The organism is Streptomyces coacervatus (assembly GCF_029223485.1).
Taxonomy (GTDB): Bacteria; Actinomycetota; Actinomycetes; order Streptomycetales; family Streptomycetaceae; genus Streptomyces; species Streptomyces coacervatus.
In genome coordinates, this window is sequence record NZ_JARHTP010000009.1 from 283,332 (window position 1) to 396,293 (window position 112,962).

106 protein-coding genes and 3 pseudogenes (2 of these 109 running past the window's edge) are annotated in these 112,962 nt (G+C 70.3%); 64 read left to right on the forward strand and 45 right to left on the reverse strand.

Annotation, left to right across the window (positions count from 1 at the left end; genetic code table 11):
• On the forward strand, positions 1 to 42 hold the end of the coding sequence (locus P2Q00_RS23645; RefSeq protein WP_275774666.1) for an extracellular catalytic domain type 1 short-chain-length polyhydroxyalkanoate depolymerase. The gene continues 1,272 nt to the left of window position 1, outside the view; 42 of the gene's 1,314 nt are visible here — the last part of the coding sequence; its start codon lies beyond the left edge, outside the window; the stop codon is at positions 40 to 42.
• 59 nt (positions 43 to 101) lie between these two features.
• On the opposite strand, the gene P2Q00_RS23650 is transcribed toward P2Q00_RS23645, so the two are convergent.
• Positions 102 to 1,490 carry a nucleobase:cation symporter-2 family protein gene (locus P2Q00_RS23650; protein ID WP_275774667.1) on the reverse strand — a complete coding sequence of 463 codons (1,389 nt, stop codon included), beginning with the start codon at positions 1,488 to 1,490 and terminating at the stop codon, positions 102 to 104.
• A 252-nt stretch (positions 1,491 to 1,742) separates the two neighbouring features.
• Positions 1,743 to 3,092 (reverse strand): FAD-dependent oxidoreductase, encoded by a 1,350-nt coding sequence (locus P2Q00_RS23655; RefSeq protein WP_275774668.1) that lies wholly within the window; start codon positions 3,090 to 3,092, stop codon positions 1,743 to 1,745.
• A 190-nt stretch (positions 3,093 to 3,282) separates the two neighbouring features.
• Between P2Q00_RS23655 and P2Q00_RS23660 the strand changes: the two genes are divergently transcribed.
• On the forward strand, positions 3,283 to 3,750 hold the full coding sequence (locus tag P2Q00_RS23660) for a DUF6214 family protein (RefSeq protein ID WP_275774669.1): 468 nt from the start codon (positions 3,283 to 3,285) through the stop codon (positions 3,748 to 3,750).
• Between the two features lie 9 nt (positions 3,751 to 3,759).
• Here P2Q00_RS23660 and P2Q00_RS23665 read toward each other — a convergent pair whose 3' ends face one another.
• Positions 3,760 to 4,449 carry a TetR/AcrR family transcriptional regulator gene (locus P2Q00_RS23665; protein WP_275774670.1) on the reverse strand — a complete coding sequence of 230 codons (690 nt, stop codon included), beginning with the start codon at positions 4,447 to 4,449 and terminating at the stop codon, positions 3,760 to 3,762.
• 252 nt (positions 4,450 to 4,701) lie between these two features.
• Between P2Q00_RS23665 and P2Q00_RS23670 the strand changes: the two genes are divergently transcribed.
• A complete protein-coding gene (locus P2Q00_RS23670; protein WP_275774671.1) occupies positions 4,702 to 4,950 on the forward strand; it encodes a DUF2630 family protein in 249 nt (82 codons plus the stop codon).
• A 16-nt stretch (positions 4,951 to 4,966) separates the two neighbouring features.
• Here the strand turns inward: P2Q00_RS23670 and P2Q00_RS23675 are convergent, their stop codons facing one another.
• The 3 genes from P2Q00_RS23675 to P2Q00_RS23685 form a co-directional block, all read right to left on the reverse strand.
• The gene (locus P2Q00_RS23675; RefSeq protein ID WP_275774817.1) at positions 4,967 to 5,656 is read right to left on the reverse strand and encodes an HAD family hydrolase; all 690 of its coding nucleotides are present in this window, start codon (positions 5,654 to 5,656) and stop codon (positions 4,967 to 4,969) included.
• A complete protein-coding gene (locus tag P2Q00_RS23680) occupies positions 5,656 to 6,330 on the reverse strand; it encodes a phosphatase PAP2 family protein (RefSeq protein WP_275774672.1) in 675 nt (224 codons plus the stop codon). Before P2Q00_RS23680 ends, P2Q00_RS23675 begins: the two co-directional genes overlap by 1 nt.
• An 84-nt stretch (positions 6,331 to 6,414) precedes the next feature.
• Positions 6,415 to 6,960, reverse strand: coding sequence for a DUF5134 domain-containing protein (locus P2Q00_RS23685; RefSeq protein ID WP_275774673.1), 546 nt, complete (start codon positions 6,958 to 6,960; stop codon positions 6,415 to 6,417).
• A gap of 166 nt (positions 6,961 to 7,126) precedes the next feature.
• On the opposite strand from P2Q00_RS23685, the gene P2Q00_RS23690 reads away from it, so the two are divergent.
• The 4 genes from P2Q00_RS23690 to P2Q00_RS23705 all read left to right on the forward strand — a co-directional run bounded on the left by P2Q00_RS23690 (position 7,127) and on the right by P2Q00_RS23705 (position 12,374).
• The gene (locus P2Q00_RS23690; protein WP_275774674.1) at positions 7,127 to 8,752 is read left to right on the forward strand and encodes an FUSC family protein; all 1,626 of its coding nucleotides are present in this window, start codon (positions 7,127 to 7,129) and stop codon (positions 8,750 to 8,752) included.
• A gap of 47 nt (positions 8,753 to 8,799) precedes the next feature.
• Complete coding sequence (locus tag P2Q00_RS23695; protein WP_275774675.1) at positions 8,800 to 9,342, forward strand: MarR family winged helix-turn-helix transcriptional regulator; 543 nt, start codon at positions 8,800 to 8,802, stop codon at positions 9,340 to 9,342.
• Between the two features lie 138 nt (positions 9,343 to 9,480).
• Positions 9,481 to 12,030, forward strand: coding sequence for a carbohydrate-binding protein (locus P2Q00_RS23700; protein WP_275774677.1), 2,550 nt, complete (start codon positions 9,481 to 9,483; stop codon positions 12,028 to 12,030).
• 50 nt (positions 12,031 to 12,080) lie between these two features.
• Positions 12,081 to 12,374 (forward strand): DUF1905 domain-containing protein, encoded by a 294-nt coding sequence (locus P2Q00_RS23705; protein ID WP_275774678.1) that lies wholly within the window; start codon positions 12,081 to 12,083, stop codon positions 12,372 to 12,374.
• On the opposite strand, the gene P2Q00_RS23710 is transcribed toward P2Q00_RS23705, so the two are convergent.
• Positions 12,375 to 13,139 (reverse strand): VOC family protein, encoded by a 765-nt coding sequence (locus P2Q00_RS23710; protein WP_275774679.1) that lies wholly within the window; start codon positions 13,137 to 13,139, stop codon positions 12,375 to 12,377. It abuts the gene before it with no gap.
• 178 nt (positions 13,140 to 13,317) lie between these two features.
• Here P2Q00_RS23710 and P2Q00_RS23715 point away from each other — a divergent pair.
• Positions 13,318 to 13,902: pseudogene (locus P2Q00_RS23715) on the forward strand (GNAT family N-acetyltransferase); the annotation flags it as partial.
• Between the two features lie 198 nt (positions 13,903 to 14,100).
• Here the strand turns inward: P2Q00_RS23715 and P2Q00_RS23720 are convergent.
• Positions 14,101 to 14,724: a TetR/AcrR family transcriptional regulator gene (locus P2Q00_RS23720; protein ID WP_275774680.1), complete on the reverse strand. Its 624-nt coding sequence runs from the start codon at positions 14,722 to 14,724 to the stop codon at positions 14,101 to 14,103.
• 148 nt (positions 14,725 to 14,872) lie between these two features.
• Between P2Q00_RS23720 and P2Q00_RS23725 the strand changes: the two genes are divergently transcribed.
• From P2Q00_RS23725 to P2Q00_RS23740, 4 genes are all read left to right on the forward strand, one after another.
• A complete protein-coding gene (locus tag P2Q00_RS23725) occupies positions 14,873 to 15,868 on the forward strand; it encodes an NADP-dependent oxidoreductase (RefSeq protein WP_275774681.1) in 996 nt (331 codons plus the stop codon).
• Between the two features lie 66 nt (positions 15,869 to 15,934).
• Entirely contained in the window at positions 15,935 to 16,801 is an 867-nt protein-coding gene (locus P2Q00_RS23730; protein WP_275774682.1) for an alpha/beta fold hydrolase, read from the forward strand.
• 31 nt (positions 16,802 to 16,832) lie between these two features.
• Entirely contained in the window at positions 16,833 to 17,639 is an 807-nt protein-coding gene (locus P2Q00_RS23735) for a strictosidine synthase (RefSeq protein WP_275774683.1), read from the forward strand.
• A gap of 119 nt (positions 17,640 to 17,758) precedes the next feature.
• Entirely contained in the window at positions 17,759 to 18,592 is an 834-nt protein-coding gene (locus P2Q00_RS23740) for an enoyl-CoA hydratase/isomerase family protein (protein ID WP_275774684.1), read from the forward strand.
• 560 nt (positions 18,593 to 19,152) lie between these two features.
• Here P2Q00_RS23740 and P2Q00_RS23745 read toward each other — a convergent pair.
• Positions 19,153 to 19,866 carry an SDR family oxidoreductase gene (locus P2Q00_RS23745; protein WP_275774685.1) on the reverse strand — a complete coding sequence of 238 codons (714 nt, stop codon included), beginning with the start codon at positions 19,864 to 19,866 and terminating at the stop codon, positions 19,153 to 19,155.
• 167 nt (positions 19,867 to 20,033) lie between these two features.
• Here P2Q00_RS23745 and P2Q00_RS23750 point away from each other — a divergent pair, with 167 nt between their 5' ends.
• Entirely contained in the window at positions 20,034 to 20,621 is a 588-nt protein-coding gene (locus P2Q00_RS23750) for a TetR/AcrR family transcriptional regulator (RefSeq protein WP_275774686.1), read from the forward strand.
• 708 nt (positions 20,622 to 21,329) lie between these two features.
• On the opposite strand, the gene P2Q00_RS23755 is transcribed toward P2Q00_RS23750, so the two are convergent.
• From P2Q00_RS23755 to P2Q00_RS23770, 3 genes and pseudogenes are all read right to left on the reverse strand, one after another.
• A complete protein-coding gene (locus P2Q00_RS23755) occupies positions 21,330 to 22,418 on the reverse strand; it encodes an alkene reductase (protein WP_275774818.1) in 1,089 nt (362 codons plus the stop codon).
• Between the two features lie 117 nt (positions 22,419 to 22,535).
• Positions 22,536 to 23,600, reverse strand: a pseudogene (locus P2Q00_RS23760) (alkene reductase); the annotation flags it as partial.
• 503 nt (positions 23,601 to 24,103) lie between these two features.
• Positions 24,104 to 25,450, reverse strand: a complete 1,347-nt coding sequence (locus P2Q00_RS23770; protein ID WP_275774687.1) for an aldehyde dehydrogenase family protein — start codon at positions 25,448 to 25,450, stop codon at positions 24,104 to 24,106.
• Positions 25,451 to 25,623: 173 nt separating this feature from the next.
• Here P2Q00_RS23770 and P2Q00_RS23775 point away from each other — a divergent pair, with 173 nt between their 5' ends.
• Complete coding sequence (locus P2Q00_RS23775; protein WP_275774688.1) at positions 25,624 to 26,544, forward strand: helix-turn-helix transcriptional regulator; 921 nt, start codon at positions 25,624 to 25,626, stop codon at positions 26,542 to 26,544.
• 84 nt (positions 26,545 to 26,628) lie between these two features.
• On the opposite strand, the gene P2Q00_RS23780 is transcribed toward P2Q00_RS23775, so the two are convergent.
• From P2Q00_RS23780 to P2Q00_RS23790, 3 genes are read right to left on the reverse strand one after another with little or no spacing between them, the layout of a single operon-like run.
• Complete coding sequence (locus P2Q00_RS23780; RefSeq protein ID WP_275774689.1) at positions 26,629 to 27,039, reverse strand: hypothetical protein; 411 nt, start codon at positions 27,037 to 27,039, stop codon at positions 26,629 to 26,631.
• On the reverse strand, positions 27,036 to 30,935 hold the full coding sequence (locus tag P2Q00_RS23785; RefSeq protein WP_275774690.1) for a site-specific integrase: 3,900 nt from the start codon (positions 30,933 to 30,935) through the stop codon (positions 27,036 to 27,038). Before P2Q00_RS23785 ends, P2Q00_RS23780 begins: the two co-directional genes overlap by 4 nt.
• Entirely contained in the window at positions 30,932 to 31,732 is an 801-nt protein-coding gene (locus P2Q00_RS23790) for a site-specific integrase (RefSeq protein ID WP_275774691.1), read from the reverse strand. The genes P2Q00_RS23785 and P2Q00_RS23790 overlap by 4 nt, the downstream gene beginning before the upstream one ends.
• Positions 31,733 to 32,558: 826 nt before the next feature.
• On the opposite strand from P2Q00_RS23790, the gene P2Q00_RS23795 reads away from it, so the two are divergent.
• Entirely contained in the window at positions 32,559 to 32,816 is a 258-nt protein-coding gene (locus P2Q00_RS23795) for a GNAT family N-acetyltransferase (protein ID WP_275774819.1), read from the forward strand.
• A 2-nt stretch (positions 32,817 to 32,818) separates the two neighbouring features.
• Here P2Q00_RS23795 and P2Q00_RS23800 read toward each other — a convergent pair whose 3' ends face one another.
• Complete coding sequence (locus tag P2Q00_RS23800) at positions 32,819 to 33,211, reverse strand: VOC family protein (protein ID WP_275774692.1); 393 nt, start codon at positions 33,209 to 33,211, stop codon at positions 32,819 to 32,821.
• Positions 33,212 to 33,282: 71 nt separating this feature from the next.
• On the opposite strand from P2Q00_RS23800, the gene P2Q00_RS23805 reads away from it, so the two are divergent.
• The gene (locus tag P2Q00_RS23805; RefSeq protein ID WP_275774693.1) at positions 33,283 to 33,837 is read left to right on the forward strand and encodes a GNAT family N-acetyltransferase; all 555 of its coding nucleotides are present in this window, start codon (positions 33,283 to 33,285) and stop codon (positions 33,835 to 33,837) included.
• Here P2Q00_RS23805 and P2Q00_RS23810 read toward each other — a convergent pair.
• On the reverse strand, positions 33,827 to 34,510 hold the full coding sequence (locus tag P2Q00_RS23810) for a glycerophosphodiester phosphodiesterase (RefSeq protein WP_275774694.1): 684 nt from the start codon (positions 34,508 to 34,510) through the stop codon (positions 33,827 to 33,829). The two genes, P2Q00_RS23805 and P2Q00_RS23810, sit on opposite strands and share 11 nt — an antisense overlap.
• A 396-nt stretch (positions 34,511 to 34,906) precedes the next feature.
• On the opposite strand from P2Q00_RS23810, the gene P2Q00_RS23815 reads away from it, so the two are divergent.
• From P2Q00_RS23815 to P2Q00_RS23835, 5 genes are all read left to right on the forward strand, one after another.
• On the forward strand, positions 34,907 to 36,304 hold the full coding sequence (locus P2Q00_RS23815) for a DUF6421 family protein (protein ID WP_275774695.1): 1,398 nt from the start codon (positions 34,907 to 34,909) through the stop codon (positions 36,302 to 36,304).
• A gap of 50 nt (positions 36,305 to 36,354) precedes the next feature.
• Positions 36,355 to 37,104: an SDR family NAD(P)-dependent oxidoreductase gene (locus P2Q00_RS23820; protein ID WP_275774820.1), complete on the forward strand. Its 750-nt coding sequence runs from the start codon at positions 36,355 to 36,357 to the stop codon at positions 37,102 to 37,104.
• A complete protein-coding gene (locus tag P2Q00_RS23825) occupies positions 37,101 to 38,171 on the forward strand; it encodes a threonine aldolase family protein (RefSeq protein WP_275774696.1) in 1,071 nt (356 codons plus the stop codon). The genes P2Q00_RS23820 and P2Q00_RS23825 overlap by 4 nt, the downstream gene beginning before the upstream one ends.
• A 75-nt stretch (positions 38,172 to 38,246) precedes the next feature.
• Entirely contained in the window at positions 38,247 to 38,819 is a 573-nt protein-coding gene (locus tag P2Q00_RS23830) for a transglutaminase domain-containing protein (protein ID WP_275774697.1), read from the forward strand.
• A gap of 9 nt (positions 38,820 to 38,828) precedes the next feature.
• Positions 38,829 to 39,521 (forward strand): B3/B4 domain-containing protein, encoded by a 693-nt coding sequence (locus P2Q00_RS23835; RefSeq protein ID WP_275774698.1) that lies wholly within the window; start codon positions 38,829 to 38,831, stop codon positions 39,519 to 39,521.
• Between the two features lie 4 nt (positions 39,522 to 39,525).
• On the opposite strand, the gene P2Q00_RS23840 is transcribed toward P2Q00_RS23835, so the two are convergent.
• Positions 39,526 to 40,254: a lysophospholipid acyltransferase family protein gene (locus tag P2Q00_RS23840; RefSeq protein ID WP_275774699.1), complete on the reverse strand. Its 729-nt coding sequence runs from the start codon at positions 40,252 to 40,254 to the stop codon at positions 39,526 to 39,528.
• Between the two features lie 184 nt (positions 40,255 to 40,438).
• Positions 40,439 to 40,855 (reverse strand): DUF4395 domain-containing protein, encoded by a 417-nt coding sequence (locus P2Q00_RS23845; RefSeq protein ID WP_275774700.1) that lies wholly within the window; start codon positions 40,853 to 40,855, stop codon positions 40,439 to 40,441.
• A 75-nt stretch (positions 40,856 to 40,930) separates the two neighbouring features.
• On the opposite strand from P2Q00_RS23845, the gene P2Q00_RS23850 reads away from it, so the two are divergent.
• The 4 genes from P2Q00_RS23850 (at position 40,931) to P2Q00_RS23865 (ending at position 44,131) form a co-directional block, all read left to right on the forward strand.
• Positions 40,931 to 41,344, forward strand: a complete 414-nt coding sequence (locus P2Q00_RS23850; RefSeq protein ID WP_275774821.1) for a thioredoxin family protein — start codon at positions 40,931 to 40,933, stop codon at positions 41,342 to 41,344.
• 208 nt (positions 41,345 to 41,552) lie between these two features.
• Positions 41,553 to 42,068 (forward strand): flavin reductase family protein, encoded by a 516-nt coding sequence (locus P2Q00_RS23855; RefSeq protein WP_275774701.1) that lies wholly within the window; start codon positions 41,553 to 41,555, stop codon positions 42,066 to 42,068.
• A 220-nt stretch (positions 42,069 to 42,288) separates the two neighbouring features.
• Positions 42,289 to 43,077: an electron transfer flavoprotein subunit beta/FixA family protein gene (locus P2Q00_RS23860; protein WP_275774702.1), complete on the forward strand. Its 789-nt coding sequence runs from the start codon at positions 42,289 to 42,291 to the stop codon at positions 43,075 to 43,077.
• A gap of 91 nt (positions 43,078 to 43,168) precedes the next feature.
• Complete coding sequence (locus P2Q00_RS23865; protein ID WP_275774703.1) at positions 43,169 to 44,131, forward strand: electron transfer flavoprotein subunit alpha/FixB family protein; 963 nt, start codon at positions 43,169 to 43,171, stop codon at positions 44,129 to 44,131.
• 58 nt (positions 44,132 to 44,189) lie between these two features.
• On the opposite strand, the gene P2Q00_RS23870 is transcribed toward P2Q00_RS23865, so the two are convergent.
• Complete coding sequence (locus tag P2Q00_RS23870; protein WP_275774704.1) at positions 44,190 to 45,077, reverse strand: endonuclease/exonuclease/phosphatase family protein; 888 nt, start codon at positions 45,075 to 45,077, stop codon at positions 44,190 to 44,192.
• 117 nt (positions 45,078 to 45,194) lie between these two features.
• On the opposite strand from P2Q00_RS23870, the gene P2Q00_RS23875 reads away from it, so the two are divergent.
• Together P2Q00_RS23875 and P2Q00_RS23880 are read left to right on the forward strand one after the other, a co-directional pair.
• Positions 45,195 to 46,499: a DUF6986 family protein gene (locus P2Q00_RS23875; RefSeq protein WP_275774705.1), complete on the forward strand. Its 1,305-nt coding sequence runs from the start codon at positions 45,195 to 45,197 to the stop codon at positions 46,497 to 46,499.
• Positions 46,500 to 46,595: 96 nt separating this feature from the next.
• Positions 46,596 to 48,515 (forward strand): serine/threonine-protein kinase, encoded by a 1,920-nt coding sequence (locus P2Q00_RS23880; protein ID WP_275774706.1) that lies wholly within the window; start codon positions 46,596 to 46,598, stop codon positions 48,513 to 48,515.
• A gap of 54 nt (positions 48,516 to 48,569) precedes the next feature.
• On the opposite strand, the gene P2Q00_RS23885 is transcribed toward P2Q00_RS23880, so the two are convergent.
• Positions 48,570 to 49,325, reverse strand: a complete 756-nt coding sequence (locus tag P2Q00_RS23885; protein ID WP_275774707.1) for a hypothetical protein — start codon at positions 49,323 to 49,325, stop codon at positions 48,570 to 48,572.
• A gap of 7 nt (positions 49,326 to 49,332) precedes the next feature.
• A complete protein-coding gene (locus P2Q00_RS23890) occupies positions 49,333 to 50,442 on the reverse strand; it encodes a LacI family DNA-binding transcriptional regulator (protein ID WP_275774708.1) in 1,110 nt (369 codons plus the stop codon).
• A 187-nt stretch (positions 50,443 to 50,629) separates the two neighbouring features.
• Here P2Q00_RS23890 and P2Q00_RS23895 point away from each other — a divergent pair, with 187 nt between their 5' ends.
• Positions 50,630 to 51,577: an ROK family protein gene (locus tag P2Q00_RS23895; protein WP_275774709.1), complete on the forward strand. Its 948-nt coding sequence runs from the start codon at positions 50,630 to 50,632 to the stop codon at positions 51,575 to 51,577.
• Positions 51,578 to 51,632: 55 nt separating this feature from the next.
• On the opposite strand, the gene P2Q00_RS23900 is transcribed toward P2Q00_RS23895, so the two are convergent.
• Positions 51,633 to 53,654, reverse strand: a complete 2,022-nt coding sequence (locus P2Q00_RS23900; protein ID WP_275774711.1) for an NPCBM/NEW2 domain-containing protein — start codon at positions 53,652 to 53,654, stop codon at positions 51,633 to 51,635.
• 267 nt (positions 53,655 to 53,921) lie between these two features.
• Between P2Q00_RS23900 and P2Q00_RS23905 the strand changes: the two genes are divergently transcribed.
• From P2Q00_RS23905 to P2Q00_RS23955, 11 genes are all read left to right on the forward strand, one after another.
• The gene (locus P2Q00_RS23905) at positions 53,922 to 55,190 is read left to right on the forward strand and encodes an ABC transporter substrate-binding protein (protein ID WP_275774712.1); all 1,269 of its coding nucleotides are present in this window, start codon (positions 53,922 to 53,924) and stop codon (positions 55,188 to 55,190) included.
• A 19-nt stretch (positions 55,191 to 55,209) separates the two neighbouring features.
• Positions 55,210 to 56,127, forward strand: coding sequence for a carbohydrate ABC transporter permease (locus tag P2Q00_RS23910; RefSeq protein WP_275774713.1), 918 nt, complete (start codon positions 55,210 to 55,212; stop codon positions 56,125 to 56,127).
• Positions 56,124 to 57,056, forward strand: a complete 933-nt coding sequence (locus tag P2Q00_RS23915; protein WP_275774714.1) for a carbohydrate ABC transporter permease — start codon at positions 56,124 to 56,126, stop codon at positions 57,054 to 57,056. The genes P2Q00_RS23910 and P2Q00_RS23915 overlap by 4 nt, the downstream gene beginning before the upstream one ends.
• Positions 57,057 to 57,108: 52 nt before the next feature.
• Entirely contained in the window at positions 57,109 to 57,888 is a 780-nt protein-coding gene (locus P2Q00_RS23920) for a DUF1731 domain-containing protein (protein ID WP_275774715.1), read from the forward strand.
• A complete protein-coding gene (locus P2Q00_RS23925) occupies positions 57,885 to 58,085 on the forward strand; it encodes a hypothetical protein (RefSeq protein ID WP_275774716.1) in 201 nt (66 codons plus the stop codon). Before P2Q00_RS23920 ends, P2Q00_RS23925 begins: the two co-directional genes overlap by 4 nt.
• Before the next feature lie 150 nt (positions 58,086 to 58,235).
• The gene (locus tag P2Q00_RS23930) at positions 58,236 to 59,279 is read left to right on the forward strand and encodes an NUDIX hydrolase (RefSeq protein ID WP_275774717.1); all 1,044 of its coding nucleotides are present in this window, start codon (positions 58,236 to 58,238) and stop codon (positions 59,277 to 59,279) included.
• Positions 59,280 to 59,520: 241 nt separating this feature from the next.
• The gene (locus P2Q00_RS23935; protein ID WP_275774718.1) at positions 59,521 to 61,338 is read left to right on the forward strand and encodes an ABC transporter family substrate-binding protein; all 1,818 of its coding nucleotides are present in this window, start codon (positions 59,521 to 59,523) and stop codon (positions 61,336 to 61,338) included.
• Between the two features lie 281 nt (positions 61,339 to 61,619).
• Positions 61,620 to 62,606 carry an ABC transporter permease gene (locus P2Q00_RS23940; RefSeq protein ID WP_275774719.1) on the forward strand — a complete coding sequence of 329 codons (987 nt, stop codon included), beginning with the start codon at positions 61,620 to 61,622 and terminating at the stop codon, positions 62,604 to 62,606.
• Positions 62,599 to 63,519 (forward strand): ABC transporter permease, encoded by a 921-nt coding sequence (locus P2Q00_RS23945; protein WP_275774720.1) that lies wholly within the window; start codon positions 62,599 to 62,601, stop codon positions 63,517 to 63,519. The genes P2Q00_RS23940 and P2Q00_RS23945 overlap by 8 nt, the downstream gene beginning before the upstream one ends.
• Entirely contained in the window at positions 63,516 to 64,634 is a 1,119-nt protein-coding gene (locus tag P2Q00_RS23950) for an ABC transporter ATP-binding protein (RefSeq protein WP_275774721.1), read from the forward strand. Before P2Q00_RS23945 ends, P2Q00_RS23950 begins: the two co-directional genes overlap by 4 nt.
• Complete coding sequence (locus P2Q00_RS23955; RefSeq protein ID WP_275774722.1) at positions 64,631 to 65,704, forward strand: ABC transporter ATP-binding protein; 1,074 nt, start codon at positions 64,631 to 64,633, stop codon at positions 65,702 to 65,704. Before P2Q00_RS23950 ends, P2Q00_RS23955 begins: the two co-directional genes overlap by 4 nt.
• On the opposite strand, the gene P2Q00_RS23960 is transcribed toward P2Q00_RS23955, so the two are convergent.
• The 3 genes and pseudogenes from P2Q00_RS23960 to P2Q00_RS23970 form a co-directional block, all read right to left on the reverse strand.
• Positions 65,677 to 66,729, reverse strand: a complete 1,053-nt coding sequence (locus P2Q00_RS23960) for a protein kinase family protein (protein WP_275774723.1) — start codon at positions 66,727 to 66,729, stop codon at positions 65,677 to 65,679. The two genes, P2Q00_RS23955 and P2Q00_RS23960, sit on opposite strands and share 28 nt — an antisense overlap.
• Before the next feature lie 70 nt (positions 66,730 to 66,799).
• A pseudogene (locus P2Q00_RS51155) lies at positions 66,800 to 67,253 on the reverse strand (MBL fold metallo-hydrolase).
• 62 nt (positions 67,254 to 67,315) lie between these two features.
• Entirely contained in the window at positions 67,316 to 68,671 is a 1,356-nt protein-coding gene (locus tag P2Q00_RS23970) for a dipeptidase (protein ID WP_275774724.1), read from the reverse strand.
• 133 nt (positions 68,672 to 68,804) lie between these two features.
• Here P2Q00_RS23970 and P2Q00_RS23975 point away from each other — a divergent pair, with 133 nt between their 5' ends.
• Entirely contained in the window at positions 68,805 to 70,055 is a 1,251-nt protein-coding gene (locus P2Q00_RS23975) for a geranylgeranyl reductase family protein (RefSeq protein ID WP_275774725.1), read from the forward strand.
• Here P2Q00_RS23975 and P2Q00_RS23980 read toward each other — a convergent pair.
• A complete protein-coding gene (locus P2Q00_RS23980; protein ID WP_275774726.1) occupies positions 70,045 to 70,494 on the reverse strand; it encodes a nitroreductase family deazaflavin-dependent oxidoreductase in 450 nt (149 codons plus the stop codon). The two genes, P2Q00_RS23975 and P2Q00_RS23980, sit on opposite strands and share 11 nt — an antisense overlap.
• A 170-nt stretch (positions 70,495 to 70,664) precedes the next feature.
• Here P2Q00_RS23980 and P2Q00_RS23985 point away from each other — a divergent pair, with 170 nt between their 5' ends.
• The 3 genes from P2Q00_RS23985 to P2Q00_RS23995 all read left to right on the forward strand — a co-directional run bounded on the left by P2Q00_RS23985 (position 70,665) and on the right by P2Q00_RS23995 (position 73,392).
• Entirely contained in the window at positions 70,665 to 71,351 is a 687-nt protein-coding gene (locus P2Q00_RS23985) for a TetR/AcrR family transcriptional regulator (protein WP_275774727.1), read from the forward strand.
• A 143-nt stretch (positions 71,352 to 71,494) separates the two neighbouring features.
• Positions 71,495 to 72,730 (forward strand): sensor histidine kinase, encoded by a 1,236-nt coding sequence (locus P2Q00_RS23990; RefSeq protein WP_275774728.1) that lies wholly within the window; start codon positions 71,495 to 71,497, stop codon positions 72,728 to 72,730.
• Positions 72,727 to 73,392: a response regulator gene (locus tag P2Q00_RS23995; RefSeq protein WP_275774729.1), complete on the forward strand. Its 666-nt coding sequence runs from the start codon at positions 72,727 to 72,729 to the stop codon at positions 73,390 to 73,392. Before P2Q00_RS23990 ends, P2Q00_RS23995 begins: the two co-directional genes overlap by 4 nt.
• Here the strand turns inward: P2Q00_RS23995 and P2Q00_RS24000 are convergent.
• Both P2Q00_RS24000 and P2Q00_RS24005 read right to left on the reverse strand, forming a co-directional pair.
• Positions 73,353 to 73,637 (reverse strand): DUF6332 family protein, encoded by a 285-nt coding sequence (locus P2Q00_RS24000; protein ID WP_275774730.1) that lies wholly within the window; start codon positions 73,635 to 73,637, stop codon positions 73,353 to 73,355. The two genes, P2Q00_RS23995 and P2Q00_RS24000, sit on opposite strands and share 40 nt — an antisense overlap.
• Before the next feature lie 79 nt (positions 73,638 to 73,716).
• Positions 73,717 to 75,201 (reverse strand): MFS transporter, encoded by a 1,485-nt coding sequence (locus tag P2Q00_RS24005; RefSeq protein ID WP_275774731.1) that lies wholly within the window; start codon positions 75,199 to 75,201, stop codon positions 73,717 to 73,719.
• Between the two features lie 86 nt (positions 75,202 to 75,287).
• On the opposite strand from P2Q00_RS24005, the gene P2Q00_RS24010 reads away from it, so the two are divergent.
• The gene (locus P2Q00_RS24010) at positions 75,288 to 75,680 is read left to right on the forward strand and encodes a MarR family winged helix-turn-helix transcriptional regulator (protein WP_275774732.1); all 393 of its coding nucleotides are present in this window, start codon (positions 75,288 to 75,290) and stop codon (positions 75,678 to 75,680) included.
• Here P2Q00_RS24010 and P2Q00_RS24015 read toward each other — a convergent pair.
• A complete protein-coding gene (locus P2Q00_RS24015) occupies positions 75,667 to 76,407 on the reverse strand; it encodes a maleylpyruvate isomerase family mycothiol-dependent enzyme (RefSeq protein WP_275774734.1) in 741 nt (246 codons plus the stop codon). The two genes, P2Q00_RS24010 and P2Q00_RS24015, sit on opposite strands and share 14 nt — an antisense overlap.
• A gap of 272 nt (positions 76,408 to 76,679) precedes the next feature.
• A complete protein-coding gene (locus tag P2Q00_RS24020) occupies positions 76,680 to 77,288 on the reverse strand; it encodes a TetR/AcrR family transcriptional regulator (protein ID WP_275774735.1) in 609 nt (202 codons plus the stop codon).
• Positions 77,289 to 77,375: 87 nt separating this feature from the next.
• Here P2Q00_RS24020 and P2Q00_RS24025 point away from each other — a divergent pair, with 87 nt between their 5' ends.
• On the forward strand, positions 77,376 to 78,137 hold the full coding sequence (locus P2Q00_RS24025; protein ID WP_275774736.1) for an SDR family NAD(P)-dependent oxidoreductase: 762 nt from the start codon (positions 77,376 to 77,378) through the stop codon (positions 78,135 to 78,137).
• Positions 78,138 to 78,352: 215 nt separating this feature from the next.
• On the opposite strand, the gene P2Q00_RS24030 is transcribed toward P2Q00_RS24025, so the two are convergent.
• The 3 genes from P2Q00_RS24030 to P2Q00_RS24040 all read right to left on the reverse strand — a co-directional run bounded on the left by P2Q00_RS24030 (position 78,353) and on the right by P2Q00_RS24040 (position 82,605).
• The gene (locus P2Q00_RS24030; protein WP_275774737.1) at positions 78,353 to 80,533 is read right to left on the reverse strand and encodes an MMPL family transporter; all 2,181 of its coding nucleotides are present in this window, start codon (positions 80,531 to 80,533) and stop codon (positions 78,353 to 78,355) included.
• Between the two features lie 243 nt (positions 80,534 to 80,776).
• Complete coding sequence (locus P2Q00_RS24035) at positions 80,777 to 81,331, reverse strand: hypothetical protein (protein ID WP_275774738.1); 555 nt, start codon at positions 81,329 to 81,331, stop codon at positions 80,777 to 80,779.
• Positions 81,332 to 81,408: 77 nt separating this feature from the next.
• On the reverse strand, positions 81,409 to 82,605 hold the full coding sequence (locus P2Q00_RS24040) for a L,D-transpeptidase (RefSeq protein WP_275774739.1): 1,197 nt from the start codon (positions 82,603 to 82,605) through the stop codon (positions 81,409 to 81,411).
• Positions 82,606 to 82,801: 196 nt separating this feature from the next.
• On the opposite strand from P2Q00_RS24040, the gene P2Q00_RS24045 reads away from it, so the two are divergent.
• Entirely contained in the window at positions 82,802 to 83,119 is a 318-nt protein-coding gene (locus tag P2Q00_RS24045; RefSeq protein WP_275774740.1) for an alpha-hydroxy-acid oxidizing protein, read from the forward strand.
• A 102-nt stretch (positions 83,120 to 83,221) separates the two neighbouring features.
• On the forward strand, positions 83,222 to 84,037 hold the full coding sequence (locus P2Q00_RS24050) for an alpha-hydroxy acid oxidase (protein ID WP_439145902.1): 816 nt from the start codon (positions 83,222 to 83,224) through the stop codon (positions 84,035 to 84,037).
• 79 nt (positions 84,038 to 84,116) lie between these two features.
• Here the strand turns inward: P2Q00_RS24050 and P2Q00_RS24055 are convergent, their stop codons facing one another.
• From P2Q00_RS24055 to P2Q00_RS24085, 7 genes are all read right to left on the reverse strand, one after another.
• Positions 84,117 to 85,319 carry an MFS transporter gene (locus P2Q00_RS24055; protein WP_275774741.1) on the reverse strand — a complete coding sequence of 401 codons (1,203 nt, stop codon included), beginning with the start codon at positions 85,317 to 85,319 and terminating at the stop codon, positions 84,117 to 84,119.
• A gap of 116 nt (positions 85,320 to 85,435) precedes the next feature.
• Positions 85,436 to 87,115 (reverse strand): protein kinase domain-containing protein, encoded by a 1,680-nt coding sequence (locus P2Q00_RS24060; protein WP_275774742.1) that lies wholly within the window; start codon positions 87,113 to 87,115, stop codon positions 85,436 to 85,438.
• Positions 87,116 to 87,317: 202 nt separating this feature from the next.
• Complete coding sequence (locus P2Q00_RS24065) at positions 87,318 to 88,514, reverse strand: ABC transporter substrate-binding protein (RefSeq protein WP_275774743.1); 1,197 nt, start codon at positions 88,512 to 88,514, stop codon at positions 87,318 to 87,320.
• 38 nt (positions 88,515 to 88,552) lie between these two features.
• On the reverse strand, positions 88,553 to 91,078 hold the full coding sequence (locus tag P2Q00_RS24070; protein ID WP_275774744.1) for a branched-chain amino acid ABC transporter ATP-binding protein/permease: 2,526 nt from the start codon (positions 91,076 to 91,078) through the stop codon (positions 88,553 to 88,555).
• Between the two features lie 12 nt (positions 91,079 to 91,090).
• Positions 91,091 to 91,960: a branched-chain amino acid ABC transporter permease gene (locus P2Q00_RS24075; RefSeq protein WP_275774745.1), complete on the reverse strand. Its 870-nt coding sequence runs from the start codon at positions 91,958 to 91,960 to the stop codon at positions 91,091 to 91,093.
• Between the two features lie 162 nt (positions 91,961 to 92,122).
• Entirely contained in the window at positions 92,123 to 93,481 is a 1,359-nt protein-coding gene (locus P2Q00_RS24080) for an FAD-dependent oxidoreductase (RefSeq protein ID WP_275774746.1), read from the reverse strand.
• 112 nt (positions 93,482 to 93,593) lie between these two features.
• Positions 93,594 to 94,667 (reverse strand): NAD(P)-dependent alcohol dehydrogenase, encoded by a 1,074-nt coding sequence (locus P2Q00_RS24085; protein WP_275774747.1) that lies wholly within the window; start codon positions 94,665 to 94,667, stop codon positions 93,594 to 93,596.
• 61 nt (positions 94,668 to 94,728) lie between these two features.
• On the opposite strand from P2Q00_RS24085, the gene P2Q00_RS24090 reads away from it, so the two are divergent.
• The 17 genes from P2Q00_RS24090 to P2Q00_RS24170 all read left to right on the forward strand — a co-directional run bounded on the left by P2Q00_RS24090 (position 94,729) and on the right by P2Q00_RS24170 (position 109,999).
• Entirely contained in the window at positions 94,729 to 95,523 is a 795-nt protein-coding gene (locus P2Q00_RS24090) for an SDR family NAD(P)-dependent oxidoreductase (protein WP_275774748.1), read from the forward strand.
• A 93-nt stretch (positions 95,524 to 95,616) separates the two neighbouring features.
• Positions 95,617 to 96,750, forward strand: coding sequence for an acyl-CoA dehydrogenase family protein (locus P2Q00_RS24095; protein ID WP_275774749.1), 1,134 nt, complete (start codon positions 95,617 to 95,619; stop codon positions 96,748 to 96,750).
• Between the two features lie 102 nt (positions 96,751 to 96,852).
• On the forward strand, positions 96,853 to 97,641 hold the full coding sequence (locus tag P2Q00_RS24100) for an enoyl-CoA hydratase/isomerase family protein (protein ID WP_275774750.1): 789 nt from the start codon (positions 96,853 to 96,855) through the stop codon (positions 97,639 to 97,641).
• The gene (locus P2Q00_RS24105) at positions 97,626 to 97,997 is read left to right on the forward strand and encodes a Zn-ribbon domain-containing OB-fold protein (protein ID WP_275774751.1); all 372 of its coding nucleotides are present in this window, start codon (positions 97,626 to 97,628) and stop codon (positions 97,995 to 97,997) included. The genes P2Q00_RS24100 and P2Q00_RS24105 overlap by 16 nt, the downstream gene beginning before the upstream one ends.
• The gene (locus tag P2Q00_RS24110; protein WP_275774752.1) at positions 97,994 to 99,142 is read left to right on the forward strand and encodes a thiolase family protein; all 1,149 of its coding nucleotides are present in this window, start codon (positions 97,994 to 97,996) and stop codon (positions 99,140 to 99,142) included. The genes P2Q00_RS24105 and P2Q00_RS24110 overlap by 4 nt, the downstream gene beginning before the upstream one ends.
• Positions 99,143 to 99,173: 31 nt before the next feature.
• Entirely contained in the window at positions 99,174 to 100,385 is a 1,212-nt protein-coding gene (locus P2Q00_RS24115; protein ID WP_275774753.1) for an acyl-CoA dehydrogenase family protein, read from the forward strand.
• Entirely contained in the window at positions 100,382 to 101,353 is a 972-nt protein-coding gene (locus P2Q00_RS24120) for a phosphotransferase family protein (RefSeq protein ID WP_275774754.1), read from the forward strand. The genes P2Q00_RS24115 and P2Q00_RS24120 overlap by 4 nt, the downstream gene beginning before the upstream one ends.
• Positions 101,354 to 101,365: 12 nt before the next feature.
• Entirely contained in the window at positions 101,366 to 102,580 is a 1,215-nt protein-coding gene (locus P2Q00_RS24125; protein WP_275774755.1) for an acyl-CoA dehydrogenase family protein, read from the forward strand.
• Positions 102,577 to 103,353, forward strand: a complete 777-nt coding sequence (locus P2Q00_RS24130; RefSeq protein WP_275774756.1) for an SDR family oxidoreductase — start codon at positions 102,577 to 102,579, stop codon at positions 103,351 to 103,353. Before P2Q00_RS24125 ends, P2Q00_RS24130 begins: the two co-directional genes overlap by 4 nt.
• A complete protein-coding gene (locus P2Q00_RS24135; protein WP_275774757.1) occupies positions 103,350 to 104,135 on the forward strand; it encodes an SDR family NAD(P)-dependent oxidoreductase in 786 nt (261 codons plus the stop codon). The genes P2Q00_RS24130 and P2Q00_RS24135 overlap by 4 nt, the downstream gene beginning before the upstream one ends.
• Positions 104,132 to 104,995 (forward strand): enoyl-CoA hydratase/isomerase family protein, encoded by an 864-nt coding sequence (locus P2Q00_RS24140; RefSeq protein WP_275774758.1) that lies wholly within the window; start codon positions 104,132 to 104,134, stop codon positions 104,993 to 104,995. Before P2Q00_RS24135 ends, P2Q00_RS24140 begins: the two co-directional genes overlap by 4 nt.
• 568 nt (positions 104,996 to 105,563) lie before the next feature.
• Positions 105,564 to 106,190 (forward strand): TetR/AcrR family transcriptional regulator, encoded by a 627-nt coding sequence (locus P2Q00_RS24145; RefSeq protein WP_275774759.1) that lies wholly within the window; start codon positions 105,564 to 105,566, stop codon positions 106,188 to 106,190.
• A 109-nt stretch (positions 106,191 to 106,299) separates the two neighbouring features.
• The gene (locus tag P2Q00_RS24150; RefSeq protein WP_275774760.1) at positions 106,300 to 106,650 is read left to right on the forward strand and encodes a nuclear transport factor 2-like protein; all 351 of its coding nucleotides are present in this window, start codon (positions 106,300 to 106,302) and stop codon (positions 106,648 to 106,650) included.
• Positions 106,647 to 107,027, forward strand: coding sequence for a hypothetical protein (locus P2Q00_RS24155; protein WP_275774761.1), 381 nt, complete (start codon positions 106,647 to 106,649; stop codon positions 107,025 to 107,027). Before P2Q00_RS24150 ends, P2Q00_RS24155 begins: the two co-directional genes overlap by 4 nt.
• A 23-nt stretch (positions 107,028 to 107,050) precedes the next feature.
• Complete coding sequence (locus P2Q00_RS24160; protein ID WP_275774762.1) at positions 107,051 to 107,371, forward strand: EthD family reductase; 321 nt, start codon at positions 107,051 to 107,053, stop codon at positions 107,369 to 107,371.
• 46 nt (positions 107,372 to 107,417) lie between these two features.
• Positions 107,418 to 108,950 (forward strand): class I adenylate-forming enzyme family protein, encoded by a 1,533-nt coding sequence (locus P2Q00_RS24165; RefSeq protein WP_275774763.1) that lies wholly within the window; start codon positions 107,418 to 107,420, stop codon positions 108,948 to 108,950.
• On the forward strand, positions 108,947 to 109,999 hold the full coding sequence (locus P2Q00_RS24170) for an MBL fold metallo-hydrolase (RefSeq protein ID WP_275774764.1): 1,053 nt from the start codon (positions 108,947 to 108,949) through the stop codon (positions 109,997 to 109,999). Before P2Q00_RS24165 ends, P2Q00_RS24170 begins: the two co-directional genes overlap by 4 nt.
• 22 nt (positions 110,000 to 110,021) lie before the next feature.
• Here P2Q00_RS24170 and P2Q00_RS24175 read toward each other — a convergent pair whose 3' ends face one another.
• The 4 genes from P2Q00_RS24175 to P2Q00_RS24190 all read right to left on the reverse strand — a co-directional run.
• The gene (locus P2Q00_RS24175) at positions 110,022 to 110,771 is read right to left on the reverse strand and encodes an SDR family NAD(P)-dependent oxidoreductase (RefSeq protein WP_275774765.1); all 750 of its coding nucleotides are present in this window, start codon (positions 110,769 to 110,771) and stop codon (positions 110,022 to 110,024) included.
• A gap of 46 nt (positions 110,772 to 110,817) precedes the next feature.
• A complete protein-coding gene (locus P2Q00_RS24180; protein WP_275774766.1) occupies positions 110,818 to 111,621 on the reverse strand; it encodes an SDR family NAD(P)-dependent oxidoreductase in 804 nt (267 codons plus the stop codon).
• Between the two features lie 249 nt (positions 111,622 to 111,870).
• Positions 111,871 to 112,947 carry a Gfo/Idh/MocA family protein gene (locus P2Q00_RS24185; RefSeq protein WP_275774767.1) on the reverse strand — a complete coding sequence of 359 codons (1,077 nt, stop codon included), beginning with the start codon at positions 112,945 to 112,947 and terminating at the stop codon, positions 111,871 to 111,873.
• Positions 112,948 to 112,949: 2 nt separating this feature from the next.
• Positions 112,950 to 112,962, reverse strand: partial view of a Gfo/Idh/MocA family oxidoreductase gene (locus P2Q00_RS24190; RefSeq protein WP_275774768.1) — the final stretch only. It continues 986 nt past the right edge of the window; only the last 13 of its 999 coding nucleotides appear in the window; the start codon falls outside the window, past its right edge; its stop codon occupies positions 112,950 to 112,952.

Consider the following 112,962-nt stretch of genomic DNA (forward strand, 5'->3'; position numbering starts at 1 on the left):
CCGGGCGCCTATACGCTCAACGGGACGTCCTGCACGGCGTGAGCAGATCGTGCGAGAGCTCGCCACCGACGGCGGCGAGCTCTCCTGTCGGCAGGGACGACCTAGACGGCCTCTTCCCGGGGCTTCTCGACGCCCTGCTCGCCGCCGCCGCTCGGCAGGCCGTCCGCCTCGGGAGCGGCTGAAGTCGCCTTCGAGGGAAGGTGGTTGAAGAGCAGGTTGAGCACGATCGCCGTCAGACAGCCCGCGCTGATACCGCTGTTCATCACCGTCTGGAACCAGTCCGGGAACTTCGCGTAGATCGTCGGCACCCCGACCGGCAGCATGCCGACAGCGACCGAGACGGCCACGACGGTGAGGTTGTGGTTGTCCTTGAAGTCCACCTGGGCGAGGGTCCTGAGGCCGCTCGCGGCCACCGTCCCGAACATCACCAGGCCCGCGCCGCCCAGCACCGGCGCCGGAACGGCCGCCACGATCGCGCCCAGCTTGGGCAGCAGACCGAGCAGGACCAGGATGCCGCCCGCGGTGGCCACCACCCAGCGGCTGCGCATCCGGGTCATGCCGACGAGGCCCACGTTCTGCGCGTACGCCGTGTACGGGAAGGTGTTGAAGACGCCGCCGAGGACGGTGGACAGACCGTCGGCCCGCAGTCCGTCCGCCAGTGAGCGCGGCTCGACCTTGCGGCCTGTCAGTTCACCGACCGCGATCAGGTCACCGGTCGTCTCGGTCATCGCCACCAGGGCCACGACCAGCATCGAGACGATCGCCGACGCGTGGAAGACGGGCGCCCCGAAGTGGAACGGCGTGCTGATGCCCACCCAGTCGGCGTCACCGACCCCGCTGAAGTCCGTGAACCCGAAGGGGACCGCCACCGCCAGCCCCGCCGCTATCCCGATCAGCACCGCGATCCGGCTCAGGAACACCGGCGCGAACCGCTGCACACCCAGGATCGCCACCAGCACGAAACCGGCCAGCGCCAGGTTCTTCGGCTCCCCGAAGTCCTTCGAACCCACCCCGCCCGCGGCCCAGTTGCCCGCGACCGGCAGCAGTGACACCCCGATGATCAGGATCACCGTGCCGGTGACCAGCGGCGGGAAGAAGCGCAGCAGCTTCCCGAACACCGGCGCCAGCAGCACGATCGCCAGCCCCGCCATGATGACCGAGCCGTAGATCGAGGGCATCCCGTCGCCTTTGGATCCGATGAGCACCATCGGCGACACGGCCGCGAACGTACAGCCCTGCATGATCGGCAGCCGCACCCCGAACCGCCAGAAGCCCACGCACTGGATGAGCGTCGCGATGCCGCACACCAGCAGATCTGCGGTGATCAGATACGCCAGGTCGGCGGGCGACAGCTTCATCGCACTGCCCACGATCAGCGGCACGGCCACCGCGCCGGCGTACATCGCGAGCACGTGCTGCAGACCGAAGGCGGCCAACTGCCGTACGGGTGGGACCTCGTCGACGGGATGGACAGGGGTGGTCGTGGCCATGGGCACTCCAGAGCGGCGGCGGGGGAGGGGGGGACATCCGAACAGCACGAGACCGTATGGGGTTTGAACAGTTTGTTGATTTCCGTGTTGTTGCCGATGTGTGTCCTGCCCACTCGACGGCTTGCGACTCTGCTAGGCGCTCCGCGGGGTGTGCGGGGGTGCCGTCGGTCGTCTGCGGCGTCGTCGTGGCTGGTCGCGCAGTTCCCCGCGCCCCTTTGGGGCGCTGCCGAACCGTAGCGCCTTCATGGAGCCTTACTGCTGTGAGCCGGTCGCCCGCGCCGCCGTCAGCAGTGACTCCCAGTCTGCCAGCTTGACGACACTGCGCCCGAGCGAGGCCCCGAGGGCCGCCTCGGCCCGCTCGATCGCCTGCCACCCCGCCCACTGGACCGGCTCGATCCCTGCCCTGCGCAGCAGTGTGAGGGGATCTTCCAGGAGTTCCTTGCGTACGAGCACGGAGGCGTCCTCCAGCAGCGACAGCACCGTCTCCTTCGCGCACGGACGGTTGGTGCCGATCACGCCCGTCGGGCCGCGCTTGATCCAGCCGGCCACGTACTCGCCCGGGGCGACGACGCCCGCGCGCAGGACGCGCCCGGCCAGATGGGGCACGGTGCCGCTCGCCGCGTCGAACGGCAGCCCCTCCAGCGGCACCCCGCGATAGCCCACCGAACGCAGCACCAACTGCGCCTCGATGTCCTCGTACCGTCCGGTGCCCGTCACACCGCCCCGTCCGTCGGGCGCCGTCCGTTCGAAGCGCACCGCACCCACGCGTCCGCCGGCGGCGAGCAGTTCGACGGGCCGCAGGAAGAAGCGCAGCCGGATACGGTGCGGGGCGTCCTCGGGAGGTTTCTGGGCCCAGCCGCGCAGCACCTCCACGTTGCGGCGCGGGACTGCGGGCAGCGCGGCGGGCTCCACGTAAGCCGGATCCAGCGCCAACTCCGCCGGATCCACGGTGAGTTCGGTGTCCGGAAGGCCGCCCAGTTCGCGCAGTTCCTTGGTGGTGAAGCGGGCCTGGGACGGGCCGCGGCGGCCCACCATGTGGATGCCGCTCACCCGGCTCGCGGCCAGCGAGCTGAGCGCCGCCTGCGGCATGTCGGTCGGGCTCAGCTCCGCCGGGCCCCGGGCCAGCATCCGTGTGACGTCCACCGCGACGTTCCCCACGCCGATGACCACGGCGGACCGGGCGTCGCGTACGAAATCGTCGTCGGCGGAGTCCGGATGGGCGCTGTACCAGGACACGAACTGCGTCGCCGACCAGCTCCCCGGCAGATCCTCGCCCGGGATCCCCAGATGGCGGTCGGTGGCGGCGCCCACGCAGTACACGACCGCGTGGTACCACTCGCGCAGCCGGGCGGCCGGCAGTCCGCCGGGGCCGACCTGGATGCCGCCGAGGAACCGCACCCGCTCGTGCTCCAGGACCGTACGCAGGTTGTTCTGCAGTGATTTGATCTTCTCGTGGTCCGGCGCGACGCCGTAGCGCACCAGGCCGTAGGGGCACGGCAGCCGGTCCAGGACGTCGACGAGCACCCCGGAGTCCAGCTGGACGAGGTTCTGGGCGGTGTAGACCCCGCTCGGCCCGGAACCGACGACGGCGACACGCAACACGGCGGAACTCCTTACGAGAGGAGATCGCTGACGGCTCCAGGATCGCACCGCCCGTGCTCCGCTGACAGGGTGCAGGCGCGGCGCGGACGTGCGTGTCCGCTCTTGCTGAATGTGATCAAGTGGTTACGTTCCGCGTGTGCTAGACGCATCCTTTCTTAATCTTTCTGATCGTTGTCCGACGGACGGCACGGTGTCCGTATGGCCCGCGTGGGAAGTGCGGGAGGACGAGCGCGCCACCTCGTGGTTCACCGTCCGGCTTGCGTTCACCGACGGTGCCCGGATCGACGCGCTTGCCGTGGTCTGTGAGGGCTGTGCCTCGCTGGAGGAGGTCCGGTCCCAGCCGGCCCTGTCCCTGCACGACCTCGCCGAGCTTGCCGACTGGATCGAGGAGCCGCTCTTCGAGGCGTGCGGCCCCGGGGCGGATCCGGCAGCCGGGAGCGGCGGATCCGCCGTCGCCCGGCGGGCCCGGCCTGCCTGGCCTCACGGCGTCGAGGGCCGCTGGCTCGTCGCCCAGGAGTACCGCGCGGCGCAGGAAGGGGGCTTCGACCCGGTCCTCGCGGTCATGTGCGCGACCGGCCACAGCCGCCGCAAATCACTCAGGCTGATCTCGCAGGCACGCGAGTCGGGGTTTCTGGCGCCACGTCATGCACGGCGCTGACAAGTGCAGTTACGGCTTCGGCTGTACGGGCCGTGCTTCGGGCTGCTCGCCGGTCGCGAAGAAGCGCGACAGATCCGTCTCGTACGTCGTGCCGGACGCCGCCCTGCTGTCCGGCGGCGCGCCCATCTCCCAGTCGAGCCGGTAGCGCTTGAACAGCTCGGCCCGCAGGGTCGCGATCGGCATCGGCACATTCGGCAGCACCATCGCGTAGACGGCGCCCATCAGCAGGGAGCGCAGCATCGGATAGTCCGCGTCGACGTCCTGCGACCCGTGCCGGGCGACGGCGTCCCGCAGCAGTTCGGCGAGGCGCTGCTGCTCCGGGCACTGCACAAAGCCCTCCGCCTGCAGCAGTCCGGCCATGTGCTGGCGCATCAGCACGGGCCGGTCCCGGGCCAGGCGCAGAATCGCGTCGATGGCCCGCGCCATCCGCTCCCGGCCGTCCTCGGTGCGCGGCTCGCGCTCCACCGCCTCCTCCAGTGTGCGGTGCATCAGCCGGTGCACCGCGGACTGCACGAGCTGGCGTTTTCCCGGGAAGTAGTACGACACGAGGCCACGTGCCGAACCGGCTCTGTCTGCGATGTCGCCGAGGGTCGTCGCCTCGTATCCGTGCTCGCCGACGAGCTCGACGGCCGCCTGCAGGAGCCGCTCCCGGGAACGTCTCCGCAACTCTTCATTGACCGAGGCGCTGCGCGGGGACATGCTGTAACTCCTGCGTTGACTGGCTGCCAGCCAACTATACTCAGAACGTCCTGACCGGAGCTCCGCAGGGGCTGGTCAGGGCTGCCGTCTGCTTCGGGCGACGCGGGGGATCGTCCGAGGCGGGCGGCCTCATCGCCCTGAAGGTGTCCTCAGGCTACTTTCCGGGCCGCGCGAACTTCCACCGCATCCACCGCACAGCCGTCGCGTCGTCCCTAGGGTGGTCGGAAGTGCCGAGCCGAGGAGCGTGCGGACATGGAACAGGACCAGCGGATCCTGGCCAGGATCACGGAGATGGTCGAGGACGAGCGGGGGCTCCGGGAGTCCCTCGCATCCGGCGAGATCGACAGCACGACGGAACACCAGCGACTCGGTGTGCTGGAACGCGAACTCGACCAGTGCTGGGACCTGTTGCGGCAGCGGCGCGCGAAGACCGAGTTCGGGGAGAACCCGGACGACGCGCAGGCGCGGCCCTCGTCGCAGGTGGAGGGCTATCTGGAGTGACCGGGCAGCGCCGAGGTCAGTCCGTCAGGTCCAGCACCGGACGCAGCCCGTCCGGCCGCTCGGCCGCCGGCAGATGGTCCACGAAGTGCACCCGGCACCCCAGGGCCGCGGCGCCGCCGTCCGCCCGCCGGTCGTCGCCGACCATCAGGGTGTCCCGCGGGTCGACCTCAAGTGCCTCGCAGGCGGCCGCGAACAGCCGGGGATCGGGCTTCTGGATGCCGTGCTCGTACGACAGGACGTACGCGTCCACGTAGCGGTCGAGGCCGTGCTCGCGGAAGATCGGGCGCAGGTCCCAGCCGATGTTGCTGACCACGCCGATGCCGATCCCGCGCTCGCACAGCCCGTACAGCACCTCGGCGGCATCGGGGTAGGGCGTCCACGCGTCCGGCGTCATGTGCCGGTCGTACAGCGCATTGTGCAATTCCGGGTCGGGGAGCCGCACTTGGCGGGAGAGCCCGGTGTAGGCGGCCCGGTGCAGTTCGGCGCTCTGGTCCCGGATCCGCCACATCTCGGCGAGATCCTCGGGCAGTTGCGCCGGATCCGCCCCGCCGGGCAGCGCCCCGGCGACCTGCAGCGCCTTCGCCGCCTGGGTCAACTCCGGTTCCGGGAGCGAGATCTCGGCCTCGTCCAGCACGGCACGCAGCCAGGACTCGGTGGACTCGATGCGGAAGAGCGTGCCGGAGAAGTCGAACAGGACGGCCATCATCATGAGTGGATCTTACGCTCGTGGACCACCACGGCCAGCGCCACGAGCAGCGCCCCCAGGAGCCAGCCGCCCACCACGTCGGACGGCCAGTGCACGCCCAGCCACACCCGCGTGAGACCCACCCCGAGCACGGACACCATGCCCGCGGCCAGCGCCGTACGCCACAGGGCGCGGCCGGGGCCGTAACGCTGCACAAGCCACAGCAGCAGGCCGCACACGACCGTGGCGGTCATCGCATGGCCCGAGGGGAAGGCCGCGTAACGGGCCGAGTCGACGGGATCGGGCCAGACCGGCCGGGGGCGGTCGACGGCGGCCTTGACGGCCTGTTGCAGCACGGTGCCCAGGGCGCAGGTGGCCGCCAGCCACAGCGCCGTCCACCATGCCGAACGCCGCCACACCAGCCACACCACGGCGACCGCACACACCAGACGCATCGTCCAGGGGTCCCAGACCCAGTCCGTCAGGATGCGGAACGCGTGAGTGAGGCCGGTTGCGTCGACGGCCCAGCGGTGGGTGGTGCGGGCGATGTCGCCGTCGGCGCCGGTCAGTGGGTGCCATTCGACGGCGACCAGGGCGAGCAGCAGCGCGGAGCACAGGGCGAGGACGGTCGCGGCGCGGGCGGCGGTGCGATGGGGCGGCGGGCAGGGCGGGGAGCCGACGGGCGGGTTGTGCATGCAGTGATCCTCGCCGACCGGCTGGGTGCGAGACCAATGCCCGTGCGATCCTGCCTGTCCCGGTGCCCGCAGCCCCGGCATGCGTCACAGCGTGATCAGCATCGCCACCATCCCGATCCCCATCGACAGCCGGCACGCCCGCGCCAGCTCCGGCCGGTCGCCCCATCCCGCCGCCCCGCCGGCCGTGGCCACGACAGGCATCAGCCGCACGCCGGACAGCAGCACGTACCCCATGAAGTAGAGCAGCAGCACCCCTGTCACCAAAGGGACTCCGGACGAACCCGGGTGCCCGGCGTGGTGGTGCGGGGCGGCGGCCATCACGACCGCCATGTAGACCATGGCCGAGGCGCCCACCAGATGGTGCAGATGGTGCGCGCCGGTCCGTGCCGTCCACAGGGCGCGCAGCGCGGCGGCACCGAAGACGGCCGCGTAGCCGGGCCAGGCCCAAGTCGGCGGGGTGAACGCCGCCGCCGGCACGGCCATGGCGGCCATCCCGAAGCCCATCAGCGCCTCGCCGCCCGCGGCCCGGCGCTGCTCCTCGACCGCGCTGCGCATCCGCAGCAGGCAGTAGGCCCCGGTCGCCGCGCACAGCGCGACCAGCAGCCAGCCGGGCGAAGCCGGTCCGTGCACGCGCACCTCCCCGCTCGACGGTGTCGACAGTCGGTGGTTGCCCGCACCACGCGGCGCGCACGCAAGCGCAAGGGTGTACACGGGGAGCATTCGCCGGAGCACAGCAGGTGAGCGTGCCCCTTTCCGAGATTCTTTACGAGTAAAACACCTGCTAAGCTTACGAATCATGAGCCGTGCGACCCCTGCCCCCGCCACCCCGCGCGTCCACCGCCTCCCCCTGGCAGGCGTGCTGCGCGTGGGCCGCCCCGCGGACATCTGGTTCAAGCCCGCCCTGAGCGTGGTCGCCTCGGTCGCCCCGCCCAATCTGACGCTGCTGGCCCTCGGGCGGCTCGACCTGGCGATGTACACGATGGCCGGGTCGCTGTGCGCGCTGTACGCCCACAACCGCCCCTACGCCGCTCGGGCCCGCGCCCTGGCCTGGGTGGTCCTCGGCATGGTCGGCGGCCTCGCCGTCTCCCTGGTCACCGCCTCGCTCACGGGAAGCGCCGTCGTGCTCGTCACCGTCGGCGCCCTGCTGGCCGCGGCGCAGAAGGCGCTGTGCGACGCGACCCGCATCGGCCCGCCCGGCAATGTGGTCCCGACCTTCATCACCTCCGCCGCCCTCTTCGCCCCGGGGACCCTCGGCCAGGTCCCCGCCCACCTCGCGCTCGCCCTCGCGGCGGGCGGCTGGGCCTGGCTGGTCGGCATGGCCCCCGGACTGCTGCGCCCGCACGGCCCGGAGCGTCGGGCCACCGCGGGCGCCCTGAACGCCGCCGCCGCGTACGCCGTCACCCGCGGCACCGCAGACGGCCACGCCCGGGCCCGGGCCGCGGCGGCCGCCGCCGTCCAGGCCGCCTGGCAGCCGCTCCTGGCCACCGGCGACGCCCGCACCCGGCGCGCCCTCGAACGCCTCGTCGTCCGCGCCGAGGTCGCCCTCGCGGCCCCCGCCGACACCGACCCCGGGCAACTGCGCACCTGGGCGCGCGAGCTGACCGGCAGCGGGCCGATCCCGCAGGTCCATGACCCGGCAGCCGCCGACGAACTCCTCGGCGTGGACGTCGAACTCGCCGCCCCTGCCCGCCCGTTGTGGCAGCGACTCGGCCCGCTCGCCCCGATCGCCGTCCGCACCGCCCTGGGCTGCGCCCTCGCCGGGTACGCCTCCCTCGCCCTCGGTATCGGGCGCCCCTACTGGGCCCTGGTCACCGCCGCCTCCCTCTACCAGGCCAACATCCGCCTCACCTGGAGTCGCGGCGTCCAGCGCGTCGTCGGCAATCTCGTCGGCGTCCTGCTCTTCGCGGCCGTCGTCCCGCTCGCCCACCTCGGCCCGGCGGCCCTCGTGCTGTGCTGCCTTGCCCTCAACTTCGGCGCCGAGGCCCTGATGGGCCGCAACTACTGGCTCGGCAGCGTCTGTGTGACCCCGATGGCGCTGCTCATCACCGAGTTCACCCGATTCCAGGAGCCGGGGCAGCTGATCACCGAGCGGATCGTGGACACCCTCGTCGGCGCTCTGGTCGGCTTCCTCGCCGCCGTCGCCGTCACCAACCGCCGCGCCGGCGACCGCGTCGAGCACGCGTTGACCGCCGTCGAGCGCTCCCGCGAGCACACCGCCCGCCTCCTGGCCGAGCCCGCCCCCGCCCCGGGCGCCCTGGAGGCCGCCCGCCGCTCCCTGGTCGCCGCCCTGGCCGACCTGCGCGCCACCGCCGACGCCGCGTCCGGCGAGTGGTGGCAGCGCGCCCTGCCCCAGGAGCGGGTCGTGCGCGTCGAGCAGGCCGGACACCGTACGCTCGCTGCGACGGTCGGACGCAGGCTCTGAGGGCGCCAGGGGCTGCACCGGAGTGCGAGAGCGGAGGACGTACGGCCATGACGGCAGCGAACGGACGGCAGGCGGGCGCGACCGGGGGCGAGGACACCGTCTCCGCGGTCGTCCGGCAGTGGCAGGCCGTCCACCCCGGCCTCGACACCGGCCCCATGGAGATCATCGGCCGCATCAACCGGTGCGCCGCCCTCCTGCAGCAGGCCGAGGACGCCCCGCTGCGCCGGGCGGGCCTGAGCCGCCCCGAGTTCGACCTCCTCGGCGCACTGCGCCGCACCGGGCATGAACTGACCCCCGGCGAACTCGCCCGCGAGACCTTCTCCTCGGGCGCCGCCGTCACCAAGCGCGTCAAGCTGCTCACCGAGCGCGGCCTGGTCGAACGCCGCGGCGACACCCGCGACCGCCGTGTCGCCCACCTCCGCCTCACGGACGCCGGCCGCGAGCTCGTCGACGGGATCCTCCCCGAGCAGCTGGCCTACGAGACCGCCGTACTGGCCGTCCTGGATCCGCAGGGACAGGGCGAACTGGCAGGGCTGCTCGGCGAGTTGCTCGGCCGACTGGAAGGCCGCCTCGGCGCGCTCCGCGTCTGAGAGCCGGTGAACGGGCCGCCTTCGGAACTTTCGGAGGCCATGAGCCCGTTGACGTGATCGACACGCACTCCCTACGTTCGACCAGGCCGGTTCGGATCACCGACTGGCGTACGAAATGCCGAACGAGAGGGCGATGTCGTGACAGCCGAAACGCTCACTGTCGACCTGGGCACGGAGACCGGCCCCTTCCACGGCGGCGCGAGCGGCACGCTCTACGGTCTGTACGGTGACGGCGTGCCCAGCCGCACCGTCGTCGAGGGCATGTACGTCCGCACGGTCACCACCAAGGCCCAGGACGGCATCCAGCACCCCGGCGCCGACGCCCTGGAGATCCTGCCGCCGTTCGTCGCGGCGGGCGGCAAGGACGTGTATGTCTACCTGACCGACATCCACCGCGGCTTCCCCTACGAATGGCCGGGCGCCACCGGCGAGGAACGCCTCGCCGCCTACCTGGAGAGCATCCGCCGCCAGGTCGGGCAGATGCAGACGCTCGGCGCGCTCAAGTCCCATGTCGTGTACGTGCCGTTCAACGAGCCCGAGGGCAACATGTTCGGCACCGGGGAGTGGAGCTACGACGGCGTCTCCTGGCACACCGAACCGGGCCCCTATTTCGCGGCCTGGCAGCAGGCCTACCACCTCATCAAGGGCCTCGACCCCGAGGCGCGCATCGCAGGCCCCAACACCTGCATCCTCTATCCCGAGGTGCGCGGCTTCCTCCAGTTCGCGCGCGAGCACGGCGTACTGCCCGACGTGATCACCTGGCACGAGCTGTCCTCGCCGGACGAGGTTCGCACGAACGTCGCCAAGTACCGTGAGCTGGAGCGGGAGTTGGGCATCGGCCCGCTGCCCGTCAACCTCAACGAGTACGCCCACAACTACCACCTGTCCGTCCCCGGGCAGATGATCCAGTGGATCGCCGCCATCGAGGAGTCCAAGGTCGACGCCGACATGGCGTACTGGAACATCGCCGGCAACCTCAACGACTCGGCGGTCGAGGCGAACAAGGGCAACGGCCAGTGGTGGCTGTTCAACGCCTACGGGCAGCTGTCCGGCAACACCGTCCGCGTCACCGCCCCGCACCCCAACGTCCAGTACACGCTGCAGGGCCTCGCCACCCTCGACCGGCTCAAGCGACAGGCCCGCGTGCTGTTCGGCGGTGCGAGCGGCGCCGCGGACCTCGTCATCGAGGGCGTCGCCGCGGACGTGTTCGGCACGACCGTCCATGTACGCCTCCAGGAGATCCCCTGGAGCGGCCAGGTCGGCGCATCCCCCCAGCCGTTGCGGCTGCTCGACGCCGAACTGCCGGTCACGGACGGCAGGGTGGCACTGCCGCTGACCGACCTCGACGACATGTCCGCCTACCAGCTGATCCTGGCACCGGGCGGCCACGGCGCCGCGCTGCTGCCGCCCCCGGCCGGCCGGCGGCTGACGTACGAGGCCGAGGACGCGACGTACACGGGCGACGGCTACACGAAGAACGGCCCCGAGGGATCCCCCTCCGACGTCGACAAGTTCGCGACCTCCGGCGGCTACCACATCGGCGGTCTGCGCACCGGTTCCGACGGCGTGCTCGCCTTCGATGTCGAGGCGCCGCAGGACGGTACGTACGACATCCGTGTGTTCGCGGGCTCCCACAACCTGGCCGACCTGGTGCGCGAGAACGGCCCCACGAACGTCTTCCTGCGCATCGACGGCAAGGACGCGCGCGAACTGCGGCTGCCGCTCGGCTACAAGTGGGCGGTGTGGGGCCACACCGACACCGAGGCCGAACTGACCGCCGGCCCGCACCGCATCACCCTCGCCGCGCAGGACCCCGACCTCGGCACGACCAAGGGCGACGCGGTCGTCGACAAGCTGGACCTCGCGCTGCGCGACGGCCAGGAGGCCCTGTACGACGCCGAGTTCGCGGCGCTCGGCGCGGGCGCACGGGTCAGCTACGCCAACCTCGGCGCCTCCGGACCCGGCGCCGCCGTCCTCCCACGAGGCGGCACCGTCACCTTCTGGGTGCACGCCGCCGACGACGGCGAGGCGACGCTCACCGTCGACCTGCTCGGCCCCGGCGAGGGCCTCCTCACGGTCAACGGCGAGGAGCTCGGAGGCGTGCAGCGAGGCGCCGTCCCGCTCTTCCTGGCCGGCGGCATCAACAAGGTGACGGTCACCGGGACTTCGGAACGTCTGGTCGTGGACCGGCTGCGCGTCGCCCCCTCCCGCGCACTGCTGCCCGCGTACGTGTCCGCCGCCGAGGACGGCATCCTGAGCGGCACGGCAAGGGTTGCGGGACGCTCGTATGCCACCGGCGGCAAGGCGGTCGACGGCATCGGCGCCGGCCCCGGCAACGCCCTCACCCTGACGGTGACGGCCGAGCGCGCCGGACGCCACGCGCTCACGATCCGCTACTCCAACGGCGAGCAGGCGCCCGCCACCCACTACAACCCCGACCCGGTCTGCCGCCACGCGGACATCTCGGTCAACGGCGCCGCCGCGCACCGCGTCCTGTTCCCCACCACCTTCCACTTCAACAACTTCTGGAACCTCTCCGTCCCCGTCACCCTGGACCAGGGCACCAACACGCTCACCGTCACCGCCGACGAACTCCCCGACTTCGACGGCCGTACCCGCAACGAGTACGGTCAGCGCTCGGCGTACGCCCCGGTCATCGACCAGGTGACGGTGACACCGCTCGCCTGACGGGGCCCTGTCGTGACCTGACCGCTCTCGAAGAAGTAAGGGGCCAGACCGTGGAGTTCACGTTCGCCGGCCGGGTGATCGAGTGGCGCGGCCCGGCGCCCTACTACTACCTGCCCGTGCCCGACGAGGAGTCCGCGGACATCCGCGAGGTCGCGGCGATGGCCAGCTACGGCTGGGGCGTGATCCCCGTGGCCGCGCGGATCGGCGACGTCGACTTCGAGACCTCGCTGTTCCCCAAGGACGGCGGCTATCTGCTGCCGCTGAAGGCCGCCGTCCGGGCGCCGCAGCAGATCACGGTGGGCGACGAGATCAGCGTCGAGATGACCGTGCGGCTGCAGCACTGATCAATGCTCGTCGCCTGCCCGGTACACGCCGAACACGGCTCCCTGCGGATCCCGCAGCACTGCGATCCGCGGCCCGTCGGGCACGGAGGCGGGTTCCATGAGGACGGTGCCGCCCGCCTCCGTCGCCGCGGCCGCGGAGGCGTCCACGTCGGCCACCGCGAAGTACGGCAGCCAGTGCGGCGCCACCTCGGGCGGGAACTTGTCGTCCATCCGCACCATGCCGCCGAAGTCCGCGCCGTCGATGCCCCACTGCGTGTAGTGCTCCGAGGAGTTGACGCTCCAGCCGAACACCGTCGTGTAGAAGCTCTCGGCCAGCTCGGGCGCGCGCGTCAGCAGCTCCACCCACCCCAGTGAACCGGGTGCGTTGAACAGCCCGGCCCCCGGGAAGGCCCGTGCCTGCCACAACTGGAAAGCGGCACCGGCCGGATCGCGCGCCACCGCGAAACGGCCCACGTCGAGCACGTCCATCGGGTCGAGCAGAACGGTCCCGCCGGCCGCGGTCACCTGCTCCGCTGCGGCGTCCACGTCCGCCACCGCGAACGACACGTTCCACGCGACGGGCTGCGACTCCTGGTAGAGCGGGGTCAGCGCGGCGACCGCCGCGTCCCCGAGGTGCGCGACCGTGTAGCCGCCCGCCTCCTGGCGCGGATCCGTCTCGTTGCGCCAGCCGAACAGCTCGGTATAGAACCACTTGGCCGCCGCCAGGTCGTCGGTCCCCAGCTCGGTCCAGCAGGGCCCGCCGGCAACGGGCTTGTCGAGCTTCATGGTGTGCCTTCCGCAGCCTTGGGTGAACACAGGCCCCTCCAGCACGCTAAGCCCGGTCCAGGCCTCCGGCCATCCGGCGAATTCCCTCGCACACGGCGCCGCCCCCGACGTACGCTCGCACCCGTACCGCACCGCATGGCGGCCTCCAGCCCATCACCCCTGCCCCGGAGGTTTCCGCATGTCCGCGCTCACGGTGCGCCCCTTCCGCCGCGACGACCGCGACCAGCTCACCGACCTGATCAACGCGCATGTAGCCGCCGTCGTCCCCGGTGTCTCCGTCTCGGTCAACACCGTCCTCAGCGACCTGGAGCGCCGCCCCGGCGAGTTCATCACCGACCCCTGGGTGGGCGAGCGCGTGACGCTTGTCGCCGAGCAGCGCCGGTATGTCGTGGCCGCCGCCCACCTGCTGCGCTACCGCTCCGGCGACGAGGTCGGCGAGACCTACCGGGACGCCGGCGAGATCGACTGGTTCCTCTGCCGTCCGCCGGCGTCCTTCTGGCCCGACTCCGCGGAGGCCGGGGACCGGCTGATGGCCGCGTGCCTGGCCCAGCTCGCCCGCTGGAAGGTCCGCGTCCGCTACGCCGACGGCGCCGTCCCGGCCCCCGTCGTCCATGGCCTGCCCCGCAACTGGCCGCACATCCGCGCCCTGTACGAACGCTCGGGCTTCCGGCACATGGGCGACACGGAGATCATCCTCCTCGCACGAGCGGCCGACCTGCCCGCACCCGAGCCCCGGCCGGGCACGACGTTCGAGCGCACGTTATGGACAGGGTTTGCGGCTGTCCGTTGTCCGCACTGCCGGACTGCCGGACTGCCGGACTGGATGTTCTTGCCGAGTTGCGCGGCGCGGATCGCGGCGACGTACCCGCTCGGGCCGGCGCCAAGGGCGACGACGTCGTAGTGCGCACTCATGACGTGCCCCTTGCCAAGGTGTTCGATGGTTGGCTCGTGGAGCGAGTGGTCATGCCGCGCGGTGGTGGGGTGCCAGAGTGGCGTGGATCTGGTCGCGGATGTCGCCGAGGACGGCTTCGTCGCTGCGGTGCAGGTACAGAGTGGCGGTGGTGCTGATGTGGATGATCGCGGTGATCACCCGCGCCAGCGTCGCCGCGTCGGCGGCATCGATGTACTCGTTGTGGGTGAACAGGCCGGTGATGCCGTCCTCGAGGCGGTCGGCAAGGGCTAGACCCGCTTGCCGGTAGGGCTCGGCCGGGTCGCCGAAGACGAGTTCGTGCAGGTATGTGCGGCCGTTCTCGGTGTGCTCCCTCAGGCACTCCACCACGGGACGGAGGAGAGCGATGACCGGCTCCAGCACGCCCTGTCCGACGGCGGCGTTGGCGGCGGCGAGGCCGGAATCGATGGCGGCGGCAAACTTCTCGTTCTGCACCATGATCAGCAACTCGGCCTTCGTGGACGCGTACAGGTAGAGGGTGCCGATCGCGACGTCGGCCCGGTGGGCGACCTGCTGTGTCGTGACCCCGCTGACGCCGTGTTCGGCGAACAGTTCGCGGGCTGCGGTCATGATGCGCTCGCGCTTTGCCTGTTTGGCCCGCTCGCGGCGCCCGATCGGCATGCGGCCGCGTCCCATGGGACCTCCCTTGACAATAATTCTGAGCCGACTCATAATTGAGTGTACTCGGATTGATGGAGTGAGGCGAGGCCCCAGACGTCACGCCGACTTGGCCGATCTGGCCTCATGCCTGGATCAATAGGACGAAGACAAGGAGTGGCGCCCCATGCGAGCGTTCGTCGTCACCAAGTACAAGGAGCCGCTGCAGGAGGCGGACGTCCCCGAACCCACCATGGGGGAGCACGACGTGCTCGTCCGGGTGGAGGCCGCCGGACTGAACCCGCTGGATGAGAAGATCCGCGCCGGTGAGTTCAAGCAGATCCTGCCCTACAAGGTGCCGCTGATCCTGGGCAACGACGTTGCGGGCACCGTCGTCCGCGTCGGGACGGCAGTTCGCGGCTTCAAGCCCGGAGACGAGGTCTACGCCCGGCCCCACCAGGACCGCATCGGCACGTTCGCCGAGCGCATCGCCGTAGCGGAGGGCGACCTGGCGCTCAAGCCCGCTTCGATCAGCATGGAAGAGGCCGGCTCGCTGCCGCTGGCGGCGCTCACGGCGTGGCAGGCGCTGGTGGAGCGCGGGAAGCTGCGGCCCGGGCAGAAGGTTCTCATCCACGCCGGCGCCGGCGGGGTCGGTTCGATCGCGATCCAGCTCGCCGCGCACCTCGGCGCGAGCGTCGCCACCACCGCCAGCGGTTCCAACGCGGCCTACGTGCGCGCGCTCGGCGCGGACACGGTGATCGATTACCGCACCCAGGACTTCGAGCAGCTCCTGACCGGCTACGACCTGGTGCTGGACAGCATCGGTGGGGAGACCCTCGAGAAGTCCCTGCGGGTGCTCAAGCCCGGCGGCAAGGCCATCGGGATCGCCGGTCCCCCGGACCCCGCGTTCGCCCGCCAGGCCGGCCTGAACCCGCTGCTGCGCCTCGCGGTCACAGCCCTGAGCCGCAAGATCCGCAAGCAGGCGAAGAAGCTCGGCGTGACGTACGAGTTCCTGTTCATGCACGCCAGCGGCGACCAGCTCCGCCAGATCACCACCCTCATCGACCAGGGCGCGGTGCGCCCGGTCGTGGGAAAGGTGTTCCCCTTCGACCAGACCCCGCAGGCGCTGCAGTCCCTGTCCCAGGGCGGCATCCGCGGCAAGGCCGTCATCGGCAACAGCTGACCCGCCGCAACCGCGACGGGCGACACGAAACACACAGCGACACGGAACACGCAAGGAGAATCCGTCATGAGCAGCACAGACACCCCGAACGAACCCGTCATCACCGCCTACGCGAAGGCCCCGGCCCGCACCGTCCGCGCAGGCGGCGTCACCTACGCCTACCGCGAGCTGGGCCCGAAGGGCGGCATCCCCGTCGTCTTCTTCGTCCACCTCGCCGCGACCCTGGACAACTGGGACCCCCGCATCATCGATCCCATCGCGAAGGGCCGTCACGTCATCGCCTTCGACAACCGCGGTGTCGGGGCGTCCACCGGCCAGGTGCCGGACAGTGTCGAGGCGATGACCGACGACGCCTACACCTTCATCAGGGCCCTCGGGTACGACAAGATCGACGTCTTCTCGTTCTCCCTCGGCGGCATGGTCGCCCAGGCCCTGGTGGTGAAGCACCCCGAGCTCGTCCGCAAGCTGGTCCTCACCGGCACCGGGCCCAAGGGCGGCAAGGACATGGACAAGGTCGCCAGAGTCACCTACTGGGACATCCTGCGTGCCACGTTGACCCGTTCGGACCCCAAGGAGTTCCTGTTCTTCAACCGCAATGCCACCGGCAAGCCCGCCGCACGCGCGTTCGTCAACCGGCTCAAGGAGCGCACCGTCGACCGCGACGCGGACATCAAGACCAAGGCGTTCCAGACGCAGCTGAAGGCGATCAAGAAGTGGGGGCGCTCCGCCCCTGACGACCTGTCGTCGATCACGCAGCCCACCCTGATCGCCAACGGCGACAACGACCGCATGGTGCCGTCGGTCCTGTCGGAGGACCTGCACCGGCGCATCAAGGGCAGCGAGCTGATCATCTACCCCGACTCCGGGCATGGCGGCATCTTCCAGTACCACCAGGAGTTCGCCCCCGTAGCGGTCGAGTTCCTGGCCCGATGACCGCCATCTGACCAGGAAAAAGGGCAACATCATGAGCACGTCGCCGGTCGCCGCGCCCCCGGAAGTGAAGAAGCCTCTCACCTCCTCGATCCTGCTGTGGGTGCGCACCGACCAGCCCCGCCAGACCGGCATGGACCACTGGAAGGGCCCGCACTCAGGGATCATCTCCGCCACCCCGGGTCTGGAGGAGTACCGGCAGATCCACCTCGCCGAGCAGAACACGGGCCTGTGGCCGGCCATCGAGGGGGTCCAGACCGCGATCCCAGCAGACCGGAAGATAGACGGCGTCGCGGAAGTCACGTTCCAATCGGCGCTTGCACCCCTGAAAGGGCGCAAGCAGACGAAGCTGGCCTACGCCGACGAGATCAACGTGTTCCGCCGCACCCTGCTCTACGCCGGCCCGCCGAACTCCTCCCGGTGGTACGACGTCGCGGGCCCCGGAGAGACGGTCGGTGCCCGCGCGCTGATCTACCTTCGCCGCAGGGACGGGGTCGGCGCCGGCGCCTTCCGGAAGTTCGTCAACGAGGAGCTCGCACCCGCGCTCGCCGGCACCGGAGTGCTGAAGGAACTGCGCACGCAGACGTTCCTGCCCTGGACGAAAAAGCTCTGGGACACCCCGGACGTCGCCCACGACAACCCCCACGACCAGCACTTCCACGCCTCGGTCAGCCTCGGGTTCACCGACACCGCGGCACGGGGCGCCTTCTTCAGCGGCAACGCGATCGAGGACCTGTCCGACCGGCTGGCACCGCAGGTCTCCGCGATCCACGCCTACGACGTCGCCGCCGCCCTCACCTACGTCAAGGACGGCGAGATCCTCCCGCACTACCAGGAGTGAGCAGCGCAGACGGGACGCGGGACCGCCGGATCTGCTCGGCACATCCATCCGCCCCGGCTTCCTTGCCCTCCTCGCACCCCAATCGCCGTCTGATACCCACCACGCATCCGGAGCCAGCCATGAGCGAGCAGCAGAGCACCACCCACTACGAGCGCACCTCACCGCAGATCGCGAAGATCACCTTCGCCAACCCACCCGTCAACCTCATCGTCGGCGAGACAGTCCTGCGCCTCATCGAGATCGTCACCGAACTGGCCACCGACCCGGACATCCAGGTCGTGCTGTTCGACAGCGCCACCCCCGACTTCTTCTACAACCACTTCGACCTGGCCGCCGCAGCCGACTTCCCCGCGCCCGAGGACCCGGACGCGGTGCCGGCCTGGACGAATCTGGTCCTGGAACTCTCCAGAGCGCCGTACATCACGATCGCGGCCATCCGGGGACGCACCCGCGGCGGCGGGAACGAGCTCGCCCTCGCCCTCGATCTGCGCTACGCCAGTCGTGAGAAGGCGATCTTCGGACAGCCCGAGGTCGGTAGCGGACTGCTGCCCGGCGGTGGTGGCAGCGAACGCCTGCCCCGGGCCATCGGACGCGACCGCGCCCTGGAAGCCATCCTCACCAGCGACGACTACGACGCCGACACCGCCGAGCGTTGGGGCTGGGTCACCCGCGCCCTCCCCGACAGCGAACTCGACGACTTCGTCGGCACCGTCGCCGCCCGGCTCGCCTCCTTCGACCGCACCTCACTCGCCTCGGCCAAAGCCCAGATCAACCGGGCATCCCTGCCCCCGGACGCGGACCTGGTCGCCGCCTACGGCGAGTTCACCCACTCCCTCACCCTCCCCGGGTTCCTCACCCGGGCCGCAGGCACGCAGGCCGTCGTCGAACAGGCCGGCATCGACTTCGAGTACCGTCTCGGGCACTACATCGGCATCGCCAACCAGCAAAGCTGACACCCATCAGAAAATGAGCACGGACGCAGCGGATGCCGCGTCCGTCCTCTTTTGCCGCGGGGCCCACCTGATTTCCGACGTCTTCGGCACCGTGGTCGACCGGGCACCAACATCGCGGGCGAATTCGAACGCGTCGGCGCCCTCTTCGGGCCACGGGCCGATTGACCAGGACTCACCGCCAAGTGGCGCAGCCTGTACCCGCCGACACCGCTGCGAGTGGCGGCGGGGGAAGTGCCCCGGCGGTCGCTGGACGAACTACACCGGATGATGCGCGGACGAGTGCGCGCCGAGCATGGCCTGACCAAGCTTCACCGACACCGACCGGGCCGACCTCGCGATGCCTGGCACCGCCTGAGCCCGTGGCCCGAAAGCCGCGATGGTCTGTCACCACGGTGGTGCCCCGCTGCTGATCGGGCTGCTGCCGGATCGACCGCCGATGTCATCCACGGCTCGACGGCCGCGACGGTGCACCCCTTCTCGACACCGGCCGGCCAACTGTTCAAACGCCATGGATCACGGAGCCCGACGTGAAGAGATCACGTCGGGGCCGAAGAACAAGCTCAGGCGTCCGTGCTGTGAAGGTCCGGGTAAAGCGCCTCGACCGGGCCGCTCAGAGCCGCCTTGACCCCCTTGGTCAACTCGTCGGCCAGGACCTCGTATTCTCCGGCCTCGACGGCGTCGTAGACCGTCGTCACCAGCTGCGTCGGCAGCATCTTGGGTCCGTCAGCGTGCGCGGCCATATCGGTGTCGACGTAGCCCATGTGCACCCCCGTCACGTGGACGCCCATGGGTGCGAACTCGATGCGCAGCGAGTTGGTGGCCGACCACAGTGCGGCCTTGGACGCGCTGTAGGCGCCGCCGAAGGCATACCAGCTGGCAACGGAGTGCACGTCGATGAGGACTGACCCCTTCTTGGCGGCGAGGACCGGTGCAAAGGCGCGGGCGAGGAAGACCGGTCCGAAGAAGTTCGTCTCCATGTTCGCCCGGATGTCCGCCTCGGTGACGTCCAGCAGGCTCGCGCTCGGCGGGATGGCGCCCGCGTTGTTGACGAGCACGGTGACATCCGCCGCGGCTGCCACGGCCGCGTCGATCGACGCGCGGTCGGTCACGTCAAGGGTCAGGGGGACGATGCGGTCATCGTCCCAGGCGCGGGGGAAGCGGGCAGTGGCGTAGACCTTGACGGCGCCGCGAGCCAGGGCGTCGTGGACGAAGTGGGTACCGATACCGCCATTGGCGCCGGTGACGAGGACGACTGCTCCATCGAGGGAGGGCATGGGCTCCTTCTTTCCGAGGGGGATGCGAGGTACGTGGCTGCGCACGGATGGAGCAACGACACGCCGCCCCGCGATGGGAGAATGAGCGGAGCCACAGTCGAGCTCACACGGTACTGAGTACAATCATAACTGACTATAGTCAGAATCGAATCCTGGAGGACACTGCCATGCCTGTCGGACGGCGCGAGCGGAACAAGCAGGAAAAGCTCGACCGCATCGTCGCTGCCGCCAGTGAACTGTTCGCCGAACACGGCGTCGATGAGGTCACGACCCAGCAGATCGCGGACAAGGCCGACATCGGCACCGGGACCTTGTTCCTTTATGCCAAGACCAAGGGCGAACTCCTCCTGCTTGTGCAGAACGCCAAGTACGCCGAAGCGCTCGAGCAGGGCCGGGCGGACGCCGAGACCGTCCCAGGCGTGCTGGACGCGGTGCTGGCGATCGTCCGGCCGATCGTCGAGTGCAACCGCACCCAGATCGACAACGGACGCACCTACCTGCGAGAGATGGCCTTCGGTGACCCCGAGGAGCCCCGGCACAGCGAAGCACTCGCCATCGTCGCGCAGACCGAGGAGGCCATCGCCGCCGTGCTGCGCCGAGACGAGAGGGTCGCAGAGGGCGACGCCGCGACGCTGGCACACATCGTGTCCGCCGTGATGTTCCTCAGCATGGCGGCGAGCGTGAACATCGCCTTGAGCGTCGAGGAGATCGTGCAGGACATCCAGGGGCAGATTGAGGTCCTGCTGCCTCGCTGAAGCGCGGCCCCAGCCTCAGGCCCAGGCGACCATCCGGGTGGTCCTCGGCTGCGTCATGGCCCGAACCCCTAAATGGCAGGTCATCCGGCCGTTACTGCCCATTCCGACATGGCCGAAGGAGTGGGGCGGGCGGCCGGAGGGCTACCGCCACCGCGTGCTGCTGGGATTCGGTACTGGACGGGAACGGCGTCACAGGGCACCCGACTCCGGCTCCCCTGGTGCGGGTTCCGCAGAGGAAGGGATGGGCGCGTGACCTGGATGCCGCCGGAGCCGATGCTGAGTACGCCTACCCCGTCGCCGCAGCTCAGGGCGGGCTGGGCTGCTGAGCGCAACTTATGGATGGGTTTCGTTCTCTCCGTTGTCCACTTCAGGCATGGGTCAGGGCCCTCCGGTGTGAAGGGCCCTGACCCCGTGGCGGCGTCGGTTCTGCCAGCCGCACCCCGACGCGGTCGCGAACGCGTCCTCCAAGCTTTCGATGCTGCCCTGCGCGGCGACGCGCAGGGCACCGTATCCGGGATCGCCCGCGCCGCGAGTGCCGCCCGTCGCGGCCTCAAGCTCTTCTCTCAGCTGCTGGTTCTCCAAGGTGATCCGCTGGATGCGGCTGGCGCGAGTGCCGTCACCAGGCACATAGGTCAGGACCAGAGGGACTTCGGTGGCCTGACACGCCGCGTCTTGCCTCCGCACTCGCCGGCGATGACCTTGTTCAGTTCACGCGCTGTCGGCGAGCAGCGTCGGGTAGTCGGTGTAGCCGCGGTGGTCGCCGCCGTAGAAGGTGGCCGCGTCGGGGGTGTTGTAGGGGCCGCCGGCCGCGAGGCGGGCGGGCAGGTCCGGGTTGGCCAGGAACAGCGCGCCGAAGGCGACGATGTCCGCGGCGCCGTCCTCGATGAGGGCGAGAGCGCCGGGGCCGGTGGTCCCGGGGTGGGTGAAGGGGTTGAGGATGAACGCCGTCGGCCAGTCCTTGCGCAGCCGGGCAGCCAGGTCGCGGTCCGGGCTCTCGACCAGGTGCAGGTAGGCGAGGTCCAGCCGGGAGAGTCCGGCGATCAGGGTGGTGTAGGTCTCCAGCACATCCGCCGGGTCGGTCTCGGCGATGTCGTTGTAGGGGTTGCCGGGAGAGATACGGAAGCCGGTCCGGTCGCCGCCGATCGCCTCCGCGACGGCCGTGGCGACCTCGATACCGAAGCGGGCACGGTCCGCGGCGCCGCCTCCCCAGCTGTCGGTGCGCAGATTGGTGTTGGGGGCGAGGAACTGGTGGATCAGGTAGCCGTTCGCCCCGTGGATCTCCACGCCGTCGAAACCGGCGGCGATCGCGTTGCGCGCGGCGTCGGCGTAGTCGGCGATCGTCTGGGCGATGTCGTCCTGGTCCAGTTCCTTCGGCGGGACGTAGTCCTGGGGGCCCTGGTAGGTGAATACCTGACCCGCCGCCGTAACCGGGGAGGGGGCGACGGGGAGGAGTCCGTCGGGCAGCAGGCTGGGGTGGCTGATCCGGCCGGTGTGCATCAGCTGCGCGAAGATCGTGCCGCCCTGAGCGTGGACGGCGTCGGTCACCTTCCGCCAGGCGTCGACCTGCTGGGCGGAGTGCAGGCCGGGGGTGTTTGTGTAGCCCTGACCGCCGACCGACGGCTGGATGCCCTCGGTGATGATCAGGCCGGCGCTCGCGCGCTGGGCGTAATAGGTGGCCATCAGCTCCGTCGCCGTGGCTGCGGGAGCATCGGCGCGGCTGCGGGTCATCGGCGCCATAGCGATGCGGTTGGCGAGCGTCTTGCCGCTCAGGTCGATCGGGTCGAACGCGGTGGTCATGGCAGCTTCCTTCGAAGAGTGGGTCAGGTGAAAGAGGCAGGCGGCGGCACGTTCCCTGCGGGGTGGCGGGGAACTGGTGATCGGCAAGGCCGGGGTGGGCCGCCGCTGGAAAACAGTCCCGTAGAACAGTTCCGGCCGCGGCTCGTTCTCCGGGTGGCCACCCTGCCAGCGCGCGACCAGGTCGGGGTTGGCGATGAGAGCCCGGCCCACGACCACGGCATCGGCGTGGCCGGCCTCGATCAGCTGGAGCGCCTGCTCGCGGGTGGTCTGCCCCCCGAAGGGGCCGCTGTTGACAATCAGCTTGCCGTCGAAGCGCCGCCGCAGCTCCTGTACAAGGTCGCCGCCCGGCTCGGCGTGCAGTATGGAGAGGTAGGCCAGGCCCAGCGGGCGCAGCTGGTCCATCAGGGTGCCGTAGGTGGCCAGGACGTCGTCCCGGTCGGTCTCGAAGACGTCCCCGAGGTCGACCTCCGGCGAGATCCGCAGCCCGACCCGCTCGGCACCGACGGCCTGGGCGACCGCCGTGACGACCTCGACGACGAAGCGGGCGCGGTTGTGCGGCGAGCCGCCGTACTCGTCGGCGCGCTGGTTGGCCGCCGGGGAGAGGAACTCCTGGAGCAGGTAGCCGTTGGCGCCGTGGATCTCCACGCCGTCCGCTCCCGCCTCGATGGCCCGGCGGGCCGCGGCGACGAAGTCCTCCAGGGCTGCCCGGATCTCTGCGGTGGTCATCGCTTCCGGTACGGGGTAGGGCTGCTCGCCCTTCTCGGTGAACGTCTTGTTGTCGATGGCGATCGCGCTGGGGGCCAGGATGCGGCGGCCGCCGTTGATGTCGGGGTGGGTGCCGCGGCCGGCGTGCATGATCTGCAGGACGATGCGGCCGCCCTCGGCGTGCACCGCCTCGAACACCCGCTGCCAGCCGGCAGCCTGCTCGTCGGTGGCGATGCCCGGCTCACCGACATACCCCTGCGACGCGTGGTCGGGGTAGGTACCCTCGGTGATGATCATTCCGACGCTCGCCCGCTGCCGGTAGTACTCGACCATCAGGTCCCCGGGAATGCCGGAGGAACCGGCCCGGACCCGGGTTATCGGTGCCATGACGATGCGGTTGGCGAGCTCGATCTTCCCGAGCGAGATAGGGGAGAAAAGCGATTGAACGGGCGAAACATCCGAAACATTGACAGTCATGGGTTTCTTTCTTTCTGCAATACGGAGGAAAGCGGGAGGAAGGTCTGCGACGCAGGGGGTCCGCGCTGTCCCGGCGGAGGCGCGGATGCGGTCCTCGGGCAGGCGCGGGCCCGCTGACGGTGACGCGGTTCCAGGACCGCGATCGGGGTGTGGGGGGTGCTGGCGGCGACCGCGGTGAGAGCCGCATGCCGTCGGCGTCGACGCCGGTCAAGCGCAACTGCCCGCCGGAGTACGGGCGTTCGCTCCTTGCACGCGATCAGCAGTCAGCCAGGCGACGAAGTCACGGGTGCCGCCGCCGGAGTCGGAACGGATCGGTGTCTGCAGGCCGTGCCGCGACCGACTCCCTCGACGCGCCACCGCGAAGGACCGATACACGGCTTCACCTGGAAGGCGCTTTTGGCGGTGGCGGGAACAGCGATCTCAGCGCTCCTCATTCTCACCGGCCTGAGGCACTTCCGCCGGCCGATCGCCCATCGGACAGCCTGCTCCACGAAAGCGCGAGACTAGCTGAGCGGGACGTCCGCGACAGCCTTGAGGTGGCTGAACGTCTCCAGGGAATACCGGCCGTGGTACCGGCCCAAGCCGCTTTCGCCGACGCCACCGAAAGGCAGTCCCGGCATGAGCAGCTGCATCACCGGCTGGCCCCAGGCGACGCCGCCGGAGGACGTCTCCTTCACGAGGCGCGACTTGATGGCCTCGGAGGTGGTGAAGGCGTAGAGCGCGAGGGGCTTTTCGCGTTCGTTGATGAAGGCGATGGCGGCATCGAGGTCTTCGACTTCGACGACGGGGAGGATCGGACCGAAGATCTCCTCCTGCATGATGGGCGATGCGGGGTCGACATCGGTGAGCACCGTCGGTGCGATGAACAGGTCGTCACGGTCGTGCCGGCCTCCCACCGCCGCCCGGCCGGAATCCAGCAGACGGGCGAGTCGGTCGAAATGCCGCTCGTTGATGATCCGGCCGAAGTCAGCTGAGGTTTGCGGGGTGGAGCCGAACTGGGCTTCGACCGCCGCGCGCAGGGCGGGCACCAGTGCGGCGGCGGTGGCCGGATCGGCCAGTACGTAGTCGGGGGCTATGCACTGCTGCCCCGCGTTGCCGAACTTGGCGCCGACCAGCCGCTTCGCGGTCTCGTCCACGTCGGCGTCGGGCGCCACGAAGACCGGCGACTTGCCCCCGAGTTCAAGCGTGACCGGGGTGAGGTTCTTGGCTGCTGCGGCCATGACGATCCGGCCGACCGTGCCATTGCCGGTGTAGAAGATCTGGTCGAAACGCTGCGCCAGCAGGGCCGTGGTCTCCTCGGCGCCTCCCTCGACGACGGTGAGCACGTCGGCGTCGAAGTACTGGCGCAGCAGGCGTGAAGCGACCGCAGATGTGTGCACGGACATCTCGCTCGGCTTGGCCACCACGGTGTTGCCGGCGGCCAGCGCGCCGATGATGGGGTCGATGAGAAGGTGCAGCGGGAAATTCCACGGAGCGATCACCAGGACGACCCCGAGCGGGTCGTACGTGGTGTAGGCCGTGGTCGTGGGACCGAAGTGGGCAGGAACCTCCACCGGGCGGGGCTCAAGCCAGCTCTCGAGGTTCGCCAGTGCCTCGTCGATGTCGGCGACGGTGAAGTCGATCTCCTGCATTTTCGCCTCGGCGGCGTTCTTCCTCAGATCCGCCCAGAGCGCATCGAGCAGCTCCTGCTCGTTCTCCACCAGCAGTGCCCGCAGCCGCTGCAGCTGGTCGACGCGCCAGTCCAATGGGCGGGTGACACCGGTGTTGAACGTCGCCCGAAGGCGGCCCACCACCTCCGCAGCCGTCTCGCTCTGGTGCGTCCTCGACTCGATCCCCTGGGTTGCGCTCATGGGATGTACTCCGTTCTTGATCCAGTCCACGCCCCGGCCGCCTTCCAGCCGGGCACAGTGGCCAGCGTGCTGGACGATCCGGCATCCACCCAGGTCACGGCTTTGCGTACGTGCGCGGTGCCTACCACTGGTTGGGTCAGGAAGGTGTGCGTGCGACCGTGGATACTCGAGGCATGGACGAATACCCCGAACCGGTGCACGAGCCCGCCGCCGACGCCCTGGACCCGCGTGCCGAGCTCAGCGAGTTCCTGCGCACCCGACGCGCCCGGCTGAAGCCGGAGGACGTGGGACTGCCGGACTACGGGCGGTACCGGCGGGTACCGGGGCTGCGCCGCGAGGAGCTCGCGCAGCTGGCCGGGGTGTCCGTGGCCTACTACACACGCCTAGAGCAGGGCAACGGGCGGCACGTGTCGCCGGAGGTCCTCGACGCCATCGCCCGCGCCCTCAGGCTGAGCGACGCCGAGCACGCCCACCTCACGCACCTGGCGAAGCCGAAACAGAAGAAGAAGCCGGCCGGCCGCGCCCAGCAGGTACGGGGCCCCCTGCGGACGCTGCTGGACACCATGGACGGTGTTCCGGCGATCCTCGTAGGGCGGCGCTCGGACATCCTCGTCTGGAACCGGATGGCCGCGGCGGTCTTCGGCGACTGGGCCGAGCTGCCGGCCAGGGAGCAGAACTGGGCGCGGCTGGTGTTCCTGAGGCCCGAGTACCGCGACCTGTTCGTGGACTGGGAGCACAAAGCCAGCGACGTCGTCTCTCAGCTGCGCATGGACGCTGGCTCCCATCCCGACGACCCCCGGCTGTCCGCGCTGGTAGGCGAACTCTCCGTCAAGAGCGAGGAGTTCCGGCGGCTGTGGGCCACCCACGACGTCAAGGAGAAGTGCCACGGCATCCAGCGCCTGCACCACCCGCTCGTCGGCGAACTCGACCTCCGCCTCGAATCGTTCCACCAGGCCGACGCCCACGAGCAGATGCTGGTGACCTACCACGCCGAACCGAACTCCCCGTCGGCGGAGGCTCTGCGACTGCTGGCCAGCTGGGGCGCGGACGCGACCCGGGCGGGAACGAGCACGCCGTCGGCACGCACGGCTTGATCAACTCCCCTTGATCACCGGTAGTCGGCTGAGCGCCACGCCCAGCGACCTTATCCACGCCAGGCGCCAGCGGGGGTGTCGGATTCAGGACGGCCCGGGTGGCGCGGGCGTGCTGCGGCTGGGCAGTGGAAGAACGGTGCCGCCGCTGCGCAGTGCGTCGTTTTCGATGGCCAGCTGGCGGATCGCCTCCTCGTACAGAGCGAGAGTGCGGCGCAGGTCGGTGTTCCCCTTCCGCAGCCGGCTCAGGTTGGCTTCCGTACGTACGTCGGATCCGGAGGGTTCCGTCGGCGTCGCAGGCCGGGCCAGCGCCGGGATGCGGGGCCGGAAGTGCACGTCGATCAGGTCGGCGTAGCGCCGGTGGAAGGTAGCGTGCGGGATGTCCAGGAGCCGCTCGATCGCGGTCACGGTGGGGCGCCGTCCGCGGGCTGCGGCCTCGGCAAGGACGGTGTCGATGGCGGCTTTGACGGTCTCGGTGCCGGGCAGGGCGCGTTTCACTCGGCGGTCTCCGGGGTGTGGCGGGTGAGGAACGCGGCGGTGGCGCGGTGCTGTTCCTCAAGGCGGTGACGGACGTAGGGGGCGAGGCGGTCGCTGTCGGCGAGGGCGTCCTCCAGACGGGCGAAGTGACCGGTGAGGGCCTGCCGGTTGGCGGGCGTGAGAGCGGTGTTGCGGCAGACCAGCGGTTTGCAGTCGGCCATGACGGGCTGATCGGCGGGTCCCTCGGACATGCGGCACAGGGCACGGTCGGGGTTGTAGACGCAGGTGATGAAGGTGCCCGGGTACAGGCGGGTGTCGTGGCGGGCCAGGATGCGGCGCAGGCGGGCTTCGTCGGTGACGACCTGGCCGTCGAAGACGATGTGGCGGGCGAGCTCGGCGAGCCGGGCTTCGGCTTCCTCTCCGGCGGGGCCCGTCAGGGACGGCCGGTCGTCGTCGGCGCCCAGCTCGGCGAGGAACTGGCCGCGGGCGAAGGCTTCTTCGGCCTCGACCTCGTCGCGGAAGCCGGAGTCGCTGGTGCCGGCGTAACCCTCGAACATCTGGATGCGCTGGTGGCGGTATTGCAGGGCGCCGGCGATGGTGCCGCCGGGACGGCGGGCGATGAACCAGGCCAGGGTGCGGCGGAACTGCCGAGGCGTCAGTCGCAGCAGGCGTCCGTTGTCCTTGGGGATCGCATCCAGGCGTGAACGGGCAGCGCAGTAGGAGTTGATCCACTTGGCCAGTGCGGTGATGTCCTTGATGGTGGTGGCGCTGGTCCGCACGCGCCCGGCCACGTGGTGGCGTTGATGGTTGGCTGATTTGAGCGGGTGCGCGAACAGGTAGGGCTCGTCGGCGGGCTGGCAGCGTTCAAGGACAGCGACGGCTCGTGCGACGGGAGCGGTGACGACCCAGGTGGCAGCCGCGCCGTGGACGCCTTCGCCCTTGAAAGCCAGTCCGTGAAGCCGGTAGCGGTAGATGCAGCCGTCGGTGTCGCGTTGGGCGCTCACGCAGCCGCGCCACAGGTGTTTGATCTCGGAGTCGCGCAGGCCGGAGAGGTAGGCGATGACGATCCAGCAGGACACCTGCAGCAGCCGTTCGAACTGGCCGACGTCGTAGTAGGAGATCTGCTCCAGCCACCGCTGCCCGTCCACCTGCGCTTGACGAACGTGACGCAAGGGAGAGTCGGTGCCTGCGCCGAGGTCGCGGGCTGCTTCCTCGATCAGACGCCGAGGGCGGGCCTTTCTGAGCGGATATGACGGATGGCCTGCGAGCCGGGCCAGGTAGGCGAAGTTCGGGGAGCCCTCTCTGCCGCGCCGTCCGGTGGCCAGCCGGGCGGGTGCAGTGGGCAGCCGCTGTCGGCGCCGGCGGAAGTCGTCCAGTACGGCTTGCAGGGCCACGACCGGATCGGGGTGGGCAGGCGGGCGTGCGTCGATGCTGTCGCGCTCGACGCGGGCGGCGAGCACGTCGTCGGCGAAGTCGTCCACCCAGCGCAGCGCCCAGGTCAGCAAAGGCCCTATGACATGTTCGGGGATGCGGTCGGTGAGGTTCTCGTCGTACCGGCGCGGATTGGCGCGCGCCCATGCCTGCCACAGCGGCCGTCGCAGCGGGTCCTGCCCGAGGTGGTCGGCAAGGCGGGAGCGGTAGGCCCACAGCAATCGCACGGCGCGGCGGTGGCGATACACCCCGCTGACCGACAGCCGCAGCGACGTCAGCTCGGCGTGGTAGGCGTCCAGGTCATCGCCCGTCATCTGCGCCAGCGGGAGCCGGCGACCCTGTGCCCACAGCAGGAAGTGGCGTACGCAGGTGAAGTAGGCGCGGATACTGGAGATTGTGATCGGTTCTTCGCCGGGCGGGGTGTCCTCGATCAGCAGGGCGTAGAACAGGAGCTTGGCGGTGCCCCGGTGCGAGGGCGGGACCTGCGCGAAGTCGAGCCGGTGAGGCTTGCGGTCTGCGCGCAGCCATGCCGGCGTCAGCGTCCAAAGGTCATCGCCGTAGCGGGAGGTCTCTTCCAGCCGGGCCTCGGCGCGCAGCGGACGCGTGGCCAGGACCAGGGCGTCCTCGGGCACTGCGGCGCGGTGTGCGGGGGCTTGGGCCGCTCGCGTCATCACCACTGGGTGGGCCCTTCCAGAAGATCGAGCATCAGGTGGGGCTGCCTCTGCTGGGCCGCGGCGCGCTGGGCCGGGCTGAAGCGGGGCAGGATGTCGCGGGTGAGGATCTGCCAGGTCGTGCCGTACCGGGCTGTCCACTGCGCGGCATCCCGGCGCTGAAGGTCCTCGCGCAGGACCTCGGCCAGGGCAAGCAGGGCGGGCAAGTGGCGATCCATCACCAGGGCGTTGGGGCAACCGAAGCAGGTCAGGAACGACTGGCGGCATCGTCCACCGCCGGGTGCGTGCTCGATGTCCGTGCACGCACAGGCCAGCGTGTCGAGCTCGCCCCCTGCCGCCTGCTCGCGCACCTGATCGGGCACGGCAGCAGCCGATCCGCCACCGAGGCGGACGACGACCGCGCGGGCGCTCTCCTCCGCGTCGGTGATCGCCTCCGTGAGCACGTCGGCCGCCCACTCGGCGACGAACGGGTCCTTGCGCAGGTAGTGGGTGAAGGAGGTGTCCCGCCGTGTTCGTCACCCGCGCGGACGGAAGATGCCCTCCGACCTGCTTCGCCGTGCGTACCTCGACGGTCTTCTTGATGCGCGTCACCATCATCTGCAGCGGCTTGCCGTCGTCGCCGACCAGGCCGTGGCGCTCGGCCCACGCCCCGAGCTTCAGCTTGCGGGCCAGCTCGGCATCGAAGGGCCCGATGTGCCCGCCGGTGGCGGCATTCAGGACACCGCCTCGACCGTTGCCCGCCCAGATCGACCACACCGACCCGGTCCCGGAAAACGCCCGGCTGCGGCCCATCAACCGGTGCAGCAGCAGGTAGAAGCTGCCCATCGTCCGCAACGGGCGGTCCTCATCGACGCTCCAGTGCACCGTCGTGCGGGAGTTGGCCTTGCCCCGGCGGCGCTTGGTCAGCGTGACCGCCACCGCGCGCTCCTCCAACATCCGGTGCTCGGCGGGCAGTTCCTTCAGTGTCTCCGGGTTACGGCCGCTCAGCCCGGCCGCGTAGATGAGCAGCGGGGCAAGGTCCGGATCGACCACGAACAGCTGCTTCGCCTGGGCGTAGCAGGCCGCCGGGTACTCGCCCACCGTCAGCCCGCGGTAGTCGACCTGGACCCGGCCCGTAGCCGCCATCGCCGCCAGCCGCACCCCCTGTTCCCGCTCAGCCACCGACAGGCTTTCGTCGTTGTCGAGGAAACGCCCCAGCAGCTTCTCGCCCGCCATGATCCGGTCGCGGACGGCGGCCACGTCGGAGCGGGCGGCGGCCATGACGGCCTGGAACTCGCGATCGGAGTACCCCGGCCGCCCGGCCTGCTGGGCGCCCACGCCGTGCCCGGGCTGCCCGGCATAGTCCACCACAGCCCCGTCCAGCCGTTCCTGACCGGGCAGAACACGCACGATCCGCAGCAGATCCTGCAGGTTCCGGCGGGCGGACTTCTCCTCACACGTCTGCCTCCTCGACATCAGGTACCGCTCCAGGTGACGCACCCGCAGCCCCTCCACCCGCCGCGGCGGTTCCGCAAGCTGGTCCAGGAGCAGCAGGAACCGCTTGACCGTCTGCCACTGGCTGCTCGCCGCCCGCTGCGTGCGGCGCCCGCCGCCGGGTCCGATCCGCACCCCCAGCGCGTGCGCGAAATCCCGGTGCAATCCCGGCAGCGGCAACTCCTCGAACCGGAACACGCACTCGCGGCCGTCCTCACCGGTGAACCGCACCACCGGCGCCCCGCCGTCCTCGGGGAACTCCACGGTCGGAGGCGGCTCGTAGAAGCCGCCGGGAACAGCCGCGGCACGGCCGCGCCCCGAGCGGGGTGCCTCCTCGCTCACGCGACGACCTCCGACCGCTCGAGCCAGCCCTCGTCGCTGAAGCCCACCGGCTCCCAGGCCCCCTTCGGCACCAGTTCAAGCCGGGTACGCATCTCCAGCTCCTGCAAGGTGTGCAGATAGAGCGCCGTGGTCGTCGCCGACCGGTGACCGAGCCTGATCCGCACCCAGTTCAGCGGATCACCGAACACCCGCTGGTACGTCAGCCGCTGCTGCTCGTTCATCTCGCCCAGCGCCTGCAAATGGCCTCGACACAGCAACTCCAGCGTGATCACCGCGTACGAGTGCCGCAGCATGTGCGGCGTCGCCCCCACGTCTACGCCCTGGGCACGGCACCGTGCGTTGGCGTCGGCGAAGACCTGCTGCCACCCGGACATCGTCATCGGCAGGCCCCACTGGTTCAGCCACACCATCGCCGGCTCCCACCTGCCATCGGCCGTCGTCACCAGCAGCCGGCGCCGCTCCTCCGCATCCAGGCGGGCCACCGGCACCCACCGGCCACCCACCCGCCCCCGGGGCGCGGCCGGGTCCTCCACCAGCAGCGACCGGCGCGTCGGGTTGTAGAAGCCGCGCGAGCGCCCATAGTCGAGCATCTCGGCCCGGTCCCACTCCATGTAGTCGCGCACATCTCGCAGCACCGGCACCGGCCAGTACACCGCCCGGCCCGACCTCCCCTTGGAAATCGCGTGCGGCAGCACCGCTCGCGCGTTGACGATCCCTGACGCCGCAGGCGGCAGCTCCGGTAGATCGAACACCGTCAGCGCCGAGTGCTCGCACAACCGCAGCCCCGTACGGACCATCGAATCCGCGTACGCCGCGTTCCGCGCCGCCCACCTCCCACGGAACCCGCGCCTTGGCACCTCCTTCGAGTCGAAGCCGCATAGCCCGAACATTGCGCCAAAGCCGATACGACTTCGGTGGCAGCCACTTCACCTCTCGCCGTGGCCCCATGTGCGACGTCTCCGCTGGCACTTGCCGCACCATCGTGCCGCCAGCCCCGCCCCGCCACGGCGACCACACCGAAGCCGCGCGCTGACGGATCGGATTTGCCCTGACGAGGTCCTGCTCGATCGCCCACAGGTAGAACTGGTTGACCGTGGACACCTCCCGGTCCCAACTCGTGTCTTCCAAACGAGATCCACGCTCATCACGACGCCGCCACCACTCGTACGCCGCCCGGTCGTCCATGGACGCATCACGCCAGTCCCGCCTGCCTCGCGCGAACCACAGGAAGTCGAAGTACGTGCGCAGGTCCCGGGCATGGGCGGCCTGGGTGTTCCACGGCGAAGACGCCAGCCACACCGAGAAATACCGGTTCAGCGCCACGTCGTACACACCCGCCGGACTGATCAGGAACGGCTGCCCCTCGGGCACCCCCAGATCGTCCAACCCCTCACCGAGGTCGGCGAACAGGGCGCTGAACTCCCGCATGAACGGGGTCTTTTTCGCGCGGCCACGCCATGTCTCGACAGGTGAAATGCACTCGCCAACCGGTGATCGACATGACGCTGGACGATAGTCCGTGGACAGCTCAACAGCGCATAACAGAAGCTGGGGGAGTGCGGCACCCGCTTCACGGCCTACGCCGGCACCCGCGCCCTCGGCTTCATCGAGGTCGACACCTCCCTGGCCCGCCCCGAGCGCCAGGCCCGTGCGGCAGGCCTCGCCGACATCGGCAACCTGCACATCGACCCGTCCGCCCAGGGCAAGGGCCTGGAGCACCGGCTTCTGGCCGCGGCCGCGGACTGGCTGCGCCTGTGCGGGGCGGACCGCCTCCTCGCCTACGAGCGGGACGGCGACAAGACGGCGATCGACCTGCTGCTGGGCGCCGGCTTCCGGGAGCTGACCCGCACCGACCGCGGCTGGGAACACCGCCCCCGCTGACCTCAGATCCCCGGCCGGTACCGGATCGGATGGTCCGCCGGCACCTCCACCAGCACGATCCGGGTCCCGTCCGGATCCGCGATCCACATCTCGATCAGCCCCCACGGCTCCTTCACCGGCGCCCTGACGATCTCGACGCCCTTGGCGCACAGCTCCTCGTGGGCCGCGGCCACGTCCTCGACCTGCATCCACAACTGCACGGCGGGGGAGGGCGGGGTCTCGGACCGGCCCGAGACCTCAAGGAAGCCGCCGCCGAGGAAGTAGACGGTGCCGCGCTCCGGCCCCGTACCGAACTCGCGGTAGACGGCGAGGCCCAGCTGCTCGCCATAGAACGTGCGGGAGCGCTCGGGATCGCCCGGGTGGAGAAGGGTCCGGCTACTGAGAACGTGCACCATGCATCCGGAGCCTAATGGCGGCGATACTCTCGTCCGTGCCCGTGCCGCGCCCAGAAATCGGAGTAACGCCCATGGAGACCGCCGCCAACGGACTGACCTTCCGCGACGCCACCGACGCCGACGTCGACGCCCTGGTCGCGCTCATAGAGTCGGCGTACCGCGGCGACTCCAGCAGGGTCGGCTGGACCACCGAGGCGGACATCCTCCAAGGGCAGCGCACCGACCCGGAGGGCGTGCTCGCCGTCATCAAGTCGCCGGACAGCCGGCTGCTGACGGTCGAGCGGGACGGCGCCGTCGTCGCCTGCTGCCAGCTCGAACACCGCGGTGAGCACGCCTACTTCGGGATGTTCGCCGTCAGCCCGCAGCTGCAGGGCTCGGGCCTCGGCAAGGTGATCATCACGGAGGCGGAGCGCACGGCGCGCGATACCTGGGGCGTGCACGAGATGCACATGACCGTGATCTCCGTACGCAACGACCTCATCGCCTGGTACGAGCGCCGAGGCTACCGCCGTACGGGCCGGATGACCCCGTTCCCGTACGGCGACGAGCGCTTCGGCATTCCGCAGCGCGACGACCTGCAGTTCGAGCTCCTGGTCAAGGAGCTTGGACAACCGCTTACGCCGTGAAGCGGCCGGTGCGCTTGATCTCCGGGTAGTCGGTGGTCGCGCCGTCCAGCTGCAGCGCCCGTACCAGCCGCAGGTGGTCCTGCGTGTTCACCACCCAGCCGATGATCCGCAGGTCCGCCTTGCGGGCCTGCTCCACGACCTCCAGGGTGAGGCGGCGGATATTGAGGCAGACGGTCGCGGCACCGGCTTCGACGGCGCGTTCCACGATGTCGGTGCCATAGCGGCTGCCGATCAGCGCGGTCCGTACGCCGGGCACCAGGCGGGTGATCTCGGCGATCGCCTCGTCGTGGAACGAGGACACCTCGACCCGGGAGATCAGGTCCCGTTTGAGCATGACCTCGGCCAGCGCCCGCGCCGCCGCGATGTCCTTGATCTCCGCCTGCAGCGGGACCCGCACGGCTTCGAGGACCTCCTCGAAGACCGGGACGCGCTCCCCGCGGCCCGCGTCCAGGGCGCGCAGCTCGGCGAGGGTCTTCTCGGCGATCGGGCCGGTGCCGTCGGTCGTGCGGTCCACGTCCGTGTCGTGCATGACGACGAGGGCGCCGTCCTTGCTCAGATGCAGATCGAGTTCGATCACGTCGAGGCCGGCCTGTTGGGCGGCGACGAAGGAACGGAGGGTGTTCTCGGGTTCGGTACCCATGACTCCGCGATGACCGATGGTAAGGAAGTTCAAGGTTCAACTCGCTTCCGTCGACGGCGGCTCGGCTCCGCGCGCGGACCGGAGCGGACGGCCGCGCGGGCAGAGCCGCAGCCTAACGGCCCCGCCCGGCGATGAACCCCTGCGTACACGGGGGATTGGCGTGCCGCCAGGGGCAGGCCTGGCCTGTACCCGCGAGGCGATCACCCTGGCGTGGGCGAGTCCTTTCGGGATTGACCCGTGGCCGGTTTCGGCGGTCGGGCCCCGGGGTAGCCGCGCGATACCCATATGTCTGCCGGATCGGTTTCCGGCAGGAAAAAGTTCGGTGACCATGGGAGTGCACAGGACAATCTTCCGATGATCCTCTTGCTGGGAGGAAGCTCGTATGTATACGGTCCTCCCTACGTGAGGTACTCCCGTGGAGGATGGGACATGACGGAGATTCTTGTGCAGGCGGCTTCGGGGGACCGGGTTCCTCCCGTGACCAGGGTGGTGGAGCACCCGGCATGGGCCGTGCTCAAGAATGCCGTGGAGCAGATCCGGCCATGGCAGTCCAAGGACGGGTCGATCGACCTCGACGCCGCGGGCGCACCCGAGCGCGCGGACGCCGAGGCGGCCGTACGGCGTGTCGTGGAGGCCGTCGAGGAGCTCTCCCCGCTGCTCCCGCACGACTGGGACTACCACGAGGCCCTGGCCAAGGACCTGCTCCGGTGGGCCGAGGGCGGCTTCCAGGTGCCCGACTTCCTCGACTCGCTGCTGGCCTTCCAGCCCGCCGCGAACCGCTCGGACGACCTGCAGCACCTGGTCGTCTTCCCGATGTACACGCAGAACGGCAACCCGGACCGCAATCTCGAGGCGGTCGTGCTGCGCATGGTCTGGCCCGACTGGCTGGCCGAGCTGGAGCGCACCCGCTACGACAACCCGCTGTTCTGCGGCATCAAGTTCGAGGACTTCACGGCCGGCTACGACACCAACTCCGCCGTCCTCTTCCCGGAGACCATCGCCGTGCGCGAGGCGCCGGAACGTTTCTCCTGGGGCGGCATCTTCTGCGACCGCGAGGCTGCACGCTTCCGTCGCGTGACCGACGCCGCCGTCGACATCCTGGGCCTGGAGCTGCCCGAGGACATCGCCGCGATGGTCCATGACCAGAAGCGCTGCGAGGAGGCCTTCGTGCTGTGGGACATGGTCCACGACCGCACCCACAGCCGCGGCGACCTGCCCTTCGACCCGTTCATGATCAAGCAGCGCCAGCCGTTCTGGATGTACGGCCTGGAGGAGCTGCGCTGCGACCTCACCGCCTTCAAGGAGGCCGTGAAGCTGGAGGCCGACGGCGTCCCGCAGGCCCGTGACGTGCAGTACGCGGTGCTGTTCGACCGGATGTTCCGCTTCCCGGTCACCGGCGAGCGCGTGCGCAACTACGACGGCCTCGGCGGCCAGCTCCTCTTCGCCTACCTGCACAAGCACGACGTCGTCCGCTGGACCGACAACAAGCTGTTCATCGACTGGCAGCGCGCCCCGCAGGTCACCAACCAGCTGTGCGCCGACATCGAGCAGCTCTACCGCGACGGCATCGACCGCCCCAAGCTGGTGCACTGGTTCGCCGCGTACGGGCTGGTCTCCACCTACCTCGCCCCGCACCCGGGCTCCCGCTGGGCCAAGGGCCCCGACGCCCTCGACCTGAGCCAGCCGCCGCGAAAGCTCGTCGATGACGTGCTTCCGGACGAGTTTCCCCTGAGCATGTTCTATGAGGCCCTCTCCAAGAAGCTGAAGAACGTGATCGCCGCCACGAAGGGCATCACGGCGGAGAGTGCCGAGCGAGTCGCCGCGTGAGCGACCGCGAGCACGAAGACAAGGCGCACGCTGCTCAGGAGGCGAAGAACATGGCCGGCAACGGAGCTCTCAGCGGTGCGGTGATCGCGGTGGCGGGCGCGGGCGGACCCGCCGGGCGCGCGGCACTGATCCGGCTCGCGGAGGCGGGCGCGACCGTCGTCGCCGCGGACAACGATCCCGAGCGACTCGCGGAGGCCGTGGACGCGGCCCGGTATGCGTCCGGCGGTGCCACCGTCACCGGTGAGCCCGTCGATCTGCTGGACCTGGAGTCCACCCAGGAGTGGGCCACGCACATCGAGAAGGAGTTCGGCCGGGTCGACGGCCTGGTCCACCTCGTCGGCGGCTGGCGCGGCAGCGAGACGTTCATCAAGACCAGTCTCGACGACTGGGACTTCCTGGAGCTGCTGCTCATCCGCACTGTGCAGCACACCTCCCTCGCCTTCAGCGAGGCGCTGCAGCGCAGTGAGCGCGGCCGCTACGTCCTGATCAGCGCGGCGGGCGCGTCGAATCCGACCGCCGGCAACGCCGCGTACTCCGCGGCCAAGGCCGCCGCCGAGGCGTGGACGCTGGCCATGGCCGACTTCTTCCGCAAGGCGGGAGGCGCCGAGGGGCCGACGTCGGCGGCTGCGATCCTGGTGGTCAAGGCGTTGGTGCACGACGCGATGCGCGCCGAGCGACCCAATGCGAAGTTCGCGGGCTTCACGGACGTCAAGGACCTGGCCGAGGCCATCACCGACGTCTGGAGCAAGACCGCCGCCGAAGTGAACGGAAAGCGTCTGTGGCTGACCGAGAAGCCGTGAACCCCCCGAGGACCGACGCGCGTCGCCATCACGACCCGGAGGTCCGCGGCTTCGCCAGCGACAACTACGCCGGGGCCCACCCGGAGGTGCTCGCCGCCCTGGCCCTGGCCAACGGCGGGCACCAGGTCGCGTACGGCGAGGACGACTACACCGACAACCTCCAGAGCATCATCCGCAGCCACTTCGGTGCCACGGCGGAGGCCTTCCCGGTCTTCAACGGCACCGGCGCCAACGTCGTCGCACTCCAGGCGGTCACCGACCGCTGGGGCGCGGTGATCTGCGCCGAGAGCGCGCACATCAACGTCGACGAGGGCGGCGCCCCCGAGCGCATGGGCGGTCTGAAGCTGCTCACCGTGCCCACCCCCGACGGCAAGCTCACCCCGGAACTGATCGACAGGCAGGCGTACGGCTGGGACGACGAGCACCGCGCGATGCCGCAGGTCGTGTCGATCACCCAGAGCACGGAGCTCGGCACGCTCTACACGCCGGACGAGATCCGCGCCATCTGTGACCACGCCCATGCGCACGGCATGAAGGTGCACCTGGACGGCTCCCGGATAGCCAACGCGGCCGCGTCCCTGAACGTCCCGATGCGGACGTTCACCAACGCGGTCGGCGTCGACATCCTCTCCCTGGGCGGGACGAAGAACGGCGCACTGTTCGGCGAGGCGGTCGTCGTCATCAACCAGGACGCCGTCAGCCACATGAAGCACCTGCGCAAGCTGTCGATGCAGCTCGCCTCCAAGATGCGTTTCGTGTCGGTGCAGTTGGAGGCCCTGCTCGCCAAGGACCTCTGGCTGCGCAACGCCCGCCACTCCAACGAGATGGCCCAGCGCCTGGCCGAGGGCGTGCACGCCGTGCACGGCGTGGAGATCCTGTACCCGGTACAGGCCAACGGGGTGTTCGCCAAGCTCCCGCACGCCGTGAGCGAGCGCCTGCAGCAGCGGTTCCGGTTCTACTTCTGGGACGAGGCCGAGGGCGTCGTGCGCTGGATGTGTGCGTTCGACACGACCGAGGAGGACGTGGACGCGTTCGTGGGGGCGCTGAAGGAGGAGATGGCACGGTAGCCGGCTCTGCATAGATATGCGATCGCTCGTAAAGTCATTGACTGGCGGGTGATCGCATTCCTATGCTCTGCGGACATGGAGCTCATCCAGAACACCCCAGACCTGTCCGCATACTTGGCCGCCGACGAGGTCATCGACCATGACCACCCGCTGGTGCGGGAGACCGCGGCTCGGCTCGCCAGGAAGGCGGTGGACTCGTATGCCTATGCGCGGCTGGCCTTCGAGTTCGTGCGCGACACGATCCCGCACTCGCAGGACTCCGGCGATATGCGGGTCACCTGGCGCGCCTCCGACGTCCTCGATCAGGGCACGGGCATCTGTTACGCCAAGGCGCACGCGCTGGCGGCCCTGCTGCGGGCCGAGGACATCCCGACCGCGCTCTGCTATCAGAAGTTCGACGTGGTGCACGGCCTGGTTGCCGTGCGCTTCAACGGCGCCTGGCATCGGCAGGATCCGCGGGGCAACAAGCCGGGCGTGGACGCGCAGTTCTCCCTCGACGGCGAGCGACTGGCCTTCGTGCCCGACCCGGAGTTCAATGAGCTGGACTATCCAGTCCTGTATGCTGAACCGCATCCCACCGTACTGAGTGTTCTCCAGGCCGCTCCCGACCGGCCGTACCTCTGGAAGACCCTCCCCACCGCACTCTGAGGCAAGGCGATGACTCTCTCCCTGACCGTGTCCGACGAGGTCCGCGCCCTCGCACCCGGCTTCACCCATGTCGCGATCGAGGCTGAGGGACTGGTCAACGGGCCCAGTACGCAGGAGAGTTCGGCGCTCCTGGATGACGCGGCCCGCCGTCTTGCGCTGCGCCTGGACGGGCGCGCCCCGCACGAGGACCCGCACATGGCGGCCTGGCGCGAGACCTATACGGCGTTCGGCTCCAAGCCCTCGCGCACCCGCAACTCGGCCGAGGCGCTGGCGAAGAGGGCTCTGTCGGACGTCGGACTGCCTCGCATCAATCTGCTCGTCGACCTCTACAACGCCATCAGCGTGGCCCATCTGATCCCCGTCGGAGGCGAGGACGCCGACCGGATCCAGGGCGGCATGCGGCTCGTACGGGCCACCGGCGACGAGGACTTCGTGACCGTGGCCGGCGGCGAGGAGGTCGTCGAGCACCCCGACGCGGGCGAGGTGGTGTGGCGCGACGAGGCGGGCGTGACCTGCCGCCGCTGGAACTGGCGCCAGGGCCCGCGCACCCGCCTCACCGAACAGACGCGCTCGGGCATCTTCCTGCTGGAGAGCCTGGCGCCGATGCCCGTCGCCGAGGTCGAGCAGGCGGGGGCCGAACTCGCCGAGCTGCTGGAGAAGTTCAGCCCCGGGGCACGGATCACCGTCCACGCCCTGGAGTGACGATTCAGCGGGCCTCGGCCGCCTTCACCTCTTCGGGGGTCGGTGCCGTGCCGCCGAGATGGGCGGGCATCCACCAGGTGTCGTCCGGACCCTTGGGCCGTACCGGATAGGCGCGCTGCGCCGCCTCCAGAAGCTCCTGGACGCGCTCGCGCAGCCGCCGGGTGATGGCGCCCGCGTACTGGTCCTGGGGCGCCTCCACCGGCTCACCGACCCTGATGGTGATCGGCGTGTGGCTGCGCTTGAAGTTCTTCGGGTGGCCCTTGGTCCACAGCCGCTGAGTGCCCCACAGCGCCATCGGGATCAGTGGGACGCCGGCCTCCTGGGCCATCCGCGCGGCACCCGACTTGAAGCTCTTCAGGGTGAAGGACTGCGAGATGGTCGCCTCCGGGAAGACGCCGACGATCTCGCCGGACCGCAGCGACTGCAGCGCATGCTGGTACGCCGTCTCACCCTGCTTGCGGTCCACCGGAATGTGCTTCATGCCGCGCATCAGCGGGCCGGAGATCCTGTGCCGGAACACCGACTCCTTCGCCATGAAGCGCACCAGGCGCTTCTGCGGCAGGGCGGCCAGGCCGTCGAAGATGAAGTCCAGATAGCTGATGTGATTGCTCACCAGCACGGCGCCGCCCGAGCGCGGAATGTTCTCCGATCCCTTGAGGTCGATCTTGAGGTCCCAGACCTTGAACAACGTTTGGGCGAGACCGACGACGGGACGGTAGACAAGCTCAGCCATGGACGGGGTGGACCCTTCTCTCTGCCTGGATGGGTTCTCCCGGCGGGAAGTTACGCAGCCGTAGGTTTACGGCATTGCGCAGATCGTGCCCCAAGAACGAACGGGTGGCCAGTCCTGGCGCCGCAGAACGGCGAGATCCTCGTCACGTCCCTCCATTGATCCACCTCGGGCTTTTAGGCCGCCTTTACTCCGTACGGACCGTCACCCGCCGTACGAGCAGGTACATCTCGCAGCCCAGGCAGTACCCGAATGCGGCATTGAGGAACGCGGCGGCGAGCGCGGCGGCGGTTGCCGCGAGCCCCAGCCAGCTCGGCCCCAGCGTGAAACCGACCAGCCCCACACCGGCGAAGACCAGTCCCACCGCCTGGGCGAACCGCGGCGGCTCCGGCGACTCGAACTCGCTCGGCGGCCCGAGCCTGGGGCGTACGGCCTTGCGGAACAGCCAGCCGTACGGCGAACGGCCCACTCCGCCCGCCGCGCCCAGCGCGAACGCCAGCGTCTGCCAGGCCAGCAGCCAGGCGCTCCCGGTGATCAGCACGACCGCCAGGACGACGGTCGTCACGGTTGCCCCGAAGCGGGGCCCCCTCACATCGATGTCCATGAAGCAAGCATTCCGCATGGGAAAAGATCCAGGGGGCCGGGAATCTTTGCAGTCTCGTGAATGCTTGAGCTGGTGATGACCGGACTTGTGGTGTGCGTGGTGGTGCTCATGGCGGCAAGCGCCTACGGAGTGCTTCATCGGCAGCGAAACGGGAGGGTGCGCGTGCGTGGGCGCGACGGCGGGAAGCGGCTCGGGGCGGCCGAGTTGGGCGAGGAACTCGGTGAGCGCGCCACGCTCGTGCAGTTCTCCAGCGCCTTCTGCGCACCCTGCCGGGCCACCCGACGCGTCCTCGGTGAAGTGGCCGGCATGGTCCCGGGCGTGACCCACGTCGAGATCGATGCCGAGGACCACCTGGACCTCGTGCGCGAACTCGACATCCTCAAGACCCCGACCGTGCTGGTCCTGGACGCCGACGGTCGGGTCGTACGGCGCGCCACCGGCCTGCCGCGCAAGGCCGACGTCATCGCCGCACTGGGAGAGGCGGTTTGACGGCTGTGATGCGGACGGTGAGGCATCTCCCATATGCCGGAACGTACTTGACTGTGCGCACCACCTATCGTCAGCCTGACCGTATGCCTACGGAACTCCTTCTCTACGGGCGGGTGCACGTCGACCTCGCCCGCACCGCGAGCGCGCGCTGTCCGGGCTGTTGAGCAGTCACGGTCCGCTCGCCCCCTCTTCGCAGAAGGACAACTCCATGACGGCCACGCCCGACCTCGGCACCCGTACCCCTCAGCTCGCCTCTCCCGACCTGCTGCGCTCCGTCTTCCGGCGGCATGCGGCAGGAGTCGCCGTGATCACCGCGCGAGGCGACGCCGGCCCGGTCGGCTTCACCGCCACCTCCCTCACCTCCGTCTCCGCCGAACCCCCGCTGCTGTCCTTCGGGATCAGCACCGGAGCCTCCAGCTGGCCGGCGATATCCGAGACGGACCACATCGGCGTCCACATACTCGGCGACCATCAGCAGGAGCTGGCCGCCACGTTCGCCAGGAGCGGCGCCGACCGCTTCGGTGCCCCCACCGCTTGGCGTACGGGCCCGGAAGGCGTTCCCGTCCTCGATGACGTCCTGGCCTGGCTGGTGTGCCGGGTCGTCGGCCGCGTCCCCGCCGGGGAGCACCGCATCGTGCTGGCCGAGGTCGTGCTCGGCGACCCCACGGGCCCCGGTCGTCCCCTCCTCTACCACCAGGGGCGGTTCAACGGCCTGCGCGACTGACCGCCGGCCGGCTCGCCCTGCGAAGCGGTCGAGTTCCGATTACGCTGCGTTGCAAAGGTCACAGTTCAAAGCGCTTGCTTAGCGGGCATGAACTGGGTGTACTGACGAGTAATATTTCGCTCGGAGCGCGGGTCGCCCCGATCGGGATCGGCCGCTTGAGGCGCCTATGCTGCCTGAAAGTAGGCAGCACCGAAATGACGATTGCAGTAGGAGAGCCGGCGTGAGCTTGAGGATCGTTGTCACTGTGAAGTACGTGCCCGACGCCACTGGCGACCGGCACTTCGCCGATGACCTGACCGTCGACCGGGACGACGTGGACGGTCTGCTCTCCGAGCTCGACGAGTACGCGGTCGAGCAGGCGCTGCAGATCTCCGAGAACTCCGACGACGACGTGGAGATCACCGTTCTCACGGTGGGCCCGGAGGACGCCAAGGACGCGCTGCGCAAGGCGCTGTCCATGGGCGCGGACAAGGCCATCCACGTGGAGGACGACGACCTGCACGGCACCGACGCGATCGGCACCTCGCTGGTGCTGGCCAAGGCGATTGAGAAGGCCGGCTTCGACCTGGTGGTCTCCGGCATGGCCTCCACCGACGGCACCGCCGGCATCGTGCCCGCGCTGGTCGCCGAGCGCCTGGGCGTGCCGCAGGTGACCCTGCTGTCCGAGGTGTCGGTCGAGGACGGCACGGTCAAGGGCCGCCGCGACGGCGACGCCGCGAGCGAGCAGCTGGAGGCCTCCCTGCCCGCCGTCGTATCGGTCACCGACCAGTCCGGTGAGGCGCGTTACCCGTCCTTCAAGGGCATCATGGCGGCCAAGAAGAAGCCGGTGACCTCCTGGGACCTGTCGGACCTGGAGATCGACGCCGAAGAGGTCGGTCTGGACGGCGCGTACACCAAGGTCGAGACGGCGGCCGAGCGTCCGGCGCGGACCGCGGGCACGATCGTCAAGGACGAGGGCGAGGGCGGCAAGCAGCTCGCCGAGTTCCTCGCGAGCCAGAAGTTCATCTAAGGGCCCGTGGTCCTTCAAGGGCCCGCAGTTCCTTCGCGGCTCAACTCCCTTACCGCCCCTCAGACTTCGCAATCCGCAGGAGAGCAATCCCATGGCTGAAGTTCTCGTCTACGTCGACCACGTGGACGGTGCCGTCCGCAAGCCCACCCTGGAGCTGCTGACCCTGGCCCGCCGCATCGGCGAGCCGGTCGCCGTCGCGCTGGGCAACGGCGCCGCAGGCACCGCCGCCGCGCTGGCCGAGCACGGCGCCGTCAAGGTCCTCACCCACGAGGCCGCCGAGTACGCCGACTACCTGGTCGTCCCCAAGGTGGACGCCCTGCAGGCCGCCTACGAGGCCGTCTCCCCGGCCGCCGTGCTGGTCCCCTCCTCCGCCGAGGGCAAGGAGATCGCCGCCCGTCTGGCGCTGCGCATCGGCTCCGGCATCATCACCGACGCCGTCGACCTCGAGGCCGGCGACGAGGGCCCGGTGGCCACCCAGTCGGTATTCGCCGCCTCCTTCACCACCAAGACCCGGGTCATCAAGGGCACCCCGGTCATCACCGTCAAGCCCAACTCCGCCGCGGTGGAGGCCGCCCCGGCCGCGGGCGCGGTCGAGGCCCTCGCCGTCGCCTTCTCCGAGAAGGCGACCGGCACCAAGGTCACCGCCCGTACCCCGCGGGAGTCGACCGGGCGTCCGGAGCTGACCGAGGCCGCGATCGTGGTCTCCGGCGGCCGCGGCGTCAACGGCGCCGAGAACTTCCCGATCATCGAGGCCCTCGCCGACTCCCTCGGCGCGGCCGTCGGCGCCTCGCGGGCCGCGGTGGACGCGGGTTGGTACCCGCACACCAACCAGGTCGGCCAGACCGGCAAGAGCGTCTCGCCGCAGCTGTACATCGCCAACGGCATCTCCGGCGCCATCCAGCACCGGGCCGGCATGCAGACCTCGAAGACCATCGTGGCGGTCAACAAGGACGCCGAGGCCCCGATCTTCGACCTGGTCGACTACGGCGTGGTCGGCGACCTCTTCGACGTCGTCCCGCAGCTCACCGAGGAGATCAACGCCCGCAAGGGCTGATCACCCCAAGGCCGGCCGAGGCCCCCGCGACTGCACGAACAGTCGCGGGGGCCTCGGCTCATTCCAGCTCCAGCGAGGCCCGCACCGGCAGATGGTCGCTCGGGAACTGCCCGTTGGCGGAGAAGGTGTCGACCGACGCGTGGCGCACCGAGACACCGGACCCGACCAGGATCCAGTCGATGCGGTCACCGTCCCGCGTGAGCGGCTTGTAGCCGTGGAACGTCCCGTACAGCGGACCGCGCTCGGCGGCCGCGTCCCAGGCGTCGGCGAGGCCGGCGCCCAGCACCGTCCCGTAGACCGGGTTCTCATGCGCCACGGCATTGAAGTCGCCGGTCACCACGACCGGCAGGGAGCGGTCGAGGCCGCCGATCCGCTGGGCGATGAGCGAGGCGCCGCGCACGCGCGCGTACTGGCTCCTGTTGTCGAGGTGGGTGTTGAGGACGTAGAACTCGGGCCCGTCGCCCCGCAGTTCACGGAAGCGCACCCAGGTGACCATCCGGGGGAACTCGCCGCCCCAGGTGTTCGAGCCGATCAGCTCCGGGGTGTCCGAGAGCCAGAAGTGCTCGTACTCGACCGGGGCGAGCCGGCGGGTGTCGTAGAAGACCGCCATCGACTCGTCGTGGCTTCCGCGCTTGCGACCGGTGCCGATCCACTCGTAGTGCTCCAGGTCGGACTGGATGTCGCGCAGCTGCTCGTAGCGGCCCTCCTGGGTGCCGATGACGTCGGGGGCGGCCCTGCGTAACAGGGAGCGCATCACGGGGCGGCGGTCGGCCCAGCTGTTGGGCTCGGCGGTGCTCGCGTAGCGCAGGTTGAAGGTCATGACCTCCAGGTGTCCCCGAGGCCTGGCGGCGGACACGGACGCCATGCTCGACAGCGGCACGGTCAGTGCACCGGCCACCGCGACCCTGAGTCCCACGCGGCGCGTCACTCTCTTGGCGTTCGACATGTGTTCCCCTCCCCTCGCGAGTCAGGATGAGGGGTGGTGTTGACCAGGGGGAAGACCGCAGATAAGTTCATTCTACGGATTGTTGATTCCGTAGAGCGGAAAACAGGAGGGTGTGGGATGGGCCAGGGCCAGCAGGAGAAGGTGGCGACGAGCCTCGCAGGCGCGATCAGCGAGGAGATCAGCGCCTCCCTCGCCCCGGTCGACGCCGAACTGGAGCGCCGCTACCCCGGGGACCCCGGCACCCGCCAGCCCGTCCACACCGTGTACGTGCCCGGTGATGTCTTCGCCGCCGGCACCATCCGCTCCTGGGGCGACCAGGCCCTTGCGGCCCTCGACGAACACGCCCCGGACGCCGCCTCCTTCGCCGCCGTCCTCGGCCTGTCCGACGAGCTCGCCGAACCCGTCTACGCGCGCGTGCGCGCCAAGCTGGAGCGCGAGCCCATCGAGGACCTGCGCGTCGACTTCGAGGACGGCTACGGCCCCCGCCCGGACGCCGAGGAGGACGAGACGGCGGCCCGCGCGGCCCGGCTGATCGCGGAGGCGTACGCGAAGGGGACGGCCGCCCCGTACATGGGCATCCGCATGAAGTGCATGGAGGCACCGGTACGCGACCGGGGTATCCGCACCCTCGACATCTTCCTCAGCGGCCTGATGGAGGCCGGCGGTCTGCCCGACGGACTGGTGCTGACGCTGCCCAAGGTGACGTACGCCGAGCAGGTCACCGCCATGGTGCGGCTCCTTGAGGCCTTCGAGAAGGCGCGCGGGCTGGAGCCCGGCCGGATCGGCTTCGAGATCCAGATCGAGACCAGCCAGTCCATCCTCGCCACCGACGGCACCGCCACCGTCGCCCGGATGATCCAGGCCGCCGAGGGCCGCGCCACCGGACTGCACTACGGCACCTTCGACTACAGCGCCTGCCTCGGCGTCTCCGCCGCCTACCAGGCCAGCGACCACCCGGCAGCCGACCACGCCAAGGCGATCATGCAGGTCGCGGCGGCGGGAACCGGGGTCCGGGTGTCGGACGGCTCGACGAACGTCCTGCCCGTGGGCCCGACGGCACAGGTCCACGACGCCTGGCGCCTGCACTACGGCCTCACCCGCCGGGCGCTCTCCCGCGCCTACTACCAGGGCTGGGACATGCACCCGGGCCACATCCCCACCCGTTACGCGGCCGTCTTCGCCTTCTACCGCGAGGGCTTCGAGCAGGCCGCCGCCCGCCTCGCCCGCTACGCCAACCGGGCCGGCGGCGACGTCATGGACGAGCCCGCCACCGCCAAGGCCCTCAGCGGCTATCTGCTGCGCGGCCTGGACTGCGGTGCGCTGGACATCGCCGAGGTCGCCCGGGCGACCGGTCTGACGCGGGCCGATCTGGAGGGCTTCGCGGCGCCCCGGCGCGGTGACCTGACCGCGTCCGCCAAGTAGCAGGCCCGTCACAGCAGTCACCACCGGCTGGCGTTGTCACCCCCGCCCCGTAGTCTGTACGGCACGCATTGACGTGTCACAGGAACGGGGCGGGCAGTGTCTTCGGGGGAGACCTCCAACGAGAACAACCAGGCTGACGGGACGGGGCGGCTGCTGGCAGGGCGCTATCGCGTCGTGGCACAGCTCGGCCGCGGCGGCATGGGCGTCGTCTGGAGGGCCGTCGACGAGGTGCTGGGCCGCGAGGTCGCCGTCAAGGAACTGCGCACCTACACCGACGCCGGCGGGCCCGAACTCGCCGATCTGCGGCTGCGGATGCAGCGCGAGGCCCGCGCGGCGGCCCGCGTGCGCCATCCCGCAGTCGTGGCCGTGCACGACGTGGCGGAGGTCGACGGCCGCCCTCTGATCGTCATGGAACTGGTCGACGGGCCGTCCCTGGAGCAGGTGTTGCGCGAGCGCGGCTCCCTCGACCCGGTCGAGGCCGCCGGTATCGGTGCCAAGGTGATGGACGCGCTGGCAGCCGCCCACAGAGCCGGCGTCCTGCACCGTGATGTGAAGCCCGGCAACATCCTGCTCGAGCGGTCCGGCCGCGTCGTCCTCACGGACTTCGGCATCGCGGCCATGGAGGACCCGGGCGACGGCGCGGCCACCCATCTGACCCGCAGCGGTGCGCTCGTCGGCTCCCTGGACTACCTGGCGCCGGAGCGGGCGCAGGGCGCCGACGCCGGCCCGGCCTCCGACGTCTGGGCCCTGGGAGCCACGCTGTACGCGGCCGTCGAGGGCTCCTCGCCCTTCCACCGCACCTCGACGTACTCCACGCTCACCGCGATCGTCACCGAGCCCCTCCCGGAGCCGGAGCGCGCGGGTCCGCTCGCCCCCGTCCTCCAACAGCTGCTGGACAAGCGGCCCGACACCCGCCCGGACGCCGAGCAGGCGCGCGTGCTGCTCCAGGCGGTGGCGGACGCGGGCGGCACGGACACACCGACGACGACCCTGCGCGGTGACACGGCGCCGAGAGCGGAGACGGCGCCGAGCGGCCCGTCGCTGCCTCCGGGGTTCGTCATGCCGGGAGCGACGACGCCCGGCGCGCACGGGACGGCACCAGCGGCGCAGGGGTCGGGTCCCACTGAGCAGCGCGGGCCGGCGGCGCCCGGCGTCGACTCGGCCGGCCGACACGACCAGGCGGCGCCCGGCTCCGGCCCCGCGCCGTACGCCGCACACGCGACGCCGGGCTTCGGCCCACCCGCGCCGCAAGACCCGGCACCGGACCTGGCGACAGCCCCGACCGGGCCCATGTCCCCCTCGGCCTCCCCACGCCGCAAGGGCCGCGCCCTGCTCGCCGCCGCGGCCGTCACCGTCGTCCTCGCGGCGGCCGGGGGCACCGTCGCCCTGGTCAACTCGGGGCATACGGAAGCGAACACGCGCCCCACCTCGTCCCGTGCGGACGCCCAGGCGTCCGCGTCCGTCTCCGACCGCACCGACGCCGATCACTCGGACGACCCCAAGCCGACGGACAAGACGGATAAGGGTGACAAGAAGTCCCCGACGCCGACGCAGTCCGCCGGCGAGAAGGGCGGGGCCATGCCCACGAGTCGCGCCTCGTCCTCGTCCACGGCGAATTCCTCGGGTGGCGGCACCACCGGGGGCGGTACCACGGGCGGCACGTCCTCAGGCGGTACCACCGGGGGCGGCAGCGGCGGTACGACGGGCGGCGGAGGAGGCGAGACCACCCCGGCACCGGCCTGCACCTCCATAGGCGGCGGCAAGTACGACTGCACGGTCTGGCGCACCGCCAAGTCCTACACCGCCTCCGGCACCGAGGTCGGCGTCATGAACGCGGGCACCAACTACTTCTACTGCCAGCAGAACCTGGGCCGCCGGGAGACGTACGGCCAGTGGACCAACGTGTGGTGGGCGAAGACGGACGACGACAGCGGCAACACGAACGTCTACATCAGCGACGTCTACATCAAGGGCGGCGACAACGACCAGCCGGTCCCCGGACTCCCGGTCTGCTGACACGCACACGCCCGTCACGCCCGTACGCCCGTCACACCCACACGTCCGTCACGCTCACACACCCGCCGCGTACCGCTCCAGCCCCGAAGCCGTCACCAGCTTCTCCTCGGCGAACACCCGAGTACCGCGCTCGCACAGCCCCGCATCGGCACGAGCCCGCGCGCAGAACTCCTCGGGTGTGGCACCGAACAGCTCCCTCAACCGGGCCGATCCGGCGAGGAGTTCGGTGAGCAGCGCCCGCTGAGCGAGTTGCCTGCGTGGCGCCCCCGAGCTGTCTCGCAGAACCCCGCGGCGATTGACGTAGACGTACGCACCGGGCAACCGCGTACCGTCCTCCAACTCGATCCGGACCTGCGGCGCCTGCAGCCAGGCGCGCCGGTAGTTGCCGTGGCGCAGCGGCACGCCCTCGCTCGCGTCGATCACCGCGAGTTGCCCGGCGTCCAGCCAGGTCACGAACAACTCCCGTACGGCGCCGGGCGCGTCGACCGGTGACGCGGACACGTATCCGAGGCGGCTGATGTGCGCGGAGACGCCGACGTCGATGCCGGTGACCCGGGCGCGCACCATCGGGATGGGCGAGGTGATCCCGGACTCGTGCATTTTGTGGCGCAGTTGGCCCGGGCAGGCGTTGGAGCCGACCGCCAGGACGGGGACGCGGTCCTCGTGCACCAGGCGGTCCAGGAGCAGGAACCGGTCGCCGTCGAGGAGCCCGGACCGCGCAGGCCGGGCGCCCGGGTAGAGCAGCGGGTGGTCACGCGGGGCCAGGGCGAGGCCCAGCGCTTCGAGGCTGTCGTCCGCGGCGGCGTCCACCGGCAGCTCAGACTGCCGGCGGCAGCTCGCCCGAGCCGCGGGTGATCAGCCGCGTCGGCAGCTCGATGCGTTCCGGGGTGAGCAGGGTGCCGTCCAGCTGGCGGAAAAGGCGGTCGGCGGCCGTGCGGCCGAGGGCTGCCGCGTCCTGGGCGACGACGGTGACGCCCGGCTGCAGCAGATCGGCGAGCTCGAAGTCGTCGAAGCCGACCAGGGCGACCGGGCGGGGCTGCTCGGCGAGGACGCGGACCACGGTGACCGTCACCCGGTTGTTGCCCGCGAAGACCGCGGTGACCGGATCGGGGCCGGAGAGCATCTCCTCGGCGGCCCGGCGCACCCGCTGCGGGTCCGTGACACCCAGGGACATCCAGGAGTCCTCGACCGGGATGCCCGCGTCCTCCATGGCGGCCCGGTAGCCGCGCAGTCGCTCGGCGGCCGTGTGGATGCGGGGCATGTCGCCGATGAAGCCGATCCGGCGGTGGCCGTGGGCGATGAGGTGGGCGACGCCGTCACGGGCGCCGCCGTAGCTGTCGGACAGGACGACGTCGGCGTCGATCTTGCCGGCCGGCCGGTCGACGAACACCGTGGCGACGCCCGCCCTGATCTCGGGCTCGAGATAGCGGTGGTCGTCACCGGCCGGGATGATCACCAGGCCGTCCACCCGCCGCGCGCACAGGGCCAGCGCCAGCTCCTGCTCGCGGTCCGGGTCCTCCGCGCTGGAGCCGTTGATCAGCAGGGCGCCGTGTGCCCGGGCCACTTCCTCGACCGCGCGGCTGAGGGGGCCGTAGAACGGGTCGGCGAGATCCTCCAGGACCAGGCCGATGCTGGCGGTGCGGCCCTTGCGCAGCACGCGCGCGCTGTCGTTGCGGCGGAAGCCCAGCGCGTCGATGGCCTCCTGGACTCGGCGCTCCGTCTCCGGGGTGACGCCGGGCTCGCCGTTGACCACGCGGGAGACGGTCTTCAGGCCGACTCCGGCGCGCGCCGCCACGTCCTTCATGGTCGGACGGTTGCCGTAACGCGTTCCGGAGAGGGGGGCTGTTCGGCGAGCGGTCTCGGGCACGATGCGCTGTCCTGTCCTGTCTCGTCCACGGATCTCGTTCACGGGGATGCGTCGGACCATGAGTTTGTATGAGGATGTGGCGTCGAGCATAGAGCCTGGACAACGTTGTCATATGCACGAGAGACTGTCCACCACAATCTCCGGCCTGCGCCCCCACCGCGAGACCGGCCCGCTCATCTCCGTAGTTGCAAGGGAAACCCCCCCTTGCCGGCGGGGATCCGATCGTTTTCGGGGAGATCCGACACCGATGCACACCGACCTCGTGGCAGCGCTCGACATCGGCGGCACCAAGATCGCCGGGGCGCTGGTGGACGGTTACGGCCAGATCCTGGTGCGCGCCCAGCGTGCCACGCCCGCCCAGCAGGACGGCGAGATCGTGATGGGTGCCGTGGCGGAGGTCCTCGGCGAGCTGACCGCCGCACCCCTGTGGGGGCGCGCCACGGCCCTGGGCATCGGCAGCGCCGGCCCGGTGGACGCCTCCGCGGGCACGGTGAGCCCGGTGAACGTGCCGGGCTGGCGCGACTACCCGCTCGTACGGCAGGTCCAGGACGCGGCCGGCGGTCTGCCCGTCGAGCTGATCGGCGACGGCGTGGCGATCACGGCGGCCGAGCACTGGCAGGGCGCCGCCCGCGGTCATGACAACGCGCTGTGCATGGTGGTCTCCACGGGCGTCGGCGGCGGCCTGGTCCTGAACGGGCAGCTGCACCCCGGTCCCACCGGCAACGCGGGCCACATCGGCCACATCAGCGTCGACCTCGACGGCGACCCGTGCCCTTGCGGCTCGCGCGGCTGCGTGGAGCGCATCGCCAGCGGCCCCAACATCGCCCGCCGCGCCCTGGACAACGGCTGGCAGCCCGGCCCCGACGGCGACACCTCCGCAGCGGCGGTGGCGGCCGCCGCCCAGGCCGGCGACCCGGTCGCCGTGGACTCCTTCGAGCGCGCCGCGCAGGCGCTGGCCGCCGGTATCGCGGCCACCGCCACGCTCGTCGAGATCGACATCGCGGTGATCGGCGGGGGAGTGGGCAAGGCGGGCGAGGTGCTGTTCACGCCGCTGCGCAAGGCCCTCGGCGACTACGCGACCCTGTCCTTCGTGCAGCGCCTGGAGATCACCCCGGCCCAGATGGGCACGGATGCCGGACTGGTCGGGGCGGCCGCGGCCGCGCTCGCCAAGCGGGCGGACACGGCCGCGGTCTGAGGGGGCGTCCCCAGCAGGAACGTTCACGCGTGCTGCTGGGCCCACCGGAGCGGGCTCAGCAGGTCAACTCGGCGTTCGCCCAGTCCGCGTGGTCCGAGTCGATGCCGTCGCCGCCGTCGGTGACGACCAGGCGGATCACCTGGGCGCCGGTGACGTCGGCGGTGAGCGGCTGGGCGGGCATCGCGTTGGTGAGGACCCCGGTCGAGGCGACCTCGGTGCCGTCGGCCCAGATCTCGAAGGCGACGGTCCCGTTCGCGCCCTTCTCGTCGTCCACGCCCACGTCCGCGGTGACTGTCCTGCACGCCTTCCCGGTGTAGTACTCGACGGCGCTCTCCGCGTGGACGCCGAGCCCCTTGCCGTACACCACCCCGCCGATCGTGATGGGGTGACCGTCGCCCGCGGCGCTCTCCCCGTTGCTGGTGTTGCGCTCGACCGGACCGTAGCCATTGGTGGCCGACAGCCATGGCAGGTCGCCGAGTCCGGACGTCCCCGAGGGCGGTGGCACGACCACGGACACTGTCAGCGGCACCGCGCTGTCGACGCGCACACCGGCCGGCGAGCGGTAACTCGCCTTGAGCGTCAGGGCGTACGACCCTGTCGGCGTCCCCGCCGGTGCGGTGAGCGACCACATGGTGCGCAGGGAGCGGCCCGTCGGCAGCGAGGAGGCCGTGGTCCGTGAGGTCGCCTTGAGCGCCCATCCCTGGGGCCCGGTCAGGGATACGGAGACGTGCTCGGCGGGTGTACGACCCAGGTCGGTGACGGTGGATGCCGGCGCGGCCGGCTTGCCCGCCTCGACCAACGGGCTGCCGTCCAGGCCGAGTTCGACGGCGGGTGGGTGCACGGCCCACTTGGGGTCGGCGGAGACTCGTATGAGAACCGTTCCGTGGGCGGGGACGGTCGCCGAGATGGCGCCCGCGGTGTTGTAGCTCTGGTGCTGCCACAGATCGCGCAGGGTGTAGGCGGGCGCATGGGGCAGCCCCACGGCCTGGGCGGTCGTGGCGATGTGCTGGGCGGTGCCGGACTCGTTGAAGAGGGCCACCGCGCGGCTGCCGTCCTGCATCTCCTTGGCGACGACCCAGCGCCCGCCTTCGGAGGAGACGACGGTGCCTTGCTTGCCCAGCGGGTCCTGGTCGACGGCGACGACCTCCTTGTTGTCGAGGATGTCGAAGGTCGCCTGGGACGCCTTGCGCAGGTCGGAGCCGATGAGGAGTGGGGCGGCCATGACGGACCACATCGAGAAGTGGGAGCGGTACTCGGTGTCGGTCATCCCGCCGTTGCCGACCTCCAGCATGTCCGGGTCGTTCCAGTGCCCGGGGCCTGCGTACGGCGCGAGCGGGAGGTTCTTTTTGAGAATCCCCAGCATCGAGCCCCAGTTGTCGCTGATGTCACCGGTCGTGCGCCACAAGTGGCCCACATCAGCTGCCCATTCCCAGGGTTTGTTCTCGCCCCATTCGCAGATGCTGTAGACGATCGGCCGACCGGTCGCCTTCAGGGCGTCGCGCATGGTCGTGTAACGCAACTTGGCGTCCACACCTTGGTTATTGCAGTTGTCGTACTTGACATAGTCCACGCCCCAGTCCGCGAACTGCCGGGCGTCGCTGTACTCGTGACCGAGCGCGCCCGGGAATCCGGCACTGTTGCAGGTCTTCGTGCCCGCGCTGGTGTAGATGCCGAGCTTGAGTCCCTTGGCGTGCACATAGTCGGCGACCGCCTTGATCCCGCCTGGGAAGCGGACGGGATCCGGTACGAGTCTGCCGTCCGCGTCCCGCGTCGGCAGAGCCCAGCAGTCGTCGAGGTTGACGTACTGGTATCCGGCGTCCTTGAGGCCTTTCTCGACGAAGATGTCAGCGATTCCCTTGACCATGGACTCGTTGAACTCGGCACGGCAGTGCGTGGAGTTCCAGTTGTTGAAGCCCATCGGAGGGGTGAGGGCGAGGCCGTCGGCCAAAGTGGGCGCGGCGGGCTCGGCGGCGGGTGCCGCCACGGCCGGCGTGGCAAGTCCCGCCGCGCACAGGAGTCCTGCGGTGAGCGCTCCGACCACTCTTCGACGGGTTGTGCGGGTGTGAAGGTGACGCATCGTTACGTTCCTCCGAACACGCGAAAGGTGGGATGACGTCATGTCCCCGTCATCGGTGCGCGTTTACGGTAAGACGTGTCGGACTGTGTTGGAAGAGAAGAGGTAACGGTTGTTCGATATCCCGTCAGAACCCTTGACGTCAAGGCCACAGGGAGGTGAGATCCAAGCCACGCGTTCGGTTGTGTTGGGTGGCACCCCTGGGAGGGGCACATGGCACAGTCATCGTTCAACCGGTTGGTCCAGCCCAAGGCTGGGGCAGGTCATCGGATGTCCCGGCGAAATCTCTTACGTGGTGCGGCCCTCGGCGCCGGTGTCGTCACGCTGCCCGCCCTGCTGTCCGGGTGCGGCGAAGGACCCGGCGGCAACAAGAAGGAAGTCACGGTCGGCTCCAACGCCTCGGACCCCGTACCGAAGACGGCGTACGCGGCCGCGTTCCAGGCGTACCAGAAGAAGACCGGAAAGAAGGTGAAGGTCAACACCAAGGACCACAACGACTTTCAGGAGAACATCAACCGCTATCTGCAGGGCACCCCCGACGACGTCTTCATGTGGTTTGCGGGGTACCGCATGCAGTACTTCGCGGAGAAGGGTCTGCTGACTGATGTAAGTGACGTCTGGAAGACCTTCTCCGGTTTCTCGGAGGCCTTGAAGGCGCAGTCCACGCACGCCGGCAAGCAGTACTTCGTGCCGTACTACTACTATCCGTGGGCGGTGTTCCACCGTAAGAGCCTCTTCCAGCAGAAGGGGTATCAACAGCCGGCCAAGTGGGACGATTTCATCGCGCTCGCCAAGCAGATGCAGAAGGACGGCAATCCGGTCGCGTTCTGCGACAAGGACGGCTGGCCCGCGATGGGCACGTTCGACTACATCAATCTGCGGCTGAACGGATATGACTTCCACAAGTCCCTGATGGCGGGCGAGGAGTCGTGGACCGACACCAAGGTGAAGAACGTGTTCGACACCTGGCGCGAACTCATGCCGTACTACCAGAAGGGCGCTCTGGGCCGCACCTGGGAGGAGGCCGGTCAGAGTCTGCAGCAGCGCAAGACCGGCATGGCCGTGTTCGGTATGCCGCACCCCGGCACCCAGTTCCCGGCGAATGAACGCGACGACATCGACTTCTTCGCCTTCCCCGAGATCGACCCGCAATGGGGCCAGGACGCCGTCGAGGCGCCCATCGACGGATTCCTCATCGCCAAGAAGTCCAAGAACCTCACCGGCGCCAAAGACCTGCTGAAATGGCTCGGCAAGCCCGAGGCCGAGGACGTCTACCTCAAGTACGACCCCAACAACGTGGCGGTCAACTCCGGCGCCGACACCTCCAAGTACAGCGCCCTGCAGAAGAAGTCCGCGCAGCTCGTCTCGGGCGCCAAGCAGATCTCGCAGTTCCTGGACCGCGACACCCGGCCCGACTTCGCCTCGACCGTGATGATCCAGTCCATCCAGGACTTCATCGGCAACCCGAAGGACGTCGACGGGCTGTGCAACAGCATCGAACGGCAGAAGAAGACCATCTTCTCGCAGCCCGTCGGCTGATCACTGGGGGAGTTGTTCCGTGGCGCTCACCTTCCCGCGACGCGCCGGACGACGGCGACGCCTGAGGCGGTTCACCCGCCGAGACGTCGCCGTCCTCGGCCTGCTGCTCGGCATTCCGGTCCTGCTCGACATCGCCATCGTCTGGGGCCCGACGCTCGCGTCGATCGGCCTGTCCTTCACCGCCTGGGACGGCATCGGCGACATCCACTGGGTCGGCCTGGACAACTACAAGAACCTCGCCGACAACTACCCGCCGTTCTGGCCGGCCGTCCGTCACAACGTCATGTGGCTGCTGTTCCTCGGCCTGATCGCCACACCCTTCGGCCTCTTCCTGGCCGTCCTCATCGACCGGGGTGTCCGCTTCAGCCGCTTCTACCAGTCCGTCCTCTATATGCCGGTCGTGCTCTCGCTCGCCATCGTCGGCTTCATGGCCCAGCTGATACTCGGCACCGACCAGGGCGTGGTCAACACGATCCTCAACAACCACGACGACCCCATCGACTGGCTGGGCAACTCCCACCTGAACATCTGGATGATGATGATCGCGGCGAGCTGGCGGCACGTCGGGTACGTGATGATCCTCTACCTGGCCGGGCTGAAGTCCGTCGACCCGCAATTGAAGGAGGCGGCGGCGATCGACGGCGCGAACGAACGCCAGACCTTCTTCCGTGTGGTCTTCCCGACCATGCGCCCGGTGAATGTCATCGTCGGTGTCATCACCGTCATCGAGGCCCTGCGTGCCTTCGACATCGTCTACGCCGTCAACAAGGGCCGCAACGGCCTGGAACTCCTCTCCGTCCTCATCACCGACAACATCATCGGCGAGGCCAGCCGGATCGGCTTCGGCTCGGCCATCGCGGTCGTCCTGCTTGTCGTGTCCCTCGGATTCATCGTGACGTTCCTGGTCCAAGAGCTGCGAGGTGCGCGCGACCGATGACGGCAGACATCCGCACCACCGCGTCGACCGTGCCCCGCCGCCGGGCCGCGGCACCCGCCCGCAGCCCGAAGTCCCGCCCCCGGCGCGGACGTTGGGGCGTGCACATCTTCCTCACGGCGGTCTCGCTGGCGTTCATCGCGCCGCTGCTGCTCGCCGTCTACGCCAGCCTGCGGCCGTACGAGGAAACCGCGCAGCACGGCTACCTCTCCTGGCCGAAGCGCCTGTCCCTCGACTACTACCGCCGGGCCTACACCGAGTCCGGCATGGGCAAGTACTTCACCAACACGCTGCTGATCGCGGTGCCCGCCGTCATCGTGACGCTGTTTCTGGCGTCGTTCGTCGCCTTCGCGGTCTCTCGGTTGAAACTGCGCGGCGGAATCATCCTGTTGATGTTCTTCACGGCGGGCAACCTGCTCCCGCAGCAGGTGATCGTGACGCCCCTGTACGTCCTGTTCAACAAGATCCCGCTCCCGTGGTGGATGTCCGACTCGCTGACCATGTACGACTCCTACTGGGCCGTGATCATCGTCAACATCGGCTTCCAGATGGGCTTCTGCGTCTTCGTGCTGGCCAATTTCATGCGCACTCTGCCCCAGGAGATCCTGGAGGCGGCGATCGTCGACGGCGCGGGCGTGTGGATCCAGTTCTGGCGCATCACCCTGCCGCTGTGCCGCCCCGCCCTGGCGGCCCTGGCCACCCTCGAATTCACCTGGATCTACAACGACTTCCTCTGGGCCCTGATCTTCATCTCGAACCCCGACAAGCTGCCGATCACGTCGTCGCTGAACAACCTGCGCGGGCAGTTCTTCACCGACTACAACCTGCTGGCCGCGGGCTCCGTGCTGGTCGCCCTCCCGACCATCCTGGTGTTCCTGCTGCTGCAGCGGCACTTCATCGCGGGGCTGACGCTGGGGTCGACGAAGGGGTAGGGGGGTCGGCACGGTCCTGAGGCGCGCGCTGACGGCCGCCGGTCACGACGACGTGATCCTCACCCGGCGGCCGGTGCGCGAGGGCGAGGTCCGCTGGGACAGCGAGCACCTGGGTCCCTGGGCCGAGGAGATCGCGGCCGCCGCGCAGCCGCCCCGTGTGTGGCTCCAGATGAGTACGGCCACGGTGTACGCCCACCGCTTCGACGCGCCCAACGACGAGGCGACCGGTGTGATCGGCGGCAGCGAGCCCGGCGTCCCGGGCTACTGGGCCTACAGCGTGGAGATCGCCAAGAACTGGGAGCGGGCACAGGAGGACGCCGACACGCCGCGCACCCGCAAGGTCGCCCTGCGCTCCGCCATGGTGATGAGCCCCGATCGCGGCGGAGTCCTCGACGTCCTGCTGCGGCTGGCGCGGCTCGGCCTCGGCGGCCCGGTCGCGGGCGGTGCGCAGTACGTGTCGTGGATCCATGAGCGCGACTTCATCCGCGCGATGGAGTTCCTCGTCGACCGGGAGGACCTCGACGGGCCGGTGAACCTCGCCGCTCCCGGGCCGCTGACGCACCGCGACTTCATGCGCGCCCTGCGCACCGCGTGGGGGATGCCGGTCGGCCTGCCCGCCACGCGCTGGATGGCGGAGCTCGGCGCCTTCGCCCTGCGCTCGGACACCGAACTTCTGCTGAAGAGCCGCCGGGTCGTCCCCGGCCGCCTGCTCGACGCGGGGTTCGCCTTCGAGCACGCCCAATGGCCGGAGGCGGCCGCCGACCTCGTGCGCCAGGTGCGTGACCGACGAGGGCGTGACCCGCGCGCGGTTTCTCAGTTGAACCGGGCATGAAGAAACGCAGCATGCTCGCCATCGCCTCCCTCGCCACCGGGTTCGTCGTCGCGGCCATCAGCCCCTCGCAACACGGCGACCACCAGGTGGTCGGTGATCACCAGACGCTCGGCGACCTGAGCGTCGAGGACACCGCCGGCACGATCACCGACGGGACCACCGACGGCCTCGCCGGTCCGGACAAGGCCCTCGGCTAGCCCGGCCTACGCGGTCGAGGCCGGATCGCGGCGCCGGTGCCCCTGCGGAGGGGGCACCGGCGCTTCCTCTTGTGCGCCCTCAGCTGCGGCTGGTTTCCGTGGCAGGGTGGAGCGGGCAAGCCTCAGGGGGCCAACAGAAGAGGGGGACCTGTGACCGTCGTCTGGATCAACGGCGCGTTCGGTGCGGGGAAGACCACCACCGCACGGGAACTGATCGAACTGATCCCGAACAGCACGCTCTTCGACCCCGAGGTCATCGGCGCGGCGCTCACGCATCTGCTGCCGCCCAAGCACCTCGCCGAGGTCGGCGACTTCCAGGACCTGCCGATCTGGCGACGTCTTGTGATCGACACGGCGGCCGCGATGCTCGCCGAGCTGGGCGGAACCCTGGTGGTTCCGATGACCCTGCTGCGCCAGGAGTACCGCGACGAGATCTTCGGCGGCCTCGCAGCGCGCCGCATCTCCGTCCGGCATGTCCTCCTTGCTCCGGCGGAAACGATCCTGCGGGAGCGAATAGCCGGACGGGAGGTGCCGCCGGACCTGCCGGACGGCGAGATACGGGTACGGCAGTGGTCGTACGACCACATCGAGCCGTACCGTGCCGCCCTCGCCTCCTGGCTCACCGCCGACGCGTATCCCGTCGACACCGGGGCCCTCACTGCGTATGAGAGCGCGGTCCGTATCGCTGAGGCCGTCAGCGGTGGCGAGGTAGTGGTATGTGACATAGTGCAGACCCCCGAGCCCACCGCCGAGACGCTCGCCGCAGGCGTCCTCCTCTTCGACGAGCAGGACCGTTTCCTCCTCGTGGACCCCACCTACAAGGCCGGCTGGGAGTTCCCCGGCGGCGTCGTGGAACCCGGTGAGGCCCCCGCCCGCGCCGGCATGCGCGAGGTCGCCGAGGAGACCGGCATCCGCCTCGACGAGGTCCCCCGCCTTCTGGTCGTCGACTGGGAGGCGCCCGCACCCCCCGGCTACGGCGGTCTGCGCCTCCTCTTCGACGGCGGCCGGCTCGGCTCGGCGGAGGCGGCGCAGCTCCTGCTGCCCGGGCCCGAGCTGCGCGGCTGGCGATTCGTCACCGAGGAGGAGGCCGCGGACCTGCTGCCGCCGGTGCGCTACGAGCGTTTGCGCTGGGCGTTGCGGGCGCGCGAGCGCGGGGCGGCGCTGTATCTGGAAGCGGGTGTCCCGGTCGGCTGACCTTGGCCGAATCCCCGTGAGGTTGGTGTGATTTCTGCGGTTCCTGAGTGACTGTCAGGCGACTTTGCCCGGCGGAGGGGGTTCCTGGGGCAAAGCGAGGGTGAATTGTCGCCGTCCCGGTATGAACAGGAATCTGAAAAAGGTACACGCGAGTTCTACCGTCAGTGCGCAGCTCAGCTCTCTCGCGGCCGCTCGGCCGCCTCGACAAGGCCGCGGAGCCTCCGTCGGCCGGAGGAGGGACATGCGCGCGCAACCATCGGCCCTCACAAGGGGACTTGCTCTTGCCGCCGGGCTCGTGCTGGCCCTTGCCGCCTGCAGCAGCAGCGGCGGGGGCGGCAGCTCCAACAAGGGCGGCTCGGCGGGGCTTTCGTCCTGCAACACCCAGGGCAAGGCCAACACCTGCAACTCCGCCGCCACCAAGTCCGGCGGAACGTTCACCTATGTGCTGGAGAAGAACATCCAGCAGTGGAACGTGCAGGACACCAACGGAAACACCTTCGAGAACGGCGAGGCGCTGGAGGTCGTCCTGCCCCAGGTCTTCGTCCCGTTGCCGGACTTCACCGTCGCCGTCAACAAGGACCTGGTGACCTCGGCGACCCAGACCAGCGACAGCCCGCAGACCCTCGTCTACAAGATCAACCCCAAGGCGTCCTGGAACGACGGCACCGCCATCACCGCCGACGACTTCGTCTACTACTGGCGCACCAACAACGGCAAGGACTGCCCGCCGCCGCCCGCGAGCGACAGCACGCAGACCAAGGGCTGTCTGCCGCAGAGCACGGCCGGATACGACCGCATCAAATCGGTCACCGGCTCCGACGGCGGCAAGACGGTCACCGTCGTGATGGCCAAGCCCTTCTCCGACTGGAAGCAGCTGTTCGGCGCCGGCTATCCGCTGTATCCCGCGCACATCGCCGAGAAGCTCTCCGGCGCCAAGTCCGGCGACGCCTCGCACATGACGGCTGCCCAGATGACCCAGGGCTGGCAGTACTTCCAGAAGAACCCGCCCACCAAGTACCCGACGGCGGGCCCGTACAAGATGACGCAGTGGGTGGACAACGACCACGCCACCTACGAGCCCGACCCCAAGTGGTGGGGCGCGGCCAAGCCGTCCCTGCAGCGGCTGATCTTCAAGGTGATCTCGGACGCCACCCAGGAGCCCATCGCCCTGCGCAACAACGAGGTGCAGGCGATCTATCCGCAGCCCGAGGTGGACCTGGTCAACCAGGTGAAGTCCATCCCGAACGTCACCTACAACATCGGCAACGGGCTGCAGTGGGAGCACTTCGACCTCAACCTGCACAACCCGGTACTCGGCAAGTACACGGCGCTGCGCCAGGCGATGTTCACGGCGATCAGCATCAAGGACATCATGTCCAAGACCGTCGCCCAGTTCGATCCCTCGGTGAAGCAGCTCGGCAGCCACAACTACGTTCCCGGACAGGCCGGTTACCAGGACCTGGTGACCGCCACCGGCCAGGGATCGGGCGATCTCACCAAGGCCAAGAAATACCTCACCGACGCCAAGTTCACCGGGGTCGGCAGCGCGCTGAAGGCGCCGGACGGCAAGGCCGTCGGACCCTTCAACTGCCGGTACACCACCGGCAACCAGATCCGGCAGAGCGAGTGCCAGATCCTGCAGAGCGACCTCGCCAACCTCGGCATCAAGGTCACCATCAAGCCGATCGGCGCCGCCGACCTCGGCACGGTGCTGGCCGGACACCAGTACGACATCATCGTCTTCGCCTGGGTCGCCTCGCCGTTCCCGACCGCCAACGCCCAGCAGAACTGGGTCACCGGAGGCGGCGGCAACTTCGGCGGCTACAGCGACAAGAAGGTCGACTCGCTGATCGCCGAGGCGGTCGGCACGACCGACCAGTCGAAGGCCGGCGCCCTGCTCAACCAGTCGGACAAGATCATGGTGGATGCCGCCTACGTCCTGCCGCTGTACCAGAAGCCGACGTTCCTCGCGGTCCAGACGCGGTTCGTGAACATGCGGAACAACTCCACGAACGTGGGGCCGCCGTACAACACCGCCGAGTGGGGCCTCAAGAAGTAGGAGCCTGTGAACAAACCCCCGCCTGCGCTGCGACGCCCGGCACGCACGCTCGCGGCGTTGCCGAAACGCCCACGTGGCTCCGCCACGAGGGCGCTCCGGCGCCTTGCGATCGCACGCTCCCCCACGCTCGAACCGACTCGCGCGGGGGACCCCCATGCCGCCGCAGCGCCCGCCCTTCGGGCGGACGACGGGGGTTTGTTCACAGGCTCCAACCCGACCGCACTCATCGAGCCCGGTCCCGGCGACCCCGGGACCGGGTCCCGCCCGCGAGAGAAGACCGCATGCTCGCCTACACCGTGCGCCGCATCCTCGTCTCGATCCCCGTCCTGATCGCCTCGACGTTCATCGTGTTCCTGGTCGTCGTGAACGCCGGCGACCCGGTCGCCAACTTCGCCACCTCACGGCAGCCCCCGCCGAGCAAGGCGGCCGTCGCAGCGTTCTCCCGGCACATCCACGCCGACGAGCCCGCCGTACAGCGCTACTGGAACTGGATCACCGGAGTCCTGCACGGCGACTGGGGACCGTCGGTGCAGCCCAACCTGGACATCGGGCACGATCTGTTCACCCGCTTCCGGGTGACCGTCACCCTGGTCGCGGCCGCAATGATCATCGCGCTGATCCTGGCGGTGGTCTTCGGTGTGTTCAGTGCGATCCGCCAGTACACCGCCGCCGACTACACCATCACCTTCTTCGGCTTCCTCTTCCTCGCCATGCCGGTGTTCTGGTTCGCAGTGCTGCTCAAGCAGGCCGGAATCTGGTTCAACGAACAGACCGGCAGCCAGTTCCTCGGGACCATCGGCGAGAAGTCGCCGTACCTCGAAGTCGACACCGCCTGGAACGAGTTCAGCGACCGCATCGGCCACCTCGTGCTGCCCACGATCACCCTGGCCCTGGTCTCGTTCGCCTCCTGGACCCGCTACACCCGCGCCTCCATGCTGGAGGTCCTGAACAGCGACTACGTCCGTCTCGCCCGCGCCAAGGGGCTGCGCCGCCGCACGGTCATGGTGCGGCACGCGCTGCGCACCGCCCTCATTCCGCTGACCACCGTCACCGCGCTGGACATCGCGATCATCCTGGGCGGCGCGGTGATCACGGAGACGATCTTCCAGTGGCACGGCATGGGGGAGATGCTCGTCGAGTCGGCCGCGACCGTCGACGTCTACCGGACCATGGCGTGGCTGCTGCTCTCCGCGGTCGTCGTCATCGGCTTCAACCTCATCGCCGATCTCCTCTACGCCGTACTCGACCCGAGGATCCGCTATGACTGACACCGAGGCAGCCGGATCCGCGGGCACCCAACTGCCGCCCACCGAGCGCGAGTTCACTGTCAGGCAGCGCACCCAGACCCAGCTGGTGCTGCGCCGGTTCCTGCGGCACCGGGCCGCCATGGTCAGCCTGGTGGTCTTCGTACTGATCCTGTTGTGGGCGTTCATCGGCCCGCACCTGTGGCACTACTCGTACCAGAAGTACACGCCGGACAACTCCCAACCCCCGTCCGGGAAACACCCGTTCGGCACCAACGCCTCCGGCTACGACGCCTACGCCCAGGTCATGCGCGGCACCCAGACCTCGCTGAAGATCGCCATCCTGATCGCGCTCGGCTCCACCTTCGTCGGCGCGATCTGGGGCGCGGTGGCCGGCTTCTACCGGGGCTTCGTCGATTCGTTGATGATGCGCATCGCCGATCTGGTGCTCACGCTGCCGCTGTTTGCGATCGCCCTGGTCATCTCCTCCCGCAGCGGCGGCTCCTGGTACTGGATCGCCGCCGTCATCGCCGGACTGACCTGGGCGTACGTGGCCCGGGTGGTGCGCGCCACCGTACTGTCGCTGCGCGAGAAGGAGTTCGTGGAGGCGGCTAAGGCGCTCGGTGCCTCGGACGCCCGGATCATCTTCCGGCATCTGCTGCCGAACGCGCTCGGCCCGATCATCGTCAACGCCACCGTGCTGGTCGCCACCGGCATCCTCACCGAGACGGCGTTGTCCTTCGTCGGCTTCGGCGTCCAACCACCCGACACCTCCCTGGGGTTGCTCGTCTCCCAGGCGCAGACGGCGGTCGACACCCGGCCCTGGCTCTTCTACATCCCCGGCGCGTTCATCATCGCCATCGCCCTGACCATCAACTTCATCGGCGACGGACTGCGCGACGCCTTCGACCCCCGGCAGCAAAGGGTGCGACAGTGACGGTCATCCAGAAGGGCGAGGATTCGGGCGCGGTCCTCGAAGTCGAGGATCTGAGCGTGGAGTTCCCCACCGAGGACGGTCTTGTACGGGCCGTGCGTGGCGTCGGCTACCGCCTCGACCGCGGCGACTCGCTGGGCATCGTCGGCGAGTCCGGCTCCGGCAAGTCGGTCACCGCGCTCGCCGTGATGGGACTGCTGCCGGCCACCGCGCGGGTGCGCGGCTCGGTCCGCTTCGAGGGCACGGAGCTGCTGGGTCTGCCGGACGCGCGCCTGTCGGACCTGCGCGGCAGCGGTATCGCGATGATCTTCCAGGACCCGATGACCTCGCTCAACCCGGTCTACTCCGTCGGCTACCAGATCGCCGAGACGCTACGACGCCACCAACCCGGCCTGAAGTCCCGCGCCGCCCGCGACCGAGCCGTCGACCTGCTCGGCACGGTCGGCATCCCCAGCCCCGAGCGGCGCGTCGACAACTATCCGCACGAGCTCTCCGGCGGCATGCGCCAGCGCGTGGTCATCGCCATCGCCATGGCCAACGACCCCGACGTGATCATCGCTGACGAGCCGACCACCGCCCTCGACGTCACCGTGCAGGCGCAGATCCTCGACGCCCTGGAGACGGCCCGCGCCGAGACCGGCGCCGCCCTCGTGCTCATCACCCACGACCTGGGCGTGGTCGCCGGACACAGCGACCGGGTCGCCGTCATGTATGCGGGCCGCATCGTGGAGACCGGCTCCGTCGAGGACATCTTCTACACCCCGCGCATGCCCTACACCCTCGGCCTGCTCGGCTCGCTGCCCCGCATGGACCGGGAGGAGGAACGCCTCACCCCGATCACCGGCTCCCCGCCCTCCATGCTGAATCTCCCGCCCGGCTGCCCCTTCGCCCCGCGCTGCCCCCTGCGCCGGGCGGCCTGTGACACCACGGAACCCGCACTGCGCAAAGCCGGGCACGACCTGCACCTCAGCGCCTGCCACTTCGCCGACGAACTCGTCGACACCGGCGCCGCGGACGTGTTCGACGCGGTCGGCGCCGACTCCGAGGCGCTGGCCCGCTTCGCCGACACGACGACGCCCTCGCCCCACTCGACGAACGCCGAGGAGGACTCCGAATGAGCGCCCCCGCCCAGGCCGCCGCCGCGCCCCTGCCCCCGCTGCCCGGGCACGGCGGCACCGGCGAAGCGGTCCTCCAGGTCCGCGACCTGGTGAAGCACTTCCCGGTCATGTCCAGCGGTGTCGTACGCCGCCGCGTCGGCGAGGTGCACGCCGTCTGCGGGGTCTCCTTCGACCTGTTCCAGCACGAGACCCTCGGCCTCGTCGGCGAGTCCGGCTCCGGCAAGACGACCACCGCACGCACCATCCTGGGCCTGGAGTCCGCCACTTCTGGCCAGGTCCGCTACCGCGGCACCGAACTGACCGAACTGAGCAGACGCCGGATGCGGCCGCTGCGCCGCGAACTGCAGATCGTCTTCCAGGACCCGTACGCCTCCCTCGACCCGCGCATCAACGTCCACGAGATCGTCGCCGAACCCCTGCGCATCCACGGCCGCTACGACGCCGGCGGCAAGGACGAGGTGCGTGAGCTGCTGCGTCTGGTCGGCCTGAACCCCGAGCACGGCAACCGGTACGCCCACGAGTTCTCCGGCGGGCAGCGCCAACGCATCGGTATCGCACGGGCGTTGGCCCTGCACCCCAAGGTGATCGTGCTGGACGAGCCGGTGTCGGCGCTCGACGTGTCGATCCAGGCGGGCGTCCTCAATCTGCTGATGGACCTGCAGAGCGAGCTGGGCCTGTCCTTCCTCTTCGTCGCCCACGACCTGTCGGTGATGCGGCATGTGGCCGGCCGGGTGGCGGTCATGTACCTGGGCCGCCTGGTCGAAGTCGCCCCCGCCCGCCGCCTGTTCACCGCCCCCGCGCACCCCTACACCCAGGCCCTCGTCTCCGCCATCCCGCTCCCGGACCCGCGCAAGGAGCGCGCCCGCAAACGCATCCTCGTCCAGGGCGACATCCCCAGCCCGGTCCGCCCGCCCAGCGGCTGCCGCTTCCGCACCCGCTGCCCCAAGTTCGCGAGCCGGCTGACGGAGAGCGAACGCGAGGCCTGCGTCGAGGAAGTGCCCGCGCTGATCGACCGGGGCGGCGGAAACCCGGTCGCCTGCCACTACGCGGAGAGCGTGGAACTGTTGTAGGCGAGCCGCAGTTCCTCGTAGGGGTAGGGGGTCTGCCTGCTCTCGTTCCGCAGGCGGCCGAAGAAGCCGTTGAAGACGGCGGTGAGCGGCGCATCGCGGGTGATGATCGCTGCGGCGGCCTTGGGGATGCCGTCGGCGTGCGCCCCGATCGCGCAGGCCCGGACGAAGGCCTCCCGCTCCTGCCGGTCGTACCCGTACAGGGCGGTGACGAGCCAGTTCACCAGGTGGGCCCGGGAGTAGACGAGGTCGTAGTCGCGATGCCGGTCGAGGAACGCGCGCTCCTGCCGGGAGAGCCGGAAGCGAGGGCTGAACGCGAGGCCGTAGTCGGCCAGGAAGAAGTCCTCGCCGTCGGTGAGGACGTTCTGGAAGTGGACGTCGAAATGCAGGAGCCGGCTGTCGTGGAGGAAGGAGTTCAGCGTCCCCAGCCACTGGTTCACCCGATGGCAGACCCGGTCCGCGTCGTCGGTGCGCACCTGTGTGTCGAGCCAGTCGTGGAGGGTGTGCGGGACGTACTCCAGGAACAGCGTCAGGCTCGCCGACGCCGTCCGCTGGGCCTCGACGCGCTCGCGTACCTGCAAGGCTCCGCCCCAGTAGGCGACCGTGCTTTCCACGTCGGCCAGTTCCTCGGGAAGGGGCTGCACCTCGTCCGGCAGGACCCGCCAGTGATGCATCAGCGGAAAGCCCGGGAAACGGTCGGACAGCACCCAGTTCGTCGTCATCGTGTGCACGGCCAGCTCGCGCCAGGCACCGAAACTCGGACCGCCGATGCCGTAGTGGCAGAAGGACGGCAGCTCGAAGAGGTTCGCCGTGGACCGCGTGTTCTCGGGCAGCCGCTCGAGGTCCGTGAGCGGCACCCGCTTCACGAACACCGGGCTGCCGTCCACCTCGACCAGCGCCGACCGCCCACCGATCCCGACGCCGACGGGCGTCCCCGACGCCACGAGCTCCACCAGCTCGCGGTCGCTGAGCAAGGCCAGGAAGGTGGCGAGGTCGGTGTGGGCGGCGCGACGCGTGGCGGAGGACATGACCTCCATGGTCAGGGTGACACCGGATACCTGTCTGCCGATCGGCGAAGGACCGTCCCCGCGTGTCCGATCACCGGATCGCCGGATCACCGTGCCCGAAGCAGGCCACGTCGGTGTCGAGCCCCGCGAGCCGGCGGAACGAGGCGATCAGTTGCGCTCGGTCGAGGTTGAACACGCCCGGGATCAGACGGCCGTGGACCGGCGATGCCGCCACAGTGTGTGGATCACCTGGGCTCCGCCGCCGAGGTCGAGGACGTCGCCGTCGGAGACTTCGGTGACCTGTGGCGGTCGTACGAAGCCGCCTTCGGGGAGCTGCCGGGCGGCCTCGGCGTGGATCGGGTGCTCCCAGTCCTCGAACACCGGGGGCGGGCCCGGGCGGCTCCACCACGGCGGCGACGGCGGCGTGCGAGCCGCCGGGACCCGCGTCGATCAGCGTCAACTCGTTGTCGTCGCACCAGAGATAGGCCTGACCGACGGGAAAGCGCAGGAGGCGGAGACGGGGGGAGGAGTTCTACGACGTCCATGAGTACGACCGTAGAAGGGCCCCCGTCCGCGGACGAGGGCCCTCGGCTGACAGCAGAGGGGCTCAGCCGGCCGCGTAATTGCGCAGGAACAGCGCCTCCGCCACCGACAGTCGCTCCAGTTCCTCGGGCGAGACGCTCTCGTTCACGGCGTGGATCTGGGCCTCCGGCTCGCTCAGGCCGATCAGGAGGATCTCCGCCTGCGGGTAGAGGGCGGCGAGGGTGTTGCACAGGGGGATGGAGCCGCCCTGGCCGGCGTACTGCATCTCCTGGCCGGGGTAGGCGACCGCCATCGCCTCGGCCATCGCCGCGTACGCCGGGCTGGTGGTGTCGGCGCTGAACGCCTGGCCCTGGCCCACCTGTTCGGTACGCACCCGGGCGCCCCACGGCGTGTGCGCCTCCAGGTGGGCCTGCAGCAGCTTGGTCGCCTCGACGGCGTCCACGCCCGGCGGCACCCGCAGGCTGACCAGGGCGCGGGCGCCCGCCTGCACGGACGGCGTGGCGCCGACGACGGGCGGGCAGTCGATGCCGAGGACCGTGACCGCCGGACGCGCCCAGATGCGGTCGGCGACCGGGCCGGAACCGATCAGCTGCACACCGTCCAGCACCTTGGCGTCCTGGCGGAACTGCTCCTCGTCGTACTGCAGACCCTCCCACCGGGTATCGGGGGTGAGCCCGTCGACGGTCGTCGAACCGTCCTGAGCGCGCAGCGAGTCCAGTACGCGGATCAGCGCGCCCAGCGCGTCGGGGGCCGCGCCGCCGAACTGGCCGGAGTGCAGGTTGCCTTCGAGCGTGTCGATCTGCACGCGGACGAGAGTCATGCCGCGCAGGGTGGAGGTGACCGTCGGCAGGCCGACGCGGAAGTTGCCCGCGTCGCCGATGACGATCGTGTCGGCCGCCAGGAGGTCGGGGTGCTGTTCGGCGTACCGCTCCAGGCCGCCCGTGCCCATCTCCTCCGAGCCCTCGGCGATGACCTTGATGTGCACCGGCACACCGCCGTTCGCCTTCAGGGCGCGCAGCGCGAGCAGGTGCATGATCACACCGCCCTTGCAGTCGGCGGCACCGCGCCCGTACCAGCGGCCGTCGCGCTCGGTCAGCTCGAAGGGCGGAGTGGTCCAGGCGCCCTCGTCCAGCGGCGGCTGCACGTCGTAGTGGGCGTAGAGCAGGACGGTCCTGGCGCCCTCGGGTCCGGGCAGATAGCCGTAGACGGACTGCGTGCCGTCGGGGGTGTCGAGGAGGGCGACGTCCTGGAATCCCTCGGCGGTCAGCGCGTCGGCGACCCAGTTCGCGGCGCCCTCGCTCTCGCTCTTCGGGAACTGGTCGAAGTCCGCCACCGACTTGAAGGCCACCAGTTCGGCGAGCTCCGCCTGCGCCCTCGGTATCAGCGAGGCGACGGTCTCGGCGACCGGATTCGACGACATGGGCACGCTCCTTGTGGGTGCGACGTTGTTACAGACAAGTGCCGTCGATCCTCGCACAGCGGCCTGCGGCGACGTCCGCCGTAGGATGCGGGGGACAGTGCGGCAGCGGCTTGATCGGGAGCAGTAGACCATCGTGAGCAGCGAGAACTCTTCGGCGGACGACGTGCAGCGGGTGTGGGACGTCGTCGTGGTGGGCGCGGGACCCGCGGGGGCCTCGGCCGCCTACGCGGCGGCGGTCGCGGGACGCAGCGTCCTGCTGCTGGAGAAGGCGGAGCTGCCGCGCTACAAGACATGCGGCGGCGGGATCATCGGCCCCTCGCGCGACTCCCTGCCGCCCGGCTTCGAGCTGCCGCTGCGGGACCGGGCGCATGCGGTGACGTTCTCCCACAACGGGCGCTTCAACCGGACCCGGCGCTCCAAGCAGATGCTGTTCGGGCTGATCAACCGGGCCGAGTTCGACCAGCAGCTGGTCGAGCACGCGCAGAAGGCGGGCGCCGAGCTGCGTACCGGCGTCACCGTGCAGCGCGTCGAGCAGCACGGGTCGGCGGTGCCGGACCGGCGTACGGTCGCCGTGTTCCTGCAGGGCGGCGAGACGGTGCTCGCGCGGGCCGTGGTGGGCGCGGACGGCAGCGCCAGCCGGATAGCGGCCCACGTCGGGGTGAAGCCGGCCCAGGTGGATCTCGGCCTGGAGGCGGAGATCCCGGTGCCTCAGACCGTCGCCGAGGACTGGCAGGGGCGGGTGCTCATCGACTGGGGGCCGATGCCCGGCAGTTACGGCTGGGTGTTCCCCAAGGGGGACACGCTCACGGTCGGAGTGATCTCGGCGCGCGGTGAAGGCGCGGCCACCAAGCGGTACTTGGAGGGGTTCATCGGGCGGCTCGGTCTCGCCGGGTTCGAACCGAGCATCTCCTCAGGGCACTTGACCCGCTGCCGGGCCGACGACTCGCCGCTGTCGCGCGGGCGGGTGCTGGTGTGCGGGGACGCGGCGGGGCTGCTGGAGCCGTGGACCCGCGAGGGCATCTCGTTCGCGCTGCGCTCGGGGCGGCTCGCGGGGGAGTGGGCGGTGCGGATCGCGGAGGCGCACGACGCCGTGGACACCCGGCGTCAGGCCCTGAACTACGCGTTCGCGATCAAGGCCGGACTGGGCATCGAGATGAGCGTCGGCAGCAGTCTGCTGGCGGTCTTCGAGCGCCGGCCCGGCCTGTTCCATGCGGCGCTGACCGGGTTCCGGCCCGCGTGGAACGCGTTCCGGGACATCACGCGTGGTTCGACGTCCCTCGCCGAGATCGTGCGCGTCCATCCCATGGCGCAGCGTGCCCTGACGGCGCTCGACCGGCGTCCGGTGGGTCCGGTGGGCGGCGAGGCCACCGAGGTCAGCTCCTGACCGTGATCCGGAAGACCGGGTGGTCGGGGGCGATGCGGCGCAGCTCGGCCGCGGGGGAGTCGGGGCCCACGCCGTTGAAGAACACCCCGACCTCGGCCTTCCAGCGCTTGAGGTAGGCGCGCAGCAGCGGTGCCTTGTCGTCGTCGGCGACCTCGGTGGCGGTGAAGACGTCCACGTTCTTGCCGAGCCGCAGCTCGCCGCCGCCCGCGGCGCGCATGTTGTGCGTCCACTGGACGTGACCGCGCGGGGCCAGCAGATACTGCTGTCCGTCCACGGTCAGCAGATTGACCGGGGTGGTCCGCCACTCGCCGCTCTTGCGGCCGCGGACCGCCAGGACCCGCGAACCCCAGACGCTGATGCCGCGCCGGGTCATCCACGCCACCGCGCGGTTGAAGACGTTGACGGTGAACCAGCCGGGCTTCTGGACGTGTGTGGACATGGGGACCTCCGTCGGTGAGTGAAAGAGCGCCGCTCGCTTTTGTGAGCACTGCTCTCGCTTGATGAAGAGTCTGCACGAGATCGGTGCTCCATGGCAAGAGCGCTGCTCTCTTTTTAGTTCGCTGCTCTTCTTTGTGTGCACTGCTCTCGATCCATGGGAGACTGCTCCCCATGACCACCGCACACGGCGCCCGCGCACGAGCCAGGACCGAGGTCACGTCAGCCATCAAGGAAGAGGCGCGCAGACAGCTCGCCGCCGAAGGCGCCGCCAAGCTCTCGCTGCGCGCCGTGGCACGGGAACTCGGCATGGTCTCCTCCGCCCTCTACCGCTACTTCCCGAGCCGCGACGACCTGCTGACCGCTCTCATCATCGACGCCTACGACTCCGTGGGCGAGGCCGCGGAGTCGGCGCACGCCGCCGCGGCCGACACCCCTCCCGTGCAGCGCTGGACCACCGTGTGCGAGGCCGTACGAGACTGGGCCCTCGCGCACCCCCACGAGTACGCGCTGATCTACGGATCGCCGGTCCCCGGCTACACGGCCCCCGATACGACGGTCCCGGCCGCCTCCCGCGTCGGCCTCGTGCTGATCGCCATCGTCCGCGACGCCCGGCAGGGCCCCGGCATGACCCTGCCCCTGCTCCCCGCCGAACTGCGCCCCGAGGCCGAGCGCATGGCGGCCGCCTTCCCCTCCGACCTCCCGCCCGCCGTCGTACCGGCTCTCGTCGCGGCCTGGGCCCAGCTGTTCGGGCTGATCGGGTTCGAGCTGTTCGGCCAGTTCCACCGGGTCGTGGAGGACCGGGAGGCGTTCTTCCGGCATGCGGCGGGGCAGCTCGCGCGCGGGGTCGGGCTGGCGTAAAGGCCTGTCCCCGGGTCGGGCTCGTAGGAGCCTGCGAACAAAGCCTCCAAGCCCCGGTCAGGCCGCCTACTTCCCGGGGAGTACGTCTGATCACCACGCCCGGCGGACGCCCTGCGCGCCCGGTGACGTCTAGCGTGGCGGGCATGGACGAGCAGCGGGTGCACGGGGACGGGCCGCCCCAGTGGTGGCGGCACGGGCCGCCGTGGATGAGCCGCTGGGGCGACGAGCACCGGGGGGCCCGGTGGCCGTGGCGTTCCACCGTGCTGATCACCGTCTTCGTGCTCGTCGGCTCCCACTATGCGGCGCACCAGCAGGAGGGCCGGCGGGCCGACCTCGACGTCTTCGCGCGCGTGCTGCTGCTGGTGGGCTCGGGACTGCTGCTGTGGCGGCGGCGTCATCCGGTGTTCGTGGTGTTCGGCACGGCGGCGGCCGCGATGGTCTATCTGGGTGCCGGGTACGCGTACGGGCCGGTCTTCTTCGCCGTCGCGGTGGCCTGCTTCAGTGCGATCGTCGCGGGACACCGGCGGGCCGTCTGGGGTGCGGTGGCGATGCTGTGGGCCGGGCACATGCTGGTGGCCCACTGGCTCTACCGCTGGCTGCCGCCGTCCAACGACTCGGCTGCCTCCTGGGCGCAGGAGGCCGTGATCGCCGCGTGGGTGGCGGCCATCGTCGCGCTGGCCGAACTGGCCCGGACCCGGCGCGAGCAGTGGACCCGGGAACGGGCCGAACGGGCCGAGGCGGCGCGGCGGCGGGCGGACGAGGAGCGGCTGCGCATCGCCCGCGAACTGCATGACGTCCTCGCCCACAGCATCTCTGTGATCAACGTCCAGGCGGGCGTCGGCCTCGCCCTCCTCGACACCGACCCCGAACAGGCACGCACCGCGCTCACCACCATCAAGGCCGCCAGCAAGGAGGCGCTCGGCGAGGTCCGCCAGGTCCTCGACACGCTCCGCACACCGGGAGACGCGCCGCGCGCTCCGGCGCCCGGCCTCGACCGGCTGCCCGAGCTGGTGGAACAGGCGGCGAGCGCAGGCCTCATGGTGGACGTCGAAGGGGAGCTTCCCCGCCTCGCACCCGGCACCGACCTCGCCGCCTTCCGCATCGTCCAGGAGGCCCTCACCAACGTCGTACGACACTCCGGCTCGCGCCACGCGCGCGTGCACGTCGACCACGACGACCGCACGCTACGGCTGCGGATCGACGACGACGGGCCCGCGACCGGCGCGGATGCGGGCGGCCGCGGCAACGGTCTGGCCGGAATGCGGGAGCGGGCCGCGGCGCTGGGTGGCACGATCGAGGCCGGCCCGCGCGAGGACGGCGGCTTCCGGGTGCTGGCCGTACTGCCGTTGACGGTCAAGGCGAAGGAGGACGACCGGTGATCCGTGTACTGCTCGCCGACGACCAGTCACTGGTGCGGGCCGGATTCAAGGCGCTGCTCGACGCACAGCCGGACATCGAGGTGGCCGGGGAGGCCGCCGACGGTGCGGAGGCGCTGCGCAAGGTGCGCGAACTGCGCCCGGACGTCGTCCTGATGGACATCCGCATGCCGACGCTGGACGGCCTGGCGGCGACTCGCCGGATCACCGACGAGGAGGCCCTGCAGGGCGTCAAGGTGGTCATGCTCACCACCTTCGAGCTCGACGAGTACGTCTTCGAGGCGATCCGCTCCGGGGCCTCCGGCTTCCTGGTCAAGGACACCGAACCGGAAGAACTCCTGCGCGCCGTAAGGGCGGTGGTCGAGGGCGACGCACTGCTCTCACCCGGGGTGACCCGCCGACTGATCGCCGAGTTCGCGGCCCGCTCCAAGGAACCCGCGGGCGCCGACGCCCTCGCCGAACTCACCGAGCGGGAACGGGAGGTGATGGCCCTGGTCGGCATCGGCCTGTCCAACGAGGAGATCGCCCGCCGCCTGGTCGTCAGCCCCCTCACCGCGAAGACCCACGTCAGCCGCACCATGATCAAGCTGGGCGCCCGGGACAGGGCCCAACTGGTCGTCCTCGCCTATGAGTCGGGGTTGGTGCGGCCGGGCTGGCTGGGCTGATCCGGTCGGCGGAAACGCATCAGCACGCTGACGACCCGGGCGAAGAACACCACCGCTGCCACCGTGGCCCCCGAGCCCAGCAGCACACTTCGTACGGCGGCGGACACATCGAAGACGAACGCCGGGCCCGCCACCGTCCCGAAGACCACCGCCGCCGCGAACGCCGCGCTGCACAGTGCGTATCCGATCTCGACGGTGATCGCGTCGCGCTCGGCCTGGTTGCGCCGTCCCCCGTATTCCGTCATACGGGGATTTTCGCTGCTGTGCGCCCGGCGGGGCAAGCAGGCCCCGCCGGGCGCACGCAAGGGAGGTGCCCCCTGGGCCCTAGTCGCGCACGGACACGCGCTCCGCCTCCAGGGAGGTGGACTTGGCGACCACGACGGACTGCTGCGCACGGGGCGTACGCAGACCCGTGAGCGTGATCAGCAACCCGGCGAGGGCGATGCCCGTCACCACCACCAGTCCGGGCCGGTAGCTGTCCAGTACGGCCTGCGGGGTGGCGTGTTCCGGGGCCCCGGCGGTCACCACCGCCGTCACGACGGCCAGGAAGATCGCGCCGCCCACCTGCACCGAGGTGTTGAGCAGCCCGGAGACCATGCCCTGCTCGTGGTCCTCGACCCCGTTGGTGGCCTGGATGTTGAGCGAGGGGAAGACCAGCGCGCAGGCCGCGCCGATCAGCAGCATGGAGGGCAGGATGACGGCGGCGTACACGGGGTCGAGGTTCACGCGCAGGAACAGCGCGTACCCGACGACCATCAGCGCGAAGCCCGCCGCGATCAGCCGCTGGGTGCCGAACCGGTCGACGATCGAACCGACCTTCGTCGAGGACACCGCCACCAGCGCGCCGGCCGGCAGGAAGGCGAGCGCCGTGTGCAGCGCGGACCAGCCGAGCAGCGACTGCATGTACAGGGTCACCAGGAACTGGAAGCCGACGTAGGAGCCGAAGAAGGCCATCGCGCCGAGCTGGGCGCGGATCTGGCTGCCGGAGCGCAGCACGCCGAGCCGGATCAGCGGACCGGGCGAGCGCCGTTCGACGAGGACGAACACGGTGAGCAATGCGGCGACGCCCAGGAAGGACAGCAGAGTTCGGGCCGACGCCCAGCCGACCTGTGGCGCCTGTACGACGGTGAAGACGAGCAGCAGCATGGAGGCGGTGCCGATGACGGCGCCGGGGATGTCGTAGCCGTTGTGGTCGTTCTCGCGCTCGCTGCGCGGCAGCAGCTTGAGGCCCGCCACCAGGGCGATCAGGGCGATGGGCGCGGGCAGCAGCATGGTCAGGCGCCAACTGGCCTCGGTGAGCAGGCCGGAGAGCACCAGACCCATCGAGAAGCCGGTGGCCGCGCAGGTCGTGTAGATGGACAGGGCCCGGTTGCGCAGCGGGCCCTCGGCGAAGGTCGTGGTGATGATGGACAGGCCGGCGGGCGCGGTGAAGGCCGCGCTCAAGCCCTTGATGAAGCGGCTGGCGATCAGCAGCGGGCCCGAGTCGACGAGACCGCCGAGCAGGGAGGCGAGCGCGAACACGCCCAGGGCGACCAGGAAGACCTGGCGCCTGCCCAGCAGGTCGGCGGTGCGCCCGCCGAGCAGCAGCAGTCCGCCGTAGCCCAGGATGTAGCCGCTGACGATCCATTGCAGTGCCGACGTGGACAGATCGAGGTCGGAGCCGATGGACGGCAGCGCGACGCCGACCATCGACACATCGAGCGCGTCCAGGAACATCGCGGCGCACAGCACCAGCAGGGTGCCCCACAGCCGGGGAGTCCAGCGAACCGCCGAGGACGGGGCCGCGGGGGTGGTGAGCGGAGAGGTCATGTCCACAGACACTACATGCGCATGCATGAGATGCAAGTGCATTTAATTCCGATGCAATAATTCTTCTTCTCTGCTACGGTGCGCGGATGGTGGCGAAGAAGGCCGAACAGGCGCTCGTGGACCAGTGGCGGGACATCCTCGCGCTGCATGCCCGCACCCAGTGCGAACTCGATCGCGCGCTGCATCAACACGGCCTGTGCGCCAGCGACTTCGAGGTGCTGGACGTGCTGTCCGGCGACGCGTGCGCCTACCGGGTGCAGGAGATCTCCGAGCGGGTCCATCTCAGCCAGAGCGCGCTGTCGCGGCTGATCGCCCGGCTGGAGAAGGACGGTCTCGTCGAGCGCGCCATGTGCACGGAGGACCGGCGGGGCGTCCGCGTGGCGCTCACCCGGAAGGGGCGCACGCTGCACGGCGAGGTGCTGCCCGTGCAGCGTGCGGTGCTGACGCGGATGCTGACGGGCGACCTCAGCTCCAGGTGACGGCCGACCTCTCGCGCCACAGCACGGCGACGGCGGCGTCCCCGGTCACGTTCGGGAACGGCAGCCGGTTCCACAGCGCCAGGTACAACTGCGCGGCGGGCCCGGCCACTTCGCAGTCGGCGTCTCCTGCCGCGTCCCGCACGGCCACCGGCGCCTCCTGAGACAGTCGTACGGTCCACACCGCGCCGTCCGCGTCCGTCGCCCGCACCCGCAGCACTCGGGGCTCGCCGCTGCGGACCCTGCTCTTGGGGCGGGCGTGGAAGCCGAGCAGCAGCTCGTCGATGCCGTCCGCCGCGAAGCCGGGGGCGATCCCGGTCCGCGCCCCGCCCCTCGCCGACTCCGCGTCGATCCGGTGCACGGTGGTCTCGTGCGCCTGTCGCCGGGCCCAGAACGCGAGGGGTGACGGCGCCGGCAGGAAGTGCCAGCACTGCACGTCGGGCGCGGCGGAGGCGAGGGTGTCGACGAGATGCCGGTGGCCCTCGCGGAACCAGGCCAGCAGTGGGCTGCCGTCGAGGTCGGGCTGCCCACCGTCGGGGTGGTAGGAGGTGTGTCCCTCGGCGACGAAGGCGGCCGCCCAGCGGTGCACCATGCCGGTGTGCCGCAGTAGGTCCCTCACCTGCCAGTCCGGACAGGTCGGCACCTTGGCATCGGTCCCGGCCTCCTCGGCGGCCGCGGCCAGCAACCGGCCCTCCCGGTCCAGGATCTCGACGAACTCGGCTGTCTCCATGGGGCGAGTGTGCCTGATGGAGTGCGGTCGAAGGGAAGAGTGCGGCGCTGTGACCGCTCTGGGCCAACGGCCGGTGAGGGATCCCACAAACGAGCCGCCCGCTGGCGCAAGGGTGGCGGGAGGGTTATGGTCGCTAGGTAGAACGACCGGTCTTCCTACTGCTTGGCGGGCGGCCTCTCGGCGTTCCCTCTGCAAGTCGAACAGAGAAGAAAAAGCTCCATGAAACCCTCCATGAAACCAATGTCTTCCAGAGCCGGGGCGCCCCGGCGCGATCAGCCTCCCGACCGGATCAGCCGTACCGCGTCCAGCAGGGTCTTGTGAGCGGCCGACAAGTCGTCCAGGTAGCCGGCGGCCATCGCGCCGTCGTACAGCATCAGCAGTGCACCGGCGGCCGACTCCGCGTCGGCGTGGCCGAGCCGGGCCAACTGCTCCTGGAAGAGGGTGCGGATCCAGTTCCGGTGGGACGTCACCAGGCCGCGCACCGGATGGTCGGCGTCCGGGTACTCGGCGGCCGCGTTCATGAACGGCGATCCGCGAAAGCCGCGCTCGCGGGCATGCTCGGCGATCGCCTCGAAGATCAGGTCGATGGCCTCCGCGGGAGGGTGCGCGGCGGCCAGCGGTTCGGCCACCCCCTTGTAGTAGGCGTCCTTGGTCTGCAGATAGGCCACGACCAGGTCGTCCTTGGAGGCGAAGTGGCGGTAGAAGGTCGCCTTCGTCACCCCGGCCTCGGCGATCAGCCGCTCCACGCCGATCGCGCGTACGCCCTCGTAATAGAAGAGCCGTGAAGCGGCCCGCACCAGGCGCTCGCGAGGTGGCAGGTCTCCCTCGCTCCTGCTCCCGTGACGTGCTGCGTCGGTGCTCTTCTGCCCAGTGATGCTCACTTCCCCATTGTGCCCTCGGCCCGGCGTTGAGCGGCCTCCACCCTTCTACGGCCCGCGCATGCGGCCGTGTATCGAAAGGCTTGAACCATGACTCGTCGTCTGGAAGGAACCGTCGCCCTGGTCACCGGGGCCTCCAGCGGCATCGGCCGTGCCACCGCCCTGGAGCTCGCCCGCGAGGGTGCCTCCGTGGCGCTGGTCGGCCGGCGCGAGGACCGGCTCAGCGACCTCGCCGCCGAGATCTCCAAGGGCGGCGAACAGGCCCTGGTCGTGCCCGCCGACATCACCACCCCCCAGGCCGCCGCGGAAGCGGTCGAGCGGACCGTCGAGGGCCTGGGCCGCCTGGACACCCTGGTCAACAACGCCGGTCTCATGCTGCTCGGGCCCGCCCCGGGTGCGGACCTGGAGGACTGGCGGCGCATGATCGACATCAATCTGATGGGCCTGATGTACACCGCCCATGCGGCCGTCCCCCATCTGGTCAAGGCCGCCTCCCAGGAGCCGCGTCGGGTCGCCGACATCGTCAACATCGGCTCGCTCGCCGGTCGCAGCGCCTTTGCCATGTCCGCCGTGTACAGCGCCACCAAGTTCGGCGTCGGCGCCTTCAGCGAGGCACTGCGGCAGGAACTGGCGGGCCGGCACGTCCGCGTGTCGGTCGTCGAGCCGGGCAGCGTCGACACCGAACTGCGTACGCACAACCCGGCCGTCATCCAGCAGCACATCGTCGCCGCCCTGGGCGACATCGAGCGGCTGCAGAGCCAGGACATCGCCGACACCGTCGGCTACATCGTCACCCGTCCCCGGCACATGGCCGTCGCCGAACTCCTCGTACGCCCCACTGAGCAGGTCTGAGCCCGGAGTCCGAGGCCCACGCCACCCGCAGGAGCGGGTCGCCGCGGTGAGGAAGCGGGTGCCGCTCCTGCTGGAGGACGAACTCCGCAAGCGGGGTGCGCCATGTCGGAAACACCATCTCAATGACCCCGTTCGCCGCCGCTGACGGCAGGCTTCGTGACGGGACAGGTCTGCCGGGCCGTACGGCCCGGCAGACCTGTCCCGTGATGCTGCTGCTAGTTGCGGCGTCCCGCCGGATCGTGGGTGACCGTGTCCGAGCCCTGGCCGCCCGAACCGATGGACGCGGTGCCCGCGACCGTGGGCTGCTCCGCCCGGTCGGCGTGTCCCGGCCACCAGGCTGCGTGGCCTATCAGTGCGGTGAGGCTCGGCGTGAAGAACATCGCCATCACGAAGGCGGCGACCGCTATGCCGAAGGAGACCGCGAACCCCATCTCCGTGAGCAGGACGTTGCCGGCCAGCATCATGGTGGCGAAGGTCGCCGCCAGGATGAAGCCGGCCGCGGCCACGGTGGGACCCGCATGCCTGAGGGCCATGCCCGCCGCCTCGCGCGGCTCACGGCCCTCGCGGGCCTCCTCCCGGAGGCGGGCGATCATGAGGATGTTGTAGTCGGTGCCGATGGCGACCACGAACAGATACATGATCACCGGCAGCATGAACATCAGCCCCGAGTGCCCCTGTCCTTCCTGGAAGATCCACACCGTGGCGCCGAGAGTGGCGCCGAAGCCGAGCCCCACCGAGGCGATCAGATACCAGGGGGCGACCACGCTGCGCAGCAGCAGCCCCAGAATCACCATGATCAGCAGGGCGGCGACCGGGAAGACCGTCCGGTAGTCGTGGTTCACCGCGGCGTCGATGTCCTTGTAGATCGAGGACATGCCGCCGACGAGGGCCGTGGAGCCCTCGGAGGCGCCGGAGTGGGCCGCCTCGCGCACCCGGCCCACGGTGTCGATCGCCCGGTCCGTGGAGGCCTCGTACTTGAGCGTGACGGTGAAGTCCGCCGTGGTGCCGCCCTTGTTCACCTGGGTCAGACGGGCGCTCGCCACGCCGTCCACGGCGCCGAGCTTCTTCGCGTACGCGGCGAAGGCGGACTTGTCGAGCGGCCGGCCGGCGGTGCTGGACAGGTAGACGTCGGTGGGGGCGGCGGCGCCCGCCGAGTACGCCTTCTGCATCTCGTCCTGGACGACCATGGACTCCTTGGTCTTGGGCATGGAGCCCGACGCCAGGTCGAAGGTGGCCTTGTAGCCAAGCGTCCCCAGCGACAGCGCGATCAGGACGAGACCGGAGAGCGCGGCGGTCAGCGCGGGGCGGCGCTGCACGCCACGGCCCAGCGCCGCGAAACGGGCGTTGTCCGGCTCCCGTTGCCAGGACTTCGAGGGCCAGAAGACCTTCGGGCCGATGAGGGAGACGACGGCCGGGATCAGGGTCAGGCCCGCGATCAGGGTGACGGTGACCGCGATGGCGAGCGCCGGGCCCATCTGCTTGAGGAAGCCCAGCGTGGACAGCGCCAGCGCGAGGAAGGCGATGATCACCGCACCTGCCGCCGAGGCGATGGCCTCGCCGACCCGGCCCACCGCGTTCACCATGGCCTGCTTGGATTCGTCACCGGCGCGCAGGCGTTCGCGATAGCGGAACATCAGGAACAGGAAGTAGTCCGTGCCCACACCGAAGAGCACGACGATCAGGATCGACGAGACGCTGCTGTTGGCCTGCAGGTCGAACAGCTTCGTGGCGTATGCGATCAGCCCGTTGGCGATGGCGGACACCAACCCGATCAGGATCAGCGGCAGAAACGCCAGGATCGGTGCCCGGAAGATGATCAGCAGGGTCACCAGAATGATGACGAAGGTGCCGATGCCGATCAGTGCCTGACCGCGCTTGGACGAGTCCTGCTGGTCGAGTGCCTGCGCGGCGGAGCCGCCGAGCTTCACGTCCAGGTCGGTGCCCTTGGCCAGTTGTTCGACGTCCTCGCGCAACACCTTCGCCGCGTCGGCCTGTTTGGGCTGGCCGGCGTTCTTGCTGTCCATCTGGACCAGGGTCAGGGCGTACCTGCCGTCCTTCGACGGCTGGCCGGGGACGACCTTCTGCACCTGGTCGATGCGCTTCCTGCCCAGCTCGGAGGTGATCCGGGCGACGTCCTGCTGGTCGGCGGCCGTCAACTTGCCGCCGTCGGTGCGCTGGTAGAGCGCGATCGCGGACGGGGTGAAGGCGCTGGGGAACGCCTTCTCCTGAAGAACCGCCGCTTTGATGGACTCGTAACTCTTCGGCAGAAAACTGCTCTCGTCACTGTTCGAGGGCAGGCTCGGGGCAGTGGCCACGATCGCCACCGCGGCGATCAGCCATGCCACGATCGTCCAGACGGGATGTCGGACGACCGTGTTGCCAATACGTCGGAACATGCGGGGGGTCCTCCTGGGTAGGAAGATCACCGCAGCCCGGGGAGCGGTCCCTGGCATCGGCGACCTCGACCGGCACGCGTCCAACGGGCCGGTCGAATGGTTGTCTTGGGAACTTGTGTCGGTGATCCATACGATTCAGCCCGTCAGGTGCCGTGCTGCGCAAGCGAGTTATTGGGTCTGACGGGTGCTCTGCACTGCGTGGACTGCACCGGCACGGCAGAAGTCAGCAGCCCGGATTCCGGGTCAGCCCTGCGTCGTGTACGGCACCACACTCACCTGCAGGGTGAAGGCGGCGCGTGCCGCGCCCGCGATGTCCGGTGCCTTTGCCAGGGCGGTGACCTCGGCCGTGCCGCCCCGGGTGCCGGCGCACCGCAGCGAGGCGCGGGCCGTGCCGTCGGGGTCCAGGCGCCATGCGGAAGCCAGGACGAGGGCTGGCGCGGAGCTGTGCACGGCCATCCATCGCCTGTCGTCCGTGCGGGGCCGCAGGACGAGGGAGATCACGGTTCCCGGCCGTACGCACAGGCGCTGGTGGACCGCGTCGCCGGGGGCGACGCTGATCTCCGTGTGCCCGGCGGCACAGTTGCCCGCCGGAGTCGAGGGCGCCGTGGCCGACTCGCTCGGGCTTCCCCCGGACGGGGTCGCGGACGCGCCCGTCGGTGCAGTGGGGGACGGCCGCGCCGAGCTGCTGCCGGACGCCGACGCCGACGTCGCTCCTGTGGATCCGCCGCCCGCCGACGTGCCGCACGCCGCCAGAGCGACCATTCCGGCGATCATCCACGCCCCGGCCCACCACCGCATGCCGGCACCTCCCGACCCGCTCGTACCGATACCCAGCATCCCGCGGAACACCGCCGGCAGATGCGGGCCGCCGTCTTCTAGTTCAGGGAGTTCAGGGCGCTTCCCTTCTTCCAGGTCTCCCAGGCCACGTTCCAGTCGCCGTAGCCGTTGTTGGCCGCCACGGTCTCGACGGAGTGAACGACCGTGACCGGGTCGCCGGGGTCGACATGGCCGTAGAACCACCTGGCGTCGCCCGTGCTCATGCCGATGCAGCCGTGGCTGCCGTTGACCAGGCCGAACTTGCCCGCGTTCCAGGGTGCGGCGTGCACATAGGTGCCGGACGTGGTGAGCCGGACGTCCCACTTGACCGCGCCCAGGTCGTACGCCTCGGGGCCGAAGATGCGGACGGTCGAGGAGTTCATGCGGATGGTCGGCACCTTGCCCAGGACGACCATCGTGCCGTTCCACGTCTCGTAGCCCCTCTTGCCGCTGGAGACCTTCAGGATCCGCAGCATCCGCCCGTTCCGCCTCACCGTCATCGTCTTCGTCGTGACGTCCACCGTGCTCGTCACGGCATCCCCGATGCGGAAGTTCACGATGCGCTCCTGGGTGCCGTAGACCCCGCTGCCCGTGTTCACGCCTGCCAGGTCCATGCGCAGCGTGATCCGGGTGCCCCGCTGCCAGTACCGCTCGGGGCGGTAGTCGATGCGGTCCTTGCCGCTGCGGTCCTTCATCCAGCTCCAGGCGCCCTCGACCGCGGGGGAGGAGGTGACATGGAGCTTCCGCTCGACTGCCGCCCGGTCGTGGATCGGCTTGTTGAAGATGATCGAGACCGGCATGGCGACGCCGACCGTCATGCCCTTGTCGGGGTAGTACTCGCCGACGACCGCGTTCTGCGGTGCCTCGGTGGTGAAGGAAGCGGTCTTGTCGAGGACCGCGCCGCCTTCCGTCCTGCCGTTCGCCTTGACCGTGTAGGTGGCGCCCGGGGCGAGCGGCGTGGTCGAGGTCCACACGGACTTGTCCTCGGACCAGGTGCCGGAGAGCCGGCCCGGGCCGGGCGAGCCGACCTCGACGGAGATCAGGGATCCGCCCCGTGCACGCACCGTCACCTTCCGGCCGACCGGCACCTTCCCGCTGCCGGCGGCGGGCTGCACGACTATCGCGGGCCCGCCCTTGTCACCGCCGTCCGCCCCGCCACCGGAGGTGCACGCGGCGAGAAGGACGGCGGCGGCCGATGCGAGCGCGAGCGGCGGCACGGTCCGGCGGCCCAGCTGTGCAGGCAGGTGCTGTCCCATGAGACTCTCCCCTTTCCCAAGGGCTGAGTGGCGTGGCTTGTTGCGTTGTTTTGTCGCTTTCCTGGTACCCCGGGAAGGCCCCCCGGCCGACCGGCCCATCGGGTGACTGCTCCAGAGTGACTCATGGGTGACTGCTCAAGGCGGGCGCCACCTGCGCCGTCCTGGGGGACACGCGAATTCGACTCGGAGGTTGGTTGTGACGGAGATCGGCCGCTGGATGGACGGCCTGGAGGAGCAGGCCGCCCGCGCTCTGCCACCTGAGATCTACGGCTATTTCCGCAGAGGAGCCGGTCAGGGCATCAGCGCGGCCGAGGCTGCCACCAGCTGGGACCGGCTGCGACTGCGGCCCCATGTGCTGCGCGACGTATCCGTCTGCGACACCTCGACGACCGTACTGGGCACCCGAGTCGACACGCCCGTCCTAGGGCCTGTTCTGAGTTCCCCGCCTGCACCCCGACGCCCGGCACGCACGCTCGGCGCACGGCGCCGCAGGACAGGTGGCTCCGCCACATGACCTGCGACACCGCACGCCGATCGCACGCACCGAACGCCGCTGCGCCCGCGCTCCGCGCGGACGACGGGGAACTCAGAACAGGCCCTAGCCGCCCCGAGCACCCTGCAGCGCCGGGCGGACCCGGAGGGCGAAGCGGCCACCGCGCGCGGCGTCGCCCGCGCCGGATCGCTGCTGGCGGTGACCTCCAACACGGCGATCCCCTTCTCCGCCCTGCCGGCGAGCGGGGCGCCGTGGTGGGTGCAGGTCTATGTGGCCCGGGACCGGTCGCTGACCGTGGAGGTGCTGGAGCGGGCCAGGGCCGCCGGAGCCCGGGCGGTCGTACTGACGGCCGACACCCCGGTGATCGGCTCGCACGGCAGGCCCGGAGCCCATGTGGCGGACTTCGTCGGACCGGAGGACCTGTACGGCAACGTCACCGGCATCCCCGCCCGGGAGGCGGCCGAGCACGCGGCCGACCTCACCCCGGACGTGATCGCCTGGCTGGGCGAGCAGACGGGGCTTCCGGTCGTGGTCAAAGGGGTGCTACGGGGCGACGACGCGCGCGAGTTCGCGGCGGCCGGTGCCTCCGGGCTCCTGGTCTCCAACCACGGCGGGCGGCAGCTCGACGGGCTGGTGCCGACCGCCTGGGCGCTGCCGGAAGTCGCCGAGGCGGTGGCCGGTACGGGCACGGAGGTCTACGTCGACGGCGGACTGCGCCGCGGCACCCACATCCTGGCCGCTCTCGCGCTCGGCGCCCGCGCGGTGTTCGTCGGACGACCGGTGCTGTGGGCGCTGACGGTCGCCGGGGACGGCGGAGTTGCCCGGTTGCTCGACGAACTCACCGGCGAACTGGCCGAGGCGATGCGGCTGACCGGCGCGTTGTCCCTGGACCAGGTGGAACGCGATCTGCTCTGGACGGCGCTTCCACCTGTGGGCTGAGAGGGCGGGATCCGGCCGCCGAGTCAGCCGGTGGCCGCGCGACGGGTTACTCAGGTTTGCCTCGCGATGTCCGCGCCGGTCACGTCGGCCGGCTCGCTTTTCTGCTGGGGGTCCGGGGGTTATCCCCCCGAAAATGCAGTACCAGCCCGACGAGCGCGGCGATCGCCGCCAGCACGGCGACGCTGGTGAGAGCGGTGGGCAGGGAGAACCAGTCAGCCATGAAACCGATCGCGGGCGGGCCGAGCAGCATGCCGCCGTAGCCGAAGGTGGAGGCGATCGCGACACCGCCGGGGCCGGCCAGCATCCCGGCCCGTTCGACGGCGACCGGGAAGAGGTTGGCGAGACCGAGTCCCGTGACGGCGAAGCCGATGAGAGCCGCCCACAGCGACGGTGACAGGGAGCCGGCCAGCATGCCCAGCGCGGCGGTGGTGCCGCCCGCGACCACGGTGCGGGTACGGCCGAGCCGTTCGAGCAGGGTCGTTCCCGTCAGCCGCCCGATGGTCATGGCGAGTGCAAAGCAGGAGTACCCCATTGCCGCGACGCCCGCGGAGGTGCCCAGGTTCTGTTCCAGATGCAGCGCGCCCCAGTCGGCCATGGCTCCCTCGCCGTAGGCCGTGCACAGGGCGATGAGCCCGAAGACCACCACCAGCCCGCGGCTGCGGCCGTCGAGGCGGCGCGGACTGCCCGGCCCGGCCCCGCCCGCCCGCTCGGGCGGCTTCGGCGGCTGCTGACGCAGGAGCGAACGCCCCGCCACGGCCGTCACCACAAGCCCGATGAAGGTCAGGCCGAGGAGATGCCGAGTCGGGGAGAGATGTCCGGCAACCAGTCCGCCCAGCCCGGCACCGAGCATGCCGCCGAGGCTGAACGCGGCATGGAAACTCGGCATGATCGGCCGCCGCAGGACGGCGACGAGATCGACGGCGGCGCTGTTGAAGGCGACGTTGATACCGCCGTACGCCGCACCGAAGACCAGGAGAACGGCGCCGAGCGCGACTGCCGAATGCGTCAGCGGAGGCAGGGCGACGCTCAGGGAGAGCAGGATGCCGCAGATCACGGTGACCACGTGGCTGCCGTAGCGGCGGCACAGACGTCCGGTGAGCATCATCGTGATCACGGCGCCGGCGGAGACGCCGAGGAGCGCGAGCCCGAGGGTGCCGGCGGAGGCGCCGGTCTGGTGCTTGATGGCCGGGATGCGGACGACCCAGCCGGCGAAGATGAAGCCGTCGAGAGCGAAGAAGACGGTGAGGGCGATGCGCAGGCGGCCGAGGGTGGTGCCCGGCACGGCGTTGTGCGTTCGGACTTTGTTTATTATCGGCACAAAGTCAGGCTAGGCGGGGGCGAGGGCCAGGGCAAGGAAGTTGTCACATGCACGTGAGCGGGGGCCAGGGACCGGCGACATCACTCGGTGCTGCGCAGGGCGGTCCAGGTCGCGTGCCCCACGATGCCGTCGGCGTCGAGCCCCTTGTCGCTCTGGAAGCTCTGCACCGCCGTCTCCGTTCCGGGGCCGAAGTCGCCGTCCACGCCCGTGCTCCCCACGCTGTAACCGCGCTTGACCAGCATGCACTGCACCTGCAGCACACGGTTGCCGCTGTCTCCCTGGCGGGTGCGTCCGTTGCCGGAGTAGTACGTGCAGTCGGAGATCCAGGGCGGGGCTGCGCGCTCGGTGGGCGTGCTGCTCGGGGACGCGGCGGGGTCGGCGGCGGTACTGGGCGCGGTGGCAACGGCCGCGGGGGCGGTCGGACGGCCGGCGTCGGCGGAGCCGGAGACCTCAGGACCCGAGGGGGCGGCGTCGGCGTTCGCGGCGCCGTCGGCGCTCTTGCCGGACACGGACGTCCGGTCCGAGGCCCCGGGCACCGGCGACAAGGGGGCATCACCGGGCATGGTGCCGACGCCGTTCGTCGCACCGGCCTCCGGGGAGGGAGGGGAGGAAGCGGTCGCCGGGGCTTCCTGGTGGGCGAGCAGGAAGCCCGCTGCGGCCACCACGCAGAGGACGACGCCCGCAGCGACGGCCAGCCTCGTCTTCTTCCGCTCCCAGGTGCGGCCTCCCTCCGCGGGTAAGTGCCGCGGTGGTGCGACGGCGGACGCACCTGCCGCCTCCGTCTGCGGTCCGGCACCGGGCGAAGCGGGCCTGCGCAGCACCTCGTACGCCCGCTGCCTGGCCAGCACCCTGCCGCCCAGCGGCTCGGGCCAGATGGACGTCCCGGTGTGTGCTTCGGCCGCGTCGATCAGGTCCTGCGGAGTGGGCCGCCGCTCGGGCTCCTTGGCCAGGCAGGCGGACAGCAGCGAGCCGAGTGCCGCGTCCGCCGCAGAGATCTCACCGATCAGCTCCGGATCCGGTTCTTCGAACGCCACCCGGTGCATCACATCGACACCCGTGCCGTCGCCGAAGGGGGCACGTCCCGTCGCCGCGTAGACCAGCGTCCCGGCCAGCGAGAAGACATCAGACGCCGTGTCGCACCTGCCTGTCCTCAGGTGCTCCGGCGACATATAGGCGGGAGTTCCCACCCGGTTGCCCGTGCCGGTGAGCGCGCTCGCGTCCACCGCCTTCGAAAGACCGAAGTCGATCACGTAGGCGCCGCGGACGCACAGCAGTACGTTCGACGGCTTCAGATCCCGGTGCACGATCCCTGCGGCGGCCAGGCCGGCGAGCGCCCGGCCCAGCTCCGCCACCAGTCGCCAGACCCCCGCAGGCTCCAGGGCGCCGCCCTCGCGTACGGCATCAGCCAGATCCAGCCCCGGGAGGTACTCGGTGGCCATCCACAGCAGTTCCTCCTGGAAGCCGGTACCGCACAGTCTGGGCGTCTGCGGGGTGTGGACCTGGGCGTGCACCGACGCCTCGCGCTCGAACCGGCGCCGGAAGTTGGGGTCGTCCGCGTACTCCGGTCTGATCACCTTCACCGTGACAAGATCGGGGCTGTCCTGCGCGGGGCGTGCCAGATAGACCCGTCCCATCCCACCGCTGCCGAGCAGCGCCAGCGGCACATAGGGGCCGATGCGGCCCGGGTCGCCGGGACGCAGTGGTGAGGCACCGGTCTGTCGCAGTGCGGCGGCCTCGCCCGTCGCCGAGTCCGGTGGCACCGGCCGATGTTCTGACACGGTCCCCCCGAAGTGATGTTTGCCGTACGTCAGTTCGCCCCCAAGAGGAGACGAGGCTAACCCAGCGTCGGCGTGCGTTCAGGGTTTCCATCACTTCCGTCATCCGGGTCTCGTGGGATGGCTTGTTCCCAACCGGAGGGAAGAGGTCGGCGCAGGGCCCCGTGTCACGCCGGGGCCCGGGCTCTCAGTCGCGTGCCGGGGGCGTGTAGAAGTCGCCGACGGATGTCCAGGCACCGTTCTTCACGACCACTCTCTGCACGCTGCGCGTGCCGAGGTGACTACTCGCGCTGAAGTGCATGACCGGTGACACCCCCGGGTCCACCTTGCTCGCCTTATGGTACGCAGCGGTGAGGGCCTGGGACGTGACAGGCCCCTTGATGGTCTTCGTGATCTCGGCGAACACCTTCGCGTTGCTCCAGCCCCACAGGGCGAGGAATCCGGCGGTCTGGCCGGGCTCGTACTTGGCCATTGCGGTCCGGAACTCCTTCACCGCGGGTTCCTCGCCGGAGGGCGCCTTCACCAGCTGTACGGCCTTGAGGCCCTCGGCGGCGTCCTTGGCCAGGGCAACCGTCGACTCGGCGGCCACGGGGGCGTAGGCGTAGGTGGGCAGCGAGAGCCCCTGGAGCTTGGCCTCCTTGAGGAAGGCGGCCGCCTCGGGGGAGGTGAGGATCAGGACTACTGCCTGGGTCTTCGCGGCCTTCACCTTGCTGATCACGGGTGTGTAGTCGGTGGTCTGGTACTTGACCGGCAGCCGGTCGACCTCGACCGAGGGATCCACCTTCTTCGCGACCGGCTCCACCTGCTTGGCCACGTTCACGAACGCGGCCGGGTCGCTGTGCACGACGAGGATCTTCTTCGCGCCGTCCTGCACCGCCCACGCGGCGACCGCCGCCGCCTGGTCCTCGTAGAGGGTCTGGGTGCCGAACAGGCCGGGACGCGGCGGCTTGTACCAGTTCTCGGTGCCGCCCACCTCGTTGACGACCGGCACCTTGGACTGGTTGAGGACGAACGGGAAGGCCGCCTCCGCCTGGGAGGTGCCGTTCGCGTTGACGATGGCCACGACCTTGTCCTGGCCGACCAGTTCACGTGCGATCTGCACGGTCTGCTGCGGGTCGGCCGCGTTGTCCTTGACGGTCCACTTGACCTTGCGGCCGTTGATGCCGCCCTTGGCGTTGAGCATCTTGAAGTACGCGTCGGCGCCCCCCTTTTCACCCACGCCGTACGTGGCGGTGGCACCCGTGAGAGGGAGCCACGCGCCGATGTGGATCTCGGACGAGCTGCCACCGGCCGCTGCGGAGTCCTGGCCGGCGCAGGCGTTGGCGGTGAGCGCCACCGCGGCCATGACGGCCATCGCTCCCGCGGTGCGGCGGAATTTTCTCATCGTTCGGAACACGGTCCACCTCGTTCACAACGGGATTGTCAATTCACTGAAGAGGTCCGGGCGTTGGCCGCAGCGGTCGTGGTGGCGGGGTCCAGGCCGCCGCTGAAGTACGCCGCCTCGGCCAGCGCCGCGAACTCCGGGTCGCCCGGCCGCCCTTGGGCCGCGACGACGCCCTCGTGCAGCACGGCCACCTCGTGGCACACGGACATGGCCCGGCTGAGCAGCTGTTCGAGCAGTACGACGGTCAGCCCGTCGTGAGCCAGCCTGGCCAGCCGGTCGTACACCTCGTCGACCAGGGCGGGAGCCAGCCCCAGCGCCGGTTCGTCGACGATCAGGACGTCCGGTGCGACGATCAGGGCCCGGGCGATGGCGAGCATCTGCTGCTCTCCGCCGGACAGCCCGCCCGCGGAGGCGGACAGCCGGTCGCGCAGCCGGGCCGGCAGCCACTGGACGGTCTCCTCCAGCCGTTCGCGCAGCGGCGCACCGGTGATGCCCGCCCCGTAGGCGGCGACTTCGAGGTTCTCGCGCAGGGAGAGCGTCTTGAACAGGGCCCGGCCCTCGGGCGCCAGACTGGTGCGAACCGCCCCGCCCGACTCCCGGTCGCCGCGGGCCGGTTCGAGCGAGCCGTGCAGGATGCCGGCCAGCGTGCTCTTGCCTGCTCCGTTGGCTCCGGCGATGCCCAGCACGACCCCCTGGCGGACGTCGAGGTCGACGTCGCGCAGGGCGACCACACCGCCGTATGTGTGGCCGACCCCGTGCAGGCGGATCATGCTCCGCTCGCCCGCCTGCGTGGGCGGCCGGGTCCTGCCTTCGACGGTTCCCAGGTACGACGACCGCACCTTCGGGTCCTGCAGAACGGTGTCCGGGGTGCCCTCGCCGATCGTGCGGCCGAAGTCGAACGCGAGCACCCGGTGGGCGACGGAGAAGAGGTCGTCGAGGACGTGGTCGATGACCACGACGGCAGTCCCTTCGGCGTGCAGCCGCCTGATGTGCCGCGCCAGCAGTGCCCGTTCACCCGCGTCGAGGCCGCCGAACGGCTCGTCCAGGATCAGCAGTTTCGGATTCTCGGCCATCGCACGCGCCAGGTCGAGACGCTTCTGCAGGCCGAACGGCAGCTCTCCGGGGCGGCGGTCGGCCACGTCCGCGAGACCGACGGAGTGCAGCAGCCGCGCGACCTCGGCCCGGTCCCCGGCGGTGATCCGGCGACGGGTGCACAACACGTTCTCCGCGACGGTGAGTTCGGAGAATACCTCCGCGTGCTGGAACGTACGGCCGATGCCCAGCCGCCGCCGCGCGGTCGCCCTGGCCTTGAGGAGAGGCCGTCCGGCGAATTCGGCGCTCCCGCTCACCCGCCCGTTGCCGGTCAGCCCCGACAACGCGTTCAACAGAGTTGTCTTCCCTGCCCCGTTGGGCCCGATGACCGCCAGGATCTCGTTCTGCCGCAGGGACAGCGAGGCATCCTCCAGGGCCTTGAGCCCGCCGTACGAGACCGACACATGCTCCAGATGCAGCAGGACGGGGCCGTCGCCCGAGGGCCCGAGCGGCGCGGGTTTTGTCAACTCATCGGCAGGCAGGGGTACTTCGGCGTCCGGTCGTCGCTGCACCCGCCGTAGGAGGCTTCGAGCGGGCTTGGCGAGGAAGGGTACGACCCCACCCGGCAGGAACAGAAGCACCGCGATCAACACGAGGCCCTGCACGACCGGTTGGGGCATCCCGACGGCGGACGAGAGGGAAGGATTCCAGGTCAGATAGATCCCGCCGGCCGCGGCACCGAGAATGGTGCCGACCCCGCCGAGCACGCACGCCGCGATCAGCGAGATGCCGAAGGTCAGCGAGAACGGATCCGGGCTGACGAACCCGGTGAGCAGGCCGAGCAGCACGCCCGCGAAGCAGGTGCAGGCTGCGCTCACCGCGAACGACAGCGACGACTGCGCCTCCGGCGCGATGCCGATCGTACGGGCGGCCAGGGGGTGCGACTTGGCGGCCACCAGCCGCATCCGCAGTCCCGAGGCGGCAGCCGGAACGGCCAGCGCGAGTACGACGGCGGCGGCGCCGACCGCGAGGTACTGAGCCTCGGTGCCACCACCCAGGAGGGTGCCGAAGCCCAGTGCGCTGCGCAGCTGGACGACCGGCACTCCCTGGTCGCCGCCGGTCACACTGCTCCAGCGGTTGATCAACTCCAGGGTCACCGTGGTGAAGGCGAGGGTCAGCAGGGCGATGTAGAGCACCGAGAACCTGGCACCCGCGTACCCCAGGAAGGCGCCCAGGACGGCACCGGTGGCGACGGCACCGAGGACCACCGCCTCCAGCGGCCAGTCGTGACCGCTGCCGTACGCGGCGAAGTAGGCGCCGATGGCGAAGAACGCGGGATGGCCCACGGACCAGATGCCGGACCAGCCGGCGAGCAGGCCGACCGACAGCACGACGATCGTGTACACGGCCGCAAGGCCCACCGAGTACATCTGGTACGCGGGGATCGCGCCGGAGGCCATGAACGCCATGAGCACCGCGCCGGCGGCCGGGCCCAGGGCGGCCCTGGCCAGGAGGGAACGGTTGAAGACCATGGATGCGACCCCTCAGACCCGTTGGAAGGTGCGGGCGCCGAACATGCCCTGGGGGCGGATCAGCAGCACCAGCACGGTGAACGAGAACACGAATGTGTCCCGGAAGCTGGCGGAGACGTAGTTCGCCGCCATGTTGTCCAGGACGCCGATGGTCAGCCCGCCGAGGACGGCGCCGTACATGCTGGTCAGGCCGCCCAGGAAGATTCCGGCGAAGGCCCGGAACAGGGGCGCGACGAGCGCGGTGGGCACCAGGCCGGACCGCGGTGCGTACAGACAGGCGGCCAACGCGGCGAGACCCAGCCCGAGCGCCCAGGAGATCCTGGCGAGCCGCCCCGAACTCAGCCCGACCACGCGGGCAGTGTCCGCCGACTCGGCCGCGGCGCGCATGGCCGAGCCGAGCGTGGTGCGGGCGAACAGATAGCCGACCAGAGCCATCGCCACGGCGGCGACGGCGATGGTGAGCAGGCTCTGGACCGGCACCGCGGCGCCCGACCAGCGCACCGACCCGTCGACCAGACTGGGGAAGGACTTGGGCTGGTCGCCCCAGATGGATCCGGCCACGCTCTCCGCGACCAGGGACACGCCCATCGTCACGACGAGGGCGGAGAACAACTGCCCCTGCCCCAGCGGCCGGATCACCGTCTCACGCACCACCAGGCCCGCCGCCACGGTGATGGCGACGGCGGCGAGGACGCCGAGCGCCGTCGCCACACCGCGGTCGTGGAGCGAGAGCGCCACGTACAGGCCCAGGGTCGCGAGCGAGGCCATCGCGAAGTTCACGACGTCCGTGGCCCGGTAGATGATCACCAGCCCGAGACCCATGAGGCCGTACACGGCTCCACTGGCCACGCCGCTGACCAGGACCAGCAGGAACTGACTCACAGTCCCTCCCTCGGGGAAGAGCGCGTTCGCGCCACACATGCGAGAAGCATGATCACCTCACGAAACGCAGAGTTAAAGTGAACTCAATTCAGTAAGCTAGGCACTCCAGTGCCGGACGGGCAAGCCTCGTGCACGGGATTTGTGCCGAAGGGCCGATCGGGGTCAGCGTCCGACGGCCGTCGGGGTCTCGGTGAGCGCGGTCCGCGCCGCCGCCAGGCCGAAGACCAGTGCGGGGGCGAGGCCGCCCGCGTAGGCGCGTCGGTACAGTCCGCCCGCGTCGGCGCCGGCCGCGAGCAGGCCGGGTACGGGAGCCGGTCCGTCGGACACCGCGGACAGGACGTGCGCCCCGGCGTCGATCAGCAGGCCGCCGAACGTGAACGTGATCGCCGGGGCCGCCTCGACGACGTAGTACGGCGGTTCGTCGAGCGGTCGGCGGTCGAGCAGCCGACCGGGTGTCGTCGCGCCGTTCGCGCTCACGGTGGTGTTGAACTTCTCGATGCGGTCGCGGATCGTGGCGCCGGGGTAGCCCCACTCCTCGGGCATCGACGCGAAGTCCTCCAGGCCGTCCGCCACCGCGCTACGGGCGCCGGCGCGATGGCACAGCTGGAACTTGTCCACGCCGGGGATGCCCTCCACGTACGAGGCGCTGATCCACTCGCGGTGCACCCGCGCGTCGGCGACCAACAGGCCACGGGCTTCCGGCCGTTCCAGCAGGGCCATCGTCGTCAGATGGTCCCCGACCGTCTCGTCGACGAAGCGTTCGCCGGTGGTGTCGAACAGCAGGGCGTGCTCGCTGTAGTAGAGCGCGAGGTCGACGAAGCGTGCGGGGTCGGCCAGGGAGACGCCCGCAGGCATCAAGTGCCCGTAGAACCCGGCGTCCTTCTTGCCGAATGCCGCGCCCACGCTGCGCCCGAGCGTGAGGCCGTCGCCCCGGCTGTGCGGGTTGGCCCGCAGGCCGATGTCCGCGGCCTGCGGGTGGACGTGCTCGGCGCGCAGGCTGCGGTCCCCCTGGAAGCCGCCGGTCGCGAGCAGGGTCCAGGTGGCCTCGATCCGGCGCGAAGTGCCGTCCGGCAGAAGGAAGTCGGCACCCTTGACCACCCCGTTCTCCGTCACGAGCGAGCGGGTCCTGGTGGCGGTCAGCACTTCCTGGCCCCGGTCGCGGATCAGTCGCTCGCAGGTGTCGAGGTAGTGGTTGGTGTCGATCTGGTGGCCGCGGCCGAAGCCGAGCACGGGCACAGGCGGCCGGCACTCCACGCCGAGCGACCGGATCCAGGCCACGCCGCCGGCGAACCCGTCCACCAGGGCGCCGGCGAGCTCCGGGTCGCCGTCCGGGTTGACCCGGCGCATCTCCTCGACCGTCGGGGTCGTCCACATGAAACCGGCGAAGCGGGCGGAGCCGCCGGTGCGTTCCGCCTTCTCCACCAGGATCACCGAGCCGCCCTCGGCGGCCACCCGGGCGGCGGCCGAGAGTCCGGCCATACCGCCGCCTATCACCAGCAGATCCACTGTCTCCGCATCCATAGCGGGTCCCACCGCCTTCGCGTCGCCGAGTGGAACAAGACGCTAATTGAACTCACTTCTGTAGTCGAGAGGGTGGCGTGCACGGGGGGTAACGGTATGGGTTTCGGCCGGATCAGTCGGGGACCAGAACGGCGCGCCCCCGTACGTCGCCGGAGCGGAGCCTTGCCATCGCCTCCGCCGCGCTCGACAGCGCGAACCGCTTGACGCCTGCCTTCAGGACGCCCTTGCGTGCCAGCGCGACGACCTCTTCCAGTTCGGGGAGGGTCCCCCAGAAGGGCAACGAGATCCGTGTTCCGGGAGGCAGCGCACCGGGTTTGCGTACCGTCAGCTGCCCGCCGCCGCTGCCCACCACAGCCAGGTCCCCGCCCGCCCGCAACACGTCCACCGCCAGCTCCAGGCTGGAGGGACTGCCGACGAAGTCGAGCACGGCCGTCGCGCCGACTCCGCCGGTGCGGCCTCGCAGGACGGCCGCAGTGTCGGGCCGCAGGAGCGTGGCGAAGTGCGCGCCGCACTCGTCGGCCAGCACGAGCGCCTCCTCCCGTACGTCCACGGCCAGCACCTGCGCGGACGTTGTGGCGCGCAGGATCTGGACGGCCAGATGTCCCAGACCGCCGACCCCGAGGACTACCACGCCGGCGCTCGCGTCGTCGCCCAGTGCGCGCCGGACCGTGGCCACGGCGTGGAACGCGGTGAGCCCGGCGTCCGACAGGGGTGCCGCCTGGGTCGCGGCCAGGTCGCCCACCGGGACCAGTGGCCGACCGGACGGCACGAGCATCAGGTCGGCCATCCCGCCGTCGCGCCCGAGCCCCGCGCCCGTGCCGACGCGGTCGGCGTCCCGTGCCGCGCGCCGGTCGCAGTAGTTCTCCGCGCCGGCCGCGCAGCGTGCGCAACTCCCGCAGCCCCAGGGGCCGTAGACGACCACGCGCTCGCCGATCGCCGGACCCGTGGCGAGCGGGCCGCGCTCCACCACCCTGCCTGCGACCTCGTGTCCGAGGGTGAACGGAATCCGGTACGGGAGGTCTCCCGGCCGTGCGTCCATGACGTGGAGGTCCGAGCGGCAGAGGCCGGCCGCCTCCACCCGGATCAGCACCTCTTCGGCCGTGGGAACGGGTCGTGCCACCTCGGTGAGGATCGGCGGGCCGCCCCAGTGGGTCAGCCGGAGTGCTCTCGTCCTGCCTGTTGACATACGAGTGACAGTAACAAAAATGAAGTCAGTTCAGTACCTGACTGTGGGGCGGTGACCGTGCATGGGCGACGAACACACGGGGCGCTTCGACGGGCGGATCGCGCTCGTCACCGGCGCAGGATCAGGCATCGGAGCGGCGGTCGCCCGGCGACTGGCCGCGGAGGGGGCGGAAGTCTTCGCCGCGGACATCGACGGCCCGGCGGCGGAGGCCGTCGTGAAGGAGCTGCGGCGAGCACACCCGCTGACCGTCGACGTGGCCGAACCGGCGCAGGTCGACGAGGCCTTCGACGAGGTCGTACGGCGCCACGGGCGGCTCGACGTCGTGGTGCACGCGGCCGGAGTCGACGACCCCACGGCCAAGGAGTGGATCGCCGAGGCCCTGGTCGCCGACCGGCTGCCGGAGGTGACCGCGCGGCTCGGCGACGATGCATGGCGACGTGTCATGCGCGTCAACCTGGACGGCACGTTCCATGTTCTGCGCGCCGCTCTGCGGGCCATGGCGCCGCACCGGTCCGGAACCGTGGTCACCGTCGGTTCCTCCTCGGCCTTCGACACCCAGGCCGGCTATCCGCACTACGCGGCCTCGAAGGCCGGTGCGCATGCGCTGAGCCAGTCCGTCGCCAAGGAGGCGATCGCGTTCGGGATCCGCGTCAACACAGTGGCGCCGGGGCCGACGGAGACGGGCATGGCGGCGCGGACGCCTGCGGCGCTTCGGCGGGGGTTTGCTGATCCGCGGGTTCGTCCGTATGCGACGGCGGAGGAGATTGCCGACGTTGTTTTGTTCCTGGTGGGCGAGGAGGCGGCGAACTTGGTGGGGGCGGTGCTTCTTGCGAATGGTGGGCGATTCACGGTGTGAGGGCCCAACTCCGAGTGGTCGGCTGCGGGTTGTTCGTGGCTGGTCGCGCAGTTCCCCGCGCCCCTGAGGGGCGTTCGGTCGAGGGAGGTCTGAATGTTCCGGCTTGGTGGCGATCCCGCTCTGTTGCTGGAGACTGACGAGCAGCGTCAACTGCGGGCAGTTCTAAGGGATTTGCTTGCCGATACCTGTGGGCCCGAGGAAGTCCGCAAGCAGGCCGGGAGTCCGCGCGGGTACGACCAGGTGTTCTGGGAGCGGCTCGCCTGCGAGATCGGAGTGCATGGGCTCGCCCTGCCCGAGGAGTACGGCGGGGCCGGGTACACGTTCGCCGAGCTTGCCGTCGCTTTGGAGGAGACGGGGCGTGTGGTCTGTCCCGCGCCGCTGCTGTCGACCGTCGTGCTGGCCGGACACGCCCTCCTGAGCAGCGGCGACCGGCAGGCCTGCGCGCGCTGGCTTCCGGGTATCGCCTCTGGCGCGCTCACGGCAACGGTCGCCGGATTCCTGCACCCTGCCGACGTGACGGCCGAGCGCGGCCCCGGCGGCTGGGTGCTGCGCGGAGAGGTCGACTTCGTGCCCGACGGAGAAGGCGCAGATCTGCTGCTGGTCGCCGCCCGCGCGCCGGACGGGGAGCGGCTGTTCGCCTGCGGGCCGGACGGTGCGACCTGCGATCGCACGGCTCGTCGGGTCCTCGACTCCACGCGGCGTCAGGCATACGTCCGCTTCCGGGGGGCGCCGGCCGAGCCGGTCGGCGAGCCCGGGCGGGCGGCGGGGGTCGTCGACGCCGTGCTCGACGCCGGACGGGTGGCCCTGGCGGCCGAGCACGTCGGCGGCAGTGCGCACGCCCTGGACGCCGTGCTCGCCTATGTGTCCCAGCGGACGCAGTTCGGACGTGCCATCGGCTCGTTCCAGGCGGTCAAGCACCGGCTGGCCGACCTGCTCGTCGAGGTCGAGGGTGCGCGGTCGGCCTCGGCGTACGCGACCGCCTGCCTTGCCGGAGGCGTGCCGGAACTGCCCGTGGCCGCGAGTGCCGCAGCGGTCGCGTGCACCGGCGCCTACCGACTCGCCACCACGGAATACGTCCAGCTCCACGGCGGAATCGGCTTCACCTGGGAGCACCCGGCCCATCTCCATCTGCGCCGGGCACGGGCCGACGAGGCGCTGTTCGGCACGGGCGACGACCACCGCCTGCGCCTGGCCGGTCTGCTCGGCCTCACCGGCTCCACCGGCTGATCGTTCACCGGTCGCGCAGCGGTCATCGCTTCCCGATCCATTGACAGGGGTATCCATCCGCCCACAGAATCGAACTCAATTCAGTTCAGTTTGGAGGAGCTCATGGCAGTCGAGGACGAGATCCAGTTCGAGCGGGACGGGCATGTGGCGCGGGTCTGGCTGAACCGCCCGCACAAGAAGAACTGCGTGACCGTGCCGATCCTCAACCGGCTGGACGAGATCATCACCGAGGTCGACGCGGACCCCGAGCTGCGCGTGCTGGTGCTGCGCGGGCGCGGGAACACCTTCTGCTCCGGGTTCGACCTGGACAGTCTCAAGGCCGACTTCGTCGGCAGGTCCAACGCGATCGACGTGGCCGTGCTGTCGGCGAAGGTCTGCGACCGGCTCTACTCGATGAAGACCCCGTCCATCGCGGTCCTCGAGGGTCATGTCACCGCGGGCGGCTTCGAGTTGATGATCTCCTGCGACTTCGCGATCGCCGCGGACGACGCCCTGATAGGCGACTTCCACATCCGGCGCGCGCTGTTCGGCGGCGCCGGCCCGATCTACCGGGTGCCACGCATGATCGGCGTCCGCAAGACCAAGGAGCTGATGCTCACCGGCAAGCTGCTCACCGGGGTCGAGGCCGCCGAGTTCGACCTCATCAACTCCTCGGCGCCCGCCGACAAACTCGACGCCACGGTCGAGGAGTTCGCCGACCAGCTCATCGACAAGAGCCCGTTCACCATGTGGATCACCAAGATGACCATCGACCGGAGCCTCGACGCGGACATCCAGTCGCTGATGGTCATGGAGCATCTGGCGGTCGGCGTGATGCTCAACTCCGAGGACGCGGCGGAGGGTGTGTCGGCGTTCCTGGAGAAGCGGGAGCCGCAGTGGAAGGGCCGCTGAGCGCAGCGGAGGAGACCGGGAGCCGACTGCGCGGCTCCCGGTGCGCCGACTGCGCGGTGGCCACCTACGCCGCCGACCCGGCGTGTCCGCGCTGCGGGGGGCCGGCCGAGCCGGTCGTGCTCTCCGCCACGGGCACGCTGTGGACCTGGACCGTGCAGCGGTACGCGCCCAAGTCGCCGCCGTACGTTCCGCCCGTCGCCGGATTCACGCCGTTCACCGTCGGATACGTCGAACTGCCGGAAGGGGTACGGGTATTGGCCGTCCTCGACATCCGGCCCGACGAGGCGGAGATCGGCATGCCGCTCACAGTCACGGCGGCAGACGGAGTGCCCAGGGCCGCGGGAGCCGCCGTATGAGCAGCGAGGACGTGCTCGTCTGCGGCGCCGGGATCACCTCCTTCGCCCGCACGGAGGCGAGCGGCCGGCAGCTGGCCGTGCAGGCTGTGCGGTCCGCCCTCGCCGACGCGGGGCTGCCGTGGTCGCGGGTGCGGGCCGCGTACGGCGGCAGCGATGCCGCCGGCAACGCCGACACGCTGGTCGCCGAACTCGGCCTGACGGGCGTGCCGTTCACCAATGTGCGCAACGGCTGCGCGACGGGCGGCAGCGCGCTGGTGGCGGCCGTGGGCGCGATCCGATCCGGGGCGGCGGACGTGGCCCTCGCCGTCGGCTTCGACAAGCATCCGCGTGGTGCGTTCGACCCGCGGCCCGCCGACTGGGGGCTCGACGAGGCCTACGGCCGCGACGGGCTGATGGTGACCACACAGTTCTTCGCCATGAAGATCCAGCGATATATGCACGACCACGGCATCGGCGCCCGCACCCTGGCGCTGGTCGCCGAGAAGGCGTACGCCAACGGAGTGCTCACCCCGCACGCCTGGCGCCGCAAGCCGCTCGACGCGGACGAGATCCTGGCGTCCGGGATGGTCAACGACCCTCTGACCCGGTACATGTTCTGCTCGCCCGGCCAGGGCGCGGTCGCGCTGATCCTGTGCAACCGCGCGGTGGCCCGCGAGCTCGGCGGAACGCCGGTCACGCTGCGGGCGGCGGTCGTACGGACGCGTCGGTTCGGCTCCTTCGAGGTGTTCAGCCCCTGGGCGCCGCCCGGGACGCCGACGAGTGTGAGCGCCGACGCCGCTCAACACGCTTTCGAGGAAGCCGGGTTGGGGCCACGCGACATCGACGTGTGCCAGCTGCAGGACACCGAGAGCGGGGCCGAGGTGATGCACCTGGCCGAGTGCGGGTTCTGCGAGCCCGGCGAGCAGGAGTCACTCATCCTGTTCCGGGCGACCGGGATCGGCGGCTCGCTGCCGGTCAACACCGACGGCGGGTGCATCGCCAACGGCGAGCCCATCGGCGCCTCCGGACTGCGCCAGGTCCACGAGATCGTGCAGCAGTTGCGCGGCCGCGCCGGCGAACGGCAGGTACCGGGGGATCCGTCGACCGGCTTCACCCATGTCTACGGGGCACCGGGCGTCAGCGCCTGCACCGTGCTGACCCGCTGAAGGACCGTGCGGACCCGCTGAAAGGAGGATCATGGACGGCATACCCGGCCCGGACGAGTTCCGTGCCGAGGCCCGCAACTGGCTGATGGGCGTGGCGAAAGAGCGCGCCGGACACCGGGAATGGGGGCGCGGCGACGACTCGGTGGCCGTCTTCGAGAACTGGACCGAGGCTGAGGAGCGCGCCCACACCGACCGCATACGGGACTGGGAGCGCACCCGATACGACCAGGGCTGGGGAGCGTTCGGCTGGCCGCCCGAGTACGGCGGGCATGAACTTCCCTCGTACTACGAGCAGTTGTACCGCGCCGAGGAGGCAGCCTTCGACCTGCCGCGACGCACCGAGATCTTCCCGGTCACCCAGCAGCTCGTCGCCCCCGCCATCCGCGTCTGGGGCACGGAGGAGCAGAAGCGCCGCTGGTTGCGCGCCATGCTCCGCACCGACGAACTCGCCTGCCAGCTCTTCTCGGAGACCGAGGCGGGCTCCGACCTCGCCGCCGTCCGCACCCGGGCCGTGCGCGAAGGCGACGGCTGGATCCTGCGCGGCCACAAGATCTGGACGTCCGGTGCCCGCGTCGCCACCTGGGGCGTGGCCGTCTGCCGTACCGATCCCGAGGTACCCAAACACGCGGGCATCACGGTCTTCCTGGTCCGGATGGACGCGCCCGGCGTGACCGTACGGCCCATCCGGCAGATGACCGGCGGCGCCAGCTTCAACGAGGTCTACCTGGACGACGTGATCGTGCCCGACACCGACCGGCTCGGCCCCGTAGGCGAGGGCTGGCGGGTCACCCTCACCGTGCTCGCCGCCGAACGCCTCGACTCCGGCGGCCTCGGCCTGGACAACGCCGATCGCGCTCTCGACCTCGCCCGGCACCTGCCCCGCCCGCTCACCGGCGGCGAACGGCAGCAGGCGGCCGACCTGTTCGTGCGCACTCTCGTCCAACGGCTCACCGGGCTGCGTGTGACGTCGGCCCTGGCGGCCGGCCGCGAACCGGGCGCCGAGGCCTCGGTGGGCAAGCTCCACGCCACCGCGACCATGCGCGCCACCACCGACCTCGTCCAGCAGCTCCTCGGCCCGCGCTTGGCCGCCGACACGGGGGAGTGGGGCACGTTCGCCTGGACCGAGCACCTGCTCGGCGCTCCCGGCTACCGCATCGCCGGCGGCAGCGACGAGATCCAACGCAACATCCTGGCCGAGCGTGTGCTGCGGCTGCCCAAGGAGCCGAAAGGGGCGGCGAGTTGAGTAGGACGACCGAGGTGACCGAACTCGGGCGACGGGTCCGTGAGCGGCTCGCCGAGCGACACCCGGGCGAGCGGATCGGCGACCTGCGCACGCTGCCCGGCGGCCACTCGGGCCTCACCTACTCCCTCACGGCGGGACCGGGCTCGTACGTCGTGAAAGCGGTGCCACCGGGACAGCGCCCCGTCGGTCGCAATGACGTGCTGCGTCAGGCCCGGGTACTGAGCGCGCTCGCCGGGTCACCGGTGCCCGTGCCGGGTGTCGTCGCCGTCGACGAGGGTGAACCGGCCTGGTTCGCCATGGAGTTCGTGGAGGGCGAGGCGATCGAGCCGGTCCTCGACGAGCACCGGCTCGATCCGGGGCTGTGCCGGGTCCGGATGCTGGCCCTGGCCGATGTACTACGGGATCTGCACGGCACGACCGGAGGGGAGGCCGCCCAACCGCTCGGCCCGGCAGGGGAGTTGGACAGGTGGAGCCGGACCATGCGGGCTGTGCCACCGGAACTGCGCCCCGGGGCCGAGGACGTGCTGGACGCACTGGCCTCAGGTGTCCCCGACGGCATTCCCCCCACCCTCACCCACGGCGACTTCCGCCTGGGCAACGTCCTGTGCCAGGGCGAACGGCCGGCCGCCGTCGTCGACTGGGAGATCTGGGGACACGGCGATCCGCGCATCGACCTCGCCTGGTTCCTCCTGTTCGCCGACCATCGCAATTTCCCCCGGGTGGGCCGTGCCGTCTCCGGCCTGCCCGGCGAGGAAGAGCTGCTCACCGCCTATCTGGACGGCCGTCCAGACCCCCTCGCCTTCGACTGGTTCCGTGCCCTGGCCCGCACCAAGATGGCCGCGATCATGGGCCACAACCTGCGCCGGCACCGCGAGGGCAAGCACCACGACCCCGACCAGGAGCGGCTGCCGCCGACCATCGCGGCGATGATCCGCACGGCCCGCGACATCCTCGCCCGACGGTCCTGAAGGAGCGCCACCATGGATTTCGGACTCTCCCCGAGGGCAGATGAACTCCGCTCGCGCATGGCCGCGTTCATGGAGGAGTACGTCCTGCCCGCCGAGCACGTCTACGACCGGCAGCTCGCCGAGGCGGACAATCCCCATGAACTGCCGCCGGTGATGCGCGAGTTGAAGGAGAAGGCACGCGCCGAAGGGCTCTGGAACCTCTTCCTCGCGCACGGCGACTGGGGCGCCGGTCTCACCAACCTCGAGTACGCGCCGCTCGCCGAGCTGGCCGGGCGGTCGATCATCGGGCCGGAGGTGTTCAACTGCTCCGCCCCCGACACCGGCAACATGGAGCTGCTCGCCCTCTTCGGTACCCCCGAACAACAGGACCGCTGGCTGCGGCCCCTGCTGGCCGCCGAGATCCGGTCCTGCTTCGCCATGACCGAGCCCGAGGTGGCCAGTTCCGACGCGCGCAACATCCGCACCCGGATCACCCGCGACGGCGACGAGTACGTCGTCAACGGCCACAAGTGGTACACGTCCGGGATCCTCGACCCGGACTGCCGGCTGATCATCCTGATGGGGGTCACCGACCCGGACGCACCGACGTACCGGCAGCAGAGCATGCTGCTCATCCCGCGCGACACCCCTGGCGTCACTGTGCTGCGCGATCTGCCGATGTTCGGCTACACCGACCGTTGCGGCCACGGCGACGTGCTCTTCGAGGACGTACGGGTACCGGTGTCCACGCTGTTGGGCGGCGAGGGCGAGGGATTCGCCCTCGCCCAGGGGCGGTTGGGACCCGGCCGGATGCACTACGCCATGCGCGCGGTCGGATTCGCCGAACGGGCACTGGAGTTGATGTGCCGCCGCACCCTGACCCGCACCGCCTTCGGCGGCAAGCTCGCCGAACGGGGCGTCGTGCGCGAGTGGATCGCCCGCAGCCGGATCGAGATCGAGCAACTGCGGCTGCTGGTCCTCAAGTCGGCCTGGCTGATGGACACCTCGGGCAACGCGGCCGCCCGTACCGAAGTCGCCGCGATCAAGGTGGCCGCGCTGGAGGTCGCGCACCGGGTGGTCGACCGGGCCGTCCAGGCGCACGGCGCCGCGGGCGTCAGCGACGACACCGTACTGGCGCGGCTGTACGCGATCACGCGGGCGCTGCGGATCGCGGACGGTCCGGACGAGGTGCATCTGCGGACTGTCGCACGACGTGAACTGGCCAAGTATCCGGAGGAGTCGGCGTGAACGGACAGGAACTGGGCGGCCGGGTCGCCGTGGTCACCGGGGGCTCACGGGGCATCGGTCTCGGTATCGCCAAGGCGTACCGGGAGGCGGGCGCCCATGTGGTCATCGCCTCCCGGAAGCCGGACGGACTGGCGGCGGCGCGCGAGGAGTTGCTGCGGGTCAAGGGGGACGGCGAGGTCCACGAGGTGGTCGCCAATGTCGGGGAGCCCGCGGACGCCGAGCGCTGTGCCGAGGAGACCGTGTCCCATTTCGGCAGCCTCGACGTCCTGGTCAACAACGCGGCCACCAACCCCTACATGGGCGATCTCCTCGACCTCGACCTGCCACGAGCGGAGAAGACCGTACGGGTCAACCAGTACGGCATGGTCGCCTGGACCCGGTGCGCCTGGCGGGCGTGGATGCGGGAGCACGGGGGAGCGGTCGTCAACATCGCCTCTGTCGGCGGACTGGTCGTCGACCCGCACATCGGCTGGTACAACGCCACCAAGGCGGCCATGCTGCACATGACCCGTCAACTCGCCTACGAACTCGGGCCGTTGGCACGTGTGAATGCGATCGCGCCCGGGCTGATCAAGACCGAACTGGCCAGGGCCGTCTGGGAGCCGAGGGAGCCGATCCTGACGGCGAAGCTGCCGTTGCGCAGACTCGGGACGGTGGAGGACGTCGCGCACGCGGCCGTCTTCCTGGCGTCCGAGGCTGCGTCCTGGATGACGGGGCAGACGCTGGTGCTGGACGGCGGGGCGACCGTGCTGCCGATCGGGGTGGAGGAGTGACGCCGCCCGTCGGGGACCTGGTGGAGGAGTTGTTCTCGCTGCGCGGGCGGACCGCCGTGGTCACCGGTGCGTCGTCCGGGCTCGGGGCCCGGTTCGCCGCGGTGCTCGCGGCGGCCGGCGGCACCGTTTTCGCCGCCGCCCGGCGGCTGGAGAAGCTCAAGGAACTCGCCGACGAGGACCCGCGCATCCATCCCGTCGTCTGCGACGTGTCGCGGGAAGCGGACCGTGTGCGGTTGATGGAGACGGCGCTCGACGAGTCCGGCCGGATCGACGTCCTCGTCAACAACGCCGGCGCGCCCGGCGCCGTACGTGCCGAGGACGAGAGCGCCGACGACTTCGCGGACGTACTGGCCGTGAACCTCGTGGCGCCCTTCCACCTCGCGCGCTTGCTGGCCGAGGCACCGGTGTCCGACCACGGTCGTAGGCGATCGGTCGTGAATGTCTCGTCCGTCCTGGGCCTGGTCTCCGGCGCCCCACTGGGCGGTGCGGCCTACGCGGCTTCCAAGGCCGGGCTCGTCGGCCTGACCCGTGAGCTGGCGGGCCAGTGGGGCAGGTCCGGGGTGCGGGTCAACGCGCTCGCCCCCGGGTGGTTCCGCTCGGAGATGACCGAGGGGCTGTTCTCCGACGAGCGCTCCCGGCGGTGGGTCGAGCGCGGCACGATGCTGGGGCGCGGCGGTGAGCAGGGAGAACTGGACGGGGCGCTGCTGTATCTGGCCTCGGACGCGTCCTCGTACTGCACCGGGCACGTACTCACCGTCGACGGCGGGTGGACGGCGCGATGAGGGTCACGGTCGACATCGACGGCGACGGGCTGGCGCGGGTGGAGATGTGCCGCGGGGCGGGCAACGCGATCGACCTGGCGATGGCCCGGGCACTGCTGGACGCCGCCCGGGAGTGCGAGAAGGCGCAGGCACGGGCGGTGCTGCTCACCGGGCGAGGACGGTCCTTCTGCGTCGGCGGTGACCTCAAGGAGTTCGCCGCACTGCCGGGCGAGCGCCTGGCAGGACATCTCACTGACGTCACCGACGCGCTCCACGGGGCGCTGCGGATCCTCGCCGGGCTGGACGCTCCGCTGGTGGCCGCCGTGCAGGGAGCGGTCGCGGGGGCCGGGCTGGGGCTCGTGACGGCGGCGGACGTGAGCCTCGCAGCGAGCGACGCCGGCTTCACGGCCGCGTACACCGCGATCGGGTACACACCGGATGCCGGGGTCAGCTGGTCGCTGCCCCGGCTCGTCGGGCCGCGGCGGGCCGTGGACCTGCTGCTGACGAACCGGCGTGTGCCGGCCGCCGAGGCCCTGCAGATGGGGCTGGTGAGCCGGGTCGTGGCACCGGATCGTCTGGACGAGGAAGCCGTGCAGACGGCGGGAGCGCTGGCGCGCGGCGCCACGGCAGCGTACGCGGCGACGCGTCGGCTGGTCGGGCGGGCGCTCTCCGCGAGCCTCGACGAACACCTCGACGCGGAGGCACGTCAGCTCGCCGCCGCGGCGGTGTCCGCGGAGAGCCGGGAAGGAGTAGCAGCGTTTCTTGACGGACGCCGGCCCGACTTCTCCTGGCCGGACAGGGCGAGATCGGATGCCGCGAGCCCCGGGGTTGCGAGGCCGCCGGCCGGAGGATCCGGGGCCGCGCTGCCAGGGTCGTCGTGACCAGAAGGTGCGTGGCCTGGCTCCGCCCGGCCGGAGGGCGCGTGACGGGCCGTCGGTTGTGTGCAGGCGGGCTGGACGCCGGTGGTCGGGGGATGCGGGGCCGCGGCCCGGGTTCGTCGTGACTCGGGCCTGGACGGCCAGGCTTTGCCTGGTCGGTGGGCGTGGTGCCGGTGGTCGGGAGAGTTCGGGGCCGTCCGGCCCGGTTCGTCGCGGCGGGAAGGTGTGTGGCCTGGCTTTGGCTGGTTGGCGAGCGTGGTGCCGGTGGTCGGGAGGGTTCGAGGCCGCGCTGCCCGGTCCTCCGGGCCCGAGCTTGCGCGGCCCGGCTCCTCCGGCCGGACGGCGTATGACGGAGCTGTCGGTTCCGGGCCGGAGGGCGCGACTCCGGTGGCCGTGAGATCCGAACTCGCGCTGCCCGATGCGTCGTGACCCGTACTCGCCCGGCCCGCCCCCGCAGTCGGCCCGCGGATGACGGATCCGTCCGATCTTCGATTCGTACCCGACTTGAACTTGGGTCTACTCTCGGACGACCGGACGGTATCGGACCGGCCGTGGAGGAGAGGGAGAGGCGATGGCAAGGGCGCGGATCGTGGATCCGGAGGAGGGGCCCAGGTCGAAGCGCAGCGCGATTCTCGTGGCTGCCGTGGAGCGGTTCGGGGAGGACGGCTACGAGAACACCAAGTGGTCGGAGGTGGCCGACCGGGTCGGCATCGGGCAGACCGCGCTGTACCACTACTTCGAGTCCAAGGCCCACTGCCTGCTCACCATCATGCGCCTGGAACTCCAGCGCTCCCACGACCAGTTCGTCGAGGCCACGACCGACGAGACGGACCCGGTGGAGGAGCTGCGCGCGGCGGTCCGGGCGGCCTTCGCGGTCACCGAGCAGGAGATCCGCCAGATGCGCATCCTGCAGGCCAACATGTCCCTCCTCGCCACCCCGCGGAAGTCCAAGCGCGAGGAGACCGAGCGCGTCGCGGCCCGCCAGCTGGTGCAGATGGTCGAGCGGGACTGGACGAACCTGCTGATGCGCGGCATGTCGAAGGGCGCGTTTCCGGTACGGGACGCGCACACCCTCGGCCTCGCCGTCCTCGGCATGATCGTCAGTGTCTGGCGGTGGTACCGCCCCACCGGTGCGATTCCCCTGTCGGAGATCAGCGAGATGATCGAGGGATGCGTGGTGCGGATGGTCGCGGAATAGCCTCCGCCCCGCCCCTTGTCGGGGGCGGGGCGGCCGCCTTACAGTCAAACTGAACTGAACTCAGGTTGCTTTTTGCGGGACTCATGACGCTGAGGGAGAGCGATCGGCAATGGTGCTTCGCGAATACATGGCCAGGATGGACGGCCAGGACCCGGAAAAGGCCCTCGAACTCCTCGAACCCGGCTTCCGGTTCCTGATCGTCCTCCCGAGCGGCCAACGGACCGGCATGTCCCGCGCGGACTTCGCCGGCTACATCGCCGGGCGGAGCGCGGTGGACCGCAGGCACGAGATCGTGCGCTACTCGGTCGACGGCGACGTCGAGACGGCGTACGGCTTCGTCGTCGACGGAGGTGTGACGACCGGGGCCTTCCTGTCCGCCGTACAGGTGTCGCCCGCCGGGCTGATGGCCCGCTACCAGTCCTTCTTCACCCCCGACTTCGACCTCGTGGACCGGCCGTGAGCGCGCCGGCCACGTCCGTCGCCCCGTTCCTGACCACCTGGTTCGGGATTCTGGACAGCGACGACGCCGACCGGATCCTCGACCTGATCAGCGACGACTTCACCTTCTCCATCGTGTTCTCCACCGGGGGCGACGCCGGCACCGACTTCCACGGCGGTCGGGCCGAGATGGAGGGCTACCTCGCCCAGCGGGAGGTCGGCGTGCGCACCCACCACCTGCTCACCGCGTCCGCCGTCGGCCGGGACGAGCTGTACCTCGGCGAGGTGCGCAGGTCGGGCGTACCGGAGGCGACGTTCGTGGCCTCGGCCCGGCTGGACGACGCGGGCAAGGTGCGACGGCTGCTGATCGGGCGCTCGCCCGCGGTCCTGTTCACCTGAGAAGGCGTGATCGAGGAGGCACGATGTACAACCTCGTTCTGGTGGCCGGCCGGCCGCCCGAGTGGACCCATGAACGGTTCATCGACTGGTGGCGCGGTGAACACGCCGAACTCACCCGGCAGTTGCCCGGCCTCAGGGCCTGGCGGCACACCGACATCGACACGGCCCTCGAACCGCGCTCGGAGGGCTGGGACGGCGTCTCCGTACTGAGCTTCGACACCGCCGAGGACCTGCGCAAGGCGCTCCAGAGCCCGGAGTGGGCGGCGGCCGTCGCACAGGTCGGCGATATGCGCGGACGCCGGATCGCCGTCATGGGCGGCGAGATGGAGATGTACGCGGGCTGAGCACACCGGGGCGTGGAGCCCCGTTCGCAAAGAGGCGAGGAAGTGGATGCGACAGACAGTGCGGGAGTTCTACGACCGGTCCGAACAGGCCGACTTCACAGCCGTCGTCGACGACCACGGACACCACGGTGCGCGCGAGCTCCTGCGGCGTGCGACCGAGCTGGCCGACGCGATGACCCCGGACGGCACGCCGGGCGGCACCGTGCTCCTCCAGGCCGACAACTCGTGGCGCACCGTCGCGGCGACCCTTGCCGTTGGGCTGACCGGCGGGGTGCTGGCCCTGGTCAACCGGCATACGACGCCTGCCGAGTTCACCGCTGCCGTGGAGGACATCCGGCCGGACGTCCTGATCGCCGAACCGTCCGCGATCGAGGAGTGGGGCGGCGGCCGGGCCCTGCCGGACGCGCTGCCGGCCGAGGCCCTCGACGGCTGGACGGTGCGTGCCGGCCGCGGCCCGCGCGATGTCTCCCGCTGGGCCGGCGGCACCCTCATCGGACTCACCTCCGGCTCCACCGGACGGCCCAAGGGCGTCGTCCAGTCCGAGAGCGCTCTGCGGTACGCGTGCTCGTGCACGATCGACGTCAACGGCCTGCACGACGGCGACGCGGTGGCCGCCGTGGTCCCGCTCTCCTCGACCGCCGCCTACTGCTTCGGGGCCTGTCTCTCGCTCATGCTGGGCGGACCGCTCGTCCTGTCCGGCCGCTGGGACCGCGAGGAGGCGCTCGCGCGGATGGCCGCCCACGACGTCCGGTGGACCATGTGCGTGCCGACCATGGCCCTCCAGATGGGCTCCGCCGCGGCCGGTTCGAAGGTCCTCGACGGGGTCCGCTCGATCACCGTCGGCGGCGGTCCCATGGACCGTGGGGCCCTCGCCCGTGCCGAACGCTCGCTGGGGACGACCATCCTGCGCGTCTTCGGTATGTCCGAGTGCCTCGGGCACACCTCGCCCCGGCCCGACGACCCCGAGGAGATCCGCCTCGGCCGTGACGGACGGCCCTTCCCCGGCACCGATCTGAGGGCCGTCGCCGCCGACGGCACCGTCCTGGGGCCCGGGGCGACCGGCCGGGCCCAGGTACGTGGCCCGTCCCTCTTCCTCGGTTACGCCCGCGACGGAAAGGTCGAGCCGCCGGCCCTCACCCCGGACGGCTTCTTCCCCACCGGCGATCTGCTGGTGACGGGCGAGGACGGCACGGTCACCGTCATGGGCCGGGAGAAGGACGTCATCATCCGCGGCGGCCGCAACCTCGACATCACAGAGATCGAGCGGGCCGTCGCCGCCCATCCGGCCGTGGCCCGCGCCTGCGTGGCCCCCGTACCGGACCCGCTCCTCGGTGAACGCGCCGCCGTGCTGGTCGTGGTCGAGGACGGCAGCGGTGAACTCGGCCTCGACGAGATCACCGCGCACCTCGCCCGCACCGGCCTGTCCAAGGCCAAGTGGCCCGAATTCGCTTTCACCGTCGGCGAGTTGCCGCAGACCACCGTCGGCAAGCTCGACCGGTCGGGAGCCCGCAGGCTCGCCCACGACCTGCACGCGAAGCTTGCCCCGTACCCCGAACAACACCGGCAGGGAGATGCATGACCACCCCCACGACCCGTCCCACCCGTTTCGGCCGCGGCCGATGGGCGCAGGGCGGACCCGAGACCGTACGACCCGGGGTCCACCGCATCCCGCTCCCGCTGCCGGAGGACGGACTGCGGGCCGTCAACGTCTATGCCCTGGAGGGGCTGACGGAGGGGTTGGTCCTGATCGACGGGGGCTGGTCGATCCCCGAGTCCCGCAAGGCGCTTGAAGACTCCCTGGCCCGACTCGGTCACGATCTCGGCGAGATCAGCCACATCCTGGTCACCCACATCCACCGCGACCACTACACCCAGGCCGTCGAACTGCGCAGGCTGCTGGGCTCCCGGGTCTACCTCGGCGCCGGCGAACGGCGCGGTCTGGAACTGCTGGGGGAGCTGCGCACGGACGAGCCGGTCGGCTCCCTCGACACCCTGCGATGGGCCGGGGCCCACGAACTCGCCGAACGTGTCGCCGCGATGTACGACGACGGCTTCGACGCCACCGTCTGGGAGGCGCCGGACCGCTGGCTGCGAGCGGAGGAACTCCGTTTCGGCGACGCGCGGTTGACCGTCGTCCCGACCCCCGGCCACACACAAGGACACGTCGTCTACCTCGACCAGGCGCGAGGACTGCTGTTCTCCGGTGACCACGTCCTGCCGCACATCACCCCGTCCATCGGCTTCGAACTCGGAGGTCCCGCCCTGCCGTTGGGCGACTACCTGGACTCGCTGCACCTGATGATCAGGCTCGCCGACGCCCGACTGCTGCCCGCCCACGGTCCGGTCGGCGACAGCGTGCACGCCCGGGTGGGAGAGCTCCTGGCTCACCACGACGACCGGCTCGCCGAGACGCTGTCCGCCCTCGGCGACCGTACGCGCACCGCGCATGATGTGGCTGGAGAGCTGGGCTGGACCCGGCGCAGGGTGCCTTTCGCGGACCTCGGTCCCTTCGACCAGATGCTTGCCGTCAACGAGACGGCGGCGCACCTGGACGTGCTGGTGGCCCGCGAACGGGCCCGGCGCGCACCAACCGACGGAGTCAACTGGTACACGGCCGCGGCGAGTTAGAGCCCCTGGGCTCCCGCCCGACTCAGCGCGCCGTCCAGCCTCCGTCGACGTAGAGCTCGGACCCGGTCATGAAGCTCGCGTCGTCGGAGGCGAGGAAGGCCACGGCGGCTGCCACCTCCTCGGGCGTACCGAGCCGGCCGAGCGGAGTCCCCTCCAGCATTGCGGTCAGCCGCGGAGTGTCACGCCACAGTTCGCGCGAGCGGGGCGTCTCGATGAACCCGGGGTGCAGGGAGTTCACCCGGACACCGCGCTTGGCCCAGTGCAGCGCGGCATTCTTCGTCATCAGACGTACGGCGCCCTTGGCCGCGTGGTACGAGAACTGGGCGCCGAAGCCGCCGACCGTGCCGAAGATCGACGCGACGTTGACGATCGAGCCGCCGCCGGAGCGTTCGACGGACGGGCCGGCGTACTTCATGCCGAGCCAGACACCGGTCTGAGTAACGGCGAGGACCTGCTCCCAGGAGTCCATGGTCTCGGTCTCGACCGTGTGCATCGTGGCGATGCCCGCGTTGTTGACCAGCACGGACAGCTCGCCCAGTTTCGCGGTCGCAGAGGCGACGACCTCGCGCCACGCCGACTCGTCCGAGACGTCCAGAGCCAGTCCCAGGGCGCCGCCCCCAACCTCCTCGGCGAGTTTCTCGCAGCGATCGACGTCGAGGTCGGTCACCACGACCGCCGCGCCCTCGGCCGCCAGCCGCCGCACGACGGCGTCACCGATGCCTCCCGTGGCACCGGTCACCAGCGCCGTCTTCCCGGACAGCCTCGACTGCATCGGATCCCCTCACTTCTCGATGGTCCGCAGTTCTTCTCGGTGGTCCTCAGTCCCGTACGCCGAGCCAGGCGAGGGCGCCGCCGTCGATCACGTAGGACGATCCCGTGATGAACGCGGCGTCGTCGGAGGCCAGGAAGCACGCCAACTTGGCGACCTCCTCCGGGCGTCCGAGCCGTTCCACCAACTGCGGTGCGGTCAGTTCACGTTCCATGGCGTCACGGTCCGGCGCGGCGGCGAAGTAGTCCCGGGCGAGGGGAGTTTCGATGACGCCAGGGCAGAAGCAGTTGCAGCGCACCGGGGCCAGGTCGACGGCGGTGACCTTGGTCAGATGGATGACGCCGGCCTTGGTGACTCCGTAGGCAGGAGCGTTGGGGAAGCCGGTCAGACCGGAGACGGAGGCGGTGTTGACGATGGCAGGCCCGCGCGGCGAGCGGCGCAGATACGGTGCGGCGAACTTGGTCGTCAGCCATACCGCCTTCAGGTTGACCTCGTAGACCGCGTCCCACACCTCCTCGGCGAGCGAGTCGACACCGCGGGCCGGTTCGGCCGTGAACGCGGTCTCTGTCACCCCGGCGTTGTTGACGAGGACATCGATGCCGTCGAAGCGCTCCGCGGCGCGCGTCACCATCTCGGCGATGCTGTCACGATCGCGCAGATCGCAGACGATCGCCTCGGCCTGCGTCCCGGCAGCGCGCACCAGGTCGGCGGTCTCGGCGGCGGTCTCCTTGTTCCGGTCGGTGACGGCCACCGCGGACGCGCCCCGGCGGGCCATCTCCACGGCGATCGCTCTGCCGATACCTTGCCCCGCACCGGTGACGAGCCCGATCTTGCCGTCCAAGGAACCCCTCATGAGTCTGCTCCCGAGCGCCGTCGTGAGACCTGAACTGAACTGGCTTCACTTAGGCTGAGTCTAGAGACGCAGAGCGGTGCGCGACAAGGTCAAGGGCAGGTGCACCTCGGACACTTTCTGTATGATTGCCCGCCCTGGTGGCATGGAGTCGCGGTTGGTGATCTCCTCCGCGGAGTGTTTGTGGTCCGGTGGCGGAGACTGAACTCGATTTCAGATATGCGCGAAGGCGCGGGCTGGGGTTCTCTGTGGCTAGGCGGGGTCCGTGACGGGGGCAAGGGTGTTTACGGGCGTCGGGGAACCACCCAGCGCAATGCCGCACTGCCGGCGGATCTCGTCCATCACGCGCAGTGTGGTCACCGAGTCGTCGAGCGGACGGAGCGGCGACTGGACCCGGCCGGCGTCGATGCACCGGGCCACCTCCGCGGCCTCGAAGTGCAGGGCGTCGTGTGCGGTGTGCGGCTCGGTGTACGTCAGCTGCGTGCCGCTACCCGCCAGGGTGAGGACGAGGTCGCCGGGCTGGTAGAAGGGGCCGGGCAGGCTCAGGGTGGCGTGGGTGCCGACGACGGTGGCCGTGGTGGGGGTGTCGCCGAAGAGGGTGGTGTGCACGATGCCCTGATTGCCGGCGGCGTCGCGGAGGAGGGCGGAGGTCTGGCCGTTGACGCCCGCGGGGTGCGGCTGGGCCAAGGCCAGCACCTCGGCAGGGGCGCCGAGGATCCAGGTGGCGAGGGAGAGGGGGTAGGTGCCGAGGTCGAGGAGGGGGCCGCCGGCCAGGTCGGCGCGGAGGATGCGGTGACCGGCGGTGAAGTGCTCCCCGTATTCGGCCAGGACGGTACGGATGTCACCGAGAACGCCGGATTCGAGGATCTGCCGGACGACGTCGAACTTGGGGAGGAAGAAGGTCCACAGGGCCTCCGCGCAGAACAGACCGCGTTCCAGGGCGAGTTGAGCGATCTCGGAGGCCTGGGCGGCGTTGAGCGCGAGCGGCTTCTCCACCAGCGTGTGCTTGCCGGCCCGGAGGGCGATCCGGGCGCAGTCCAGGTGGGCGGTGTGTCCCGTGGCGATGTACACGACGTCCACGTCTCCGGCCGCCGCCAGTTCCTCGTAGGAGCCGTAGGCGTGCGGGATGCCGTGGCGGTCCGCGAACTCCTCGGCTCGGGCGGTGTCGCGGGAACCGACAGCCGTGAGGCGCTGACGGGTGTGACGCTGCACGGAACGCACAAAGCGGTCGGCGATCCAGCCGGTGCCCACAACTCCCCAGCGCAGTACGGGAGCGGCCATCGGATCCGGAGTGCGCGCGGCCGGCAGGGCGGTGGGGAAGGCGGACACGCTCAGACCTCCGGG

Coding starts and splice junctions, on each gene's coding strand:
- P2Q00_RS23650 (WP_275774667.1), bottom strand. CDS start 1,490: ATGGCCACGACCACCCCTGTCCATCCCGTCGACGAGGTCCCACCCGTA.
- P2Q00_RS23665 (WP_275774670.1), bottom strand. CDS start 4,449: ATGTCCCCGCGCAGCGCCTCGGTCAATGAAGAGTTGCGGAGACGTTCC.
- P2Q00_RS23670 (WP_275774671.1), top strand. CDS start 4,702: ATGGAACAGGACCAGCGGATCCTGGCCAGGATCACGGAGATGGTCGAG.
- P2Q00_RS23675 (WP_275774817.1), bottom strand. CDS start 5,656: ATGATGGCCGTCCTGTTCGACTTCTCCGGCACGCTCTTCCGCATCGAG.
- P2Q00_RS23680 (WP_275774672.1), bottom strand. CDS start 6,330: ATGCACAACCCGCCCGTCGGCTCCCCGCCCTGCCCGCCGCCCCATCGC.
- P2Q00_RS23690 (WP_275774674.1), top strand. CDS start 7,127: ATGAGCCGTGCGACCCCTGCCCCCGCCACCCCGCGCGTCCACCGCCTC.
- P2Q00_RS23695 (WP_275774675.1), top strand. CDS start 8,800: ATGACGGCAGCGAACGGACGGCAGGCGGGCGCGACCGGGGGCGAGGAC.
- P2Q00_RS23710 (WP_275774679.1), bottom strand. CDS start 13,139: ATGAAGCTCGACAAGCCCGTTGCCGGCGGGCCCTGCTGGACCGAGCTG.
- P2Q00_RS23720 (WP_275774680.1), bottom strand. CDS start 14,724: ATGGGACGCGGCCGCATGCCGATCGGGCGCCGCGAGCGGGCCAAACAG.
- P2Q00_RS23725 (WP_275774681.1), top strand. CDS start 14,873: ATGCGAGCGTTCGTCGTCACCAAGTACAAGGAGCCGCTGCAGGAGGCG.
- P2Q00_RS23730 (WP_275774682.1), top strand. CDS start 15,935: ATGAGCAGCACAGACACCCCGAACGAACCCGTCATCACCGCCTACGCG.
- P2Q00_RS23735 (WP_275774683.1), top strand. CDS start 16,833: ATGAGCACGTCGCCGGTCGCCGCGCCCCCGGAAGTGAAGAAGCCTCTC.
- P2Q00_RS23740 (WP_275774684.1), top strand. CDS start 17,759: ATGAGCGAGCAGCAGAGCACCACCCACTACGAGCGCACCTCACCGCAG.
- P2Q00_RS23745 (WP_275774685.1), bottom strand. CDS start 19,866: ATGCCCTCCCTCGATGGAGCAGTCGTCCTCGTCACCGGCGCCAATGGC.
- P2Q00_RS23750 (WP_275774686.1), top strand. CDS start 20,034: ATGCCTGTCGGACGGCGCGAGCGGAACAAGCAGGAAAAGCTCGACCGC.
- P2Q00_RS23755 (WP_275774818.1), bottom strand. CDS start 22,418: ATGACCACCGCGTTCGACCCGATCGACCTGAGCGGCAAGACGCTCGCC.
- P2Q00_RS23770 (WP_275774687.1), bottom strand. CDS start 25,450: ATGAGCGCAACCCAGGGGATCGAGTCGAGGACGCACCAGAGCGAGACG.
- P2Q00_RS23775 (WP_275774688.1), top strand. CDS start 25,624: ATGGACGAATACCCCGAACCGGTGCACGAGCCCGCCGCCGACGCCCTG.
- P2Q00_RS23790 (WP_275774691.1), bottom strand. CDS start 31,732: ATGGTCCGTACGGGGCTGCGGTTGTGCGAGCACTCGGCGCTGACGGTG.
- P2Q00_RS23800 (WP_275774692.1), bottom strand. CDS start 33,211: ATGGTGCACGTTCTCAGTAGCCGGACCCTTCTCCACCCGGGCGATCCC.
- P2Q00_RS23805 (WP_275774693.1), top strand. CDS start 33,283: ATGGAGACCGCCGCCAACGGACTGACCTTCCGCGACGCCACCGACGCC.
- P2Q00_RS23815 (WP_275774695.1), top strand. CDS start 34,907: ATGACGGAGATTCTTGTGCAGGCGGCTTCGGGGGACCGGGTTCCTCCC.
- P2Q00_RS23820 (WP_275774820.1), top strand. CDS start 36,355: ATGGCCGGCAACGGAGCTCTCAGCGGTGCGGTGATCGCGGTGGCGGGC.
- P2Q00_RS23830 (WP_275774697.1), top strand. CDS start 38,247: ATGGAGCTCATCCAGAACACCCCAGACCTGTCCGCATACTTGGCCGCC.
- P2Q00_RS23835 (WP_275774698.1), top strand. CDS start 38,829: ATGACTCTCTCCCTGACCGTGTCCGACGAGGTCCGCGCCCTCGCACCC.
- P2Q00_RS23840 (WP_275774699.1), bottom strand. CDS start 40,254: ATGGCTGAGCTTGTCTACCGTCCCGTCGTCGGTCTCGCCCAAACGTTG.
- P2Q00_RS23845 (WP_275774700.1), bottom strand. CDS start 40,855: ATGGACATCGATGTGAGGGGGCCCCGCTTCGGGGCAACCGTGACGACC.
- P2Q00_RS23850 (WP_275774821.1), top strand. CDS start 40,931: ATGACCGGACTTGTGGTGTGCGTGGTGGTGCTCATGGCGGCAAGCGCC.
- P2Q00_RS23855 (WP_275774701.1), top strand. CDS start 41,553: ATGACGGCCACGCCCGACCTCGGCACCCGTACCCCTCAGCTCGCCTCT.
- P2Q00_RS23865 (WP_275774703.1), top strand. CDS start 43,169: ATGGCTGAAGTTCTCGTCTACGTCGACCACGTGGACGGTGCCGTCCGC.
- P2Q00_RS23870 (WP_275774704.1), bottom strand. CDS start 45,077: ATGTCGAACGCCAAGAGAGTGACGCGCCGCGTGGGACTCAGGGTCGCG.
- P2Q00_RS23875 (WP_275774705.1), top strand. CDS start 45,195: ATGGGCCAGGGCCAGCAGGAGAAGGTGGCGACGAGCCTCGCAGGCGCG.
- P2Q00_RS23890 (WP_275774708.1), bottom strand. CDS start 50,442: ATGGTCCGACGCATCCCCGTGAACGAGATCCGTGGACGAGACAGGACA.
- P2Q00_RS23895 (WP_275774709.1), top strand. CDS start 50,630: ATGCACACCGACCTCGTGGCAGCGCTCGACATCGGCGGCACCAAGATC.
- P2Q00_RS23900 (WP_275774711.1), bottom strand. CDS start 53,654: ATGCGTCACCTTCACACCCGCACAACCCGTCGAAGAGTGGTCGGAGCG.
- P2Q00_RS23905 (WP_275774712.1), top strand. CDS start 53,922: ATGTCCCGGCGAAATCTCTTACGTGGTGCGGCCCTCGGCGCCGGTGTC.
- P2Q00_RS23915 (WP_275774714.1), top strand. CDS start 56,124: ATGACGGCAGACATCCGCACCACCGCGTCGACCGTGCCCCGCCGCCGG.
- P2Q00_RS23925 (WP_275774716.1), top strand. CDS start 57,885: ATGAAGAAACGCAGCATGCTCGCCATCGCCTCCCTCGCCACCGGGTTC.
- P2Q00_RS23935 (WP_275774718.1), top strand. CDS start 59,521: ATGCGCGCGCAACCATCGGCCCTCACAAGGGGACTTGCTCTTGCCGCC.
- P2Q00_RS23940 (WP_275774719.1), top strand. CDS start 61,620: ATGCTCGCCTACACCGTGCGCCGCATCCTCGTCTCGATCCCCGTCCTG.
- P2Q00_RS23945 (WP_275774720.1), top strand. CDS start 62,599: ATGACTGACACCGAGGCAGCCGGATCCGCGGGCACCCAACTGCCGCCC.
- P2Q00_RS23955 (WP_275774722.1), top strand. CDS start 64,631: ATGAGCGCCCCCGCCCAGGCCGCCGCCGCGCCCCTGCCCCCGCTGCCC.
- P2Q00_RS23960 (WP_275774723.1), bottom strand. CDS start 66,729: ATGTCCTCCGCCACGCGTCGCGCCGCCCACACCGACCTCGCCACCTTC.
- P2Q00_RS23970 (WP_275774724.1), bottom strand. CDS start 68,671: ATGTCGTCGAATCCGGTCGCCGAGACCGTCGCCTCGCTGATACCGAGG.
- P2Q00_RS23980 (WP_275774726.1), bottom strand. CDS start 70,494: ATGTCCACACACGTCCAGAAGCCCGGCTGGTTCACCGTCAACGTCTTC.
- P2Q00_RS23985 (WP_275774727.1), top strand. CDS start 70,665: ATGACCACCGCACACGGCGCCCGCGCACGAGCCAGGACCGAGGTCACG.
- P2Q00_RS23990 (WP_275774728.1), top strand. CDS start 71,495: ATGGACGAGCAGCGGGTGCACGGGGACGGGCCGCCCCAGTGGTGGCGG.
- P2Q00_RS24000 (WP_275774730.1), bottom strand. CDS start 73,637: ATGACGGAATACGGGGGACGGCGCAACCAGGCCGAGCGCGACGCGATC.
- P2Q00_RS24005 (WP_275774731.1), bottom strand. CDS start 75,201: ATGACCTCTCCGCTCACCACCCCCGCGGCCCCGTCCTCGGCGGTTCGC.
- P2Q00_RS24010 (WP_275774732.1), top strand. CDS start 75,288: ATGGTGGCGAAGAAGGCCGAACAGGCGCTCGTGGACCAGTGGCGGGAC.
- P2Q00_RS24015 (WP_275774734.1), bottom strand. CDS start 76,407: ATGGAGACAGCCGAGTTCGTCGAGATCCTGGACCGGGAGGGCCGGTTG.
- P2Q00_RS24025 (WP_275774736.1), top strand. CDS start 77,376: ATGACTCGTCGTCTGGAAGGAACCGTCGCCCTGGTCACCGGGGCCTCC.
- P2Q00_RS24030 (WP_275774737.1), bottom strand. CDS start 80,533: ATGTTCCGACGTATTGGCAACACGGTCGTCCGACATCCCGTCTGGACG.
- P2Q00_RS24035 (WP_275774738.1), bottom strand. CDS start 81,331: ATGCGGTGGTGGGCCGGGGCGTGGATGATCGCCGGAATGGTCGCTCTG.
- P2Q00_RS24040 (WP_275774739.1), bottom strand. CDS start 82,605: ATGGGACAGCACCTGCCTGCACAGCTGGGCCGCCGGACCGTGCCGCCG.
- P2Q00_RS24065 (WP_275774743.1), bottom strand. CDS start 88,514: ATGAGAAAATTCCGCCGCACCGCGGGAGCGATGGCCGTCATGGCCGCG.
- P2Q00_RS24070 (WP_275774744.1), bottom strand. CDS start 91,078: ATGGTCTTCAACCGTTCCCTCCTGGCCAGGGCCGCCCTGGGCCCGGCC.
- P2Q00_RS24080 (WP_275774746.1), bottom strand. CDS start 93,481: ATGGATGCGGAGACAGTGGATCTGCTGGTGATAGGCGGCGGTATGGCC.
- P2Q00_RS24085 (WP_275774747.1), bottom strand. CDS start 94,667: ATGTCAACAGGCAGGACGAGAGCACTCCGGCTGACCCACTGGGGCGGC.
- P2Q00_RS24090 (WP_275774748.1), top strand. CDS start 94,729: ATGGGCGACGAACACACGGGGCGCTTCGACGGGCGGATCGCGCTCGTC.
- P2Q00_RS24095 (WP_275774749.1), top strand. CDS start 95,617: ATGTTCCGGCTTGGTGGCGATCCCGCTCTGTTGCTGGAGACTGACGAG.
- P2Q00_RS24100 (WP_275774750.1), top strand. CDS start 96,853: ATGGCAGTCGAGGACGAGATCCAGTTCGAGCGGGACGGGCATGTGGCG.
- P2Q00_RS24110 (WP_275774752.1), top strand. CDS start 97,994: ATGAGCAGCGAGGACGTGCTCGTCTGCGGCGCCGGGATCACCTCCTTC.
- P2Q00_RS24115 (WP_275774753.1), top strand. CDS start 99,174: ATGGACGGCATACCCGGCCCGGACGAGTTCCGTGCCGAGGCCCGCAAC.
- P2Q00_RS24125 (WP_275774755.1), top strand. CDS start 101,366: ATGGATTTCGGACTCTCCCCGAGGGCAGATGAACTCCGCTCGCGCATG.
- P2Q00_RS24140 (WP_275774758.1), top strand. CDS start 104,132: ATGAGGGTCACGGTCGACATCGACGGCGACGGGCTGGCGCGGGTGGAG.
- P2Q00_RS24145 (WP_275774759.1), top strand. CDS start 105,564: ATGGCAAGGGCGCGGATCGTGGATCCGGAGGAGGGGCCCAGGTCGAAG.
- P2Q00_RS24150 (WP_275774760.1), top strand. CDS start 106,300: ATGGTGCTTCGCGAATACATGGCCAGGATGGACGGCCAGGACCCGGAA.
- P2Q00_RS24160 (WP_275774762.1), top strand. CDS start 107,051: ATGTACAACCTCGTTCTGGTGGCCGGCCGGCCGCCCGAGTGGACCCAT.
- P2Q00_RS24165 (WP_275774763.1), top strand. CDS start 107,418: ATGCGACAGACAGTGCGGGAGTTCTACGACCGGTCCGAACAGGCCGAC.
- P2Q00_RS24170 (WP_275774764.1), top strand. CDS start 108,947: ATGACCACCCCCACGACCCGTCCCACCCGTTTCGGCCGCGGCCGATGG.
- P2Q00_RS24175 (WP_275774765.1), bottom strand. CDS start 110,771: ATGCAGTCGAGGCTGTCCGGGAAGACGGCGCTGGTGACCGGTGCCACG.
- P2Q00_RS24180 (WP_275774766.1), bottom strand. CDS start 111,621: ATGAGGGGTTCCTTGGACGGCAAGATCGGGCTCGTCACCGGTGCGGGG.